The sequence below is a fragment of the uncultured Ruegeria sp. genome, from assembly GCF_947489545.1.
Taxonomy (GTDB): domain Bacteria; phylum Pseudomonadota; class Alphaproteobacteria; order Rhodobacterales; family Rhodobacteraceae; genus Ruegeria.
The window spans coordinates 166,887-280,673 of record NZ_CANLDZ010000002.1 but is presented as its reverse complement, the minus strand read 5'-3'; the positions used below and the strand labels follow the sequence as shown (position 1 = coordinate 280,673).

111 protein-coding genes and 1 pseudogene (2 of these 112 running past the window's edge) are annotated in these 113,787 nt (G+C 56.8%); 60 read left to right on the top strand and 52 right to left on the bottom strand.

What is annotated here, in order from left to right:
• A protein-coding gene (acnA, locus tag Q1B13_RS04085; protein ID WP_299076211.1) for an aconitate hydratase AcnA crosses the window boundary here: on the bottom strand, nt 1-1,994 show its 5' portion. Its footprint begins 697 nt before the window's first position; the window shows 1,994 of its 2,691 coding nt (coding positions 1-1,994); its start codon is at nt 1,992-1,994; the stop codon falls past the left edge of the window.
• Nucleotides 1,995-2,219: 225 nt separating this feature from the next.
• Between acnA and Q1B13_RS04080 the strand changes: the two genes are divergently transcribed.
• Complete coding sequence (locus Q1B13_RS04080; RefSeq protein WP_299076208.1) at nt 2,220-2,921, top strand: thioredoxin family protein; 702 nt, start codon at nt 2,220-2,222, stop codon at nt 2,919-2,921.
• Here the strand turns inward: Q1B13_RS04080 and Q1B13_RS04075 are convergent, their stop codons facing one another.
• From Q1B13_RS04075 to purB, 4 genes are all read right to left on the bottom strand, one after another.
• Nucleotides 2,922-3,845 carry a lysophospholipid acyltransferase family protein gene (locus Q1B13_RS04075; RefSeq protein WP_299076205.1) on the bottom strand — a complete coding sequence of 308 codons (924 nt, stop codon included), beginning with the start codon at nt 3,843-3,845 and terminating at the stop codon, nt 2,922-2,924.
• 138 nt (nt 3,846-3,983) lie between these two features.
• Complete coding sequence (locus tag Q1B13_RS04070) at nt 3,984-5,084, bottom strand: FliG C-terminal domain-containing protein (RefSeq protein WP_299076202.1); 1,101 nt, start codon at nt 5,082-5,084, stop codon at nt 3,984-3,986.
• A gap of 67 nt (nt 5,085-5,151) precedes the next feature.
• The gene (locus Q1B13_RS04065) at nt 5,152-5,691 is read right to left on the bottom strand and encodes a hypothetical protein (RefSeq protein WP_299076198.1); all 540 of its coding nucleotides are present in this window, start codon (nt 5,689-5,691) and stop codon (nt 5,152-5,154) included.
• A gap of 369 nt (nt 5,692-6,060) precedes the next feature.
• Entirely contained in the window at nt 6,061-7,365 is a 1,305-nt protein-coding gene (purB, locus tag Q1B13_RS04060) for an adenylosuccinate lyase (RefSeq protein ID WP_298936169.1), read from the bottom strand.
• A gap of 89 nt (nt 7,366-7,454) precedes the next feature.
• On the opposite strand from purB, the gene Q1B13_RS04055 reads away from it, so the two are divergent.
• From Q1B13_RS04055 to Q1B13_RS04045, 3 genes are all read left to right on the top strand, one after another.
• Nucleotides 7,455-7,787, top strand: a complete 333-nt coding sequence (locus tag Q1B13_RS04055; RefSeq protein WP_299076195.1) for a hypothetical protein — start codon at nt 7,455-7,457, stop codon at nt 7,785-7,787.
• A gap of 14 nt (nt 7,788-7,801) precedes the next feature.
• Entirely contained in the window at nt 7,802-8,206 is a 405-nt protein-coding gene (locus Q1B13_RS04050; protein WP_299076190.1) for a DUF6314 family protein, read from the top strand.
• Between the two features lie 75 nt (nt 8,207-8,281).
• Entirely contained in the window at nt 8,282-8,869 is a 588-nt protein-coding gene (locus tag Q1B13_RS04045; RefSeq protein ID WP_298936125.1) for a biotin transporter BioY, read from the top strand.
• A 172-nt stretch (nt 8,870-9,041) separates the two neighbouring features.
• Here Q1B13_RS04045 and Q1B13_RS04040 read toward each other — a convergent pair whose 3' ends face one another.
• A complete protein-coding gene (locus tag Q1B13_RS04040) occupies nt 9,042-10,256 on the bottom strand; it encodes a bifunctional alpha/beta hydrolase/OsmC family protein (RefSeq protein ID WP_299076187.1) in 1,215 nt (404 codons plus the stop codon).
• A gap of 284 nt (nt 10,257-10,540) precedes the next feature.
• Between Q1B13_RS04040 and Q1B13_RS04035 the strand changes: the two genes are divergently transcribed.
• Nucleotides 10,541-10,735: a hypothetical protein gene (locus tag Q1B13_RS04035; protein WP_298936123.1), complete on the top strand. Its 195-nt coding sequence runs from the start codon at nt 10,541-10,543 to the stop codon at nt 10,733-10,735.
• 10 nt (nt 10,736-10,745) lie between these two features.
• On the opposite strand, the gene dddP is transcribed toward Q1B13_RS04035, so the two are convergent.
• Complete coding sequence (gene dddP, locus Q1B13_RS04030; RefSeq protein ID WP_299076184.1) at nt 10,746-12,089, bottom strand: dimethylsulfonioproprionate lyase DddP; 1,344 nt, start codon at nt 12,087-12,089, stop codon at nt 10,746-10,748.
• Nucleotides 12,090-12,212: 123 nt separating this feature from the next.
• On the opposite strand from dddP, the gene Q1B13_RS04025 reads away from it, so the two are divergent.
• On the top strand, nt 12,213-12,956 hold the full coding sequence (locus Q1B13_RS04025) for a DUF3445 domain-containing protein (protein ID WP_299076181.1): 744 nt from the start codon (nt 12,213-12,215) through the stop codon (nt 12,954-12,956).
• Nucleotides 12,957-12,992: 36 nt separating this feature from the next.
• On the opposite strand, the gene Q1B13_RS04020 is transcribed toward Q1B13_RS04025, so the two are convergent.
• The 5 genes from Q1B13_RS04020 to Q1B13_RS04000 form a co-directional block, all read right to left on the bottom strand.
• Nucleotides 12,993-13,901 carry a hypothetical protein gene (locus Q1B13_RS04020; protein ID WP_299076176.1) on the bottom strand — a complete coding sequence of 303 codons (909 nt, stop codon included), beginning with the start codon at nt 13,899-13,901 and terminating at the stop codon, nt 12,993-12,995.
• Nucleotides 13,902-14,100: 199 nt separating this feature from the next.
• On the bottom strand, nt 14,101-14,895 hold the full coding sequence (locus Q1B13_RS04015; RefSeq protein ID WP_299076173.1) for a lytic transglycosylase domain-containing protein: 795 nt from the start codon (nt 14,893-14,895) through the stop codon (nt 14,101-14,103).
• An 83-nt stretch (nt 14,896-14,978) separates the two neighbouring features.
• Nucleotides 14,979-15,257, bottom strand: a complete 279-nt coding sequence (locus Q1B13_RS04010) for a hypothetical protein (protein ID WP_299076171.1) — start codon at nt 15,255-15,257, stop codon at nt 14,979-14,981.
• A 150-nt stretch (nt 15,258-15,407) separates the two neighbouring features.
• Nucleotides 15,408-16,814: a type I glutamate--ammonia ligase gene (gene glnA, locus Q1B13_RS04005; RefSeq protein WP_298936115.1), complete on the bottom strand. Its 1,407-nt coding sequence runs from the start codon at nt 16,812-16,814 to the stop codon at nt 15,408-15,410.
• A gap of 32 nt (nt 16,815-16,846) precedes the next feature.
• Nucleotides 16,847-17,185 carry a P-II family nitrogen regulator gene (locus Q1B13_RS04000; protein ID WP_050602105.1) on the bottom strand — a complete coding sequence of 113 codons (339 nt, stop codon included), beginning with the start codon at nt 17,183-17,185 and terminating at the stop codon, nt 16,847-16,849.
• A 169-nt stretch (nt 17,186-17,354) separates the two neighbouring features.
• Here Q1B13_RS04000 and Q1B13_RS03995 point away from each other — a divergent pair, with 169 nt between their 5' ends.
• The 3 genes from Q1B13_RS03995 (at nt 17,355) to tig (ending at nt 21,916) form a co-directional block, all read left to right on the top strand.
• Nucleotides 17,355-18,971 carry an NAD(P)H-hydrate dehydratase gene (locus Q1B13_RS03995; protein WP_299076168.1) on the top strand — a complete coding sequence of 539 codons (1,617 nt, stop codon included), beginning with the start codon at nt 17,355-17,357 and terminating at the stop codon, nt 18,969-18,971.
• 305 nt (nt 18,972-19,276) lie between these two features.
• The gene (locus tag Q1B13_RS03990) at nt 19,277-20,401 is read left to right on the top strand and encodes a porin (RefSeq protein ID WP_299076165.1); all 1,125 of its coding nucleotides are present in this window, start codon (nt 19,277-19,279) and stop codon (nt 20,399-20,401) included.
• 183 nt (nt 20,402-20,584) lie between these two features.
• On the top strand, nt 20,585-21,916 hold the full coding sequence (gene tig / locus Q1B13_RS03985) for a trigger factor (RefSeq protein ID WP_299076163.1): 1,332 nt from the start codon (nt 20,585-20,587) through the stop codon (nt 21,914-21,916).
• Between the two features lie 95 nt (nt 21,917-22,011).
• Here tig and Q1B13_RS03980 read toward each other — a convergent pair whose 3' ends face one another.
• The 6 genes from Q1B13_RS03980 to rpsF form a co-directional block, all read right to left on the bottom strand.
• Entirely contained in the window at nt 22,012-22,866 is an 855-nt protein-coding gene (locus Q1B13_RS03980) for an acyl-homoserine-lactone synthase (RefSeq protein ID WP_298936112.1), read from the bottom strand.
• Nucleotides 22,867-22,974: 108 nt separating this feature from the next.
• Nucleotides 22,975-23,676 carry a LuxR family transcriptional regulator gene (locus Q1B13_RS03975; protein ID WP_298936111.1) on the bottom strand — a complete coding sequence of 234 codons (702 nt, stop codon included), beginning with the start codon at nt 23,674-23,676 and terminating at the stop codon, nt 22,975-22,977.
• Between the two features lie 237 nt (nt 23,677-23,913).
• On the bottom strand, nt 23,914-24,399 hold the full coding sequence (locus Q1B13_RS03970; protein WP_299076160.1) for a lytic transglycosylase domain-containing protein: 486 nt from the start codon (nt 24,397-24,399) through the stop codon (nt 23,914-23,916).
• Nucleotides 24,400-24,553: 154 nt separating this feature from the next.
• Nucleotides 24,554-25,174 (bottom strand): 50S ribosomal protein L9, encoded by a 621-nt coding sequence (gene rplI, locus Q1B13_RS03965; protein ID WP_298936109.1) that lies wholly within the window; start codon nt 25,172-25,174, stop codon nt 24,554-24,556.
• 12 nt (nt 25,175-25,186) lie between these two features.
• A complete protein-coding gene (gene rpsR / locus Q1B13_RS03960; protein WP_058310770.1) occupies nt 25,187-25,414 on the bottom strand; it encodes a 30S ribosomal protein S18 in 228 nt (75 codons plus the stop codon).
• Between the two features lie 28 nt (nt 25,415-25,442).
• Nucleotides 25,443-25,796, bottom strand: coding sequence for a 30S ribosomal protein S6 (gene rpsF, locus Q1B13_RS03955; protein ID WP_298936108.1), 354 nt, complete (start codon nt 25,794-25,796; stop codon nt 25,443-25,445).
• A gap of 356 nt (nt 25,797-26,152) precedes the next feature.
• Here rpsF and Q1B13_RS03950 point away from each other — a divergent pair, with 356 nt between their 5' ends.
• Both Q1B13_RS03950 and Q1B13_RS03945 read left to right on the top strand, forming a co-directional pair.
• The gene (locus Q1B13_RS03950) at nt 26,153-26,599 is read left to right on the top strand and encodes a hypothetical protein (RefSeq protein ID WP_299799701.1); all 447 of its coding nucleotides are present in this window, start codon (nt 26,153-26,155) and stop codon (nt 26,597-26,599) included.
• 125 nt (nt 26,600-26,724) lie between these two features.
• Complete coding sequence (locus tag Q1B13_RS03945; protein ID WP_298936106.1) at nt 26,725-27,297, top strand: YceI family protein; 573 nt, start codon at nt 26,725-26,727, stop codon at nt 27,295-27,297.
• 67 nt (nt 27,298-27,364) lie between these two features.
• On the opposite strand, the gene Q1B13_RS03940 is transcribed toward Q1B13_RS03945, so the two are convergent.
• The gene (locus Q1B13_RS03940) at nt 27,365-28,591 is read right to left on the bottom strand and encodes a cytochrome b/b6 domain-containing protein (protein ID WP_299076157.1); all 1,227 of its coding nucleotides are present in this window, start codon (nt 28,589-28,591) and stop codon (nt 27,365-27,367) included.
• A 175-nt stretch (nt 28,592-28,766) separates the two neighbouring features.
• On the opposite strand from Q1B13_RS03940, the gene fabD reads away from it, so the two are divergent.
• The 7 genes from fabD (at nt 28,767) to mltG (ending at nt 35,106) form a co-directional block, all read left to right on the top strand.
• Complete coding sequence (gene fabD, locus Q1B13_RS03935) at nt 28,767-29,705, top strand: ACP S-malonyltransferase (RefSeq protein WP_299076154.1); 939 nt, start codon at nt 28,767-28,769, stop codon at nt 29,703-29,705.
• A gap of 42 nt (nt 29,706-29,747) precedes the next feature.
• Entirely contained in the window at nt 29,748-30,485 is a 738-nt protein-coding gene (gene fabG, locus Q1B13_RS03930) for a 3-oxoacyl-[acyl-carrier-protein] reductase (RefSeq protein WP_299076151.1), read from the top strand.
• 210 nt (nt 30,486-30,695) lie between these two features.
• Nucleotides 30,696-30,929 carry an acyl carrier protein gene (locus Q1B13_RS03925; RefSeq protein WP_008756330.1) on the top strand — a complete coding sequence of 78 codons (234 nt, stop codon included), beginning with the start codon at nt 30,696-30,698 and terminating at the stop codon, nt 30,927-30,929.
• A gap of 138 nt (nt 30,930-31,067) precedes the next feature.
• The gene (locus Q1B13_RS03920) at nt 31,068-31,607 is read left to right on the top strand and encodes a GNAT family N-acetyltransferase (RefSeq protein WP_299076150.1); all 540 of its coding nucleotides are present in this window, start codon (nt 31,068-31,070) and stop codon (nt 31,605-31,607) included.
• 122 nt (nt 31,608-31,729) lie between these two features.
• Nucleotides 31,730-32,473 carry a 1-(5-phosphoribosyl)-5-[(5-phosphoribosylamino)methylideneamino] imidazole-4-carboxamide isomerase gene (locus Q1B13_RS03915; RefSeq protein WP_299076148.1) on the top strand — a complete coding sequence of 248 codons (744 nt, stop codon included), beginning with the start codon at nt 31,730-31,732 and terminating at the stop codon, nt 32,471-32,473.
• Nucleotides 32,474-32,679: 206 nt separating this feature from the next.
• Complete coding sequence (gene fabF / locus Q1B13_RS03910) at nt 32,680-33,945, top strand: beta-ketoacyl-ACP synthase II (protein ID WP_299076145.1); 1,266 nt, start codon at nt 32,680-32,682, stop codon at nt 33,943-33,945.
• Nucleotides 33,946-35,106, top strand: coding sequence for an endolytic transglycosylase MltG (gene mltG, locus Q1B13_RS03905; protein ID WP_299076142.1), 1,161 nt, complete (start codon nt 33,946-33,948; stop codon nt 35,104-35,106).
• A gap of 104 nt (nt 35,107-35,210) precedes the next feature.
• Here mltG and Q1B13_RS03900 read toward each other — a convergent pair whose 3' ends face one another.
• Both Q1B13_RS03900 and Q1B13_RS03895 read right to left on the bottom strand, forming a co-directional pair.
• A complete protein-coding gene (locus Q1B13_RS03900) occupies nt 35,211-36,473 on the bottom strand; it encodes a DEAD/DEAH box helicase (protein ID WP_299076139.1) in 1,263 nt (420 codons plus the stop codon).
• Between the two features lie 325 nt (nt 36,474-36,798).
• Nucleotides 36,799-37,335, bottom strand: coding sequence for a winged helix-turn-helix transcriptional regulator (locus tag Q1B13_RS03895; protein WP_299076136.1), 537 nt, complete (start codon nt 37,333-37,335; stop codon nt 36,799-36,801).
• Nucleotides 37,336-37,375: 40 nt separating this feature from the next.
• Between Q1B13_RS03895 and Q1B13_RS03890 the strand changes: the two genes are divergently transcribed.
• Nucleotides 37,376-37,753: a VOC family protein gene (locus Q1B13_RS03890; RefSeq protein ID WP_299076133.1), complete on the top strand. Its 378-nt coding sequence runs from the start codon at nt 37,376-37,378 to the stop codon at nt 37,751-37,753.
• 611 nt (nt 37,754-38,364) lie between these two features.
• On the top strand, nt 38,365-39,591 hold the full coding sequence (locus Q1B13_RS03885) for a terminase family protein (RefSeq protein ID WP_299076651.1): 1,227 nt from the start codon (nt 38,365-38,367) through the stop codon (nt 39,589-39,591).
• Between the two features lie 63 nt (nt 39,592-39,654).
• Here the strand turns inward: Q1B13_RS03885 and Q1B13_RS03880 are convergent, their stop codons facing one another.
• Nucleotides 39,655-40,674, bottom strand: coding sequence for an adenylate/guanylate cyclase domain-containing protein (locus Q1B13_RS03880; protein WP_299799699.1), 1,020 nt, complete (start codon nt 40,672-40,674; stop codon nt 39,655-39,657).
• 239 nt (nt 40,675-40,913) lie between these two features.
• On the opposite strand from Q1B13_RS03880, the gene Q1B13_RS03875 reads away from it, so the two are divergent.
• The 16 genes from Q1B13_RS03875 to Q1B13_RS03800 all read left to right on the top strand — a co-directional run bounded on the left by Q1B13_RS03875 (nt 40,914) and on the right by Q1B13_RS03800 (nt 53,433).
• A complete protein-coding gene (locus Q1B13_RS03875) occupies nt 40,914-42,077 on the top strand; it encodes a phage portal protein (protein ID WP_299076127.1) in 1,164 nt (387 codons plus the stop codon).
• The gene (locus Q1B13_RS03870; protein WP_298936085.1) at nt 42,070-42,288 is read left to right on the top strand and encodes a hypothetical protein; all 219 of its coding nucleotides are present in this window, start codon (nt 42,070-42,072) and stop codon (nt 42,286-42,288) included. The genes Q1B13_RS03875 and Q1B13_RS03870 overlap by 8 nt, the downstream gene beginning before the upstream one ends.
• A 26-nt stretch (nt 42,289-42,314) precedes the next feature.
• Complete coding sequence (locus Q1B13_RS03865; RefSeq protein WP_299076124.1) at nt 42,315-42,860, top strand: HK97 family phage prohead protease; 546 nt, start codon at nt 42,315-42,317, stop codon at nt 42,858-42,860.
• A gap of 35 nt (nt 42,861-42,895) precedes the next feature.
• Nucleotides 42,896-44,074, top strand: coding sequence for a phage major capsid protein (locus Q1B13_RS03860; protein WP_299076122.1), 1,179 nt, complete (start codon nt 42,896-42,898; stop codon nt 44,072-44,074).
• A 170-nt stretch (nt 44,075-44,244) separates the two neighbouring features.
• A complete protein-coding gene (locus Q1B13_RS03855; protein ID WP_299076119.1) occupies nt 44,245-44,844 on the top strand; it encodes a head-tail connector protein in 600 nt (199 codons plus the stop codon).
• On the top strand, nt 44,841-45,179 hold the full coding sequence (locus tag Q1B13_RS03850; protein WP_299076117.1) for a phage head closure protein: 339 nt from the start codon (nt 44,841-44,843) through the stop codon (nt 45,177-45,179). The genes Q1B13_RS03855 and Q1B13_RS03850 overlap by 4 nt, the downstream gene beginning before the upstream one ends.
• Entirely contained in the window at nt 45,176-45,589 is a 414-nt protein-coding gene (locus Q1B13_RS03845) for a DUF3168 domain-containing protein (protein ID WP_299076114.1), read from the top strand. Before Q1B13_RS03850 ends, Q1B13_RS03845 begins: the two co-directional genes overlap by 4 nt.
• 20 nt (nt 45,590-45,609) lie before the next feature.
• A complete protein-coding gene (locus tag Q1B13_RS03840) occupies nt 45,610-46,023 on the top strand; it encodes a phage major tail protein, TP901-1 family (protein ID WP_299076111.1) in 414 nt (137 codons plus the stop codon).
• A 5-nt stretch (nt 46,024-46,028) separates the two neighbouring features.
• Nucleotides 46,029-46,349 carry a gene transfer agent family protein gene (locus Q1B13_RS03835; RefSeq protein ID WP_299076109.1) on the top strand — a complete coding sequence of 107 codons (321 nt, stop codon included), beginning with the start codon at nt 46,029-46,031 and terminating at the stop codon, nt 46,347-46,349.
• Complete coding sequence (locus Q1B13_RS03830) at nt 46,346-46,555, top strand: rcc01693 family protein (protein ID WP_299076105.1); 210 nt, start codon at nt 46,346-46,348, stop codon at nt 46,553-46,555. The genes Q1B13_RS03835 and Q1B13_RS03830 overlap by 4 nt, the downstream gene beginning before the upstream one ends.
• Nucleotides 46,542-47,204, top strand: coding sequence for a phage tail tape measure protein (locus Q1B13_RS03825; protein WP_299076102.1), 663 nt, complete (start codon nt 46,542-46,544; stop codon nt 47,202-47,204). Before Q1B13_RS03830 ends, Q1B13_RS03825 begins: the two co-directional genes overlap by 14 nt.
• Nucleotides 47,205-47,219: 15 nt before the next feature.
• A complete protein-coding gene (locus tag Q1B13_RS03820) occupies nt 47,220-47,852 on the top strand; it encodes a DUF2460 domain-containing protein (RefSeq protein ID WP_299076099.1) in 633 nt (210 codons plus the stop codon).
• Entirely contained in the window at nt 47,852-48,739 is an 888-nt protein-coding gene (locus Q1B13_RS03815) for a DUF2163 domain-containing protein (RefSeq protein ID WP_299076096.1), read from the top strand. The genes Q1B13_RS03820 and Q1B13_RS03815 overlap by 1 nt, the downstream gene beginning before the upstream one ends.
• A complete protein-coding gene (locus tag Q1B13_RS03810) occupies nt 48,736-49,182 on the top strand; it encodes a peptidase (RefSeq protein ID WP_299076094.1) in 447 nt (148 codons plus the stop codon). Before Q1B13_RS03815 ends, Q1B13_RS03810 begins: the two co-directional genes overlap by 4 nt.
• Entirely contained in the window at nt 49,182-53,129 is a 3,948-nt protein-coding gene (locus Q1B13_RS03805) for a glycoside hydrolase/phage tail family protein (RefSeq protein ID WP_299076090.1), read from the top strand. The genes Q1B13_RS03810 and Q1B13_RS03805 overlap by 1 nt, the downstream gene beginning before the upstream one ends.
• Complete coding sequence (locus tag Q1B13_RS03800) at nt 53,119-53,433, top strand: hypothetical protein (protein WP_299799698.1); 315 nt, start codon at nt 53,119-53,121, stop codon at nt 53,431-53,433. Before Q1B13_RS03805 ends, Q1B13_RS03800 begins: the two co-directional genes overlap by 11 nt.
• Here Q1B13_RS03800 and Q1B13_RS03795 read toward each other — a convergent pair.
• Nucleotides 53,414-53,809 carry a TraR/DksA family transcriptional regulator gene (locus Q1B13_RS03795; RefSeq protein ID WP_367180695.1) on the bottom strand — a complete coding sequence of 132 codons (396 nt, stop codon included), beginning with the start codon at nt 53,807-53,809 and terminating at the stop codon, nt 53,414-53,416. The two genes, Q1B13_RS03800 and Q1B13_RS03795, sit on opposite strands and share 20 nt — an antisense overlap.
• A 27-nt stretch (nt 53,810-53,836) precedes the next feature.
• Between Q1B13_RS03795 and cysE the strand changes: the two genes are divergently transcribed.
• On the top strand, nt 53,837-54,646 hold the full coding sequence (cysE, locus tag Q1B13_RS03790; RefSeq protein WP_299076084.1) for a serine O-acetyltransferase: 810 nt from the start codon (nt 53,837-53,839) through the stop codon (nt 54,644-54,646).
• 69 nt (nt 54,647-54,715) lie between these two features.
• On the opposite strand, the gene Q1B13_RS03785 is transcribed toward cysE, so the two are convergent.
• From Q1B13_RS03785 to pgk, 5 genes are all read right to left on the bottom strand, one after another.
• Nucleotides 54,716-56,020, bottom strand: a complete 1,305-nt coding sequence (locus Q1B13_RS03785; RefSeq protein WP_299076081.1) for a pyruvate dehydrogenase complex dihydrolipoamide acetyltransferase — start codon at nt 56,018-56,020, stop codon at nt 54,716-54,718.
• Between the two features lie 14 nt (nt 56,021-56,034).
• Entirely contained in the window at nt 56,035-57,381 is a 1,347-nt protein-coding gene (locus Q1B13_RS03780; RefSeq protein WP_299076078.1) for a pyruvate dehydrogenase complex E1 component subunit beta, read from the bottom strand.
• A gap of 15 nt (nt 57,382-57,396) precedes the next feature.
• Complete coding sequence (gene pdhA / locus Q1B13_RS03775) at nt 57,397-58,386, bottom strand: pyruvate dehydrogenase (acetyl-transferring) E1 component subunit alpha (protein WP_299076075.1); 990 nt, start codon at nt 58,384-58,386, stop codon at nt 57,397-57,399.
• A 175-nt stretch (nt 58,387-58,561) separates the two neighbouring features.
• Nucleotides 58,562-58,861, bottom strand: a complete 300-nt coding sequence (locus tag Q1B13_RS03770) for a septum formation initiator family protein (RefSeq protein ID WP_298936058.1) — start codon at nt 58,859-58,861, stop codon at nt 58,562-58,564.
• A gap of 162 nt (nt 58,862-59,023) precedes the next feature.
• Nucleotides 59,024-60,214: a phosphoglycerate kinase gene (gene pgk / locus Q1B13_RS03765; protein ID WP_299076072.1), complete on the bottom strand. Its 1,191-nt coding sequence runs from the start codon at nt 60,212-60,214 to the stop codon at nt 59,024-59,026.
• A 134-nt stretch (nt 60,215-60,348) separates the two neighbouring features.
• Between pgk and Q1B13_RS03760 the strand changes: the two genes are divergently transcribed.
• Complete coding sequence (locus tag Q1B13_RS03760) at nt 60,349-60,855, top strand: peptidylprolyl isomerase (RefSeq protein WP_299076069.1); 507 nt, start codon at nt 60,349-60,351, stop codon at nt 60,853-60,855.
• Nucleotides 60,848-61,405, top strand: a complete 558-nt coding sequence (locus Q1B13_RS03755; protein ID WP_299076066.1) for a peptidylprolyl isomerase — start codon at nt 60,848-60,850, stop codon at nt 61,403-61,405. Before Q1B13_RS03760 ends, Q1B13_RS03755 begins: the two co-directional genes overlap by 8 nt.
• Before the next feature lie 123 nt (nt 61,406-61,528).
• Here the strand turns inward: Q1B13_RS03755 and Q1B13_RS03750 are convergent, their stop codons facing one another.
• The 7 genes from Q1B13_RS03750 to Q1B13_RS03720 form a co-directional block, all read right to left on the bottom strand.
• Complete coding sequence (locus Q1B13_RS03750) at nt 61,529-62,818, bottom strand: hypothetical protein (RefSeq protein WP_299076063.1); 1,290 nt, start codon at nt 62,816-62,818, stop codon at nt 61,529-61,531.
• Nucleotides 62,819-63,026: 208 nt separating this feature from the next.
• Entirely contained in the window at nt 63,027-63,716 is a 690-nt protein-coding gene (gene aqpZ, locus Q1B13_RS03745; protein ID WP_299076060.1) for an aquaporin Z, read from the bottom strand.
• A 187-nt stretch (nt 63,717-63,903) separates the two neighbouring features.
• The gene (locus tag Q1B13_RS03740) at nt 63,904-64,713 is read right to left on the bottom strand and encodes a zinc-dependent peptidase (RefSeq protein WP_299076057.1); all 810 of its coding nucleotides are present in this window, start codon (nt 64,711-64,713) and stop codon (nt 63,904-63,906) included.
• A 132-nt stretch (nt 64,714-64,845) separates the two neighbouring features.
• A complete protein-coding gene (locus Q1B13_RS03735) occupies nt 64,846-65,346 on the bottom strand; it encodes a polymer-forming cytoskeletal protein (protein WP_120632856.1) in 501 nt (166 codons plus the stop codon).
• Nucleotides 65,336-66,661, bottom strand: a complete 1,326-nt coding sequence (locus Q1B13_RS03730; RefSeq protein WP_299076049.1) for a M23 family metallopeptidase — start codon at nt 66,659-66,661, stop codon at nt 65,336-65,338. The genes Q1B13_RS03735 and Q1B13_RS03730 overlap by 11 nt, the downstream gene beginning before the upstream one ends.
• Before the next feature lie 176 nt (nt 66,662-66,837).
• On the bottom strand, nt 66,838-67,656 hold the full coding sequence (locus tag Q1B13_RS03725; RefSeq protein ID WP_299076648.1) for a ferritin-like domain-containing protein: 819 nt from the start codon (nt 67,654-67,656) through the stop codon (nt 66,838-66,840).
• An 87-nt stretch (nt 67,657-67,743) separates the two neighbouring features.
• Nucleotides 67,744-68,205 carry a peroxiredoxin gene (locus Q1B13_RS03720; RefSeq protein ID WP_299076046.1) on the bottom strand — a complete coding sequence of 154 codons (462 nt, stop codon included), beginning with the start codon at nt 68,203-68,205 and terminating at the stop codon, nt 67,744-67,746.
• 68 nt (nt 68,206-68,273) lie between these two features.
• On the opposite strand from Q1B13_RS03720, the gene Q1B13_RS03715 reads away from it, so the two are divergent.
• The 4 genes from Q1B13_RS03715 (at nt 68,274) to Q1B13_RS03700 (ending at nt 74,826) form a co-directional block, all read left to right on the top strand.
• Nucleotides 68,274-71,663: a DUF3971 domain-containing protein gene (locus tag Q1B13_RS03715; protein ID WP_299076043.1), complete on the top strand. Its 3,390-nt coding sequence runs from the start codon at nt 68,274-68,276 to the stop codon at nt 71,661-71,663.
• 44 nt (nt 71,664-71,707) lie between these two features.
• A complete protein-coding gene (gene queA, locus Q1B13_RS03710; RefSeq protein WP_299076040.1) occupies nt 71,708-72,754 on the top strand; it encodes a tRNA preQ1(34) S-adenosylmethionine ribosyltransferase-isomerase QueA in 1,047 nt (348 codons plus the stop codon).
• 112 nt (nt 72,755-72,866) lie between these two features.
• Entirely contained in the window at nt 72,867-74,138 is a 1,272-nt protein-coding gene (locus Q1B13_RS03705) for an MFS transporter (RefSeq protein ID WP_299076038.1), read from the top strand.
• Nucleotides 74,139-74,247: 109 nt separating this feature from the next.
• The gene (locus Q1B13_RS03700) at nt 74,248-74,826 is read left to right on the top strand and encodes a DUF924 family protein (RefSeq protein ID WP_298936038.1); all 579 of its coding nucleotides are present in this window, start codon (nt 74,248-74,250) and stop codon (nt 74,824-74,826) included.
• On the opposite strand, the gene Q1B13_RS03695 is transcribed toward Q1B13_RS03700, so the two are convergent.
• Nucleotides 74,823-75,257, bottom strand: a complete 435-nt coding sequence (locus Q1B13_RS03695; protein ID WP_299076035.1) for a hypothetical protein — start codon at nt 75,255-75,257, stop codon at nt 74,823-74,825. The genes Q1B13_RS03700 and Q1B13_RS03695 overlap by 4 nt on opposite strands.
• 215 nt (nt 75,258-75,472) lie before the next feature.
• Between Q1B13_RS03695 and lpdA the strand changes: the two genes are divergently transcribed.
• Nucleotides 75,473-76,867 carry a dihydrolipoyl dehydrogenase gene (gene lpdA / locus Q1B13_RS03690; RefSeq protein ID WP_298936035.1) on the top strand — a complete coding sequence of 465 codons (1,395 nt, stop codon included), beginning with the start codon at nt 75,473-75,475 and terminating at the stop codon, nt 76,865-76,867.
• A 56-nt stretch (nt 76,868-76,923) separates the two neighbouring features.
• On the opposite strand, the gene Q1B13_RS03685 is transcribed toward lpdA, so the two are convergent.
• Nucleotides 76,924-78,309 (bottom strand): M20/M25/M40 family metallo-hydrolase, encoded by a 1,386-nt coding sequence (locus tag Q1B13_RS03685; RefSeq protein WP_299076031.1) that lies wholly within the window; start codon nt 78,307-78,309, stop codon nt 76,924-76,926.
• 335 nt (nt 78,310-78,644) lie between these two features.
• On the opposite strand from Q1B13_RS03685, the gene hemA reads away from it, so the two are divergent.
• The 3 genes from hemA (at nt 78,645) to ispG (ending at nt 82,399) form a co-directional block, all read left to right on the top strand.
• Complete coding sequence (gene hemA, locus Q1B13_RS03680; RefSeq protein ID WP_299076028.1) at nt 78,645-79,868, top strand: 5-aminolevulinate synthase; 1,224 nt, start codon at nt 78,645-78,647, stop codon at nt 79,866-79,868.
• 129 nt (nt 79,869-79,997) lie between these two features.
• Nucleotides 79,998-81,206, top strand: coding sequence for a helix-turn-helix domain-containing protein (locus tag Q1B13_RS03675; RefSeq protein ID WP_298936164.1), 1,209 nt, complete (start codon nt 79,998-80,000; stop codon nt 81,204-81,206).
• A gap of 71 nt (nt 81,207-81,277) precedes the next feature.
• Nucleotides 81,278-82,399, top strand: a complete 1,122-nt coding sequence (gene ispG / locus Q1B13_RS03670) for a flavodoxin-dependent (E)-4-hydroxy-3-methylbut-2-enyl-diphosphate synthase (protein WP_298936032.1) — start codon at nt 81,278-81,280, stop codon at nt 82,397-82,399.
• A 27-nt stretch (nt 82,400-82,426) separates the two neighbouring features.
• On the opposite strand, the gene Q1B13_RS03665 is transcribed toward ispG, so the two are convergent.
• The 4 genes and pseudogenes from Q1B13_RS03665 to Q1B13_RS03650 form a co-directional block, all read right to left on the bottom strand.
• The gene (locus tag Q1B13_RS03665; RefSeq protein ID WP_299076025.1) at nt 82,427-83,392 is read right to left on the bottom strand and encodes a Hint domain-containing protein; all 966 of its coding nucleotides are present in this window, start codon (nt 83,390-83,392) and stop codon (nt 82,427-82,429) included.
• A gap of 221 nt (nt 83,393-83,613) precedes the next feature.
• Nucleotides 83,614-84,683, bottom strand: a pseudogene (locus tag Q1B13_RS03660) (agmatine deiminase family protein).
• A 39-nt stretch (nt 84,684-84,722) separates the two neighbouring features.
• The gene (locus Q1B13_RS03655) at nt 84,723-85,481 is read right to left on the bottom strand and encodes a DsbA family protein (protein WP_299076022.1); all 759 of its coding nucleotides are present in this window, start codon (nt 85,479-85,481) and stop codon (nt 84,723-84,725) included.
• Nucleotides 85,478-86,860, bottom strand: a complete 1,383-nt coding sequence (locus Q1B13_RS03650; RefSeq protein ID WP_299076019.1) for a M48 family metalloprotease — start codon at nt 86,858-86,860, stop codon at nt 85,478-85,480. Before Q1B13_RS03650 ends, Q1B13_RS03655 begins: the two co-directional genes overlap by 4 nt.
• Here Q1B13_RS03650 and Q1B13_RS03645 point away from each other — a divergent pair.
• The 3 genes from Q1B13_RS03645 (at nt 86,859) to Q1B13_RS03635 (ending at nt 91,893) form a co-directional block, all read left to right on the top strand.
• Nucleotides 86,859-88,022 carry an aminotransferase class I/II-fold pyridoxal phosphate-dependent enzyme gene (locus tag Q1B13_RS03645; protein WP_299076016.1) on the top strand — a complete coding sequence of 388 codons (1,164 nt, stop codon included), beginning with the start codon at nt 86,859-86,861 and terminating at the stop codon, nt 88,020-88,022. The genes Q1B13_RS03650 and Q1B13_RS03645 overlap by 2 nt on opposite strands.
• A 66-nt stretch (nt 88,023-88,088) precedes the next feature.
• Nucleotides 88,089-89,309 (top strand): N-acetylmuramoyl-L-alanine amidase, encoded by a 1,221-nt coding sequence (locus Q1B13_RS03640; protein ID WP_299076013.1) that lies wholly within the window; start codon nt 88,089-88,091, stop codon nt 89,307-89,309.
• A gap of 94 nt (nt 89,310-89,403) precedes the next feature.
• Complete coding sequence (locus Q1B13_RS03635; protein WP_299076010.1) at nt 89,404-91,893, top strand: penicillin-binding protein 1A; 2,490 nt, start codon at nt 89,404-89,406, stop codon at nt 91,891-91,893.
• On the opposite strand, the gene Q1B13_RS03630 is transcribed toward Q1B13_RS03635, so the two are convergent.
• Nucleotides 91,887-92,720 carry an aminoglycoside phosphotransferase family protein gene (locus Q1B13_RS03630; protein WP_299076007.1) on the bottom strand — a complete coding sequence of 278 codons (834 nt, stop codon included), beginning with the start codon at nt 92,718-92,720 and terminating at the stop codon, nt 91,887-91,889. The genes Q1B13_RS03635 and Q1B13_RS03630 overlap by 7 nt on opposite strands.
• A 77-nt stretch (nt 92,721-92,797) precedes the next feature.
• Here Q1B13_RS03630 and prfB point away from each other — a divergent pair, with 77 nt between their 5' ends.
• The 4 genes from prfB (at nt 92,798) to Q1B13_RS03610 (ending at nt 96,970) form a co-directional block, all read left to right on the top strand.
• The gene (prfB, locus tag Q1B13_RS03625; RefSeq protein WP_299076004.1) at nt 92,798-93,925 is read left to right on the top strand and encodes a peptide chain release factor 2; all 1,128 of its coding nucleotides are present in this window, start codon (nt 92,798-92,800) and stop codon (nt 93,923-93,925) included.
• Nucleotides 93,926-94,633, top strand: coding sequence for a M50 family metallopeptidase (locus tag Q1B13_RS03620; RefSeq protein WP_299075999.1), 708 nt, complete (start codon nt 93,926-93,928; stop codon nt 94,631-94,633).
• 128 nt (nt 94,634-94,761) lie between these two features.
• Nucleotides 94,762-96,162, top strand: a complete 1,401-nt coding sequence (locus Q1B13_RS03615) for an amidase (protein WP_299075996.1) — start codon at nt 94,762-94,764, stop codon at nt 96,160-96,162.
• A gap of 25 nt (nt 96,163-96,187) precedes the next feature.
• The gene (locus Q1B13_RS03610) at nt 96,188-96,970 is read left to right on the top strand and encodes a DUF2189 domain-containing protein (RefSeq protein ID WP_299075994.1); all 783 of its coding nucleotides are present in this window, start codon (nt 96,188-96,190) and stop codon (nt 96,968-96,970) included.
• Nucleotides 96,971-97,016: 46 nt separating this feature from the next.
• Here the strand turns inward: Q1B13_RS03610 and Q1B13_RS03605 are convergent, their stop codons facing one another.
• The 4 genes from Q1B13_RS03605 to Q1B13_RS03590 all read right to left on the bottom strand — a co-directional run bounded on the left by Q1B13_RS03605 (nt 97,017) and on the right by Q1B13_RS03590 (nt 100,763).
• The gene (locus Q1B13_RS03605) at nt 97,017-97,724 is read right to left on the bottom strand and encodes a helix-turn-helix transcriptional regulator (RefSeq protein ID WP_299075992.1); all 708 of its coding nucleotides are present in this window, start codon (nt 97,722-97,724) and stop codon (nt 97,017-97,019) included.
• Between the two features lie 317 nt (nt 97,725-98,041).
• Nucleotides 98,042-98,602, bottom strand: a complete 561-nt coding sequence (ilvN, locus tag Q1B13_RS03600) for an acetolactate synthase small subunit (RefSeq protein WP_298936014.1) — start codon at nt 98,600-98,602, stop codon at nt 98,042-98,044.
• On the bottom strand, nt 98,602-99,006 hold the full coding sequence (locus Q1B13_RS03595; RefSeq protein ID WP_299075991.1) for a hypothetical protein: 405 nt from the start codon (nt 99,004-99,006) through the stop codon (nt 98,602-98,604). Before Q1B13_RS03595 ends, ilvN begins: the two co-directional genes overlap by 1 nt.
• A gap of 5 nt (nt 99,007-99,011) precedes the next feature.
• Entirely contained in the window at nt 99,012-100,763 is a 1,752-nt protein-coding gene (locus tag Q1B13_RS03590; protein ID WP_298936012.1) for an acetolactate synthase 3 large subunit, read from the bottom strand.
• Nucleotides 100,764-101,185: 422 nt separating this feature from the next.
• Here Q1B13_RS03590 and Q1B13_RS03585 point away from each other — a divergent pair, with 422 nt between their 5' ends.
• Nucleotides 101,186-102,031, top strand: a complete 846-nt coding sequence (locus Q1B13_RS03585) for a hypothetical protein (RefSeq protein WP_299075988.1) — start codon at nt 101,186-101,188, stop codon at nt 102,029-102,031.
• 504 nt (nt 102,032-102,535) lie between these two features.
• Here the strand turns inward: Q1B13_RS03585 and Q1B13_RS03580 are convergent.
• Together Q1B13_RS03580 and Q1B13_RS03575 are read right to left on the bottom strand one after the other, a co-directional pair.
• A complete protein-coding gene (locus Q1B13_RS03580) occupies nt 102,536-103,183 on the bottom strand; it encodes a response regulator transcription factor (RefSeq protein WP_299075986.1) in 648 nt (215 codons plus the stop codon).
• Nucleotides 103,180-104,613: a cache domain-containing protein gene (locus Q1B13_RS03575; protein ID WP_298936009.1), complete on the bottom strand. Its 1,434-nt coding sequence runs from the start codon at nt 104,611-104,613 to the stop codon at nt 103,180-103,182. The genes Q1B13_RS03580 and Q1B13_RS03575 overlap by 4 nt, the downstream gene beginning before the upstream one ends.
• A 247-nt stretch (nt 104,614-104,860) precedes the next feature.
• On the opposite strand from Q1B13_RS03575, the gene Q1B13_RS03570 reads away from it, so the two are divergent.
• The 3 genes from Q1B13_RS03570 (at nt 104,861) to Q1B13_RS03560 (ending at nt 109,361) form a co-directional block, all read left to right on the top strand.
• Entirely contained in the window at nt 104,861-105,943 is a 1,083-nt protein-coding gene (locus tag Q1B13_RS03570; RefSeq protein ID WP_298936008.1) for a TRAP transporter substrate-binding protein, read from the top strand.
• A gap of 119 nt (nt 105,944-106,062) precedes the next feature.
• On the top strand, nt 106,063-106,989 hold the full coding sequence (locus Q1B13_RS03565) for a TRAP transporter small permease subunit (RefSeq protein ID WP_298936007.1): 927 nt from the start codon (nt 106,063-106,065) through the stop codon (nt 106,987-106,989).
• 17 nt (nt 106,990-107,006) lie between these two features.
• Nucleotides 107,007-109,361: a TRAP transporter large permease subunit gene (locus Q1B13_RS03560; RefSeq protein WP_299075984.1), complete on the top strand. Its 2,355-nt coding sequence runs from the start codon at nt 107,007-107,009 to the stop codon at nt 109,359-109,361.
• A 141-nt stretch (nt 109,362-109,502) separates the two neighbouring features.
• Here the strand turns inward: Q1B13_RS03560 and Q1B13_RS03555 are convergent, their stop codons facing one another.
• From Q1B13_RS03555 to Q1B13_RS03540, 4 genes are all read right to left on the bottom strand, one after another.
• On the bottom strand, nt 109,503-109,892 hold the full coding sequence (locus Q1B13_RS03555; protein ID WP_299075983.1) for a VOC family protein: 390 nt from the start codon (nt 109,890-109,892) through the stop codon (nt 109,503-109,505).
• A 7-nt stretch (nt 109,893-109,899) separates the two neighbouring features.
• A complete protein-coding gene (locus tag Q1B13_RS03550; RefSeq protein WP_299075981.1) occupies nt 109,900-110,724 on the bottom strand; it encodes an arginyltransferase in 825 nt (274 codons plus the stop codon).
• Between the two features lie 75 nt (nt 110,725-110,799).
• Nucleotides 110,800-111,231, bottom strand: coding sequence for an RDD family protein (locus Q1B13_RS03545; RefSeq protein WP_299075979.1), 432 nt, complete (start codon nt 111,229-111,231; stop codon nt 110,800-110,802).
• 67 nt (nt 111,232-111,298) lie between these two features.
• Entirely contained in the window at nt 111,299-111,721 is a 423-nt protein-coding gene (locus Q1B13_RS03540) for a DUF2852 domain-containing protein (protein ID WP_298935996.1), read from the bottom strand.
• A gap of 142 nt (nt 111,722-111,863) precedes the next feature.
• On the opposite strand from Q1B13_RS03540, the gene Q1B13_RS03535 reads away from it, so the two are divergent.
• Together Q1B13_RS03535 and Q1B13_RS03530 are read left to right on the top strand one after the other, a co-directional pair.
• Nucleotides 111,864-112,253 (top strand): nuclear transport factor 2 family protein, encoded by a 390-nt coding sequence (locus tag Q1B13_RS03535; RefSeq protein WP_298935995.1) that lies wholly within the window; start codon nt 111,864-111,866, stop codon nt 112,251-112,253.
• A gap of 49 nt (nt 112,254-112,302) precedes the next feature.
• Nucleotides 112,303-113,787: the 5' portion of a glutamine-synthetase adenylyltransferase gene (locus Q1B13_RS03530; protein ID WP_299075975.1), read on the top strand. Its footprint extends 1,311 nt past the window's final position; only the first 1,485 of its 2,796 coding nucleotides appear in the window; it begins with the start codon at nt 112,303-112,305; the stop codon falls past the right edge of the window.

Below are 113,787 nucleotides of genomic sequence, written 5' to 3'. Positions count from 1 at the left end.
CCCTCGATATTCGAGATCGTGCCCGGCTCAGGGCCCATACCCTGGAAATAGGGTGGGTTCTGGATGTAGGTCGAGGTTGGCGGCCAGTCATAGGTTTCCTGTTGGGGAACCTCGACCTCTTGCCACTTTTCATCCCCTTTGAAGACGTCAGCATATTTCGTTTGGAACGCTTCGCGGGTCACGGTCGCTTCGACCAGATCTGCGATTTCCTTCTGGGTCGGCCAGATGTCTTTCATATAGACATCATTGCCGTTTTTATCGGTACCGATCGGTTCCGACGTCAGATCGATGTCCAGTGTCCCGGCCAGCGCGTAAACCACGACCAGCGGAGGTGAGGCCAGATAGTTGGCGCGTACATCAGGCGAGATACGTCCTTCGAAGTTCCGGTTGCCGGATAGAACTGCGGTGGCAACCAGATCACCCTCGGCAATTGCCTCAGAGAGCTCGGTCTGAATGGGCCCTGAGTTGCCGATGCAGGTGGTGCAGCCATAGCCGACCAGGTTGAAGCCGATCTTGTCCAGATCTTCCTGCAGGCCAGCGGCCTCAAGATAGGCGGACACAACCTGGCTACCCGGCGCCAGCGAGGTTTTCACCCAGGGTTGCCGGTTGAGGCCCAAAGCAGCCGCTTTGCGCGCCACCAGACCGGCGCCGATCATCACATATGGGTTCGAGGTATTCGTACAGGATGTGATCGACGCGATCACGACCTTGCCAGAATCTATGGTGTAGTCTTCGCCTTTGACAGCGACTTCCTTGCCCATGGGACGCTTGAACGTTTCGGCCATTTCTTTGGTGAAAGCAGCCTTGGCGTCTGTCAGCGCCACATAATCCTGAGGGCGTTTAGGGCCCGAGATCGCTGGAACGATGGTGCCCATATCCAGCGACAATGTGTCAGTGTAGATCGGCGCATAATCCGCGCCACGCCAGAACCCGTTTTCCTTGGCATAGGCCTCAACCAGAGCAATTCGATCTTCGTCCCGGCCGGTATTGCGCATGTAGCGCAGCGTTTCGCCGTCGATCGGGAAGAAACCGCAGGTCGCGCCGTATTCCGGCGCCATATTGGCGATGGTTGCGCGGTCAGCCAACGGCAGAGTATCCAGACCACTTCCGTAGAATTCGACGAATTTCCCGACAACGCCTTTCTCGCGCAACATCTCAACGACCTTCAAGACAAGGTCAGTCCCGGTGGTGCCTTCGACCATCGCGCCGGTCAGTTCAAAGCCGACAACCTCTGGGATCAGCATCGAGATCGGTTGACCCAGCATCGCGGCCTCGGCCTCGATCCCGCCAACACCCCAACCCAGAACGGCCATGCCGTTTACCATAGTGGTATGGCTGTCGGTGCCGACCAGCGTATCGGGATAGGCGACTTCTTCGCCGTTCTGGTCGGTGTCGGTCCAGACGGTCTGGGCCAGATACTCCAGGTTCACCTGATGGCAGATGCCGGTGCCAGGGGGCACAACGCGGAAATTATTGAACGCGTTCTGGCCCCATTTCAGGAACTGATAGCGTTCCATGTTGCGCTCATATTCGCGGTCCACGTTCATCTGGAAGGCGCGCGGGTTGCCGAATTCGTCGATCATGACCGAATGGTCGATAACCAGATCAACCGGATTCAAGGGGTTGATCTTCTGCGCGTCACCGCCCAGTCCTTTGATCCCGTCGCGCATGGCTGCCAAATCGACCACCGCCGGAACACCGGTGAAATCCTGCATCAGCACTCGGGCAGGGCGATAGGCGATTTCGCGAGGGTTCTTGCCGCCCTTGGCACCCCATTCGGCGAACGCCTTGATATCGTCTACCGAGACGGAAAAGCCGTCATCCTCGAACCGCAGCATGTTCTCCAGCACCACTTTCAGCGCGGCGGGCAGTTTAGAGAAATCGCCGAGACCGGCCTCTTGCGCGGCGGGGATCGAGTAATAGGAAACGGATTTGCCATTCACGCTCAGGCTGCGGCGTGTTTTGGCGGTATCCTGTCCGACTTTGATGGGCATCTGTGGCCTCCCTCTCAAATGACTTGGATTTTGGGATTCGCTGAAGGTTATCTGCATCACCAATGCCGCTGGTTCAAGGAGGAACAGCTAAACTGCGGCAATTTTTGTATACCATTGCACACATTTCAGCTGAGGCGGAGCAACATAGCCTCAAGAAACCTTGATTGGTTGTTGAGCGGCAAAGGGTTTATTTCTGTCACTCAACCCTTCCATTCGGGATACATCATGTTCAGAGCCGCCGCCACGACCGCCGTCCTTTCCATCCTCCTTGCCTGGTCCGCCGCAGCCGAAGATGATCCCGTCGTGATCGAGCTGTTCACCTCACAAGGATGCTCCTCCTGCCCACCAGCAGACAGAATCATGCATGATCTGGTCAAACGCGATGACGTGATCGGACTGGCGCTGCATGTGGACTATTGGGACTACATTGGGTGGAAAGACGAATTTGCAGACCCAGATCACACCTTGCGTCAGCGCGCCTATGCCCGGCAGGGCGGTCGCTCCATGATTTACACGCCGCAAATGGTCGTTAATGGCCAACATGACATCGTGGGCGCCAAGTTCCGCCAATTGAATCAGTTGATTGACACTCATCAGAAAGCCAAACCTGAAGCGTCAGTGACAGCCGTTCGGACAGAAAATGAAGTGGTTGTGGACGTCACCCCTGCCCAGCTGCCAGCAGGGGCGGTTTACGATGTTCGGATCGTTCAGTACTCCCCAATGCGCCATGCGTCGATCAGACGTGGTGAACTGGCTGGGCACGAGTTGGACTATGCCAATGTCGTTGAGAACTGGCAGATCGCCGGTCAATGGGATGGGCGGACTGTGCAGCAATTCTCGGCAGATCTTCCTACGGAAATGCCTGCGGTTGTACTGATTCAACAGACTGGTCACGGCCCAATTGTGGCGGCGACTCGCGTGAAATGATCAGGGCATATCCTCGGGCTGCACGCCAAGGCCATTCCAGTTTTTCCAGCGACGATGAACCCAGAACCATTGCCCCATATGCTGACGAACCATCTTTTCAAGATCGTCAGTGATGAACTGCGTCATTGTTTTGGGATCACTATGTTCGACGGGGTCATGCAGCATGATCTCAAAATCGATACCGTTGGGCTGGCGAATGGCATAACACGGGATCATCACTGCGTTATACTTGATTGCCAGCTCTGCATTTAGCACAGACGTCACCGCCGGTTTCCCGAAGAACATCAGCTCTTCTCCGCCCTGCGCATGAAGGTCCGAAACGATCGCAATGACACCGTTCTTTTTAAGCGTCCGGACCATTTCGACCATGCCACGACGCCCCTGTTCGAACATTGGCGCGCCGGTTTTGTAGAACGCCTCGACATAAGCTTCATTGAAATACGGGTTGGCCATCCGACGGAAAAGGCAGCCAATAGGCTGACCGCTGTGTGCCTGCAACGCTATTCGCGCCGCAAGATAGTGCCCGAAATGGGCGGTGATCATCATGACGGGTCGGCCTTCGGCCAGGGCAGCGTCAAAGGCGGCAATGCCCGGGCCAGAGATTTTTGCAGTCTTTTGGCGTTCTGTGAAATCCTCGGGTGAGAAATGTTCCATGATCGCGCGACCGGCATTGTCTGGAACATCACGGCTAATCTGTTTGACTTCAGCTTCGGTCAGATCCGGGCAGGTCAGTTTCAGGTTTCGGCGCACACGTGTGCGAAATCCCACGACAGGTGCAAGGCCACGCATGATCGCCCCCATCGTCGCGACGCGCCGCTCATACGGCAGCATCCGCATTGCGCCAATGACCCCTTTGAGGAACAAACTGGCGACATAGTATTTACCAAGCTCAAACCTGCTGAGCTCCGACTTTTCGACGGGCATTGAGGCGTCTCACCGCGTGTTGCGAATTGCTGAACCAGACATATAGCCCGACGCGCGCAACCTCAAGCGCCCACTTTCGGGGTGAGTTCTGAGCTTACAAAGCAAGCGACGAATCCCACTAAGCCACTGTAGCCAAGTTTAGTTTTCCTCGTCGTCGTCATCCGTTTCAATCAGGGAAATTGTCCCCTCGTCGACCATATCTCGAATGGTACCAACGATCTGTGTCATCGCATCTTCCGCTTCTGATTGCTTGACACGACCGCGCTCAGCGATTTCTTCCCGAATGTTGTCGGCCATGCGCGAGGACATGCTGGATAGTAAAAACTCGACCGATATCTTGTCATCATCCGCCGCGGCCCCGGCCAAAGCGGTCACCAGAACGGGTTGATCCACCTCTCTGAGAATCGCGGGCACGTCGCGGGCCACGATGCGGCTTGAGATATGAGCAAATGTGAAGATCGACTGCCGCACGACACTGGCGAATTCTGAATCTTCTTCATCCAACGCTGTCAGCAGACCATCGCGGGTTGTTGAGGCGGATTGATTAAGGATCGCCCCGACGCGAGCCCCAGGGCCATCGGTAAACGCCTGCGCTGGCAGCTGATCCAGCTGTGCTGCCAGAGACCAGCCGATGCGTTCGACAGCTTCGGGCGTCACATTGGTTGTTTTGGCAACGGCATACGTAATCCGACGGGCGACCGGCCCGGGCAGAAGGCCAAGCAATTTTGCGGCCTTCGCAGTCTCCAGTTTGGACAATATCACGGCCGCGACTTCGGTGCTTTCGGCCCGTGCCATGGCCGCCAGATCCTCGGCCGGGATCTCGCGGAGGCGCTGCCATGGGTCACCGATCTGGCGCACTCCCGCAACTTTGCGCAATCGGGCGGCGGTCGCCGGAGCAATCTTGCCATTGATCGCGTCCAAAGCACCGGCAAGCCCATGCGGAAACGACAGACCAATGTTATCGAAGGCATCTCCGAACTCTTGGGCCACCGAGTCCAAGGTGACGCGGTCCACAAGGCCCATCTCGCCCAATTGGCGTGTCAGCTTTTCCTGCAAATCGTCGGGCAGATCTTCCAATGGGATATCTGCGCCCTCGTTCAACAAAAGCCGCACAACAATTGCCGCCTTTTGCCGAGCGTTGAGCGTGCGGGGAACAACCTGGGCTGCGGTGCCATCCCCATCGACGGCCGGAGGTTTTGCCCCCGGCGCCATTTGTACTAATGCGTTTGTGTCCTGCATCTGCCTGCGGTGCCAAAATGAGTTCCACAGGCAGAATACGGAGAGTCGGGTAAAGAAAGGCTAAAGCTTAGTAGCTGTATGTCAGCCCGGTCCGGATCGCTTCGCGCAGAGACGCTTCGGCCCAGCTTCCTTCGCCACCACGCGCTTTGATTTCGCGCCACTGTTCAATCGCGAGTTCGGTTTTGCCTTCTGAAACAAAGCCCTGTCCCATATAACTGCGGGCAAGGATGTTGTCCGGGTTGGTCGTGATGGCATTTTCGTAGAATGCGTTGGCCAGTTCCAGTTCGCCCATCTTACGGTAGGTGAAACCCCAATACGTCAGGACGCGATCGTCGTCCTGGTCCATGACCCGCAGAATGTCCTGGGCGTTTACGTACTGACCGTCATAGGCGAGTTCGCGCACTGCATCGTACAGTTGATCTTCGGTGAAATTGCTTTTGTTCGGCTTGACACACCGGCCTGCCGCTTCGTCAAAGACGCGTCCAAACAGGCATTTCTTGGTTGTGTTGGTCGGTTTTGGTGGGTTGCTGTCGCCACCTGCGGCATGAACAACTGGGGCAAAGGCAAAGGCTTGAAGTGCAATTGCTGAAGCTAATACGAGGCGCATTTTCCTACTCCGTTCTCGGGGCTGCTTTAGAAATCATAGTGTGATCATCTAAAAAGCTAACACCGGATCGGTGGATTCTATTCACAATGCGGACAAAAAAATGTCAGCTATTGACGGTTTTTTGACAGCTTTGGGATTCACTGTCCCACGAAGCGCCCGGAGCGCAGGATTGCGTTTGCTTGGAATGGCCACTGCAGGCGAGGCTGGCGGACGCCAAGCACACAAGCGCGAATGAGCACAATATGGTTCGGACCATGGTGGTTCTCCCTCAAGGAAAATGCCGGTCGAGGGTAACGCACTTTTGCCGACCTGGCAAAAGATCAGGACCCGGACAGCATCCGGGCCCGACAGGACACTTAAAAAGGGTGCCTATTCGCCGAATACACGTGCGAAAATCGTGTCGACATGTTTGGTGTGATAGCCGAGGTCAAATTTTTCTTCGATTTCCTCGGGGCTCAGCGCAGCAATCACGTCCGCATCACCCAGAAGCTCGGTTTTGAAATCCTTGCCTTCTTCCCAAACTTTCATCGCGTTGCGCTGAACCAGACGATAGGCGTCTTCGCGGCTGACGCCCGCTTGGGTCAGGGCCAGAAGCACACGCTGGCTCATGACCAGACCGCGGAACTTGTTCATGTTGGCCAGCATGTTGTCGGGGTAGACGACCAGCTTGTCGATGACACTGGTGAGTCGCGACAGGGCGAAATCCAGCGTGACGGTCGCGTCAGGGCCGATGTTGCGCTCGACTGAGGAATGCGAAATGTCCCGCTCGTGCCACAGCGCCACGTTCTCCATCGCAGGCACGACGGCCATGCGCACCAGACGGGCCAGGCCGGTCAGGTTTTCGGTCAGAACCGGGTTACGCTTATGCGGCATTGCGGACGAGCCCTTTTGACCTTTTGAGAAGAACTCCTCGGCCTCCAGAACCTCGGTCCGCTGCATGTGGCGGATTTCGGTGGCGACGTTTTCGATGCTGCTGGCGATAACGCCCAACGTCGCAAAGAAGGCGGCATGCCGGTCGCGCGGGATGACCTGCGTGCTGATTGGCTCGGGCACCAGCCCCAGTTGATCACAGACATGTTCTTCGACGCGCGGATCGATATTGGCGAAGGTGCCGACCGCACCGCTGATCGCACCAGTTGCAATTTCGGAGCGGGCGTCGCGCATGCGGGACAGGTTGCGATCCATCTCGGCGTAAAAGCGGGCGAACGTAAGCCCCATGGTGGTGGGTTCGGCGTGGATACCATGGCTTCGGCCGATGCGTATCGTTTCTTTGTGTTCGATTGCGCGGCGCTTCAGAGCAGCCAGCAGACCTTCGAGATCGGCGATCAGAATGTCAGCGGCGCGGGTCAGTTGCACGTTGAAGCAGGTGTCCAACACGTCCGAGCTGGTCATGCCCTGGTGAACGAAACGTGCTTCGTCGCTGCCCACATGCTCGGCCAGATGCGTCAGGAAGGCGATGACGTCGTGTTTGGTGACGGCCTCAATCTCGTCGATACGCGCCACGTCGAACTCCACGTCCTTGGCCTTCCACACGGCATCGGCATTTTCGCGCGGGATGACACCCAGATCCGCCATCGCATCGCAGGCATGGGCCTCAATCTCGTACCAGATGCGGAACTTGGTCGCGGGCGACCAGATGGCGACCATGTCGGGGCGGGAATAACGTGGAATCATTGGCAGCGGCACCTTTTTGTGATTTGGCATGAGGCGATGGCGCGGGGTTTAAACGCACGCGCTCAAGGGAACAAGGCGCGAGTTCACGAATGAGACGGTTTGCCCTGATTTTGGCGATCTGGCCCGGATTTCTGGCAGCGGAAGAGTTTCGCAAACTGTCCGGCGATGAGATCCTTGCGGCACTGTCCGGCCACAAGCTTACTTATGGCGAAGGTATCTGGCAGACCTTCGACGACACTATGCTGACGCAGTACTATTCGGGACGTCCCAGTTCGGGCCGCTGGGCCGTGCGCGAGGATCGTTATTGCTCGCTCTGGCCGCCTTCGGATCTTTGGGCCTGCTACGACGTTCAGAAAAGCGGAGATACCATACGTTTCGTTGATGATGCCGGTGCGACAACTGACGGAACCTACGACAAGTGAGCCTGCCAAGCCGAATGTCTGATTTTGAAGGGCGTTGGAACCTGACACGCACCATTCGGGACGCAAGGGCTGGGCAGATCGTGCAGGCTATAGGTCAGGCAGTTCTGCGCCAGACAGATGGTGGATTGATCTATGATGAACAGGTGAAGCTGCGCATTCCGGGACAGCCGGAAATGACCGGCACACGTCGATACCTATGGCGTGACGGGGGCGATCACATCGAAATTCACTTTGACGACGGTCGGTATTTCCATGCGCTGAAGCTGGGCGTGGCAACGGCAAAAGATCACCATGATTGCCCGCCCGACAGCTACGATGCGGCTTACGATTTCTCGACATGGCCGCGTTGGAATGTGCGTTGGACCGTGTCCGGGCCGCGAAAATCCTACGAAATGCACACGGAATATATGCTGCGATAGCGTAATCATCTTGCAGATGCGGCGCGGGCAGGGCATTCCTGTCGCAGAATCTCGGTCCGTTTAGGGAGAAATAACATGAATGCAAACGTACTGGCCAACGCATTTGGCCCGCGTGAAGGAACGGCGCTGCGCGTCAAACAGGTGGTTCTGGTTGCACTGGGCATTGTCGCTCTGGCCGTAGCTGCCAAAATCAAAGTGCCGATGTGGCCGGTTCCGATTACGATGGGCACCTTTGCCGTTTTGACCATCGGTACCGCTTATGGTGCACGTCTGGGTTTGGTCACCATGATGGGTTACCTTCTGATCGGCGCGCTTGGCTTTGACGTCTTTGCAGGCTCATCAGCTGAGAAGTTTGGCCTGACCTATATGATGGGCGGCACGGGCGGCTATCTGGTCGGCTACGTGCTGGCAACCGTAATGCTGGGCGCATTGGCCGCGCGCGGTTGGGACCGCTCGGTCGGTAAGATGGCACTGGCGCTGGTGCTGGCGAACGTACTGATCTACGTACCTGGCCTCTTGTGGCTGGGTCAGCTGTACGGCTGGGACAAGCCGATCCTGGAATGGGGTCTGACGCCGTTCCTCGTCGGTGATGCGATCAAGCTGGGCCTTGCTGCACTGCTGATCCCGGGTTTGTGGAAATTGGTAGGTAACGCCCGCACATAATCCCTGATTTTTGCAAAAACAAACCCGCGCCTGGAGTGATCCAGGTGCGGGTTTTTCTTTGCGCTGGACGCTGTGTTGGCATGGGCCGCGCTTGTAGATCGATACCGCCGCCGATCCGTTGATCGTCGCCCTGAGCACTAGAACTGTTCTTGAAACGCAAACAGTGGTGCGCTCAGGGGAGCAGTTCGGTTGTAATATGCGCAGATCCTTCCAGCGTTCGGTGTACAGGACACTTGTCCGCAATCTCTAACAGGCGTGCGCGCTGTTCCTGATCCAGTGGCCCGGTCAGCCGAATTTTGCGGCGGAACTGGTCCACTTTGCCTTCATTTGCCAGTCCGGCATCCTGTGCATGAACTTTGTCGTGACACACATCGACACTCACGCTGTTCAGAGGCCAGCGCTTGCGGCGGGCATACATGCGGATGGTCATCGAGGTGCAGGCTCCCAGTCCGGCCGAGACAAAGCCATAGGGGGACATGCCCCGGTCCGTTCCGCCATAAGACACGGGTTCATCTGCGACTGCGTGATGGCTCGGGCCAGCTTGGATGTCCTGTAAGAAGCCGGTCGGGTCTGCTTCGGTGACCCGCACGACCCCTTCTGGTGCGCCCGGCGGTGGGGCAGGCGGTGACAGGCTTACGTAACGCGACACCCACGCTGTGATGACATCTGCCGCATATTCTGCGTCAGCGGCACGCGTAACCAGGTGATCGGCGTCATCGAGGGTGACGAAGCTTTTGGGATGTTTCGCGGCCATAAAAATCGCAGCAGCATTGTCGATACTTACGGTTTCATCGCGCGGGGCGTGTAAGACCAGCAATGCGGCTTTGAGATCCTCGATTGCGGGTGTCAATGCGGCCTCTGAGATATCATCTACAAACGCCTTGCCAATTCGGAAAGGCCGCCCGCCAAGTGCAACCTCGGCGCTTCCTTCCTTTTGAATTTGCGGCAACGCTGCTTCGAAATGATGGGACACATGACCGGGATCTGCTGGTGCACCCAAGGTTACGACGGCTTTGATCGACGGGATGCCCGCCCGCGCTCGCAAGACAGCAGCGCCGCCCAGAGAATGACCGATCAAAAGGGCAGGGGCCATGTTTCGCCCTGCCAAAAACTGAGCTGCTGAAATCAGGTCTTCGACGTTTGATGTGAAAGTCGTGTTCGCAAACTCGCCTCCGGAATGGCCGAGTCCGGTGAAATCGAACCGTAATACAGCTATACCCATGGCCGCCAACCGTGCAGAGATACGCCGCGCGGCGGGGATGTCTTTGGAACAGGTAAAGCAATGTGCAAACAAAGCTGTGGCCAGCACGGGTCCGTCGGGCAGGTCAAGGCGCGCGGCCAGCTGGCTGCCGTCATGTCCGGCAAAAGTAATGCGTTCCGTGGGCATATCGGCTCCTTGGTTTGCTGGGGGAAGCACGGTCAATACTGTGGGCTACCCCGGCGTGTCACAACCCTTATGTCAAAGGCGTAACGGGAAGGTGAGGAGTGTGAAGGTAATTTTGACTGGGACTTGGAAAACGCATAACAGCGAAGCTTAGCCTCGTCCGGTGCCAAAAGCCGCTTCATGATAAATATCACAAAATATGATGCTTTCCCTAACAAACATTCGTTTCACTAATTTAACGCCCGAACCCATCTTGGCTTTGTAGTCGATTTACTTAGGAGGCTCAGATGACACATACAGCTTTAGCACCCCAAGCGTCTCGGATGCGTCTTGGAACATTGATCGCGATACTGATGACGGGCGCATTGGGATTTGCCCTTGGTCAGGCTTGGCCTGTCGCTGATTCCAACACGACGAGCCAGACAAGCGTGGACATCGAAGACTGGCATGGCAATGTCCGGCGGTCTAACTGGCCGAATTGAGGTTCCCGCCTCACTCAAGACCCATTAGTTGGGCGTCAAACGGATACTTGGACAGGTTCTCATAGCCATCCTCGGTAATGAGGACCTGATCTTCCAGTTTGATTGAAAAATCCCCTCCGACCTCGCCAACAGCAGCCTCGACGCACAACACCATCCCCGGCACCAACGGATAATCATAGGCACCAGCAACAGCCTTGTCGGGGTAAGCCACCAACGGCCATTCATCGCACAGGCCTACACCGTGCATCAGGCAACCGTATTTCTGTGCCTGAAACTTGTCGTCAAGTTTGTGCGTATTCGCCGTCAGTTCGGGGATCATCACGCCGGGTTTCAACATCTCCATATTGGTCATGATGTGTTCATGTGCATGTTGCATGGCGTAGATCATGTCTGGGCGGGGCTTTCGGTCCCCAATCCACCACGTGCGGGAAATGTCGACGCAAATTCCATACGAGCCGATCAGGTCCGTATCAAACGCAATGATTTCATTTTGCTGGGTGATCCGTGGGCCGCATTCCTGAAACCATGGGTTTGTGCGCTGGCCCGAGGATAGCAACCGGGTTTCTATCCATTCGCCGCCACGACGGATGTTTTCGGAATGCAAAATCGCCCAAATGTCGTCTTCGGAAGTTCTGCCGTCTCCGACATTGGCGCGTGCGAATCTCTCCATTTCGGCCACCGCACTTTCACAGGCGTTGCTGGCGCAGCGCATTGCCAGAATTTCGTCCTGACCTTTCACGGCGCGTGTCTTCTCGGTAACTTCTTCGCCTTCCATGATTTCAAAGCCTTGCGACTCGAGCGCGCGCAACCCGTGCAGCATGATCTTGTCCACCGCCAGCCGTTTGTTGCCTCCGCCATGCGTATCGATCAGTGCACGCACCTCGTTCGCGAATACATCTGCCGCTACATCCGTTTTGTCACCCCGGTCGAAATAGAAAAGATCAGCGCCCGAGCGTTGCTCGCGCACCAGAGGGTTGAATGTGGAAAGGAACGGAGACTTTTTGTAGTCCCAGATCACCATATAGCCATCGGCGCACAACAGCACCGCCCGGAATGGGTTATGGGTATTCCATAGCTGCATATTGGTGCTGTCTGTGGCGTATCTGATGTTCAAGGGATCAAACATCAGCAACCCGCCATAGCCGCGATCAACCACGGCTTGAGTCAACCGTTTCCAACGGTATTCCCGCATCCGTTCAAGGTTGGGAAGCACCAGCCCGGCAGCCGCCCATTCATCAAAGGCCAGTTGAGGCGGCCCGATTTCGATCCGGTCGTTGTCATTGGGAGTGCCATCACCCAATGTGTCGCCTCGGGTTGGATCAATCTTGCGGGTATCCCGATAGTGATGGTTCACAGCTAGCCTCCCTGCTTGCTGGTCAAGCCTGCGGATTCATCAATACCCCGTCTGAGAAAAATGCGACGATCTGGTTGTCGCTTTTTGACCGACACCAAGCTCAGCACATGGTAAATCAGGTCTATGGCTATCATTTTGCAGGAAAAAATCCCCTACGACCCGTTCAGTCCGCGTGCCTTGCTGGGCGTTCAACCGGCCCAAATGGAAACATGGCTGCATCAGGATGATGCCTTTGCGGCGCAGATGCAGCGGCGAGAAGCATTGCTGGATGAACGGCTTGAAGAAGTCTTGGCGTTAAGCGCTGGAGCAGAACCCGCAGCGCAGGAGCTTTTGGATCTGGTTTTGATCCAAGCCTATCCGGGGGCCATCGATCACTCACAGCGACCAGATGGGGTGACGGTTCGTATCGATCGGACTAAGCCTTTGGAAACGCTCTGCAGATTGGTGCAGGAGGATTTCTGTATTCTGCAAAAGCAGGGTGATGAACATGTTTTGACAGGGGCGATCCTCTGCTTTCCAGCCAGTTGGCGATTGTCAGAGAAATTTATGCGACCGCTTGTTGATATTCATGTGCCGGTCGCCAGCTATGATGCCGATATTGCCCGGCGGGTACAGCGACTGTTTGACGGTATTCGGCCGGATCGGCCGCTCTGGCGGTTCAATGTTTTATGGTATGAGGACCCTGAACTTTTTCAGCCCCGTAGTGCCAGTGAGCCGCGCAAAACTCGCGACCGTGCCACCAAATCTTACCTGCGCAGCGAGCGGCAGACATTGCTGCGCCTGCCAGAAACAGGCGCAGTTGTGTTTTCGATCCATACTTATGTTCTGGCCGCTGACAGCCTGCCAGAAATGGAAAACCCCGCCTGACGGCGGGGTCTCCTAGGAGGGTCTTGGGTAGTTTGCTTACATGCCCAGCACAACGGCAACATCGGCAAACGCATTGCTGGCGTTCAATGCGACGATGGCGACCGTAAAGACCAGGACTTGAGTGTTGAGGCGGAAATCTTCGCCGCGGATCAGATTGACTGCGGCCATGGACATTGCGATCGGGGTCGACACGCTGGCAATAACACCTGTCACGCACCAGCTGCTTAGCCGCAACACATCGCTTGGCCGTTCGGGATCATCTTCCTCGGTCGTGGCGTGGGTGTCGACTGCGGCAGGCTCCTGCTCTTCCGTCCGGAAGGCGATACTCAGAAGTTGCTCGTCAGACAATTGAATAGGTCGAGGTGCTGTTTCCGGGGTATCGGTGTCTTCAATATCAGGGTCAGCGATGTCCAATCCGGCGAACTGACCTGTCACCGACCTAAAGATCTGCTTTCTGTCACGCTGTCGGCTTGGAGCCAGGGTGTCAAACGCGCTCATGAACTGTTCGATGGTCAGAACGGTGTGAGGCGACAGCCACTCGACACGTCGGGTCGAACAGATATCAACCATACGGTAGAGGATGACCACGAGCATCAGTTCGGACACTTCGGCGTCGTCCATAAGCGGGGATACGGGTGTAACCGTGATAGCCATCCTGTTTCGGGGGCTTGAGACATACGGTCTTACGATTGTCTTCAATCCTGCGGCACGGTCCATACGCTCATAGCGGTCTTCTTCGTCACCGGTATCAGTATCCAGGGACAAACGCACCATATATTGGCTGGATACGATGCTGGCCTCTGTTTCGCTCAGCAACGCTTTACGCTCGACCAGATGGCCGTAGTCTTCCAGCGTTGCGGCGACGATTGTGCCGAACCGCTCGATCGCGCCTTCAGTGTCGCCGTCGAATTGCAGGCCGCCATGGTAGCTGTTCTTCCGAGCCACTGCTTTGTCCCTTATCGCATTTCGTCTGGAAGATCATTCTAACGGTCGATCTGGGGGAGAATTTGGCAATAAATGCAAAAAAAACAAAAAATACAAAGATTGATTACGCTTTGGAAACCATGAAACTAAGGGCTTTGTTCGCCACTATGGCGAGAATGTGGCTGAATTGAGTTTTTGGGCGCTCAGAACCATGGCGCGTTCACCCGTCGATTCGGGCGGCCATAATCGCGATGGATTGCTGGTAAACCGTCGCCGCATTCCACTGCTGAATCACCACGAAATTCGGCTGCCCCTGCTGATAGCCACGACCGGGTTTCCAGCCCTTCTTACGCAGGAAATTCGCGGTCGAGGCCAGCGCGTCGGTCATGTTGTAAAAGTCCACCTGCCGGTCGCCGGTGGCATCGACTCCATACGTAAGTGCGTTGCCGGGCAGGAATTGTGTATGGCCCAGCTCGCCATGTTTTGCCCCCTTTGTTGCCATTGTGATGCTGCCCTGATCGACCAGCTTTAAGGCACCAATCGCGTGCGGAACAAAGAACTCGGATCGGCGACAATCATAGGCCAGAGTGGTTATTGCTGACACAACCTGACTATCTCCCATGAAGTTCCCAAAGCCGGTTTCCATGCCGTGAATGGCAATCAGCACGCCCGCGGGGACGCCATATTGCCGTTCAAGAGCAGCGTAGAATTGCGGGTTCCGAGCTTTGCGTTTGCGCCCTTGCGCTACGATAGTATTGGCCCCACGCACTTGCATGAACTTGTCCAGCGAGTACTTGAAGCTTTTTTGATTGCGGTCGGCAGCAATCGTGCGTGTTGCGTACTGGGTTTGCGCAAGAGCCTGCAGTCCTTTCTTTTTCACACCCGATCTGCGCGCTTGCTTGGCGAAATCGGCTTTCCACGCCTCGAAGCCAGCGCTGGTATTGCCGCAAGGGGCGGCCAGCGCGCCCAATGGCAGTACAAGTGCACAGGCAATCAGAGAGGCGAAACGTAGCATGAGCATTTTCCTTTTGAGCATCGAGCCCGGATCAACTGGACGGTTTGCATCCAGCCGACGCAGCCCGGTACGGATTGATAACTTTACAATCCACGCTGCAAATCATCTGCCGTTAGAACAGGTTGAATTTCGATCGAAGCGTCAAGGGCCGCAAATAGCGGTTCGTTGATTACGGGCATGCGGGCTTGGTCGTTTTCTTCGAAGATAACGATGCCCATCCGTTTGCCGCCCTCTAGCGCAAAATAGGCCGCTTCCGCGTTAACATCTTTAACCAAGGCGGCAATCGCCTGCCCAAGCGTTCCGTCTTTTTCGGCTTGGTTGCCCTTTTCGACCGGGATTGTGAATTTTAACATCAGGCGCATGGAACTCTCCCAGAGTTTCGATCGCGGTTTCTCGGGTAAAGGCTCCGACGTTCGGGCGTGCCAGTCAAGGTGATTGCTTTCGACTTGTTATCAAACGGAAAAAGGGCGCCGAACCAACGGCGCCCATTCAAGTCTTCAAAAGCCTATTGCTTAGCAGCTGTAGTACATTCCGTATTCTACAGGGTGCGGTGTGTGCTCGTAGGTTTCGACTTCTTCCATCTTCAATGCGATGTAGCCGTCGATCTGGTCTTTGGTAAACACGTCGCCTTGCAGCAAGAAGTCGTGATCGGATGCCAGAGCTTCCAGAGCTTCGCGCAGGCTGCCGCAAACGGTTGGGATGTCGGCCAATTCCTCGGCGGGCAGATCGTAGAGGTTCTTGTCCATGGCTTCGCCCGGATCGATCTTGTTCTTGATCCCGTCCAGACCGGCCATCAGCAGAGCAGCAAACGCAAGGTAAGGGTTCGCAGCCGGATCGGGGAAACGGGCCTCGACGCGCTTGGCCTTGGGGCTTTCGGTCCATGGAATACGGACACAACCCGACCGGTTACGTGCCGAGTAGGCGCGCAGAACGGGGGCCTCGAAGCCAGGGATCAAGCGCTTGTAGCTGTTGGTCGATGGATTGGTGAAGGCATTCAGGGTCTTAGCGTGTTTCAGAACACCACCGATGAACCACAGGGCTTCATCCGACAGATCAGCGTATTTGTCGCCCGCAAACAGCGGCTTGCCTTCCTTCCAAATCGACATGTTGACGTGCATGCCGGTGCCGTTGTCACCTGCGATCGGCTTTGGCATGAAGGTGGCCGATTTGCCGTAAGCATGCGCGACGTTATGGATCACGTACTTGTACTTCTGCAGCTCATCGGCCTGTTTGGTCAGACTGTCAAAGATCAGACCCAGCTCGTGCTGGCACGAGGCAACTTCGTGGTGGTGTTTGTCAACCTTCATGCCCAGGCGCTTCATGGTTGACAGCATTTCTGAACGCAGGTCTTGCGCTTCATCGATCGGGTTGACCGGGAAGTAGCCGCCCTTGACGCCCGGACGGTGACCCATGTTGCCCATCTCGTATTCGGTGTCGGTGTTCCATGATGCGTCTGTTGCATCAACTTCGTAGGATACCTTGTTGATACTGTTCGAGAAACGGACGTCGTCGAACAGGAAGAATTCTGCTTCAGGACCAAAGTATGCTGCGTCGCCGATACCCGAGGACTTCAGGTATGCCTCGGCTTTCTGTGCGGTACCGCGCGGGTCACGTTCGTAAGCTTCGCCGGTGTCGGGTTCGACGACCGAGCAATGCACGCAGATGGTCTTTTCTGCATAGAACGGATCGACATAGGCGCTGTCCGTATCGACCATCAGCTTCATGTCAGATGCTTCGATCGACTTCCAGCCGGCGATGGACGAGCCATCGAACATGAAGCCTTCTTCCAGAAAATCCTCGTCAACCTGATCGGCCATCAGGGTCACGTGCTGCAGCTTGCCGCGCGGGTCGGTGAAACGAACGTCGACATATTCTGCGCCTTCGTCCTTGATCAGCTGAAGAACTGCGTCCTTGCTCATTCTCTTGGTTCCTCTGATTTGAGATTGTTCAATTACAGCGCGTCCGAGCCGGTCTCACCGGTACGGATACGGATGGCTTGTTCAACTGGCGAGACAAAAATCTTGCCGTCACCGATTTTGTCTGTCTTGGCCGCCGAGACAATTGCCTCGATTGCGGCATCCACCTGATCGTCGTCCAGAACGACTTCGACTTTTACTTTGGGCAGGAAGTCGACCACGTATTCTGCACCGCGATACAATTCGGTGTGGCCTTTTTGACGACCGAAGCCCTTGACTTCGATCACGCTGAGGCCCTGGACACCAACGTCCTGCAATGCCTCTTTCACTTCGTCCAGTTTGAACGGCTTGATGATCGCTTCGATCTTTTTCATCCCGGCTCACCTCGCATGGTTGTCAGAATGGCAGTGATCACGTCTAAGATCGTGCAGCAATGCGATTGCCGAATTGATCAGCGGTGGAAGTACTGAAATCAATCGGCAGGTGAAATTTTAGTCGGTTTGCACAAAAAGTAATCGAAATTGAATCGGGTTAGGGTTTGAGATGACAGAATTGCTGACAGCGGCGCAGATGCGGGCGATTGAGCAGGCCGCAATCGCGTCCGACCAGGTGACAGGTCTGGAACTGATGGAACGGGCCGGGCAGGGCGTTGTCGAAGCAATTTTCGAGGAATGGCCAGAGTTGGCAAAAACCTCCGGTAAGGCAGTTGTTTTGTGCGGACCGGGTAACAATGGCGGCGATGGGTTTGTCGTTGCGCGGTTGCTCAAGCAGTGGGGGTGGGAGGTTGAGGTCTTTCTGTTTGGAGACCCCGAGAAGCTGCCACCGGATGCACGGACGAACTACGAGCGTTGGTGTCAATTGGGGGCGGTCGCACCCGTACGCGAGGGATTTTGGTTGCCAAACTGCGACTTGCACATCGATGCATTGTTTGGAACCGGCCTGACACGCCCAATTCCCAAGAGTGTCTCATACTCGCTATCATATCTTCATAAGCGCCATCCGCATTTTGTTGCAGTCGCTGTGGATGTACCGTCTGGATTATGCTCGGATAGCGGACAACCGTTAGGGGTTTCCGGCAAAGCCGACCTGACCGTCTCATTTCACCGGTCGAAACTCGGTCACTACCTTTCGGATGGCTCTGAAAGATCAGGAAAAGTCGTGGTCAAGGACATTGGGTTGCCTGTAAAAGCCTTTCCAACGTTCGCGGACGTTGTCGGATATGTGAACGATCCAGAACGAAAACCACAAACTGGAGAAGAGATTAGGGAGGAAGCTGAAAAATCTGCGGCCGAAGATCGAGCAGTCGTAACGCTTGCCAACCCTCTCAATCGATTTGACAAACTCTTGGGGGGCAACAAATACACAAACGGCCACGCTCTGATCCTCTCTGGTAATCCTGGAAAAACCGGGGCAGCGCGGCTGGCCGCGCGCGGGGCTCTGCGCATCGGGGCGGGGTTGGTAACTTTGGGCGTACCCCCGAACGCGCAGACGGAAGTGTCGGCGCAGGTGACGGCCATCATGTTGCGGCAGGTCGAAGGGTCTGACGCGTTGTCGGCTGTATTGCAAGATGAACGACTGAACGCCCTCTGCCTTGGTCCCGGTCTGGGGGTAGAGCGTGCGCGCGAACTCGTGCCAGTTGCTTTGGAAGCTGGGCGCGCGACGGTTCTGGACGCGGATGCGTTGACCGCTTTTGCGGACAACCCCGCGGAGCTGTTTGCCCAACTACACGAGAATTGCGTGTTGACCCCACATGGCGGTGAATTCGCGAGGCTGTTCCCCGATATCTCAGAGAAGTTGGTTGCAACTCCGACCATAGGTCCGGCTTATTCCAAGGTTGATGCCACGCGAGAGGCCGCCGCGCGGGCAGGGTGTGTGATCCTGTTCAAAGGGCCGGATACTGTCATTGCCGCACAGGACGGGCGGTGCGTGATCAATTCGGCACATTATGACCGGGCTGCACCTTGGCTGGCGACGGCAGGGTCGGGCGACGTGTTGGCAGGGTTCATCACCGGATTGCTGGCGCGCGGGTTCGCACCGATGCAGGCTGCCGAAACGGGTGCTTGGTTACATGTCGAATGCGCTCGGCTTTTTGGTCCGGGTCTGATTGCGGAAGATATACCGGAACAGCTCCCAGAGGTTTTCAAGCAGTTAAGTACCTGAACGCGTTGAGCAAGAAACGTCTGAGTTTCAACCCGTTGAACAGAAAGCGACACCTATGTGCGTTACTGCATAGCAGGTGTTCACCAGTTATCTCGGTCGACGGCACAATTTGTTTGTCCGACTCTGCGCCGACTCGTGTATGATGTTATAAGTACCTGTAAGTGAAATCATTTTTTCAAAGCTTGCGCGTTCTTTTGTTGCGAAAATACAATGCTAGCTTAGAACGGATCAGCGACCACTGGAACGCTCGCGATCTATAATCATCTGAGCAGTACCGGAAATCGGAATCTTTCAAGGTGAGTGAAATGACCTTCAATCTAAAACTCTCGTCCATAACCGCAGTATTGGCCGCTACAACGGCACTTCCCGCCGCGGCTGAGCTGAAATATGAAAACAATAGTGGTGGCTACGTCCTGTTATACGGCCAGCTCAACCCTGCCATCATATCCGTCGACGACGGGCAGCAGACAGAAACCCGTTTGTTGGACAATGCCATTTCGAACAGCCGCGTTGGTTTGCGCCTGTTGCAACCGTTTGGCAGCAATGAGTTTACATTCCGTTTTGAAACAGCGCTTGGGCTGCCAAGCTCGTCCGAATGGAACCAATTGGGAACCGACTTTAGCGGTTGGACGCGTTCGGATATTCGGCATGTGGATTTCGGTCTCAAAGGCAGTTGGGGTAAAGTTTCGGCTGGCCAGGGCAGCATGGTGTCGGATGGGGCGGCCGAGACAGACCTGTCTTATGTTGGAACGGCGCTGTATTCGTTTACCAACGATGAAAACTCGGGCTTTTTCTACCGCGGAACGGACGGTGTTTTGAGTGACATCACAGTCGGCGATTCCAGCGATAACTTTGACGGCTCGCGCCGTGGTCGTGTGCGGTATGACACGCCAGACTTAAATGGGTTCTCAGCTGGCATCGCCTATGGTCAGAATATCTTGTCCAGCAGTGATGACGATGACTATTATGACGTCGGCGTCGGCTATGAGACCACGTTTGCTGGAGGTATCGAATTCGCGGCATCGCTTGCTTACGCAGTTCGCTCGCGTGACGATAACTCCGGGGATCGCAAGGACACCATCGGGTCAGCTTCGGTGCTGATGCCCAGCGGGTTAAGCTTTACCTTTGCGGCAGGCACCCGTGATGAGGAAGAGGTCGGCGTTTCTGACCCGAGTTTCTGGTATGGCAAGATTGCTTACGAAGGTGATTGGGTGTCTTGGGGCAAAACCGGGGTTGGTGTCGACTATTACGATGGCTCTGACTTTGAAAGCGACGGCTCCAGCACCAAGTCCTGGGGCGTCGCGGTTGTTCAGCGGATCGACAGCATCAACACCGATGCCTACCTGAAGTACCGGACTCATGATTTTGATGACGGTACGTCTTTCGACAAGAACGAGGCCTGGGTTTTGGGCGCGCGCTGGAGGTTCTGATCCCGGCTGGTATTGCATAGACACGCCCCGGCCAGTTCCGGGGCGTTTTTTTGTCTGACACCCCATTAAAACAGGGCGGATTGGCCAGTTGCCCCTTGCACGTAGACGGCAGGACAAATAGAAGGCGTCAAATTTGCCTGGCGCGCCGTTTTGCGCGCCCCGAATCCTATGGGGACTACCATAATGCAGGTTACCGAGACGCTGAACGAAGGTCTGAAACGCGGCTATAACATCACCGTATCTGCGGCCGAGCTGGACAATAAGGTCAACGAGAAACTGACCGAAGCACAGCCTGAAGTCGAGATGAAAGGTTTTCGCAAAGGCAAGGTGCCGATGGCGCTGCTGAAAAAGCAGTTTGGCCAGCGTCTTCTGGGCGAAGCGATGCAGGAAACCATCGACGGTGCCATGAACCAGCATTTCGAAGACAGCGGCGAACGTCCGGCGCTGCAGCCCGAGGTCAAGATGACCAATGAGGACTGGAAAGAAGGCGATGACGTTGAGGTCGCGATGTCCTACGAGGCGCTGCCCGAGATCCCTGAAGTTGACCTGAAATCGGTCGAGCTGGAAAAGCTGGTGGTCAAAGCCGACGACGCAGCCGTTGAAGAAGCACTGAACAACCTGGCCGAAACTGCTCAGGATTTCAAAGCGCGCCGCAAGGGCTCGAAAGCCAAAGACGGCGACCAGATCGTGTTTGACTTTGTTGGTAAGGTCGACGGCGAAGAATTCGAAGGTGGATCGGCCGAAGATTACCCGCTGGTTCTCGGCTCGAACAGCTTTATCCCTGGTTTCGAAGAGCAGCTGGTTGGGGTGAAAGCCGAGGAAGAAAAAGACGTTAACGTATCCTTTCCCGAGGATTATCAGGCCGAGCATCTGGCTGGTAAAGACGCCGTATTCAGCTGCACGATCAAAGAGGTCAAGGAGCCTGTCGCGGCAGAGCTGAATGACGAGTTGGCCAAGAAGTTTGGCGCTGAAGATCTTGATGGTCTGAAGGGGCAAATCTCGGAGCGGCTGGAAGCGGAATATGCAGGTGCGTCGCGCGCTGTCATGAAGCGCGCCTTGCTGGACGCGCTGGACACCAAAGTGTCCTTCGATCTGCCGCCCTCATTGGTCGAGGCGGAAGCCAAGCAAATCGCACATCAGCTTTGGCACGAGGAAAACCCCGAAGTTGAAGGCCATGATCACGATCCGATCGAGCCGACGGATGAGCACAACAAACTGGCAGAACGCCGTGTGCGTCTGGGCCTGCTGCTTGCTGAGTTGGGTCAGAAAGCAGAAGTTGAAGTGACCGATGCCGAGATGACCCAGGCGATCATGAACCAGGCCCGCCAGTACCCGGGCCAGGAACGTCAGTTCTTCGAGTTTGTCCAGCAGAACGCTCAAATGCAGCAGCAGCTGCGTGCACCAATCTTTGAAGACAAAGTTGTCGATTATGTCTTCGAACTGGCTCAGGTGGCTGACAAAGAAGTTACCAAAGACGATCTGCAAAAAGCCGTTGAGGATTTGGAAGAGGAATAATCCTCTTCCTCCCCGTCAAGGGGCGCAAATAGAAGCGGAGCCGCCTGAAATTAGGCGACTCCGCATGGGTGGCTTTGTACTATGAGGTGAGGGGGTCAGGCCTCATGAGCAAAAGCACGGGGGGTCTTTAGCAGAGCGGTCTTCTGCTCTGGCGTGAATGTGTGAGACAGTGCCTCGATCAGCTTTAAGACATCTTGCCTTTCAGCTTCGTTTTTCGCCGCACTCATCTGCTCAACGAAATACTTTTCAAGGTCTGTTCGTGGTTTGTGGTCGTGGTTCGCAGGGCTAAGCTCTGCATCTTTCCGGCTTGCGAACAGCTCCAACGCCTGTTCTTCTTCGAGGAAGACATCGTGGTGAATGTCAGCGAAGTTTCTAACTCGTGAGATGCGTTCGTCTGAGCAATCCAGCAATGCGGCGAGCGCCGGGACTTTACCCATCTGCACTTTTTTCCCAACATAGTCGTAGGGTGCGTTGTCGGATCTTTTCAGAACGCGATCCATCACTGGATCAATCACGGTGATGATATCCTGAATGCCAGCATTCTTGGCATATTCCAGAGACCCAATCATTAGCTCGGATGTCGCATAAGCGACCGAGTTCTTGTCCTTGCCGCGGTTCAGGCGTTGGGTATCCACACAAAAGCGCGTCGATTCCCAGACGGTTGCGCTGCGCAATGGTGCTTCACCGTCCAGAATGGCGGAAAACACGTCGGACAACATGTGAGGTCCAGTGGTCTGTAGGGCACGCACGGCTGCGACGACATTCCCCCCGTCGTCGAGTCCGATTACATATGCCGGGTCCAGATGATCGAATTCGTCGATCTCTTTGCCATCTTCGATTTTGACGTCCCATCCCAGGCGTCCACCAAATACTCTTGCTCTCAACTCAAACATTTCGTCAAGAACCTCGCCAAACAGGTGTCTGTTCAGCCCATCAACTACGATGATCATTTCTTTCCCCCTTCGAGTGGTTGTTCGGTAAACTAGACGTTACCGTTTTGAAGGGGTTTTTCTATTGGGGGTTTCCCGTATTTAGGCGGAATTTAGAAATTTTTTAGGTTACCCTGGGGTAATCAGGCCAATTGCTATTGCGCGACCCACTGCTTGCGGGGTCGTCAAGGCACTTAGCTTCTCTCTGCTTGAACGCAGATGAACCTCTACCGTGCGGTGCGAAATCGAAAGAATATCGCCGATATCCTGTTGCGACTTGCCAGCGGCCACCCATTGTAAGATCTCAGCTTCTCGGGTGGACAATGTCGGATGATAAAGCGCGCTCGTGAACTCATCAGAGGTAACAACGTTGTCATGAATGTGCACAGCCATCGACTGCAGATCGCCTATGACGTGCGTGTACAGCTTGCGCCATTCTTCCTTACTGCAGTCACGCGTAGCGCTGAGCAGGCCGATATCACCGTAGGGACCGCGCACCGGGATCGTTACACCTTGGCTCGGAAGGCCAAAATCATGTGCGTCCCTGAAGACACGCTGAAAATCGGGGCTGCGTTCCAGTCGGCTCCAATCCACAGGGGCGATGCTGCGGCGGCTCATGTGAATGGTTGGGTCGATCATAATCAGACCTTGCGACTGGTAGTGATCTTTCCACTCATCACCATAGGTCACATATCCAGCCACGGTGCCCGCAGTTGGGTTCATGCCAGCATAGGCCGCATGATCCATATCGTGTTTTTCACAGATCTGTCGCAGAAACTCAGTATACCGAGTTTCTGAATCCGGTAGGGTGCTTAGATCGACAATTTCCATATGTTGCCTACCAGCTGCGGCCCATCCGGCAACCCGATGGTGTCGTCGAGCGTGCCATTACCTTAGAGTGGAACCCATTTACCTCACGGCGATGAGAACACCACACTTTTCAAAACATGACAAGGCGACGCACGATTTGTCTATGCATTTCGCCATACTGGATCAGGTAATTAGAGCATTTTTATCACTGTGTGGCCTTGGCTGCTGGTCAAATCCAGAGGTTTTTGGCTCAAAACGCTAAGGCGCAGGCCTCAAACCCGTTTCCACCAACATGCCGCGGGCCTTAGCTTCGGGATAGAATCCTTTCGCATAAAGAAAGATCGCCCGTTGTTGGTTTCCATCGGACAAAAGCCATGCGCCACGCAGGTATTTTCCCGCAAATTCCAGGTTTGTATCTGCATTCAGCAGGCCCTCGGCATTGCCTGAGTAGCCCATCGAGCGCGCAGTAGCGGGTAAAATCTGCAGCAGGCCATAATACGGGCGGTTGACGGCCCAAGGACGATGCGTGCTTTCACGGATCGCCAGTTTATGAACCAATTCGCGCGGCAGCTCATAGTGATCGGCCCATTTGTTGATTGAGGCGCGCAATTCCGGAGTTTCATTTGGGTAGAGTGGGGGATCAAACGTCTGCGGGTCCCCACGAGACACCTCTGCCCCGCTGCAGGCGGCCAAAGGGGCCACAAGCAAGAGCGCCATTAAGTGGCGACGCGAGAATACTGTCATGTTGATCTCCAAGCTGCGCGAGATGATGATATGGATCGAGTGTCAAACCGCAAGCTTATGGTCAAAATCTGGCCAAATGTTGCTCGTCCCGAACACTCATAAAAAAAGGCCGCGCAAAAGCTGCGCGACCCTCAAATTTTAGAAGTCAGCCAGATCAGGCCTTGGCTTCGTCTTCTTCAGCCGGAGCCGCTTCGGGTGCCAGATCTTCGTCTTCCGATGCCGCCGAGCCGATATCGTCAAACAGTTCGGCGATCTCGAATTCAGCAGCAGCTTCTTCTTCAGCTGCCAGCTCCTGGATTGATTTTCCGGACGCTTGCAGTTCGGCTTCTTCTTGCGAACGGGCGACGTTCATGCTGATTTCGACTGTAACTTCGGGGTGCAGACGAACCGCGACAGTATGCAGACCAAGATCCTTGATCGGAGCAATCAGGGCGACCTGTTTTTTGTCGACGGAGAACCCTGCTTCTGTGGCGGCGTCGGCTGCATCACGCGGGGTGACCGAACCGTACAGAGCGCCGGAATCTGAAGCCGAGCGAATCACGATGAACTGCTGGCCATCCAGCTTTTCAGCCAGTGCATCAGCTTCTTTCTTGGTTTCCAGGTTGCGCGCCTCAAGCTGCGCTTTCTGGGCTTCGAACGAGGCGATGTTGGCCTCGGACGCGCTCAGCGCTTTGCCCTGGGGCAGCAGGAAGTTGCGGGCGAAGCCAGGCTTAACGTCAACGACGTCGCCCATCTGGCCCAGTTTAGCTACACGTTCGAGAAGGATAACTTGCATGTCAGTCTCTCCTTACTTCACGGCGTAGGGCAGCAGGGCGAGGAAGCGGGCGCGCTTGATAGCACGGGCCAGTTCACGCTGCTTTTTTGCCGAAACGGCAGTGATACGCGAGGGAACGATCTTGCCGCGCTCGGAAACATAGCGCTGCAGCAGACGGGTGTCTTTATAGTCGATCTTCGGCGCGTTATCGCCCGAGAACGGGCAGACCTTGCGGCGGCGGAAAAATGGTTTTGCGGCCATGGTTTAGTGTCCTTTCTTCAGGCTTTGATCAACGGCGCTCGCGGCGGTCGCCACGTTCGTCACGTTTCTGCATCTGAACCGACGGGCCTTCGACGTGGCCGTCGACCTTGATGGTCAGAACACGCATGACGTCATCATGCAGGCGCATCAGGCGCTCCATTTCCTGAACGGCGCCAGCGGGGGCGTCGGTCTTCAGGAAGGCATAGTGGCCTTTGCGGTTCTTGTTGATCTTGTAGGCCATCGTCTTGACACCCCAGTACTCGCTGTCGACGACATTGCCGCCGTTGTCAGCCAGAACGGTGCCGAAATGTTCGACGAGGCTTTCTGCCTGCGTGTTGGACAAGTCCTGACGCGCGATCATTACATGCTCATACAGTGGCATGTTCACTCCTGTTTATATCGAGGCGCATTTCAAAGGCGGGCCAGTTCGTCCTTCGCGACCCTGCCACGAGAGGCTGCGCGATTCATAAATAGTGCGAAGGATGGCCCCGTATACACTTTTGTACGTCCGTAGCAAGCCCTGCCACAGATGCCTTCGAGACGCCGCCCAATTTCCTTTAGGCCGCCCAATTCCTGACGCTTTTCGGCTCAAAGTTGTTTCGCATACCGGGCACGACCCGGACGGACAAAAACCTGAGACGGTAGCGTTATATAGGGCGAAGTGTTATGACCGCGATGAACACTAATACATTCCAAGAACAAGCGTCAGGCACGCGTTTCGACCACTCTGTGCCCTTGATGATTTCATTTGCACCAAACTGGAAAGCCCGCTTGATCCTGTCGCGTGTTTTCGGCGCGTTCCTGATCTTGTCGGCGTTTTCCATGTGGCTGATGCCGGGATCGGTGGTTGGTGCAGATGTCTGGCCGCTGAAGTTGGCGGCATCGATGTTGTTTCTGATTGTTGGTGTCAGTCTTCTGACCATCGAAATTCTGGATCCTCGTCCTGACGCCTATTTCGATCCCATTCGTCAAGAAGTTCGGGTGTTGCAGAAGAACGAGGAAGGGCGCCCGCAAACTGTACTGCGCCGCAGCTATGACACCCTGGGCGGTGCCCGTTTCGACGATGATGAGGTGCAGCTTTATGACGTGGACGGCAGCCTGCTGATGAAACTACCGCTGCAATCGGCGGATGTCAGCCGAGCGCTGAAAGGGCAACTGAGCCAGAGCGTAACAATTTTCGCCTAGATTCTATTCTGTTCAAAAAGGAACAGACTCTGTGAATCGAAAGTACTTGTGTGCCGCCGTTAGGCGGCACATTTTGTTTTTGAGCAACCCAAACGGTTTGCAAACACAAAAACGCGGAGATTGTCATGAAATCCACCCTTCTTGCTGCTGCACTGGCCGTATCGGCGACGTCGGCATTCGCCAGCGCCGAGAAATACGTTCTGGACCCAAGCCACAGCCAAGTCGTTTTCAGCTATGACCACCTAGGTTTTTCGACCACCACCGGCATGTTCTCGGGGTTTGAAGGCGAGATCCTGTTTGATCAGGAAAACCCTGCGGCATCTTCCGTGAACGTATCCATGCCGGTGCTTGAGATGTTCACCGGTTGGAAGCCGCGCGAAGATCATTTCATGACCGAAGATTTCTTCGGCGCGGCCGAGGGCGACATGATCACGTTCGCTTCGACGGGTATCGAAGTAACCGGTGAAGGCACAGCCAATATCACCGGCGATTTGACCATGAACGGTGTGACGAAGTCGGTCGTTCTGGACGCCAAGCTCAACAAGGTTGATCAACACCCGATGGCCAACAAGCCTTGGGCTGGTTTCAATGCCACCACCACCGTTACCCGCAGCGAGTTTGATCTGGGCCAGTTCGCGCCCTTTGTCAGCGATGATGTGCAGATCCAGATCTCGGTTGAGGCGCAAAAGGCCGATTAACCCTGCCTTTCAGACACCAAAAAGATCGCCGGCGGCCTTCGCCCCGGCGGTTTTTTCATGATTGGAACTATTCGCCTCGGGTCGCTGTCAATTCGACTGCGACATTCACGGCGAAGGCAAGCGAATCCTCCGCGGGCATCTGAGCTCCGATGTCAAAATCCAGACGGTTAAGTTCAAGCTCGCCAAGCATCGTTGCGCTGTTGTCCTGCAGTTCAAGTGTAAAAGGCAACACCACGTCGAGTGTTTTGTCGCGAATGGTCAGAGGGCCGCGCGCTTCGTAACCGGCATCGGTTTTGAACAAATCGGCGTCAAATTGCGCGGTCGAAAACTGACCACTGTCGAAGAAATCGGCACCCATGGCCTGATCTGTCACCGTGCCCAAGGCAAGCGATCCGATGGCCACTGTCACGTCGACCGAACCCGCAAGCCCAGGCGCGGGCGGATCGTCAAAAGTGATGGCAGCAGTCCACTCGGCAAACGTGCCAGTCACCGGGCTGCCCAATTGAGTGATGGTTATCGAAAGAGTGCCTTCCTGGACCTGCCAGTCTGATTGCACCGCTTCCAGTTCAGCGGATTCGATGCCTTGGGAGGAGTGATCTGAGAAGATACCCATGCTCCAACCGCCTGCCAGAACGGCTATCCAAACGGCCAAACCAGCAATGGCTGGAGCAATAGAGTGAGTCTGCTTGGGTGGTTCGGGTGCTTCGGACCGACCGGGTAACATCCGGCGCAGAGTGCTATCTTTATCTACTACATGGTGCTTGAGGGCACCCATAATGTGTAGCGCCAAGGAGCCGACCAATACCCAAATGAACAACCAGTGCAGGCCGGCGGTTACCTCGGCCAGATATGCGGATTTGGGTACAAATGGCAGATTTTGTCCGAAGGGCCACAAGATTGGGGCGAAACCTTCGGTTGCGGCGTGGTGGGTCCAACCGGTCAGCGGCACCAGAACCAATGACGCATACAGCATCCAATGTACGGTCTCAGCGGCGAAAGCCTCGGGTTTGTTTTCTGCGTTCAGAAGGCCTGGCTTGGTTTGCGTCATTGCCCACAAAATTCGGGCAAGCGCCACAACGAACACCGTAACGCCAACCGTCTTGTGCAGCGAAAACAGCTGAGAGGCCGCTGCGATGTCTGCTTCGGTTGTCGGAATTGTCGGGTCATAAATGGCGTGCGCCAAGTTATTGGAGATCCAGCCAAGGGGTAGGGCGGTGAAGATCAATAATGCCGTTAGCCAATGGAATGCTTTGGTCACGCTGCCGTAGCTGGAGAATGTATTGGTCGAGGACATTTCTTGACTGCTCCGGGGTTGCTTGGTTGAGCCTACACTAATGCCAACCAGTTGAGGCACAAGCCTGAGGAAATGCACAGCCAGGGTGCCAAAATGCAGGGCAAACGCAATGCTTGTGCAGCGACCCATGTCAGTTTACACCCCGCCGCAACTTGACGTCATCCATGAGGTTGCAATGACACTTGCGTTCGTTTTTCCCGGGCAGGGCGCCCAGGCCATTGGAATGGGCAAAGCATTGGCTGAGGCATATCCTGCCGCACAGGCTGTATTCGATGAGGTGGACGAAGCGCTGGGGGAGAAGCTGAGCAGCTTAATCTGGGAAGGCGATATTGCCGATCTTACACTCACCCAAAACGCACAGCCGGCACTGATGGCCACATCAATGGCCGCGATGCGCGCGCTGGAGGCTGAGGGCGTTTCGGTTACCAACGCATCATTTGTGGCCGGTCACTCGCTGGGTGAATACTCGGCACTGGCCGCAGCGGGGGCGTTGACCGTGGCCGACACAGCGCGTTTGTTGCGCACACGTGGTCAGGCGATGCAAAGCGCGGTGCCGGTCGGGGAAGGTGCGATGGCGGCCATCCTGGGGCTGGACCTGGAGGCTGTGCGCGCCGTTGCAGATGAAGCAGCGCAAGGCGAAGTCTGTCAGGCCGCAAATGACAACGATCCGACGCAAGTCGTGGTGTCCGGATCCAAGGCTGCGGTTGAACGCGCGGCTGAGATTGCCAAAAACAAAGGCGCAAAACGCGCAGTGATGCTGCCGGTTAGTGCGCCGTTCCATTGTGCATTGATGCAGCCTGCCGCAGATGTGATGGCCGAAGCTTTGTCCGCCGTCGAGATAGTGGCGCCTGCAGTGCCCTTAATCGCAAATGTGCGTGCCAACGTAGTCAGCGACCCTGACCTGATCCGGCAATTGCTGGTCGAGCAAGTCACCGGGTCAGTCCGCTGGCGCGAAAGCGTGCAATACATGGCGGCCCAAGGCGTGACCGAGACATGGGAAATTGGTGCGGGCAAGGCTCTGTCGGGCATGGTCCGAAAGATTGACCGTGCCATTGCGGGCAAGGCTGTGGGCACACCGGAAGACGTAGAAAAGGCTATCGAGGCCGAATCGTAAGCTCAAAACTCGTCACACAAGACGAACCAAGAGGAAAACCGAATGTTTGATTTGACAGGTAAGAACGCGCTGATCACCGGTGCATCTGGCGGCATCGGCGGCAATATCGCGCGCGCTCTGCATGATGCAGGTGCGACCGTAGGATTGTCCGGCACACGGGTCGAACATCTGCAGGCTTTGGCGGATGAGCTGGGCGAACGCGCCCATGTACTGCCTTGCAATCTGAGTGACTCTGAGGCGGTTGCAGCTTTGCCAAAACAAGCGGCCGAGGCCATGGGGTCCGTCGACATTCTTGTAAACAATGCGGGCATCACGCGGGACAATCTGTTTATGCGCATGTCAGACGACGAATGGCAGAGCGTCATTGACGTGAACATGACGGCCACCATGAAACTGTGTAAAGGCGTGATCCGCGGGATGATGAAATCTCGTTGGGGCCGGATTGTGAACATCTCGTCCGTTGTGGGGGCGATTGGCAACCCGGGTCAGGCCAACTATGCCGCTTCCAAAGCTGGAATGGTTGGCTTTTCCAAGGCTTTGGCACATGAAGTTGCCACACGAGGCATAACCGTGAACGCAGTCGCCCCAGGCTTTATCACAACGGCGATGACCGAAAAGCTGACAGAAGAACAAAAAGCAGGCCTGTTGCAGCAAGTGCCTGCCGGACGTATGGGTGAGCCCTTGGAAGTTGCAGCCGCCGTCGTGTACCTGGCTAGTCCTGAGGCTGCTTATGTTACCGGAAGCACCTTGCATGTGAATGGCGGTATGGCCATGTTGTGAACGCAGTAAGGGGCAAGTGCGAAAGCGTTTGCCTCTTGCGTCGACTGTGCTATAGGCGGCGCATCTATGCAGGGGTCGGTCGCTAAGGTCGGCCTTCTACTTTCCCGGAAAGCCGGGACCCTAACCGCCCGGAACGGGCAAACCAAAGCCACCCCGAGCGGGCAAGGGCAGAACCGGGCGTACCGCCCTGAAATGGAATGAGGAATAGACATGAGCGACGTCGCAGATCGCGTTAAAAAGATCGTTGTTGAGCACCTGGGTGTTGAAGAAGACAAAGTAGCTGAAAATGCTTCCTTCATCGACGATCTGGGCGCAGACAGCCTGGACACCGTAGAACTGGTTATGGCCTTCGAAGAAGAGTTCGGCATCGAGATCCCCGACGACGCCGCCGAGACCATCCAGACCTTTGGCGACGCCGTCAAATTCATCAGCGAAGCGTCCTAAGCGTTTCGAAGTCAAAGAAAACGGCGCTTCCGGGCAACGGGAGCGCCGTTTTTTTGTGCCTGCTCTGAATTCATGCTTGCGCAATGCTTTGACGCTTTGCACTGTTTCCCCTGAGGCATAATTCCAGGCGGGCAGGGCATGATAAGATCCACCCCGATGATAAACACGGCCCGCTTGACGCTATGCGCTATGCGGCCAGAAGATTTCGACAGGTTCGCCGAGATTTGGCGCGACCCTTGTGTGGTGCGGCATATCGGTGGGTTACCGCGATCGCGCGGAGAGGCCTGGGATTCCTTTTTGCGGAATGCTGGCCATTGGCATATGGCGGGTTTCGGGCAATGGGGTGTTCTGCAGCAATCGAATCGCAAGCTGATCGGGCAGGCCGGATTCTTCTATGGTAACCGCGACATGGGTGATGATTTCGATGGGTTCCCTGAGGCCGGATGGGTTTTAGCGCCTGAGGTGCAGGGTCAGGGCTTGGGGTATGAAGCAGCACAGGCTGCGCATGACTGGTTCGACCGGATCATGCCAGGGCCCCTGGTTGCAATGGTCGACGCGACCAACGGTGCGTCGCAAAAGCTTGCGAAAAAGCTGGGTTATGTGCTGCTGCGCGAAGCGGAATACAAAAACACGGCCGTGCATCTGTTGCGGCGGAACGGGCCGCCGGCCCGAGCGTGATTCCGCCGCTACTCTGACATGCCGCAAAATGCTCAAACTGTGCCGATCTTGTAGAATCGGGATGATCTTTCACGTGTATGGTATGCTGGATTTTCAGAGCGATTGAGCGGAGGAACAAGCTCATGAGGATTTACCCCACGATGGAATTGCAGAACGGCCGGTGTGTCACGCTGGACAAAGGCCGTCTGGAACAGGCGATGATCTGGCATGTGAATCCAACCGAAACGGCGCGCAGTTGGTTTGCGGCCGGGGCCGAATGGATGCACCTGACGGATTTCGATGCGATCGAAGGTCGGAATACCAATGTCGAGCTGGTCGAAGAGATCATCCGCACAGCGGAAATGCCCGTGCAACTGGCCGGTGGGATGCGCACCCGTGAACAGGTGGAGCACTGGATAGACAAAGGAGCCGGGCGGATTGTTATTGGTACGCTTGCGGCATGGGATCCGAACCTGGTCAAAGAATTGGCCAAGCTGTACCCGGATCAAATCGTGCTTGCGGTAGATGTGTGGCGGGGTTTTGTGATGACCGAAGGTTGGCGCAGTCAAAGCGCGTTTTCGCCTGAGGCATTCATTGATGCATTTGCCGACACGCCGTTTGCGGCCATTCTGGTCACCGATATCGATAGCGATATGGAAGACATCGAGGCGCAATTGGGCCTGATTTCGGGTCTGGCGCAGCACTCCCGCACGCCAGTGATCGCCAGCGGTGTGGTGCGCACATCTGACGATATTTCGAGACTTGCCTATATCCCTAATATCGCAGGTGCTTTGGTGGGGCGGTCCTTGTTCCGCAAAACCGTTGACCTATCCGAAGCGCTGGAAGTTGCAACAGCTGCACACGAGCGCGTGGCCCAGTTTCAATAGCTCCTGAACGGTTTGCGATCTGCCTCTCCCGTTTCATGGAGAGGCGGCTTTTTCGTTCTATCGGCATGAGCAGACAGGCATTGACCGTTTTGTACGCCGCCATCGGCGACAGGATGCCGGTGCGGAACATGCCGTTGCTCTTGCCCCCGGACCCCGGGCCGGGGTATGAGCGGTTCTCATAACAGGAAGCAGGCAAGAGGCACTTCATGCGCAGAGTCGTTGTAACCGGTCTTGGATTGGTCACTCCTTTGGCCAGTGGGGTCGAGGAAACCTGGTCGCGGCTGCTGGACGGAGAATCCGGCGCGGGACCAATCACGCAATTCGATGCCGAGGCAAGCGGGGTCACAACGACCTATGCCTGCGAAGTCCCTCGTGGTGATGGCACAAATGGCACGTTCAATCCCGACGACTGGATGCCACCGAAAGAGCAGCGGAAAATCGAGGATTTTATCCTTTATTCGATCGCTGCCGCTGAAATGGCATGCAAGGATGCGGGCTGGACGCCCGAGGACGAAGAAGATCGCCTGCGCACTGGCGTTCTGATTGGTTCAGGCATTGGTGGGCTGGGATCGATTGCAAACACTGCGAACTTGATCCGCGATAAAGGTCCGCGCCGTGTGTCGCCATTCTTTATTCCGGGTGCTTTGATCAACCTGGCCTCGGGTCAGGTGTCGATCCGCCACGGGTTCAAGGGACCGAACCATTCAGTCGTAACCGCCTGCTCGACGGGCGCGCACGCGATTGGAGATGCCAGCCGTATTATCCGCGCAGGCGATGCTGATGTAATGATCGCCGGCGGTGGTGAAGGCTGCATTTGCGAGATCGGAATTGCCGGGTTCAATGCGTGCAAAGCGCTCTCGACGAAATACGCTGACAATCCCAAAGCCGCCAGTCGCCCTTACGACGTAGACCGTGACGGCTTTGTCATGGGCGAAGGGTCAGGCATCGTGGTTCTTGAGGACTACGAACACGCTAAGGCCCGCGGTGCCAAGATCTATGCCGAGGTGTTGGGCTACGGCATGTCTGGTGATGCATATCACATCACCGCCCCAAGCGAAGACGGTGATGGTGCTGAGCGTTCAATGAAAGCCGCGCTGCGCAGCGCCGGGTTGGAGCCGACCGATCTGGATTACATCAACGCCCATGGTACCTCGACAATGGCGGATACGATCGAGTTGGGCGCGGTAGAGCGCTTGTTGGGAGATCACGCCAGTGAGGCGACGATGTCGTCGACCAAATCTGCCACCGGACACCTATTGGGGGCTGCGGGCGCGATCGAGGCAATATTCTCGATCCTTGCCATCCGCGACCAGGTTGCGCCGCCAACGATCAATCTGGACAATCCGGCGGTTGAGACTGCACTTGATCTGGCACCCAACGCAAAGCGTGAGCGCAAGATTGATGTGGCTTTGTCAAACTCGTTCGGGTTCGGCGGTACGAATGCCAGCGTGATCTTTGGAAAGGTTGGATAAATGTGGCGGGCTCTGGCTTCTAATATGCTGACCGTTCTGGTAGTCGGCCTGTTTCTGGCGGGCGGGCTGATCCTTTGGGGTCAAACGCAGTACAAAGAAGAGGGCCCGCTTGAAACCGCGATCTGCTTGCAGGTCAAAAGCGGCTCGAACATGACAAATGTCAGCCGCGAGCTGGAGGATCAGGGCGCAATCAGCAATGCCACGATCTTTCGCATGGCCGCAGATTACACGGACAGATCACAGCAGCTGAAAGCTGGCAGTTTCCTGGTGCGTGAAGGCGCGTCGATGGAACAGATCATCGGCGAGATCACTAGTAGTGGCGCCAGCACATGCGGGTCCGAAATTGAGTACCGTATCGGTGTCACACGCGCCCAGATCCGGGTTCGTGAGTTAAACCCGGCAACGCTGGATTTTGAGGACGTGGCGTCGTTTGACGCCTCTGAGGAAGAAATTCCGGCAGCGTACACTGAAAAACGGGAAGAGGCTGATACGCGATATCGCATCTCTCTGGCGGAAGGCGTGACCTCGTGGCAGGTGGTCGAAGCGTTGAAAGCAATTGATGCATTGACCGGCGAGGTGTCTGAGATTCCGGCCGAAGGTATGTTGGCACCCGACAGCTACGATGTGACGTCTGGCCAGGATCGCGCTGCGGTCCTGCAAGCGATGCAGGACAAACAACAGCTGCGGATCAATGCCGCCTGGGAAAGCAGGCAGGATGGCTTACCGTTGGAAAGCCCAGAAGAGATGTTGATCCTGGCCTCGATCATCGAGAAAGAGACAGGTGTTCCGGAAGAGCGGGGACAAGTTGCCAGTGTCTTCGTGAACCGGCTGAACCAAGGCATGAAGCTGCAAACGGATCCAACCGTGATCTATGGCGTCACCAAAGGTCAGGGGTCGCTGGGTCGCGGTTTGCGCAGAAGTGAGCTGCGCCGTGCAACGCCTTGGAACACTTATGTTATCGACGGTTTGCCGCCAACACCGATTGCTAACCCCGGTCAGGCAAGCCTTGAAGCTGCTGTCGCGCCAGAGCAGACGAATTTCGTGTTCTTTGTCGCGGATGGGACCGGTGGTCACGCCTTTGCCGAGACTTTGCAAGAGCATAACCGCAACGTTGCGAAATGGCGTGAAATCGAAGCGGAACAACAAAGCTCTGGAAACTAGAGCCACCGGTTAGAATTGCCGACCGGTTCAGAATATATGCTCGCGCGAGCCTATCGCCAGCGCGAGCATTGTTTCGCAGCGCGAACCAAATTTAGGCCGCTACACTAGGCTGCTGGCCGACGCTTTGGGCGGCGGCGCTTTGTATTGCCGGGCTTGGGGCTTCCATTGGCTGCCTTCGGTTTGAAGTTGCGGCGACGACTGTTTTGGCGCTGCGCAGGCTTCTTGGTCTCGATGTATTCCGGCATTGTGCCGCTGGCGACTGGAATATCGGCTTTCATCAGCTTTTGAATTTGACGCAGCAGCTCGACCTCTTCGCCCGAGCAGAAGGCGATTGCCTCGCCCTCGCGACCGGCACGGGCGGTGCGGCCGATGCGGTGGACATAGTTGTCTGGCACCTCGGGAAGGTCATAGTTGATCACATACGCCACGCCGGGGATGTCGATGCCGCGCGCGGCGACGTCAGTGGCGACGAGGATGTTGATCTCGCCCGAACGAAAGGCCTTGATCGCGCGGTCGCGCTGACCCTGGCTTTTGTTGCCGTGGATCGAGGCGGCATTAAACCCATCTGCGACTAGTCCCCTCATCAGTTTCTCGGCACCGTGTTTTGTGCGTGAAAAGACCAGGGTTAGGGCATCCTTGTCCTGAGAAAGGATCTCGCGCAATTTGATGGGTTTTCCGGGTTTGCTGACGAAGTGGAGCGACTGAGTGATCTTGTCAGCGGCCTTGCCCGGAGGCGAGACCTGAACCCGCTGAGGGTTGTTCAGATAGGCGCGGCTGAGTTCCTCCATCTGTTTCGGCATGGTGGCCGAGAACAGCATGGTCTGGCGCGGCGTGCCCAGTTCAGGCGCAATGCGGCGCAGAGCGTGGATGAAGCCCATATCGAGCATCTGGTCGGCCTCATCCAGCACCAGATGCTTGACCGAGCTCATATCAACGGCGCGGCGATCCATCAGGTCGATCAGGCGACCCGGCGTGGCGACGAGGATGTCGGTGCCGCGCGATAGGAACATGATCTGTTTGTTGATCGACTGGCCGCCCACAACGGTAGCGACCCGTAGTTTCGTGTTCTTGGTCAGGTTGCGCAGGCTGTCGGCGATCTGGTTCACCAGCTCGCGTGTGGGTGCAAGGATCAGCGATTTGGCCATTTTGGGCGCGGGTTTGCCGGGCTGGGCCAGCAGGTGATCGATAAGTGGCAGGCCAAAGGCGAGTGTTTTGCCGGTACCGGTTTGGGCGAGGCCTAGGATATCATGACCCTCAAGCGCCAAAGGGATGGCCTTGTTCTGGATCGGTGTCGGTTGGGTCAGTTTGGCATTTTTCAGCGCGTCGTTCAGGGCGGGCGCGAGGCCCAGCATGTCGAAGTCGAACAATTAGTATTCCTTTTTGATCCACGGGGTCAGCCCGCAGACATATCGTGACTGGCCACGCAGAGCGCGTAACCGACAGGGGTTGTGCGAGACCTCGGGACGTGCAGGCGTTTCCTGCCGCATCTGGTCGTCGCGTTAAGAACCCTGCGTGAATGGGAACTGGAAATAGGTTTGGCGCTGTGGGGCTGGTTACGGCCCGCCGATGCTCACGCGTCAGCGCTGTGTTAGGGGCCAAATGAGGGTTTGACCCAGAAATGTCAAGCGCAGGCTTGGGTGGGACGCGTTGCTGGGCCGCAAATGACACATGCACCAAGGCAAAGGTCTTACCTCAGAGGAGAAGGTCAACAACCCGACTGATTGCGGCCCCTGTATTCACAGCTTTGTAAGTTGGAAATGGCATCCGACCCGAGGTTACAATGTCGCGCCGGATCCAATCTTGCGCCTCTAGCTGATGCAGGGAAGACGACAAGGCTCGATCTGTGATCGGTGACAGATCTGACTTGATCATTGAAAACCGATAGGGGGAACCGGTCAGCGCCAGGATTGGTACAGTCCATGTTTTGCGAAGTAGCCCGAATTCCCTTTCATCAGGCACTGTCTTAACGAAGGAGTGAGCCATTTCAGCGGCCTGACGCCCAGTTGTGGTCAATCGGAACTCTGGGCGGAGCGGGTGACCGTGACCTGGGTTTCTTTCGATCATGCCAAGCTGAACAAGGTGCGCGAGACTGGACGCGAAGGCCGTTCTGCTGGCGTTGGTGGCGGCCAGAAGCGGCGCCTGTCGACCAGGAAGCCCTGAATGCAGTAGGGCCAGAATGTTCAGTGACCAGGCGCGAGAGGTCAGCTTGACAAGTGTATTAATGTCCATAAAGTATAGTTACTTTATTTTTAATAAATGGGGAAGTTCAATGCCACTTGTTTCGTTAAAAAACACAATCACCCTCGCGATGTCCGTTCGGGATCGGCATGCCAGCGCGGATTGGTACAACGACAAACTTGGATTTGAACTGGTCCATCACATTGATGAAGCGGGCTGGAGCGAATTGCACACCAATGTTGAAGGTGTGACATTGGGGTTGGGCGAACAGTCGGAGCCTTCTCCGGGAAATAGTGTTCCCGTGTTTGAAGTCGCTGACATCGCAAAGGCGCGCGGCACCCTAGAGGCCGCGGGTGTGAAGTTCGACGGCGACACTGACACAATCGAAGGAATGGTCAGCACGGCCACGTTTTATGATCCGGATATGAATGCGTTGATGTTGGCACAGGATCTGACCATCAGTGGATGAGACAGGTCGGAAGTTTGTGACATGCTAGCAATTTATTAACCATCACCGTTCGGTCCCCGTTGCGTATGTGTTGCGCAAAACATTGACTTTGCGTCCTTTTTTTCGTATGGTTTGTGTCATGCTAGAAGAAGTGGGCAACGGCCCCGGGTGACCCGGTGGCCGTTTTTCGTTTCTCTCGTGCGGGAACACTCACGCATGAGGTCAATACGCAAACATGACTTTGATTACCCCGGAAGAGCGGATGTCCCAGACGGCAGAATTGTTGCAGTCACTGGAGGCGTCCATTCGCGGTCTGCGCCAAGCAGCGGAAGAATTGCGCAGGCAGATCGGAACCGGGGAGGATGCAGATCTTGCTGGTTCAGCCAAGCAACTCGGGCAGTTAGAGGGGCTGATCCGAAGTTGTCAGAAAGTGGAGACAAGCTTTGTCGAACAACATCATAGACAAGCCGGAATTGCCCAAAGTGGATACGCACTCGACCTTGAGCGCGCTCGATTTGAAGTCGGGTGCAGGTTGGCTCGCCTCCGCCGATGCTGCGGTGCGGGAGAGGTTTCTGAGTGAAATCGGGGAGGGGGGGCTATGCGCCCTCCCTTTCCTATTCGAGTTTTGGGCGCTGCCGCACCAGTTACCGCCTGAGGGCGACTGGCGATCCTGGGTGATCGTGGGCGGGCGTGGAGCTGGCAAGACACGAGCCGGTGCTGAGTGGGTGCGTTCAATGGTTGAGGGGGCTTTGCCGTTGGACAGAGGTGAGGCGTGCCGTGTGGCGCTGGTTGGCGAGACATTTGATCAGGTGCGTGACGTGATGATCTTTGGTGACAGCGGGATCTTGCAGTGTTCACCGCAGGATCGCCGACCCACGTGGAAGGCGTCTGAACGCAAGCTGGTCTGGCCCAACGGGGCCGAGGCGCAGGCGTTTTCGGCGCATGATCCCGAAGGTTTGCGCGGGCCGCAGTTCGATGCGGCCTGGGTTGATGAATTGGCCAAGTGGAATAAGGCCGGTGAGACCTGGGATATGCTGCAGTTTGCGTTGCGGTTGGGGGAACGCCCTCGGGTCTGTGTGACGACCACGCCGCGGAATGTGAAAGTTCTGAAGGAATTGCTGGCGTCGCCCTCCACTGTGCAGACCCATGCGCCGACCGAGGCGAACCGGGCCAATCTGGCGGACTCGTTTCTGGACGAGGTGCGGGCGCGCTATGCGGGGACACGGCTGGGGCGGCAAGAGTTGGATGGGATGCTGCTTTCTGATACCGAAGGGGCGCTGTGGACGGGCTCGATGTTGGACGCGGCGCGGGTTGATCAAGTGCCGGAACTGGATCGCATTGTAGTCGCATTGGACCCAGCGGTTACGGCTGGGGCGGATGCGGATGCCTGTGGGATCGTGGTGGTCGGCGCGCAAGTGCAAGGACCGCCCGAGAAGTGGCGGGCGTTTGTTTTGGCAGACCGGACAGTGCAGGGCGTCGGCCCGGCGGGCTGGGCGCAGGCGGCGATAGATGCGATGGATGAATTCGGGGGTGAGCGACTGGTGGCCGAGGTCAACCAGGGCGGGCAACTGGTGGAAGAGGTCGTGCGGCAGGTGGACCCTCTGGTGCCTTATCGGGCGGTGCGGGCCTCACGCGGCAAGGTGGCGCGGGCAGAACCTGTGGCGGCTTTGTACGAGCAAGGGCGGGTGGCGCATGTGGCGGGGCTGGACGCGCTGGAGGAGCAGATGTGCCAGATGACCGCGCGCGGGTTTGAGGGGCAGGGTTCGCCCGACCGGGTCGACGCACTGGTCTGGGCGTTGCATGAGTTGGTGGTGGGGCCTGCAGGGGCGTATCGACGGCCTAGGGTGCGGGTGGTGTGAGATCTAGGACGGACATAAAACCTGATCCTCGGCCAGATCCATCGAATTCAGATAAGACTCTGATCAAGAATAAAAATCCGCTGACCACAGGCTCAGTTCATCCTGCTTTCCCGGTGCCTTGAATGAGGGTAGCCGGGTAAGTCTTTGATGATGTTCGATTGGCAGTTGGCACACAACGTCGTTCGACAGGACGATATCCGCATTGAACATTTTGGCGGCACCTTCGATGCGGGCAGCGGTGTTCATGGGATCACCTAAAAGTGCGATCTCTTTCTTCCAGTCCCCAATCTCACCGGCAGCGACCTCGCCGCAGTGGATTGCCACTCGTATGCGCGCCGCAGCGCTATATCTTTTTTTGTAGAATTCAGCGCGGCTTGCCAGGATCCGGTGCATTTCCAGGGCACATCTCAGGCAAGTGGCGTTCGCGAGCCCATTTGATAGTTTCCATGTCACGATGACCGAGTCCCCGACATATTTGTGTACGTCCCCGCGCGTCATCTCTACCGCATCCGCAAGATCCAGGGCCACATCGCGCAGGAAATCATGAAAGCGGAGCTGACCGATGGTTTCTGCCAGCGCCGTAGACCCGATGACATCGGCGAAAAGAATGACACGCTGCTCTAACCGCGCTTTAGTATAGCGCCCTGTAAAGAGGGCGACAGTAGCCTCTTTTCCGAGTAGGCGCGTGACCTCGATACCGATCGAAAAGGCAAAGGCAATGGCAGCGGATATGGCAAAAAGTCCCGCGAAGGCTGGGCCTTTCCAGGGTTGATCGGTCTCGGTCAACATATCAGGAACAAGCAGGCCGAAGACGATAAAGAGGCTATACGCAGCGCCCCTAAGGATCATCAGAAGAATAGGGCGCAATCGGCGTGTCATTCTGCGTTTCGGGTTCGAGAAAACCTGATATTCGGCAAGCAAACAACACAGAGAAATAACGAAACCGGTCAATGCGCCGGTCCAGATGTCACTCCACAACGTATCGGGTGACGCCCGCACGGCACCGATCACTGCGCCAGTCAACGAGGAAAGAGCGATCACTTTCGCCGAGACATTTATGGATCGGGAGAAGAACGCGCCCATTTGGTGCATATATAGGCCTTCGTGGCTGGAGACTAAAAAGTGAGGTAAGAGCGGCGGATACGCTCGTATCCTAAGGCCAACCTTCTTGGGTGCAAGCGAGATAGGGTTGTTTTTTCCCTCTGTTCAAGGGGGAGTGGTTGTTGCCCAACCCCCGCACGCCCCGTTCCCGAGGCTTAAACTTCTCTCCATCATAACTCCTTTCAACAAGCCGGGCAGAGCGGCGGCTGAAAGGAGCACAGATGGTATTCGATTTCTTGCGTCGTGGATCGACTGGTGAGGCGCCTGAGGCAAAAGCAAGTGCTGCGGGGCCCGTGGTGGCGTGGCAGACGGGTGGGCGTGTGGCGTGGAGCGCCAGAGACACCGTTTCGCTGACGCGGACGGGGTTTTCGGGGAACCCGGTGGGGTTCCGCTCGGTCAAGCTGATTGCTGAGGCGGCGGCTGCCTTACCTTTGGTGCTGCAGGATCAGGGACAGCGCTATGATGTGCATCCGATCATATCCCTGATGCGCCGTCCGAATGCGGCGCAGGGGCGGGCGGAGTTGATGGAGGCTCTTTTTGGTCAGTTGCTGCTGTCGGGCAATGCTTATGTCGAGGCGGTGCAGGCTCAAGAAGGCTTGCCGATTGAGCTGCACGTTTTGCGCTCGGACCGGATGAGCGTGGTGCCGGGGGCGGATGGTTGGCCCAAGGCGTATGATTACGCGGTGGGCTGTAAGAAACACCGGTTTGCGGCTGATGCGATCTGTCATATCAAGTCGTTCCACCCTCAGGATGATCACTATGGGTTCTCGCCGATGCAGGCGGCGGCGATGGCGATTGATGTGCATAACAGCGCGTCGCGGTGGTCGAAATCTCTGCTGGACAATGCCGCGCGGCCTTCGGGCGCGCTGGTGTGGAAGGGCGGCGATGGCCATGGGGTTATGGCTGAGGATCAGTTCCGTCGCCTCTCGGATGAGATCGAGCAGAACTATCGTGGGGCGCGCAATGCAGGCCGTCCGATGGTTCTGGAAGGGGGGCTGGATTGGAAACCGATGGGTTTCTCGCCCTCAGACATGGAGTTTCAAAAGACCAAGGAAGCCGCCGCCCGCGAGATCGCGCTGGCCTTTGGGGTTCCGCCGATGCTGCTGGGGATACAAGGCGACGCGACCTATTCGAACTATCAGGAGGCCAACCGGGCGTTTTATCGCCTGACCGTGTTGCCCCTGGTGACGCGGGTGGCGGCGGCGGTGTCGGAGTGGTTGGCTGGCTTCACTGGTGAGGAGCTGGTGCTGAAGCCCGATCTGGATCAGGTGCCCGCGTTGTCTGCTGAACGCGATGCGCAATGGACGCGGGTGAGCCGTGCCGAGTTCCTAACGGATGCCGAGAAACGTGCGCTGCTTGGGCTGCCGGAGCGTGCCGATGAGTGAGGGATACCCGCCGTTCGACTGCGCGCCGGGCCTGCGTTTGGCTGCGCATGAGCGGGTGGCCGAGATCCAGCACGAACATCTATGTCGGCGGCTGGATCAGATCGAAGAGATGATGGAGCGGTTGGAGAAGCGTTTGTGGCTGGCGGTCTATGGCGTGGCGGCGGTGATCCTAGCGCAGGCGTTCCAGTCTATTCTGGTAGCAACGCCGTGAATTCAGATGGCTATGAGGAGTTGTTCATGGATTTGGAACGCAAGTTTGCGCGGTTTGGCGACGGGCTGTCCGTTTCTGAGGACGCAGTGATCGAAGGCTATGCCAGCCTGTTTGGTCAGGTCGATCAGGGCAGCGATGTGGTACAGCGCGGGGCCTATCGCGGCTCGCTTGACGGGCTGGCCAAGGCGGGTCAGCGGGTCAAGATGCTGTGGCAACACGATCCGGTACAACCCATCGGCGTTTGGGACGAGGTGCGTGAGGATGACCAGGGTCTGTGGGTCAAGGGGCGTTTGCTGGAGAGCACGCAGAAAGGTCGTGAAGCGGCTGAGCTGATCCGGGCGGGTGCCATTGATGGGCTATCGATTGGCTATCGCACCAAGCGGGCCGTGAAGAATGACAAGGGCCAGCGGGTCCTGACGGAACTGGAGCTGTGGGAGGTGTCGCTTGTGACGTTCCCGATGCTGCCCAGTGCGCGGGTGGCGGCAAAGGGGACGATCCCGGATGCCGAAGACATCCTGCGCAGTATTGCCGAGGTGTTCAACACTGCCCGGCTGGAGCTGGCGCGAACCTAGCGCGCCGTAACCTCACCCCCAAAAAGGAAGTGCTGATGAGGAAGACCAAAACCCCGGCCTTGACCGGAGAGGGTGTGCCCCTGGTTCAGGAGGTGAAGCAGGCAATGGCCAGCTTCGTAAACGAACTCAAGGACCTGAAGGCTGAAGTTAAAACCAAAATGCAACAGACAGAAGAGCGACTGACTATGCTGGATCGTAAATCAACCATGGCGGCGCGTCCGCATCTTGCGGCGTCTATTGAGGATGGCGCACCGCACCAGAAGGCCTTTGATGCCTATGTGCGCTCCGGTGAAGATGACGGGCTGCGCGGGCTGGAGATGGAGTCGAAGTCTCTGTCCAGCACGGTGAACAGCGACGGTGGTTATCTGGTCGATCCCCAGACCACCGAGATCATCAAGTCTGTTTTGAAGTCGACCGCTTCGATCCGCTCGGTTGCCGGGGTGGTGAATGTCGAGGCGAACTCGTTCGATGTTCTGGTCGACCATACAGATGTCGGTGCGGGTTGGGCGGATGAAAGCTCGGACACAACCGAGACGGCCACACCGATGATTGATCGCATCTCGATCCCGCTGCATGAGCTGAGCGCCTTGCCCAAGGCGTCGCAACGATTGCTGGATGACAGCGCGTTTGACGTGGAAGGCTGGTTGGCCGGTCGTATTGCAGACAAATTCGCGCGGGCCGAAGCGGCAGCCTTTATCAATGGCGATGGTGTGGACAAGCCTAAGGGCATTCTGACCCACAGAACCACTGCGAACGATGCCTGGATCTGGGGCAACTTGGGGTATGTGCCAACCGGTATCGACAGCGGCGTCGACGCAGATGCGATTGTCGATGTGGTTTACGCGCTGGGCGCGCAGTACCGCGTCAACGGTACCTTTGTGATGAACTCTAAAACCGCCGGTGTTATCCGCAAGCTGAAAGACAGCGATGGCCGCTTCCTGTGGTCGGACGGTCTGGCTGCGGGTGAGCCCGCGCGTCTGATGGGGTATCCGGTACTGATCGCCGAGGATATGCCGGACGCGGCGACCGACAGCTTCTCAATCGCGTTTGGCGACTTCCAGTCCGGTTACACCATTGCTGAGCGTCCCGATCTGCGTGTTCTGCGCGATCCGTTCAGCGCCAAACCGCATGTCTTGTTTTACGCGACCAAGCGCGTGGGCGGCGACGTCAGCGACTTTGCGGCGATCAAGTTGCTGAAATTCGGCACCGCCTAAGCGGTGACGGATCCGGGGGGCCTTGGCCCCTCGGGCGGCGGGCGCGGGCTGGCGTAAGACCCCCCGCGTTGTCTAGCTGCTCCCCTCCGTCCGAGCAACGTGGGGCGGCGCGTGCCCGTCATTTTCCTGAGCGAGGCCCCCGGAGGGGTCCGAGATTGCGGAGTGAATAGATGATGTTGATCGAAGAAACCGCCATCGCGGATGCGGCGCTGCCGGTGGATCAGTTCAAAGCGCATTTGCGGCTGGGCACAGGTTTTGCCGAGGCGAGTCTACAAGACGAGGTCCTGAAGGGTTTTCTACGGGCGGCGATTGCGGCGATTGAGGCGCGTACAGGCAAGGTGTTGATCGGGCATGAATTTTCGTGGCGCCTGAACAACTGGCGTGATCCGGCAGGCGAGGTATTACCGGTGGCGCCGGTCACAGCGATTGATGCTGTAATGGTGACCGACACGGCTGGGGCCGAGACGGTCATAGACCAAGACGCCTACCGTTTGGAGCGGGATAGTCTGCGGCCTCGGATACGACCGGTATCTGGCGCGCTGCCCGCGATTGCGACCGGTGGATCGGTCAAGATCGCCTTCACCGCAGGGATGGCTGTGGACTGGGATGGATTACCAGCCGATTTGGGGCAGGCGGTTCTGTTGTTAGCGGCGCATTACTATGAATACCGGGATGAAACGGCGTTGGGCGACGGCTGCATGCCTTTCGGTGTAACCAGTCTGATCCAGCGCTATCGGATGGTGCGGTTCGGCGCAGGAGTGGCGAAATGAAGACGCCACGTTTGAACCGAAAGCTGGTGCTTGAAGCGCCAGTGCGGGTGGCCGATGGCGCAGGCGGCTATACCGAGATCTGGGCAGCTCAGGGAACGCTTTGGGCTGAGGTCACGGCGCGCAGCGGGGCCGAGCGGCAGATCGCGGGTGTCCCCGTATCGCGTGTTGGCTATCGCATAGTTGTGCGGGGTGCGCCCGAGGGCTCGTCGATGCGGCCTGCGCCGGATCAGCGGTTTCGTGAGGGCAACCGCCGCTTCGTGATCCGGGCGATTGCCGAGCGCGACCCGCTTGGACAGTTTCTGACCTGTTTTGCAGATGAGGAGGTGGCGGCATGAGTTATGGCGTTTCGGCTGCTTTGCAGGCGGCGGTTTACCAGCAGTTGTCGGCGAATTCAGATGTCGTGAGGTTGTCTGGTGGGGCCATTTACGACGCGGTTCCGGCAGGTGCAGTGCCGCAAACCTATGTGACGCTGGGCCCGGAAGATGTGCGCGAGGCCTCAGACAGGTCAGGTGCAGGGGCGGTGCATCGGTTCACGGTATCTGTCGTGTCAGAGGTCGCTGGGTTTGGCGCGGCCAAGACGTTGGCGGGAGCGGTATGTGATGCGCTGGAGAATGCGCCACTGACCTTGGACCGGGGCCGCCTGGTTGGGCTTTGGTTCGAACGGGCCTCAGCCAAGCGCACTGGAACCGGAGGTGCTGTGCGCCAGATCGATCTGAGATTCCGCGCCCGCGTGGAAGACAATTAAGCAATCATTGGAGAGAGCATATGGGTGCCCAGAACGGTAAGGACCTGCTGGTCAAACTGGATATGAACGGCTCGGGGCTGTTCGAAACCATCGCGGGGCTGCGCGCCACACGGGTCAGTTTCAACGCCGAAAGTGTGGATGTCACCAGTCTGGAAAGTCAGGGTGGTTGGCGCGAGTTATTGTCCGGGGCGGGGGTTAAATCTGCTGCGATTTCGGGCTCGGGAGTGTTCAAGGACGAAGGTACTGATGAGCGTACCCGGCAGCTTTTTTTTGACGGCGAGACGCCCGGATTTCAGGTGATCATCCCCGATTTTGGCATTGTCGAGGGGCCGTTTCAGGTGACCGGCATCGAGTATGCAGGATCACACAATGGTGAGGCCACCTATGAGATAAGCATGGCGAGTGCTGGTGCTTTGACCTTCACAGCGCTGTAACCCTGATGGCAAATCCATGGACGGGAGAGGTGGCACTGACCATCGATGGGGAGCGGCGGCTGCTCAAACTGACATTGGGTGCATTGGCGGAATTGGAGCAAGAGCTGGAAACAGTGTCGCTGGTGGATCTGGTACAGCGTTTCGAAGGCGGGGTGTACTCCAGTAGCGATGTTCTGGCGTTGATCGTAGCCGGGCTGCGGGGGGGCGGTGCGAATGTGCGCCGGGACGATCTGTTGAGTGCTGAAATTGAAGGCGGGCCGATGGCTGGCGCACGTGCAGCGGCCGAGTTGCTGGCGCGGGCGTTCATGGTTCCGGGTGACGCATGAACGGGTTGGACTGGCCCGTCCTGATGAGGGCCGGGCTGGTCGGCCTAAGGCTGCCTCCAGATCAATTCTGGCGCCTGACGCCGGCTGAGTTGCGGCTGATGCTGGGTCACGGCGGAGGTTTGCCGGCGATGAACAAGGCTGGTCTGGATGCCTTGCTGGTGGCCTATCCGGACAAGACACAAGGAGAGCGTGATGACGGATCGTGACGGCTTTGACGACTTGCAGGAACGGGGCGAGGCACTGGGTGACTCGCTGGGCGATGCTGCATCAATGGCAGCGGCTTTTGATGGACAGATGAGGCGGATCAGTGCCGCTTTTGAGGAAACCGGCAAGGATGTCGCCACGCTGGAGCGCGGCATGTCTGGTGGGTTGCGCAAGGCTTTTGATGGCGTGGTGCTGGATGGGATGAACTTGTCGGATGCGTTGGATGTACTGAAGAATTCGATGATCCGCACCGCTTATTCGGCGGCGATTAAACCGGTGACGGACCACTTCGGCGGTATGCTGGCGGGTGGCATTGGTGGGCTGGTGCAAGGGCTGTTGCCTTTCGCGGATGGCGGCAGCTTTAGCCAGGGTCGGGTGATGCCATTTGCCAATGGTGGTGTGGTCAGCGGACCAACGACGTTCCCGATGCGTGGCGGAACCGGTTTGATGGGCGAGGCCGGGCCTGAGGCGATCATGCCGCTTGCACGCGGGTCGGACGGAAAACTGGGCGTGCGAAGCGCGGGCGGCGGGCAGCCCGTGAACGTTGTGATGAATATCTCCACCCCGGATGTGCAGGGTTTCCGCCGCTCGCAAGGTCAGATCGCGGCTCAGATGAGCAGGGCGCTCGGCCGTGGCAATCGCAATAGATAAACGAGGGAGCAGGTCATGAGTTTTCATGAGGTAAGGTTTCCGGCGAGTCTGAGTTTTGGCTCGGTCGGTGGTCCGGAACGGCGTACGGATGTCGTGACTTTGGCCAATGGGTTCGAGGAACGCAACACGCCCTGGGCCCATTCGCGGCGGCGCTATGATGCGGGTCTGGGAATGCGGTCCCTTGATGACATTGAAACGCTGATTTCCTTTTTCGAAGCACGCCAAGGTCAGATGTTCGGGTTTCGTTGGAAAGACTGGTCGGACTTCAAGTCCGGCAAGGCGACCGCCGAGGTCACGGGCGAAGACCAGGTCATCGCGCGCGGTGATGGGGTGCAGACCCGGTTTCAACTGGTCAAAACCTATAGCTCGGGCGGGGTCAGCTATGTCCGCCCGATTGTGAAACCGGTGCTGGGAACGGTGCGTTTGGGTTTGGATCAGGACGAAGTTCGGGAGGGGGTCGACTTTGAAGTGGATCTGACAACCGGGACGGTCACATTTGCTGACCCGCCGCCCGAAGAGGTCGACATCACGGCCGGGTTCGAATTTGACGTGCCGGTGCGCTTTGATACCGAGAAGATCCAGACCAGTGTCGCCAGCTTTCAGGCGGGCGATGCACCAAGTGTTCCAGTGGTCGAGGTACGGGTTTGATGGCGGGCGATAAGCAGGGTTTGCACGCTCATCTACAAAGCGGGCTGACTACAGTGTGCCGATGTTGGGCGATCACGCGCACCGATGGGCAGGAGTACGGGTTTACCGATCATGACATGGAACTGCGATTTGACGGGTTGGTCTTCAAGGCCAGTACCGGCCTGACCGCCGCAGCGATTGAGCAGGCAACTGGTCTGTCGATCGACAATTCCGAGGCCATGGGTGCGCTTTCTGACGCCTCAGTGCGGGATGAAGATATTGAAGCGGGGCGTTTTGACGGGGCCGAGGTGCGTGCCTGGCTGGTCAATTGGGCCAACCTGGATCAGCGCATGCTGCAGTTCCGAGGATCGATCGGCGAATTGCGGCGCGCAGGTGGTGCGTTTCACGCCGAGTTGCGCGGGTTGACTGATTTGCTGAATCGGCCATTGGGGCGGGTCTACCAAAAGCCTTGTACGGCTGTGTTGGGGGATCGGGTATGCCGGTTCAACACTGATACACCGGGGTATTCGGTAGAAGCCGAAATTCTTGGGTTTGACGGCGGAACGCTGCTACGCCTGGTTGGTGGAGAAACCGCGGATCAGGCTTGGTTCGAACGCGGCAGGTTGGATGTGGTGTCTGGCCCGGCAAACGGTTTGTGGGCGTCGATAAAGCAGGACAGTCGCATAGACGATGGCCGCGAGATTACGCTGTGGTCCAGCATTGGTGGCGGGCTTGCCATCGGGGACAGGGTTAAGCTCACCGCCGGATGCGACAAGCGTATGGAGACCTGCCGTCTGAAGTTCAACAACACGCTGAATTTTCAGGGTTTTCCTGATCTTCCCGGCGAAGATTGGGTGATGGCCGTGCCTAAGAAAAACAAGCCGAACAAAGGGGGGAGCATCAGGTGAGCGAGCGCAGAGAAGGCATTGTCGCAGAGGCCCGCTCTTGGTTGGGCACGCCATATGTACATCAAGCGGCAACCAAAGGGGCTGGTACGGATTGTCTGCGTCTGCTGCGTGGTGTCTGGCGGGCGCTTGTCGGGCGGGAACCGGAAGCTGTGCCAGCCTATAGCAAGGACTGGTCCGAACCGCAGGGCGAAGAACGCATGTGGGCTGCCGCGCAACGACATCTGATTGAAAAGCCAAAATTCGTGTTGGAAGTGGGTGATGTGCTGCTGTTTCGAATGCGAGATCGAAGCGTCGCCAAGCATCTTGGCATCGTCAGTGAAACCGGCGAAGCGCCGCGTTTTATCCACGCATATTCCGGATACGGCGTTGTCGAAAACGCATTGAGCGATCCCTGGCGCCGCCGGGTGGTCGCCTGTTTTGAATTCCCGTTGGAGGATCTCTGATGGCTACTATTCTTCTTGCTGCCGCAGGGGCTGCGCTGGGCGGTTCAATCGGGGGCACGGTCGCCGGTTTGTCGACCGCGATCATTGGGCGCGCGGTGGGTGCCACGGTGGGTCGGATCATCGACCAAAGGCTGCTGAGTCAATCTGTGATGGGAGATGGCAGTGAGGTCATAGAGACCGGCCGGATGGATCGATTCCGGCTGACCGAGACCGGCGAAGGCGCACCGGTCACGACCGTTTTTGGCCGCATGCGCGTTGGCGGTCAGGTGATCTGGGCGTCGGATTTTCTGGAAACCCAAAGCACCACAACCGAAGGCGGCAGCGGAGGCAAGGGAAAGCCCAAAACACCCGAGGTTACGACGGTCACTTACAGTTACTCTGTTTCTCTGGCGATTGCCGTCGGTGCGGGTGAAATTGCCGACGTTGCGCGCATCTGGGCCGATGGTGAAGAACAGGAACGTGTCGGCCTGAATATGCGCATCTACTATGGCACCGAGGATCAATTGCCTGACCCGTTGATCGAGTCCATCGAGGGTGCAGGAACCGTGCCCGCCTATCGCGGAACGGCTTATGTTGTAATTGAAGACTTCCAATTGGCCGCTTTTGGCAATCGTGTTCCGCAATTCTCATTTGAAGTGGTGCGTCCTGCGCAGCCCGATATGCCGGATCATGACTGCTCGTTGCCTCAAATCGTTCGCGGCGTCGCGCTGATGCCGGGAACCGGCGAATACGCGCTGGCCAGCACGCAGGTGAACTACTCCAATCAGTTTGGTCACCATCGGGCAGCCAATGTGAATTCTGCTTCGGGCCAGCCTGATCTGGTGACATCGACGCAAGCGCTCGAGAAAGAAGTGCCGAGCTGTGACGCCGCATCGTTGATCGTATCCTGGTTCGGAGATGATCTGCGTTGCGGTTCATGCCAGATCCGGCCAAAGGTCGAACAGAAGGAAATCGACGGTCAGGGCATGCCCTGGACGGTGTCGGGACTGAACCGCGACAGTGCTCTGATTGTTAAGCAACTGGATGATCGCCCGATATATGGCGGTACGCCTGCGGATGCGGCGGTGGTGCAGGCTATCCGGCATTTGAAAGCCACCGGAAAACGCGTCATGTTCTATCCGTTTATCCTGATGGAGCAATTGCGGGGAAACAGTTTGCCGGACCCGTGGTCTGATCGGCTCGAACAACCCCATTTACCATGGCGTGGGCGGATCACGCTGGATATCGCACCGGGGCGTGCGGGCTCACCGGATCAGTCAGCAGCGGCCGACGCTCAGGTTGCCGCGTTTTTTGGGCACGCGCGGGCCAGTGACTTCTCTGTTGGAAATGGCACGGTGTCTTATCACGGTCCTGCAGAATGGGGTTTGCGACGGTTCATTCTCCACTATGCGGCGTTGTGCAAGGCAGCAGGTGGCGTGACCTCGTTCTGCATTGCGTCCGAGATGCGCGGTCTAACACAGATCCGTGGCGCATCCGGGTTTCCTGCTGTCGGGCAAATGCGTGCGCTGGCTGCTGAAGTGCGTCAGATACTGGGGCCGAACACGAAGATCGGGTATGCTGCGGATTGGAGCGAGTATTTCGGCTACCAACCGACCGGAAGCGGTGACAGGTTCTTTCATCTCGATCCGCTTTGGGCCGATGACAATATCGACTTCGTCGGTATCGACAATTACATGCCGCTCTCGGATTGGCGTGACGGCGAAAAGCATCTGGATGCCGAGGCCGGTGCGCCCTCCATATACGATCTGGACTATTTGCGCGGAAACATCGAAGGCGGAGAAGGATATGATTGGTATTATGCGTCGCCAGAAGAAGCATTGGCCCAGATCAGAGCGCCAATCGAGGATGATGCGCACAATGAGCCGTGGATCTGGCGTTACAAGGATTTGCGCAATTGGTGGTCGAACCCGCATCACGAGCGGATAGGCGGTGCCCGGCAGGCAAACCCAACCGATTGGGTGCCGGGATCAAAGCCGATCTGGTTCACCGAACTGGGATGCGCCGCGATCGACAAAGGCACGAACCAGCCGAACAAGTTTCTGGACCCAAAGTCGTCGGAATCCTTCTTGCCCAAGTACTCCAATGGGCTGCGCGATGATTTCATTCAGGTGCAGTACCTTAGGGCGACGCTGGGCTATTGGAATGATTCGCAGGTCAATCCGGTATCAAGCGTTTACGGCGGACCCATGCTGGATCTGTCAAACGCCTATGTCTGGGCCTGGGATGCTCGTCCATTCCCAACGTTTCCGAATTTGCGAAGTCAGTGGAGTGACGGTGAGAACTATGCGCGTGGCCATTGGTTGAATGGGCGTTCTGGATCGCGAACTCTGGCATCGGTTGTGACCGAGATCTGTCATGGGGCCGGCGTTAAGGACATTGATGTGTCTGGGCTCTACGGCATTGTCCGCGGCTACGTGATCGAGGACGTGACAAATGCGCGTTCGGCCTTGCAACCGCTGATGCTGCGCTATGGTTTTGATGCCATCGAGCGCGACGGGGTGCTACGGTTTCAGATGCGAGATGGCTATGGGGCGGTGCAACTGGATCCTGATCATCTGGCCGTCAGTTCTGATCTAGACGGCACGGTCGAATATCGCCGGGAAGCCGAAGCCGAAATGACTGGCCGCGTGCGCCTTCGGTTTGTGCAATCGGACGCAGATCATGATGTGGTCGCGGAAGAAGCGGTTTTGCCCGATACCAGCACGCATTCGGTTTCGGTCAATGAAATGCCATTGTCGATGACACGCGCCGAGGGACGGCAGACTGCAGAACGCTGGTTGAGCGAGGCACGGGTGTCCCGCGATACGTCCCGTTTCGCATTGCCGCCCTCGATGATGCATTTGGGTGCCGGTGATCTGGTGCGCCTGTCGGATGAGGATGGTGGAGCGGTTTATCGGATCGACCGTCTGGAAACAGCTGATTTGCAATTGGCAGACGCTGTTCGGATAGAACAGGGGGTCTACAAGGCCGCTGAACTGCAAGAGGATGCAGTAACCGTAAAGCCTTATGTGGCTCCTGTTCCCGTTCTGCCAGTCTTCCTGGACCTGCCGCTGATCACCGGTGCTGAAGTGCCCCACGCGCCATACCTGGCGGTTTCAGCCGACCCATGGCCCGGCAGCGCGGCGGTTTATTCGTCCGCCGCTGACGAGGGGTACATTCTGAGCGATGTGATCACCGGTCAGGCCATCATTGGCCGTACCGAAACGCCTCTAAGGCGGGCGAGTGCCGGGATTTGGGACGAAGGTCCGGCCTTGCGGGTCAATTTGATCGGGGGGGTATTGGAATCCCGCCCACGCGACCTATTGCTGAACGGTGTTAACCTTGCCGCAATTGGCGATGGCACGCCCGATAACTGGGAAGTGTTCCAGTTCTCCGATGCAGCGTTAGAGGCGTCGGGCACCTATGCCCTGTCTGGCCGGCTGAGGGGGCAACTAGGCACTGACGCATTGATGCCAGATATGTGGCCCGAAGGATCGTTGTTCGTGCTGCTGAACGACCGGGTCTATCAGACCAGCCTGTTGCGGACCGAGCGGCGCATCGCCAAGCACTACCGTATCGGCCCGGCGACGCGCGGATACGATGACCCGTCATACCAGCATCTGGTCCAAGCGTTCGGCGGCAACGGTTTGCGACCCTACGCACCTGTGCATCTAAGGGCAAATTCGACCACCGTAGGGTTCGAGATGTCGTGGATACGGCGCACCCGGCTGGACGGTGATGATTGGTCTGGCCTGGATGTGCCCTTGGGTGAAGAAAGCGAGTCTTACCTGCTGCGCCTATTGGAAGGCGGCACGGTGGTGCGTGAGGTCGTCACGACCGAGCCCAATTGGCTCTATTCAACGGCGATGCAAGCAACCGATGCGCTGACGGGGCCATTCGAGGTGGAAGTTGCGCAAGTCTCCGCCATTTACGGGCCGGGCGCTGCGTCCCGTCTGATTGTCGGGTAGGCTGTTTGATGCGCCTGTTCTTCATGGTGATGTCAGTTCTGCGGCACGGGCTTTGTTGTCTGTGCCGCAGATTGACCGAGAGCGTCTTTGCATTCGGATGATTGCTGAGGCTGAATTGGCCGACGCGCATGTCCTTAGAACCGGTCGGCTTCATCCGATCTATGGTAATGGCTCGCTCATGGCGGTTGCGCGAAACAGGTCCTTGCCGGATGAGCCTGATTTTGACGACGTGCGATATTGTCAATGTTTTGAAACGGTTCTGCGCCATCTTGTCCGATTTCAAATCAGCCAGCGGCACAGCTGACGCATTTGCTCGCCGCCAGATCCAAGTTCAGCCGCCCATCCGGAATGTCATCACCGCAATCCTCGCAATACCCATACTCGTCCTGTTGAATGCGGACTAACGCAGCCCTGAGGCGAAAGGTTTCGAGGTCACGGTTGGCCTGTTGTGCCTTCGCCATCGCCTGATTTTGTAATGCATCCATGCGGCTGAGGCGGCCAACGGCCTGCTGGTCTAGTTCTACCACGGCCTGCGCCGTCTGGCCTGACGCGGACAGTTGTACCAGTTCCGCCAAACGCGCGCGGATTTTTGTTTCGAAACGGGCGCGTTTTAACTCATTCATTCTTGTTGCATCGTCATTCACAGGTTTGCGTTTGGTGTTTTTGTCACTAAATGGCATTCTAGGCGCAGCAAAGGATCAAAAGCTATGTTTGAAACGCGCAGACAAGTGACGAATGTTGACCCGGTCTGGGATCGTATCACTTCTGAGGCCCACGCAGCGGTCGAGAAAGAGCCCCTGATGGGTGGTTTGGTGCACGCCTGTATATTGCATCACCGGAGTTTGGAGCGTGCCCTTTCCTACAGGGTGGCGGCAAAGCTATGCTCGAACGAGATGTCGATGATGGTTCTGCGCGAGATTGTCGATGAAGCCTATGTCGACGACCACAGCTTGCTTGAAGCCGCCCGTGCCGACCTGATGGCCGTCTATGAGCGCGATCCGGCCTGCCATCGACTGCTACAGCCGATCCTGTATTTCAAAGGCTATCAGGCCATGCAGGCCTATCGTGTCGCGCATTGGCTGTGGCGCAAAGGGCGTTATGACCTAGCGTATTTCTTCCAGATGCGGTCCTCCGAAATCTTCGGGATCGACATTCATCCGGCCGCGAAAATTGGCAAGGGCATCATGATCGACCATGCTCATTCCATCGTCATTGGCGAGACTGCAGTGGTGGGCGACAATGTCTCGATGTTGCATTCGGTCACGCTGGGCGGAACCGGCAAGGAAGAGGAACAGCGCCATCCGACGATAGGTGACGGTGTTCTGATCGGGGCCGGGGCCAAGGTTTTGGGCAATATCGAAGTGGGTCACTGCAGCCGTATTGCGGCCGGATCAGTGGTGTTGCAAGAGGTTCCGGCCTGCAAGACGGTGGCCGGTATCCCTGCCAAGATCGTGGGGGAAGCGGGGTGCGATCAGCCATCCATTTCTATGGATCATATGCTGGGCAAGGACCAATAGCCTGGGTTGAATGAACAAAAAAAGTCGCCTCGAAATTTGAGGCGGCTTTTTTTGTGTGTGTTCGCCGGGTTAGGCCAGCATGACCATCGGGTTTTCCAGATTGTCGACTATGGCCTGCAAAAGCTGCGCGCCAAGCGCGCCGTCGATGACCCTGTGATCGACCGACATTGTCACGGACATGATGGTTGCAACAGTCAATTCTCCATCGTCGCCGACAACGGGTTTCTTTGCGCCAGTACCGACCGCCAGAATCCCCGCATGTGGTGGGTTCACAATGGCGTCGAAATTGTCGATGCCGAACATGCCCAGGTTTGAGACCGCGAAAGTGCCGCCCTGATATTCATGCGGCGCCAGTTTGCGTTCGCGCGCGCGACCTGCGAGGTCTTTCATCTCGGTTGAGAGTGCAGACAGCGATTTTGTGTCGGCGTCCTGCAAGACCGGAGTGAACAGACCGCCCTCGATTGCTACAGCGACGGCCACATCCGAGGGCTTCAGTTGCAGCACGCGGTCACCTGCCCAAACGGCATTGCATTCGGGCACCTGTTGCAGCGCGTTGGCGACGGCCTTGATGATGAAGTCATTGACGCTCAGCTTCACGCCGCGGGCTTCGAGTTGTTTGTTCAACTGGCTGCGGAACTTCAGCAGCGCGTCCAGCTTGATATCGCGGCGCAGGTAGAAGTGTGGGATGGTTTGCTTGGCTTCGGCCAGACGGGCGGCGATGGTTTTGCGCATCCCGTCCAGCTTGACCTCTTCGTACTCTCGGCCTTCGTACATCCGCGCGACCATATCCGCCGAAGGACCAGTCGGGGCCGCGGCCGCGGCGGGTGCTGCTGCCACGGGTGTAGGCGTGGCAACAGGTGTCGTTGCTGTTGCACCCTCTACATCGGCCTTGACGATCCGGCCATGTGGGCCCGAACCTGCAATCTGAGCAAGGTCGAGACCTTTCTGGGCAGCAATTCGGCGCGCCAGAGGCGATGCAAAGATACGGCCGCCATCGGCTTTGACCGGAGCGGCGGGGGCAGGGGCGGGCGCCTCGGACACCGCTGGCGCGGCAGCCTCGTTGCCCGCGGCGGCTGCGGGTGCAGCCGCTGGGGCTTTGGCAGGTGCGGCGCCAATATCATCAGCGCTTTCGCCGTCTTCCAGAAGGATTGCGATGGCAGTGTTGACCTTGACCCCTTCAGAACCTTCGGGGATCAGGATCTTGCCGACGACGCCTTCGTCAACCGCCTCGAACTCCATCGTGGCCTTGTCGGTTTCGATCTCGGCCAGAAGGTCACCGGACGAGACGGTGTCGCCCTCCTTGACCAGCCATTTGGCAAGCGTGCCTTCTTCCATTGTCGGTGACAGTGCGGGCATCAGAATTTCAGTAGGCATCTGTCTGTCGCTCCTTACCGGTAGGTCACTTGTTTGACTGCGGCGATCACCTCATCAGTGGTCACCAGAGCCAGTTTTTCCAGGTTTGCGGCATAGGGCATTGGCACGTCCTTGCCGGTGCAGTTGATGACGGGGGCATCGAGATAGTCAAACGCTTCCTGCATCACCACGGATGAGATATAACTACCGACCGAGCCTTGCGGCCAGCCTTCTTCGACCGTCACCAGACGGTTGGTTTTCATGACCGAATTGATGATCGCGCCGGTATCCATCGGACGGATGGTGCGCAGGTCGATCACCTCGGCACTGATCCCGTCTTCGGCCAGTTTGTCGGCAGCCTCAAGCGCGAACTGCATGCCGATGCCAAAGCTGACAACGGTCACGTCCGACCCTTCGCGCCAGATGCGGGCCTTGCCCAGCGGGACCGTCAAGTCATCCACCTGTGGCATGTCGAAAGACCGGCCATATAGGATTTCATTTTCCAGGAAGATGACCGGGTTGGGGTCACGAATGGCAGATTTCAAAAGGCCTTTGGCATCCGCCGCCGAATAGGGCGCGACCACCTTGAGGCCTGGCACCTGCATATACCATGCGGTGTAATCCTGAGAATGCTGGGCCGCCACGCGCGCCGCTGCACCGTTGGGGCCACGGAAAACGATCGGGCAGCCCATCTGACCACCGGACATATACAATGTTTTGGCGGCTGAGTTGATGATCTGGTCCATCGCCTGCATGGCGAAGTTGAAGGTCATAAACTCGACAATCGGTTTCAGCCCCGCCATTGCGGATCCAACTGCGATGCCGGTAAAGCCGTGCTCGGTAATCGGGGTGTCGATCACGCGCTTTGCACCGAATTCGTCCAGCAAGCCTTGCGAGATTTTATAAGCACCTTGATATTCGGCGACTTCTTCACCCATCAGGTAGACATCTTCGTCACTGCGCATTTCCTCGGCCATGGCGTCGCGCAGGGCTTCGCGGACGGTCTGCTGAGCCATCTCGGCATCTGCAGGCCAATCGGGCGACAGATCAACGACCGGCGCGGCAGGGGCCGCCACAGGGGCGGCATCGGCAACCGCTGCGGCTGCGGGTGCAGCCGCGGGCAGGGCCGAGGCGTCTTCGCCTTCTTCAACCAGAACCGCGATGGGCGTATTGACCTTGACCCCTTCGGTGCCTTCGGTGATCAGGATTTTGCCAACGATGCCTTCATCGACCGCTTCGAACTCCATCGTGGCTTTGTCGGTTTCGATCTCGGCCATGATGTCGCCCGAGGATACGGTGTCGCCCTCTTTGACCAGCCATTTGGCCAATGTTCCCTCTTCCATAGTGGGTGAGAGTGCGGGCATGAGAATTTCGGTTGCCATGTCTTATTCGTCCTCTCAGGCGTAGATATCTGTCCAGAGCTCATCCAATGACGGCTCGGGGCTTTCTTTCGAGAATTCGGCGGCCTGGTTCACGACCTCTTTGATCTCTTTGTCGATTGCCTTCAGATCATCCTCGGTCGCATGTTTGCCGGACAGCAGCAGTTCGCGCACATGTTCGATCGGGTCGCTGTGTTCGCGGACCTTCTGAACCTCTTCGCGGGTGCGATACTTGGCCGGGTCAGACATTGAATGACCGCGATAACGGTAGGTTTTGATTTCCAGAATGTAAGGGCCCTTGCCAGAGCGGCAATGTGCAACGGCCTTTTGGCCCGCTTCTTTGACGGCCAGCACATCCATACCATTGACGATTTCACCCGGGATGCCGAACGCCTCGCCACGGTGATAGATGTCTTTGGTCGAAGTTGATCGTTCCTGCGACGTGCCCATTGCGTATTGGTTGTTTTCGATCACGAAGACCACGGGCAGGTGCCAAAGGGCGGCCATGTTGAATGTCTCATAGACCTGACCCTGGTTGGCGGCGCCATCACCGAAATAGGTGAAGGTAACGCCACCGTTTTCTTTATATTTGTCGGCAAAGGCCAGACCCGCACCCAAGGGGACCTGCGCACCGACGATGCCGTGGCCACCGTAGAAATGCTTCTCTTTCGAGAACATGTGCATCGAGCCGCCCTTGCCCTTGGACAGACCGCCAATGCGCCCGGTCAATTCGGCCATAACGCCGCCCGGCTCCATCCCGCAGGCCAACATGTGACCATGATCGCGATAAGACGTAATGCGCTTGTCGCCTTCCTGGGCGGCAGCCTCGAGGCCAACAACAACTGCCTCCTGTCCGATGTACAGGTGGCAGAACCCGCCGATCAAACCCATCCCATATAGCTGACCTGCCTTCTCCTCGAATCGGCGGATCAGTAGCATTTCGCGGTAATAGGTTTTTAGATCTTCCGCAGAAACATTTGGTTTCTTTGTGGTTTTTCGCGCAGCCATCGTGGCGATCTCCCCCTTCCGGACAGATAGTTTAGCTTTAAACTATCTCATAGAGCATTTGAGACAATCTGGCGAGTGGAAATGTGACGCAGCGTCGAAGCCCGCGGTTTCCGGCAGAGCTTAAGGCGTTGGAAGTCTTGAAGGATGTGTCTTTAGATCAAGAGGCGGGACGAGGCTATTGGATAACGATCTCGTCCGCGCGGATCATACCCAGGATCGACCGGGCTTGCTGATCGAGCAGGTCGAGATCCAGATAAGTGTCAGACAAGCGACGCGTCAGGTTTTCCATTTCGGCGATCTCGGCATCAAGCTGAGCCAGGTTGCGCGACAGGGCATCCCGCTCCGCAGCAATCTCGACCCGTCTGAACAGGCCATAGTCGCCTTGCACGGCGGCAAAGGTGAAATACACACCCAGCATGAAAGCCACCGAGAAAAAGACAACTGCGCCCAAACCGGGCCGATGGGAACGGGACACTCTGTTTACCGCCGTATGAAATCTGCCTCAAAAACGTGCCCTTTGCGGGCATCTGTCGGCACTATGTCACAGGTGATTCGCTATGTGAATCCCCTGATTCGCAAAAAGCGCCGAAATGCGTCTTGGCGCTTTGTTGTGATGTGCAAGCATCAGTAAGCCGGGTTAGTGCTCAAGTGCTGCAACGCCCGGCAGTGTCTTGCCTTCCATCCATTCCAGAAACGCGCCACCGGCGGTTGAGATGTAGGAAAAATCATGCGCAGCGCCCGAGGCATTCAGGGCAGCGACCGTGTCGCCTCCGCCAGCGACCGAGACAAGTTGACCGGACCGGGTCAGCGCCGCAGCTTTCAGGGCAGCGGCATTGGTGGCGGTGTCAAACGGCTCCAACTCGAACGCGCCCAGCGGGCCGTTCCAAATCAGCGTTTGGCTTTGGGCAAAAACCTCGGTGATCTCGGCAACGCTGTCTGGGCCGGCGTCCAGGATCATGCCGTTATCTGGACATTGGTCGGCAGGCAGTACTTGATGCGGGGCGTTGGCCTCGAATTTTTCTGCGACCACGATGTCACTTGGCAGAACGATTTTGCATCCGGTTTTGTCGGCTTTGGTCAGAATATCTGCCGCCGTATCTTTCATCGCGGTCTCGGCCAGCGAGTTGCCGACGTTGATGCCCTTGGCGACCAGAAAGGTGTTTGCCATGCCGCCGCCGATCACCAGATAGTCGACCTTGTCGATCAGGTTGCCCAGCAGTTCCAGCTTGGTTGAAACCTTGGCCCCACCAACCACCGCTGTCACCGGACGTTTAGGGGCACTCAGCGCACCTTCCAGCGCCTCCAACTCGGCCTGCATCAAACGGCCTGCACAGGATGGCAACAGGCGCGCAATGGCTTCGGTCGAACTGTGGGCGCGGTGCGCGGCCGAGAAGGCGTCGTTGCAGTAGATATCGCCCAACCGGGCCATGCCAGCGGCAAGATCAGGATCGTTTTTCGTCTCGGCTGCGTGAAAGCGGGTGTTTTCCAGCAGCAAAACCTGACCCGGTTGAAGTTCTTCTGCTGCCAGTTCCGCTTCGACGCCGACACAATCAGCGGCAAACAGAACCTGGGCGTTGAAGGCGTTTTCCAGCGTGGGCACCAGTTGCTTCAATGACAGGCTCTCGCGCCGCTCGCCGCCGGGGCGTCCAAAATGGGCCAGCAGGATCGGTTTGCCGTCCGCCGCAAGAATGTCGCGCACGGTTGGCACGATGCGCTGAATGCGGGTGGCGTCCGTCACAGCCCCATCCACGACCGGCACATTAATGTCGACGCGCACCAGCACGCGTTTGCCGTTCAGGTCGATATCGTCCAGCGTTTTCCAGCTCATCGCGTGATCCTTAAGTGTTGAAACTGATTTAGGCGGTTCTTTTCCTGCATTTTGCCCTCAGGTCAATGCGTCACTTGGCATTCGTGCGCGTGCGTCATAGGTATTTGCGCAAGATAAAACGACAGGAGGGCCTCATGGCCGAGATCAAGGATCCCGAAAACACAATCATCGTCGAACTGAGTGGTGGCAATGTCATCATCGAACTGTTGCCGGATGTAGCACCGCAGCACAGTGCACGGATGAAAGAGCTGGCACGTGCAGGTGAATATGACAACGTGGCGTTTCACCGTGTGATTGACGGGTTCATGGCGCAGACCGGTGACGTACAGCACGGCAACATGGAAGACGGGTTCAATCTGCGCATGGCTGGCACCGGTGGATCGTCACTGCCAAACGTTCCGGCCGAGTTCTCGAAGCTGCCACATGACCGGGGCACATTGGGCGCCGCACGCTCGCAAAACCCGGATTCGGCCAATTCGCAGTTCTTTATCAACTTCAAGGACAACCATTTCCTGAATGGTCAGTACACGGTCTATGGTCGTGTGATCGACGGGATGGAGCATGTGGATGCCATCGTTAAGGGTGAGCCACCAGCGAACCCGGATCGTATGATTAGCGTCAAGGTGGCCGCAGATGCATAAGCTGGCCGCTGTTTTTGCCCTGCTGGCCAGCCCCGCGCTGGCCACGGGTCTACAAATCGAGGTCGAGGGTGAGGGCGCCAACGGCACGATCACAATCGACCTGTTTGATGACGTTGCCCCGAAACATGTCGAGCAAATCTCGGCATTGGCAACCGAAGGTCAGTATGATGGCGTCGTCTTTCACCGCGTGATCGAAGGCTTCATGGCCCAGACCGGGGATGTGGAATTCGGCGATCAATCCGCTGAGAACTTTAATATTAACAACGCTGGTCGCGGCGGATCCGCTCGTGCAGATTTGCCGGCTGAATTCTCGGACGTCACCTTTGATCGTGGCGTTGTCGGGATGGCGCGGTCGCAAGATCCCAACAGCGCCAATTCGCAGTTCTTCATCATGTTCGAACCAGGCCCGTTCTTGGACGGCCAATACACGGTTGTTGGTCAGGTCACCGAGGGAATGGATGTCGTTGATGCAATCAAACGTGGCGAAGGTCAGAACGGCGCGGTTGTCGGTCAGCCGGATGTGATGAAAAAGGTCACCGTCACAGAATAAACTTTAAGAACCCGGCGCCAATGGATGCGGCGGGTTCTAACTTGTCTGCCTGCTTGATGGTCACCGCACTTTTCCGGCAGAATTGATCCGCCCAAAGCCAGCGACGTGGACCAAAGCCCGGCGTCAGTTCACCTTCTCTGATGTCCGAGGTTCTGATCTGGACACGCTGTTTTTGATCCGTGCCAGCAATCCATTTTCGTTAATGTAGCGCTGATAGGCGCGGTAGGATGGTGCTTGTGACAGGCATCGTTCCTCGTGCCATGCGCGCAGGAAATAGATGGCATTCACACCCAGCAAAGCGATGCAATTGGCAACGCCCGCCCAGAAATCCACCGCGATGAAGGGGATCGAAACCAGCCACCAGCTGATGTTCTTGCTGATGTAAGATGGATGTTTGCTGATATTGTAGGGGAAGTCACAGGCGAGCCCCCGATATGTGAGGTTCGAAAACCTTAGACCCATACGGGCTGCCGTCAGGCAATACATCCCCAAAAAGAAAAGGATTGTGCTGCCCCAGATCGTATAGGCGACCGGGTAATTCCAAAGCCATGCGCCCCAGGCGAAATCGTCCTGAACATAGTTGAAGTAGTCTCGGGACAGGACTTGCCAGAATGGGGAATAGCAGATTATGCAAACCAGCCACCCTGAAACCGTGGTTTCGGTCCAGCGGATATGGGAAATCAATAGGCGCGTAGCAGTTGCATATCCTATGACAACAACGGTCAGGTCCAGGAAGAACGAAAACCTGAAAAGATACTCGTAGACTTCAGGAAACCCCGAGGCATCCCAAAGCGATCTGGACTGGAAAAACGTCCAGTCATAGACCAGATAACAGAACATCAGCGGCAGAAAGAACCCTTTGACGCCAAGGCCCAGCAGATAGACTTTCAAACCCCGCGCCTTGGTGGATTGGCGGCCCATGGTCAGGACAACCTGCCCAAGATGCCACATCCCGTCACGTGGGTCACGCATCATGAAATGAACCGATGTCACAACGGCCAAAACGACGCCCAGGATAAGCCCCCAATAGTCTGCCAATAGCGAGAAGAAAGGCGTGTACCAGTCGCCCCGGTACAGATCAGCCGACCAGTAGAGCAGCGCCAACAGGGCAGCGCTTGTGATCAATCCAACCAGCTTGATCTGAAAATCCCGAATATAGGTGGGGTCAGAAAAATTACGCAGCCTGTAGACCAGACCGCTGCCCGGCAATCTATGCAGTTTGGCAAAATAGAATTCGGACAACGCCATCAGCCCGAAGACGGACAAGGCAAATAACACGGTTTGATCCCGGTCCGAAACACTCGGCATATCCGGCCACAGGTAGTGAAGAACCGGGATGCTGATCACTGCCACCAGACCGGTTGTTGCCGGGATCGCGGACGCGGGGCGTTTGAAACCGGTGCGGGATTTCATGAATTCGAACTCGTATACATATGGCCTGATTTTCGTGGCTTTTTACTGGAATTCAACCGGCCAATTCAGCAGTGCCGGAATCTTACACGATGTGTGACCTGCGAATTTCGAACGTTGCAACCTTGGTCGCACAAGGACCGGCCGGATCGACGCAATACAAACACGGTAGTCGACGCAACCGACATAGTTGCGCCTTTGAGTGGCTGTTTTACTTGTCTGCCGACATGATTTTCCAGATCACCGCGCCCAAGGCGCCACCGATTAGCGGAGCGACCCAGAACAGCCAAAGCTGCGACAGAGCAGGTCCATCGGCAAACAATGCCACGCCAGTCGATCGCGCCGGGTTGACCGAGGTGTTCGTCACTGGAATCGATACCAGATGGATCAGCGTTAACCCAAGTCCGATGGCGATTGGGGCGAACCCGGCCGGTGCTTTGTCCGATGTTGCACCCAGAATGATGAGAATAAAGAACGCGGTCATCACGATTTCGATCACCAGCGCAGACAGCATCGAATAGCCCTCGGGCGATGCGTCCCCATACCCGTTTGAGGCGAAACTGCCGACCCCGATAAAGTCCGGTGCACCGCTAACGATCAGGTACAGAACCGCCGCTGCTGCCATAGAGCCAAATACCTGAGCCGCCCAGTAGGGGATCAAATCCTTGGCTGGAAACCGTCCACCGATCATCAGGCCAAGGCTGACCGCCGGGTTGAAGTGACCGCCCGAGATATGACCGACTGTGTACGCCATAGTCAGAACCGTCAGGCCAAATGCCAAGGACACACCCAGCCATCCGATCCCGACATCAGCGACGCCCGCCGCAAGTACCGCACTGCCACAGCCCCCAAGGACCAGCCAGAAAGTGCCGAAGAACTCGGCCATGAGTTTGGAAGACATGAAAACTCCTAAGTCAAAACAGTCTTATGAAATTGTGCAACAAGACTTATCTTATGTCAGATCGGTGCGAATGGGGAATTTCAAATGATGTTTTGTCACATGCCAACTGGCTCGATGATCAATATCGGTCACCAGCTGACCGTCTTTCGCGGGGCTGGCGCCGTTATGCGAAGTTTCTTCGGACGGGCTAAACCCAGGCCGCGGGATCAAGGTGAAAGAGCTTCTCCAGTTGTTCGTAGACTTCCGGGTTCTCTTGTTTTAACGCCTGCGGTTTCTCAAAAAACACTTCGACGGCTACGGCAAAGAACTCTTCATGACCCTCTGCGCCATAGGGGTCGATAACAACTGGTTGCCCGGTTTCAACAGCGCGTACATGGGCATTGTAAGCTGTCAGAAAGACACTCTCCCATTCATCAAAGCTCTGTCCGCGGCTTAGAACGGGGACGCCATTTGTGCTGCCAGATAGATCGTCGATTTGATGCGCAAACTCATGAAAGACAACATTTTGGCCATCATGGTCATTCATCGCGCCTTGCTGACTGTGCGCCCAGGACAGGATCACCGGTCCGCGATTCCAGCTTTCACCGGTCCTTATGACTTCCTTCTCGGTCACGACATAGCCGCTGTGTTTGCTTTGCCGGGATTTGAAGGCATTGGGATAAATCAAAATGGTCGTCAGGTTGTCGTACCACATATCATTGTTGGCCACGAGTAGACTCGCCTGTGCAGCAACCGACAGCTGCATCTCTTCTGTGACCTCCAGACCGTCACAACCGAAAAAGTTCACTTGATCCAGAAACAGGTTCACCTTTCCATCCAGCTTGGCGCGCAGGTCCGGCGGTAACCGTCGCACGATGGGAACGTGGCTTTCGATGAGGTCGCTTTGATACGTCGTCAGCGGAGCAGCCAGCAACGACTTACGCGCTTGCGACTTGGACCATTGGTGAAAGATCAGGGCCCCGGCGATCAGTGCGACAATTGTAAGAAAAATCAACATAGGGGAATTCTATCTGTATCAGGCCCGAGTTGGAACTCTGATCACGTATCGACCTGCTCGTGGCAGCTTACCCCAACAAGAAACGCCGCAGGCTGACCTGCGGCGTTTGAATTTCTGTTGTTATGAAAGAACTTACTGTTTGACTTCGGCCGCCGGGTTGGCACCCGGTTTCGAGCTGCGGCCGGGGTTCAGCGGATCATCCTGACGCTGGACGGAGCCTTCAAAATGCGCGCCGCTTTCGATGGCGATGGTCTTGTGGATGATGTCGCCTTCCACACGTGCGGTAGAGGTCAGGCGCACTTTCAGGCCACGTACCCGGCCCACGATACGGCCGTTTACAACAACGTCATCCGCGGTGACTTCGCCTTTGATGGTTGCGGTTTCACCGATTGTCAGCAGGTGGGCGCGGATATCGCCTTCAACCGTGCCTTCAACCTGAATGTCGCCGGTTGTCTTTAGGTTGCCTGTGATGTGCAGGTCCGAGGACAAAACCGATGCGGGGGGCTTTGGCTTGGGCGCGGTGCTGGCCTTCGGTTCTGCCGGTGCTGGTGCCGCCGGAGTCGCCGGGGCAGCCGGTTTTGTTGCCTCAGCCTCTTTGGATCCGGGCTCGTTGATTTTGCTCTTAGAAAACATTTCTCGCAGCCTTGATGTAAGTCATTGGGTTAACAGGTTTTCCGTTCACGCGCACCTCATAGTGAAGATGCGTGCCGGTAGACCGTCCGGTGCTACCCATATCAGCAATATGATCCCCGCGCGAGACCCTTTGACCGACCTTTACGTTGATCTTGGTGTTATGAGCGTAAAGTGTCTCAATTCCAAACGCGTGCTTGATCTTGACCAGCCGTCCGAAGCCCGATTGCCAGCCTGCATGTGACACTACACCATCAGCGGTCGCGAAGATGTCGGTGCCCTGCGCACCGGCGAAATCTGCGCCGTTATGCATGCGCCGTCCGCCAGTTTTGGGGTCGCGGCGTGTGCCATATCCGCTGGTAAAGCGAACGGCGGCCCGAACGGGGCTCGCAAAAGGCGCTTTTTCTGCTGCGAGACGATAGAGGTTCAACTGATCCATCTGCTGCAGCAGTGTGTTGGCGCGGATCTCATCTGCGGACAGCTCTTCTCCGCGTGTGCTGAACGTTAAAGGGGTTAACGGACCGCCAATACCGCTATATCCGCGCCGGACCTCTTCGATGATACGATCTGTGGGCATGCCAGCCTGCCGGAACATTTTGTCCAGTGGTTCGACCGAGATAACCATGGCCTCTTCCAGCTGACGGAAAATCTCGTCGCTGCGTTCCTGCATCAGTTGGATTTCAAGCTCGAGATCGTCGCGCTGATCCAAGGCGTTCTGCGCGTTTGCGGCGATCTGGTCACGCTCTTCAGCAGTGCGCGCCAGCGCTTTGGTTATGAATTCCATCTGGACAGGATTGGCGACGGCAGCCTGATACAAGTCCACGCCTTCAGCGTCTTGTTGCAACTCTGCCAGTTCGGTCCGAACTGCCTCACGCTGCTTCATTGTCGCGCGCAACGTGGTTTGGATCACTTCGATTCCGGTTTCCAGCTCGCGGCGGCGGTTTTCCGATGCCAGAAGTTCTGACTGCATCACTGAGATCTGGTCCAGCGCGGCGTTGAACCGATCTTGTGCGGCCAGTGCCTCATGCGCTCGTGCATCGCGTTCTGTCGACAACACATTCAGGCGCTCTTGATAGGTCGCTTGATCCCGTTTCGCTTGTTCGCGGAAATTTCCCGACCCGATACTGTCCATCAGCAGGATCGCTGTTGCGACTGCAGTCCAACCCACGATCACGGCGACACCTGCCACCGCAAAAAACTGAGTTTCCGAACTGAGACGTATAAACCGCGTGTCCTGATCCGATTTCAGGAACACACGACGTTCTGGAAATTGCCGTTCTAGTAGTGAGTGTAGTTTTATTGCCAGACGTGTTCTCACGCGCCTCACCTTTCATCCCCAAGATCGGGACCGGTCGTGAGTGGTTCGCCGCCCCTTGGGCGGACTGCATAAAGGGGCAGCCGCGTTCGGGCAAGTTTGTTGACCAATATGGGTCTGAGAACAGGCAATTCCCGCGCGTCATCGGCGAGAAGTTGCCGAAATTAACCTAAAAGGGATCACTTTGAGACTGAGCCGGGCATGGGCACATCTTCGGTCAGAGGCCAGTAAAAATCTGGCGGCAGACCCGCCTCGGCGCGTTTCTCTTCGTTGAAAGGCGGTTTCAGTTGCCCGTGAAAGTAGCGGCGGACCAGTTGATGAAACACATCTTTCGGGTCCAGATTTTCGCGCCCGCACAGGAAATGAAACCATTTCGATCCATAGGCAACATGCCCGACCTCTTCGGCGTAGATCACTTCCAGCGCGGCGATCGCGTTATCGGCCTGTGCTTTGCGAAATATGTCGATCATGCCAGGTGTTACGTCCAAGCCCCGAGCTTCAAGAACCATAGGTACTACGGCAAGCCGCCCCATAAGATCTTCGGCAGTATCTTCTGCGGCGCGCCACATTCCGGCATGGGCGGGCAGGGCGCCATAGTGGCTACCCATCTGATCCAGGCACTCGCACACCATCTCAAAATGGCGCGATTCCTCTTCGGCGCATTTGACCCAATCGTCATAGAACCCGATGGGCATCGGGACATGACCAAAGCGGGCGATGATATCCCAATGCAGATCGACAGCATTCAGCTCGATGTGTGCCACGGCGTGCAGCAGCGCGATACGCCCGGCGTCGGTACCGGGGCGGCGTCTCGGGACATCACGTGGGGACAGCAATTCAGGTTTGTCTGGGCGCGCCGGATTCAACGGTGGTGCTGCAGTGCCAACCTCAATCTCGGGCGCGTCGCCCTTGCGCGCCGCAAACCATGCAGCGGCGTGGCGTTTGGACAGGGCGGTCTTGGCCTGACCATCCGCGGTTGTCAGGACCTCAGTTGCCATCTCGGTCAGTGTTAAAGCCACGGGTTTGCTCCGCCTGTCATTGGTCTGGGTGCGGCATAAACCGGATGGCAACCCAGGTCGAGGGCGTTACAGCGCTTTAACCGCCTCCAGCACCGCGTCCACATGACCAGGCACTTTCACTTTGCGCCAGACATTTGCAATGCGGCCCTCGCTGTTGATGACGAAGGTCGACCGTTCGATCCCCATCGACTTGCGGCCATACATATTCTTTTCGACCCACACGCCGTAATCCTCGCAGACGGTCGAGTTCTCGTCCGATAGCAACGGCGTGGTCAGCCCATGTTTGGCGACGAATTTGTCATGTTTGGTCACGCTATCGCGTGAGATGCCAAAGACCTTGGCACCTGCATCGGCAAAGGCTTGAAGTTGCTCTGAGAAACCGATGGATTCCTTGGTGCAGCCCGGCGTATCATCGCGGGGATAAAAGAACAAAACGACGGTACCGCCGCGCAGGTCCGATAAGGTCACTTCGCCGCCGCCGTCGCGGGGCAGTGTGAAATCAGGGGCGATGTCTGAAACGTCAGGCATTGGAAACTCCGGTAAAGATTCTTAAAAGCTGCCCGATATCATAGGGCGGCACGGGCAGGTTGAAAGGCGTGGACACCAAATTGGCGCAGCAGGAACATGACGGGGGCGAACAGCCGGGTAAATCCCCGCGTCGTCGGTCGCGCCGTCGCACTGCGGGAATTTGGACCATGCGCGGCGTGTTGTTGCTGGTTTTTCTGGCACTATTCGCGGGTTTCATGGTCATTGGCCAGCGCATGCACGCGCCTGCCTGGCTGCGGGACCGGGTCGAAGCGCGGCTGGAGCAAACGCTTGGCGGTCTGCAGATCCGTTTCGGCGATGTCAGCTTTGTCATTCACGAAGGGTGGCGGCCCCGTCTGAGGTTAACGGATGTCAGCATCAGCGACGCAGCAGGACAGCAGATTGCGCAAGTGTCCGATATGCGGGCCAGCCTTGCCATGCGTCCCTTGCTGCGGGGTCACGTCAGGCCGAAGCGCATTATCCTTAGCGGGGCACAGGTTGCCCTGACGCGCGGAAAAGACGGCGCGCTGACGCTGACCGTCGGCGCCGGAAGTGCGCCGGTGCGAGAAGCGCCAAACTTGGCGCAGCTGATCGAGACCTCGGATCAGGTCTTTCTGTCCGAAAATCTGTCCGCACTGACATCGGTGGAACTGGATGCGATTACCCTGGACTATCGCGACCTTCGGCTGGAAAGATCCTGGGTTCTGGATGGCGGGCATATATTGGTAACCCGCAGCGCCAGCGAAATGCGGTTGGCGACGGGGTTTTCCGTTCTGGCTGGGCGTGATTACGTCAGCACGATCGAGGCAAATTACACCAGCGTTCTGGGGTCCCCCGCCGCGCGGTTCGGGGTTTCAATCACGGATCTGCCGGCAGAAGACATTGCCGGTCAAAGCCCTGCGCTGGGTTGGTTGCAGGTGCTGCGAACGCCGATTTCAGGCGCGTTGCGCGGCAGTATTGATGGCGAAGGCGCCGTCGGGCCATTGTTTGCCACGTTGAATCTGGGCGCCGGCGCAGTACAACCAAATCCGGAAACCCGTCCCGTCCCCTTTGAATCTGCGCGCACATATTTCACGTATGATCCGCGCCGTCAGGCGCTCGATTTTAACGAGGTTTCCGTAAAGTCCGCTTGGGGGTCGGTGCAGGCCGAAGGCACTGCGTTCCTGGCTGGGGTCGAGGACGGCATCCTTGACAGTTTGGCGGCACAGCTGCGTTTAACCGGCATTAATGTAAACCCGGCAAAACTGTTTCCCGAGACCCTTCAGCTGTCTCAGGCGGATCTCGACTTCAAGATGGAGTTTGCGCCCTTTCAACTGCACCTTGGGCAAATGACCGTCTACGACACGGATCACACCGTGCGTGCGTCGGGTAATCTGACGGGGCGGCCAGACGGCTGGGCTGTTCAGCTGGATGCCCATCTGGATGGCATGTCATCGGAACAGGTTTTGGGATATTGGCCCGAGCGTCTGGCCCCAAAGCCACGCGAATGGGTTACAGAAAACCTGTACGAAGGCGACCTCTCGGACATGGATTTCGCCTTGCGGCTAGAGCCCGGAGGCAAACCAGATATCTATCTGGATTTCGGGTTCGAAAAAGCCAAGATCCGATTTGCCAAAACGCTGCCTCCGATCGTTGGGGCACAGGGGCAGGCCAGCCTGATCAACGGCAGATTTACCGCAACAGCCGAAAACGGGGTGGTTCAGGCCGATCGGGGCGGTGGGGTAGATGCGTCGGGGACGTCTTTTATTATTCCAGATACCGATATCAAAAAATCCGCACCAGCGATTGCGCGGATTAGGGCAAAAGGCAGCGTAACGGCTGCGTTGTCGTTGCTGGACAGGCCTCCGCTGGAACTGCTGAGCAAAGCCAACTTGCCGGTCGATCTAGCTGATGGGTCGGTGTCCTTGTCCGGAACACTGTCACTACCGTTGAAAAAGGGCCTGAAGTTTCAGGACACAGAGTTCCACTTCGATGGCGATCTGGGGAATTTGAACAGCGGCCGACTGGTGCCAGGGTTTACGGTCAGTGCCGACATGCTTGATCTTAGCGGGGATCAGACAGGTGTTCAGATTGAAGGTGAAGGACTGTTCGATGGCGTTCCCATTCAGGCGAAATGGCGGCAACCTATTGATGGAGAGACCGCACAACGCAGCGAACTGACTGGCCAGATCGAGCTATCCCCGCGGTTGATGCAGGCGATTAACGCCGGCTTGCCGCAAGGTATGCTAACCGGGCAGGGCACTGCGGATATCGCCTTGGGGATCGGCGCAGGCGAACCACCCAAGCTATCCGCGTCCTCAGACTTGGAAGGGGTCGCGCTTGCCATTCCTGAATTGGGCTGGCGCAAGACCAACGGCAGCAAAGGAAACCTAACGGCCGAGGCGACACTGGGACAAAGGTTGAGTGTCGACTCGTTGCGGCTGGACGCTGCAGGTCTGCGCACGGCCGCATCTATCTCGTTTCGGGAAGATGGCGGTTTTGACCGCGTCCGTTTCAGCTCGTTCGAGATTGGCGATTGGCTGGCTGTACCGGCAGAGCTGGTGGGACGTGGCGCTGCAGTGCCAGACATTCGGATTCTGGGTGGTGTTATAAATCTGGGCCGTGCAACGTTTGGCGAAGGTGGAGGGGCCGGGGACAGCTCGGCAACCGCCGGGCCAAAATTGGATGTAGCGCTGGATCGATTACAGGTCACTGAAACAGTCGCCTTAACTGGGTTCAAAGGCTCGTTTGCGACCACCGGGGGCATCAATGGCGGGTTTACGGCACAGGTCAACAGCGGAGCCTCTGTTCGCGGGCAGGTTATCCCGCGTGGCGGTCGCAGCGCAGTCACCCTTACGTCCGAGAACGCAGGCGCCGTTCTGCGATCAGCCGGTCTGCTGACGCAAGCACGGGGCGGCGGTCTTGATTTGCAGTTAGAGCCGGTCGGCGCGCCGGGCAGCTATGACGTGATCCTGAAAATCATCAACACGCGCATTCAGGACGCACCGGCCATGGCTGCATTGCTCAACGCCATCAGCCTGATCGGGCTGCTGGATGAGATGGCAGGGCAGGGTATATTCTTCTCGACGATCGAAAGCCGGATGCGGCTCACGCCGACGGAAATCAAGGTGTTGAGCGGCAGCGCCGTTGGCCCCTCCATGGGGTTGTCTTTTGACGGTACCATTGATCCCGTCGCAGGGATGTTGAATTTGCGTGGGGCCATTTCTCCGATCTATCTGGTGAATGCGATTGGCAGCGTGTTCACCCGCAAAGGCGAGGGTATTATCGGTTTCAACTATACTCTGACCGGACCGCTGGATTCGCCGCAAGTGTCCGTGAACCCATTGTCTGGCCTTGCCCCATTGTTCTTGCGAAATCTGTTGCGGGCGCCAGCCCCCACCGTTTCGGACGGACCCAATGCGCAGCCGCAGAAACCTGATGAACCGAAGCGTACTTTTGGATCCCCCCCCAGAGACAACTGACCGGGGATATGGCCGAATCTTTTCCCGCCTAGTATGGCGCATCCATGAAACTCAGCGATTTTGATTTCCAACTTCCCGAAGACCTGATTGCAACGCGGCCCGTCAGCCCGCGCTCGTCCGCACGCCTTTTGGTGACGCATGGGGGTGCGATCGCAGATCGTCACGTGTTTGACCTGCCGGATTGGCTGCAGTCCGGCGACCGGTTGGTGTTGAATGACACGCGGGTGATCCCGGCGCGTCTTAGCGGGCGGCGCCATCGGCACAGCGTGCAAGGCGCGGTTTCAGCGGCGATAGAGGCGACTTTGCTGGACCCACAGGCTGATGGGACATGGTCCGCACTGATCAAGCCTTTGAAAAAGGTAAAGCTGGGCGAAGAGATCTTGTTTTCGGACCAGCTCAGCGCGACGCTGGAGCAGGTCAGCGACGGTCAGGCCTCTCTGCGCTTCAACCTGACAGGTGATGATTTCGACGCCGCGCTGGAACAAGCAGGGGCCATGCCACTGCCACCTTACATTGCTGCCAAACGCCCTGCAGACGACAAAGACAAGACCGACTACCAGACGATCTGGGCGCGCAATTCCGGAGCGGTTGCCGCGCCAACGGCGTCGCTGCATTTCGACGATCCGCTTATGAGCGCTCTGGCCGAGCGCGGTGTCGAATTCAGCCATGTCACATTACATGTGGGGGCGGGCACGTTTTTACCGGTCAAGGTCGAGGACGTGACCACTCATAAAATGCATGCCGAATGGGGATGTGTCAGCGCAGCGGCAGCCGAAGAAATCCGCGCGACCAAGGCCGCCGGAGGGCGGGTCATTCCGGTCGGTACAACGGCCCTGCGCCTGATCGAAAGCGCGGCGCGCGGTGGCGTGATCCAAGACTGGGAAGGCGAAACGGATATCTTTATCTATCCGGGCTTCAAGTTCGCTGTGACCGACGCTTTGATGACCAATTTCCACCTGCCGAAGTCTACTTTGCTGATGCTGGTCTCTGCCCTGATGGGTCAAGAGAGAATGCAAACCGTCTATGCCCATGCGATTGAGAAGAACTATCGTTTCTTTTCTTATGGGGATGCGTCGCTTTTGATCCCCTGAAGGGCGTGTTCACGGGATCGACATTTGGGAATGTCGTAGACAAGCGCGACCAGAGCGTTTTTTGATCGCAAAACGATTCCAAAACTCAGGTTGATTTAGTTCGGAGGCCCCAATGCTTCAGGTCCTTTCCAGCGCGTGGGCGCTATTGCTCGGTATGGGGCTGCTTATGGTCGGGAACGGCCTGCAGGGTACTCTGTTGGGCGTGCGCGGAGACATTGAAGGGTTCTCGACGCTAGAGATGTCGTTTGTGATGTCCGCCTACTTTGTTGGCTTTCTGGGGGGGTCGCGCCTGGCCCCCGAGATGATACGGCGGGTAGGCCATGTGCGTGTATTCGCCGCTTTAGCCTCGTTTATTTCCGCCGTCATGATTATGTACCCCATGCTCACGGACCCGATTGCATGGTCGCTGGGCCGCGTCGTGATCGGGTTCTGTTTTTCAGGAGTGTATGTCACAGCAGAGAGTTGGCTGAACAACGCGGCGAGCAACGAAAATCGTGGCCAGGCCCTGTCACTGTACATGATCGTGCAGATGACGGGCGTTGTTACCGCGCAGGCGCTTTTGCTTGTGGGTGATCCAGCAGGCTATGAAACCTTTGTAATTGCATCCATTCTTGTGTCTGTATCGTTCGCGCCCATCTTGCTCTCGATCTCACCGACGCCCGCCTTTGATACAACCAAACCAATGACACTGCGCAAGCTTATGGAAACGTCGCCGCTGGGTTGCGTTGGCATGTTCCTGCTGGGTGGCGTGTTTTCGGCCCAGTTCGGGATGAGCGCTGTTTACGGAGCACAGGCAGGGCTGTCGCTGATCGAGATTTCGTCATTTGTGGCGGCTTTCTACATTGGCGCTGTTTTACTGCAATTTCCCCTGGGATGGGTATCAGACAGGGTTGATCGACGTATTTTGATCCTTCTGGTGTCAGCGGTTGGAGGGGGAGGCGCATTGATTGGCATGATGTTCGGCACCACTTTCACAACCTTGTTGTCTGCGGCTTTTATCATCGGCGGCATGACAAGCCCACTGTATTCACTGCTGGTTGCCTACACAAACGACTATCTGGAATATGATGATATGTCGGCGGCCTCTGGTGGGTTGGTCTTTATCAACGGTCTTGGTGCGATTGCCGGGCCAGTGATCACAGGGTGGTTGATGGGTAGTGAAGTTGTCGGACCACCGGGATTTTTCCTGTTTATTGCTAGCTTGATGTTTGCGATGGCGGTTTATGCGCTCTATCGGATGACACAGCGTGCCTACGTGCCTGTTGATGAAACCGGAGCCATCGCCCCGATCTACCCAACCTCGTCACCGATCGCGATGGAGGTTGCGCAAGAGGTTGTCATCGAAGCTGCGCAGGAAGAGCAGGACGCGCAGGATACCGCCTAGGACACGAAAATATGTCGTAAGTGTTGCAATATGTTACTGTAACACTTCTGTAAAACCGACTTAAATGACGTTACGTCCCTGGGGAGGGCAAAAGACGGAGTTTAAGGCAATGGTTGGGCCTGAAGACGTATTGAGTTTTTGGTTAGACAAGGTTGGTCCCGAAGGGTGGTATCTGCAGGATGACGCGTTAGACGCTGAAATCCGTGACCGTTTCCAAGAGTCCTGGAAGGCAGCGAGTGAGGGCAAGTTTTCGCTCTGGCTGACCTATCCAAGTGGGGCATTGGCGTACATCGTTTTGATGGATCAGTTCCCTCGAAACATGTTCCGCGGAGAGGCGAGGGCCTTTGCATCAGATCGCGCAGCACTCGCAGCCGCGAAATGTGCGGTCGACAGAGGCTGGGACCTTAAGATTGATGAACCGGCGCGGCAGTTTTTCTATCTGCCGATGATGCATTCTGAGAATTTGTGTGATCAGGAACGCTGCGTGCGCCTGATGTGCCAGAATCTGAGCAGTGACGATCCGAGCAATCTTTTGCACGCCCGGGCGCATCGTGAAGTGATCCGCAAGTTCGGCCGCTTCCCGTATCGCAATGAAGCCCTGTCTCGGCCAACAACCGAGCCAGAGGCGGCCTATGTGAATATGGGCGGCTATGGTTCGACGGTTCGTGAATTGCAAGCTGCGGGTTAAGTCTCCGGCACACATCCTCGAATGTCTTTGACCCGGTCGGCCACTGCGTCGGCCGAAAGGTCTATGGCCTGTTCGATCAGCATCTCAGGAGACTCTGCCATTTCCGCGAACCGGGCTTGGGTGGATTGAAGTTTATCTTCCACTGCGTTCAGTTTATCCAGAGCCTCCGCGATACGCGCCGCAGTTGCGCTGTCGAGAGTGCCTCCGTCCACAGGAATCGCGGCCAAATCACTCCGCATGGCAGCCAACTCACCGCGAATTCCCTGGGCTTCTTCCCTCAGCGGGGTGACGATCTTCAGGTTCTCAGAGAAACTTGTGGTGATGTTGTCCACTGAAGATGCCAGTTTCCATCCCAGGAACAAGCATAATGCAATCAGTACAAGCGTGGCGTTCAGCAGGGCGAGCACTAAATCTTTGAGCGTCTTGGCCATGGTAAGCCTTTCGAATGACTTGTGAAAAGGAACGTCCAAGGGGCATTTGTTCTTCTTTTCTAGCCTTTGTAACGTCCCGGGTATAGGCTGAAAGCAGCACAACCTGAACATGCCGATCTTGCGTCGCATATGTCGCGCAGGCAGCGTGTTGATGCGTCGCGGAATTTAGTTTAATGGTAAACTAAATTTGAACCGACCTGCGCCGAGAGGGACATATGGCTGCACAATCTTTTGATCTGATCGTAATCGGCGCTGGTCCTGGGGGCTATGTGGCTGCAATCCGCGCCGCTCAGCTGGGTCTGAAAGTGGCCGTGGTCGAGCGCGAGCATTTGGGCGGAATCTGCCTGAACTGGGGATGCATTCCGACCAAGGCGCTTTTGCGCTCGTCCGAAGTGTTCCACCTAATGGAGCGCGCCAAGGATTTCGGCTTGAAGGCGGACAAGGTCGGCTACGATCTGGACGCCGTTGTAAAGCGGTCGCGCGGCGTCGCCGGGCAGCTTTCCGGTGGTATCGGTCACTTGCTGAAGAAAAATAAAGTGACCGTAGTGATGGGAGAGGCAACGATCCCGGCCAAGGGTAAAGTCAGCGTCAAAACCGACAAAGGCACTGAGGAGCTGACTGCCAAGAACATCGTTCTGGCCACCGGTGCGCGGGCACGAGAATTGCCGGGGCTTGAGGCCGATGGCGATCTGGTCTGGACCTATAAGCACGCACTTCAGCCGCCTCGGATGCCTAAGAAGCTGTTGGTGATCGGTTCGGGCGCTATCGGTATCGAATTCGCCAGCTTCTACAATACGCTTGGCTCCGATACGACGGTCGTCGAAGTCATGGACCGCGTGCTGCCGGTCGAAGATGCCGAAATCAGCGGACTGGCCAAAAAAGCCTTCACCAAGCAAGGCATGACCATCATGGAAAAGGCGATGGTCAAGCAGCTTGATCGCGCCAAGGGCAAAGTGACCGCGCATATCGAGGTGAAAGGTAAGGTTGAGAAACACGACTTTGACACCGTGATTTCTGCAGTTGGGATTGTCGGTAACGTCGAAGGCCTCGGGCTCGAGGCTTTGGGCGTCAAGATTGATCGCACGCATGTGGTGACAGATGAATTCTGCCGCACGGGCGTCGAGGGTCTCTATGCTATCGGCGACATCGCAGGGGCGCCGTGGTTGGCGCACAAAGCCAGCCATGAAGGCGTTATGGTCGCAGACCTGATCGCCGGGAAACACGCGCATCCGGTGAAACCTGAAAGCATTGCCGGCTGCACCTATTGCCAGCCCCAAGTGGCATCTGTGGGCTACAGCGAAGCAAAAGCCAAGGAGCTTGGCTATGACATCAAGGTCGGTCGCTTCCCGTTCATCGGCAACGGCAAGGCCATTGCTTTGGGCGAACCCGAAGGTCTGATCAAGACCGTTTTCGACGCAAAAACCGGAGAGCTTCTTGGAGCCCACATGATTGGTGCCGAGGTGACCGAGTTGATTCAGGGGTATGTTGTCGGGCGTCAGCTGGAGACAACGGAAGAGGACCTGATGAATACAGTCTTCCCGCATCCGACATTGTCAGAAATGATGCATGAAAGCGTTCTGGATGCCTATGGCCGCGTGATCCATATGTAAATCTGCTTAGACCCAATCAAAAAAGGCACCGTCAATCTGGCGGTGCCTTTTTTAATTTATTTGGTCAATGCATCCAGAATACGCGCCCATGAGCGGATGCCCTTGTGAAAGCTTTTGACATCGTATTTCTCGTTCGGCGAATGAATGGCGTCATCATCATTGGCATATCCAACGAGCATGGAATCAAGCCCAAGCTCTGTGTTGAAGTAACCAACCACAGGAATTGATCCGCCCATACCGGTGAATACAGCCTCGCGATTCCATTCGTCCGACAACGCGCCGCGCGCGGCTTCGAATTCAGGACGGTCCAGGTTCATGACCGAGGCAGGGGCACCTTCCAGATCGTTGTCCCAGATGACTTTGGCATCCACGGACAAGCGGTCCTCGACATGTTTGCGAATTTTGTCGCGCAGCGCGTCGGGATCCATGTCGCCAACCAGGCGGCACGTTATTTTACAATGAGCCTCTGACGGGATGACGGTTTTTGATCCGGCGCCGTTATAGCCGCCCCACAGACCGTTCACCTCAAGGGTCGGGCGTGCCCATTGTTGCTCCAGGGTTGAATACTTCTTTTCACCATGGGGTTGGCTGTACCCGACCGAGTTCAGATACTCGGCCTCATCAAATCCGCAGCTTTGCCATTGGCGCAGCTGCTCGTCAGACACCTCATGAACACCTTCATAGAAGCCTTCTACCGCGACGCGCCCGGTTTCGTCGTCGTAGAAAGAGGCGACAATTTTCGAAAGTTCGCGCAACGGGTTCAGGCCGGGACCACCGTAGTGACCGGAATGCAAATCGATCCGGGGGCCGACAATGGTGAATTCATCCTTCAGCATCCCGCGCAGTTGGGACGCAATCGACGGCACGCCGCGCGACACCATCGACGTGTCGCAGACCAGCGCCAGATCCGCCTTCAACTCTGCCGCGTTTTCGCGAAGGAACGGCACCAGGGACGGGGACCCTGATTCTTCTTCCCCTTCGAAGAAAAAGGTGATGTGACAGGGCAGGGACCCATGCACCGCTTTCCACGCTCGGCAGGCTTCGACAAATGTCATCAGCTGCCCTTTGTCATCTGACGAACCTCGCCCCCGAATGACCGGGCCATGGACTGTATCTTCGATGGCCGGGTCAAATGGTTCACGATTCCAAAGCTCCAAAGGGTCCACCGGCTGGACGTCGTAATGGCCATAAAACAGGACATGCGGCCCGTCGCTGCCCTCGCCAACATGTCCGACAACCATCGGGTGGCCGGGTGTTTCCCGTTTCTCGGCCGAAATGCCGATGCTTTGCAGGTCGGCAACCAGCCAGTCTGCGGCCTGACTGACCTGTTCGTTGAAGGCAGGATCGGTTGAGATGGACGGAATGCGCAGCAGCTCCATCAGGCGGTCGATCGAAGTTTGCAGATCTGCATCGATCTGGTTCAGCACGGCGTCTAGCGACATGGGTGGCTCCTGCTTTTGGGTGTTTTCAGGCGCGAACCTATCAGCGCTATCGCCGCCGTCCAGTGCGGTTCAGGCGGAAATTGGTTTAGTATCGGAAACCTGCCGATCCCGGATAGTTTGCCTGCGTCGTTTCCTCGCGTCTGATGGACGTAACTTTACTTGTCGGAGCAAGCGCAAACTTATATTTGATGCAAATCAAAGTTGGGTTCACTGGTTCGGCTGTAGGCAGTTAGGTCAGAGGAACGCAAAAACCGCGAAAACAGTGTATACTGTGCGTCGTGGTGGAATACATTGTCCGGGGTCGGAATGATCGCCAGGCATTCAAGGAGGGTCCGTTGGACTATACTGCTCAGCTCGATTCAGCGATTGCCAGGCTGCATGACGAAGGACGCTACCGGACCTTCATCGACATCGAACGTCGTAACGGACATTTTCCGCACGCGGTGCGCACGCGCCCTGATGGGTCACATCAGAACATCACCGTCTGGTGCGGCAATGATTATCTCGGCATGGGTCAACACCCAGTTGTTCTTGATGCTATGCATGACGCTGTTGATGCGGCCGGGGCAGGATCCGGCGGCACGCGCAATATCTCGGGAACCACTGTCTATCACAAGCGCCTCGAGGCAGAACTGGCCGACCTGCACGGGAAAGAGGCATCGCTGCTGTTCACCAGCGCCTATATAGCCAATGACGCCACGCTCAGCACGCTGCCGAAGCTGTTTCCTGGCCTGATCATTTATTCCGATGCGCTGAACCATGCCTCGATGATCGAAGGCGTGCGCCGCAATGGCGGGGACAAGCGTATCTTCCGTCATAATGATGTCGCTCATCTGCGTGAGCTGCTTGAGGCTGACGATCCCGCTACGCCCAAGCTGATCGCGTTTGAATCTGTCTACTCGATGGATGGCGATTTCGGTCCGATCGAAGAAATTTGCGATCTGGCTGATGAATTCGGCGCGCTGACTTACATCGATGAAGTGCACGCCGTTGGCATGTACGGTCCGCGCGGCGGTGGCGTGACCGAGCGTGACCGGCTGGCCCACCGTATCGACATCATCAACGGGACACTGGCCAAAGCGTATGGCGTCATGGGTGGCTATATCGCGGCAAGCGCCAAGATGTGTGACGCTGTGCGCTCTTATGCGCCGGGCTTCATCTTTACGACATCCTTGCCACCCGCTGTCGCAGCGGGGGCAGCGGCTTCGGTCGCGTATCTGAAACATGCGCCCGAGCTGCGCGCGCAGCATCAGACACAGGCCAGTATCCTCAAGCTGCGTTTAAAAGGGCTGGGCATGCCGCTGATCGATCACGGCAGCCACATCGTACCGGTGATCGTTGGCAACCCGGTGCATACAAAGAAGCTCAGCGACATGCTGCTGGATGATCATGGCATCTACGTGCAGCCAATCAATTTCCCAACTGTCCCACGCGGAACCGAGCGTCTGCGCTTTACCCCGTCTCCGGTGCATGGACCCGACGAAATGAACCGTCTAGTGCACGCGATGGACGAACTTTGGTCACATTGTGCGCTAAATCGCGCCGAACTTGCCGGATAACCTAACGCCAAAGTGTGCAACTAGTTTGTCGCGTGTTAAGATTACGCTAACAAAAGTAGCGGACGAATCGTTATGGGGACGATTCGCTGCGAGCGCGACACACGCGGCGGGCAGAATGGGGCAGTAGGAATGATTGGGCGCAGATCACAGCGCGATTCCGAAGAAGACATGGAAGTCAGGCCAAAAGGCTATGACGACTATGAGGTGCGGCTTGGCGATACGATGCGCGGCGAACGCGCGACGATGGGTAAGTCTCTTCTGGATGTACAACGCGAACTGCGGATAAAAGCCAACTACATCGCCGCCATTGAAAATGCTGATCCTGACGCATTTGACACACCCGGCTTCATCGCCGGGTATGTGCGTTCTTATGCGCGATATCTGGGAATGAACCCTGACGAGACATTTTCTTCCTTCTGTCAAGAAAGCGGGTTTGAAGTCGCACACGGGATGTCTGCAGAGGCGTCGGTCGTGCGCAAGCCCACCGGCGATTTGCCTTCGCGCGGGCCGATGGGGCGAGATCCGTTCATCTCACCCAACACGCCGTACATTCCGGGCAAAGAATCTTTGGTGAGCCAGATCGAACCGCGCGCTGTTGGTTCCTCACTGGTCTTGCTCGCATTGATTGGCGGCATCGGCTATGGCGGCTGGGCTGTTTTGAACAAGATCCAGCAAGTCCAGGTGAGCCCTGTTGAACAGGCCCCTGTGGTTTTGTCCGATCTTGATCCGCTGGACGCAGCGCGCAACAACAGCAATGTTGATGAAACTACGTTGGCGTCAAACTCCGAAGCGCTGGATCGTCTTTACCGTCCTCAGGCGCTTGACGTGCCGGTGTTGGTGGCGCGTGATGCTCCGATCTCAACGCTCGATCCACGGGACGTGGGCACCTTCCGCCCGCCTGAGCTGCCACAGATTCAAGTCGCTGAGATACACACAGTCGAAAGACCTTCGCTGCCACAAGTTGTCGAGCAGGTTGATACGACCCTGAAAATCGTGGCTGTTGATCCGTCTTGGATGCGTGTAACCGCAGCCGATGGCAGTGTGATCTTTGAGGGTACGCTAGGTACAGTCGAGCAAGGCAGCACCTTCGAGGTGCCGTTGACCGAGGAACCACCGCAACTTCGCGCCGGTGCATCAGGCTCAGTCTATTTTTCGATGAATGGTGAACACTATGGACCTGCTGGCGCGCCGGGCACGGTTGCCAAAGGTGTCGTCCTGTCCAAGGATGCTGTCTCGGAAGTCTATAGCGTTGCCGATCTGAACTCTGAACAGAACAGCGCGCTCAAGCAATTGGTGGCCGAACTGCAGACCGAGGCGACAGAACAGCCCGCCGAGTGATCTAGCCATTGCGGAGACCTGGTTGCCGAACTATCTAAAGACGCAACCTAGGCAGACGCGGATCCGTCCATATGTCCCTCAATCACATACGTCCCTGGCGCGATATCTATCGCCGTAAATCCCGTCAGATCATGGTTGGCAACGTGCCGGTCGGGGGAGATGCCCCCATCGCCGTGCAAACCATGACCAATACGCTGACCACCGACGTTGCAGCGACGGTTGCGCAGGTTCAGGCCGCCGCCGAAGCGGGCGCGGATATCGTGCGGATTTCAGTTCCGGATGAGGCATCTTCGAAGGCGTTGAAAGAAATCGTGCGTGAAAGCCCGGTTCCGATCGTGGCGGACATTCACTTTCACTACAAGCGCGGCATCGAAGCGGCCGAAGCCGGTGCTGCCTGTCTGCGGATCAATCCCGGGAATATCGGGGATGAAACTCGGGTCAAGGAAGTCATCAAGGCAGCGCGTGACCACAATTGTTCGATCCGGATTGGCGTGAATGCAGGCAGTCTGGAAAAGCATCTGCTTGAGAAGTACGGCGAGCCGTGCCCCGAGGCGATGGTCGAAAGTGGGCTGGAACATATCCGCATCCTGCAAGACAATGATTTCCATGAGTTCAAGATCAGCGTAAAGGCCAGCGATGTCTTCCTGTCGGCGGCCGCCTATCAGGGTATTGCTGAGGCGACTGACGCGCCAATCCATCTGGGCATCACCGAGGCGGGCGGGCTGGTCTCTGGCACCATCAAATCCGCCATCGGTTTGGGAAACCTTTTATGGATGGGGATCGGCGACACGATCCGCGTCAGCCTGTCGGCCGATCCGGTGGAAGAGATCAAGGTCGGGTTCGAAATCTTGAAGTCACTTGGCCTGCGGCATCGCGGCGTCAACATCATCTCATGCCCGTCTTGCGCGCGGCAGGGGTTTGACGTGATCAAAACGGTCGAGGCGTTGGAACACCGCCTGGAGCACATCAAGACGCCGATGTCGCTGTCGATTATCGGCTGCGTCGTGAACGGTCCGGGTGAAGCGTTGATGACTGATGTCGGTTTTACGGGCGGCGGGGCTGGGTCTGGCATGGTCTATCTGGCCGGCAAGGCCAGCCACAAGATGTCGAACGATCAGATGATCGACCACATCGTCGAAGAGGTCGAGAAAAAAGCGGCCGCGCTTGACGCTATTCAGGAAGCGGCAGAGTAGCTTAGTTCCTTGATATTGTGTTGAATGTCAGCGCTGAGTGGACGGTGCAGGAGAGAGCAATCGGCTTTCATTGACCGTCAATGATGTCCGGGCTGTATGCGAGAATGCCAAAGGTTCTTTACCAGCCAATTCGGGAAAAAGTTCAAAGATTTCGTCGCGGGCGCTTTGACACAACGCTCCAAGACTTTGACCTGCCGGAAACAGGCTTTCTGTCGGCACGCCATCCGAATAGATGATCTCATGTGTGTCGAACAGGATGTGGTAGTAGTCTACATATCCGCCGCGTTCGAAGAAAATGGATCTGTCATTGACCAGGGCTTTCGCGGGAACCAAAACCTCGTCCTCGCCGAACAGCAATTCAGCCCGCCAGCCAGAGATCAACAGCCTGTGCTGCGGCGATAGTTTAAGAACGCGGGTGTTGCCAACTGCGCCCTTCTCGAAAACGACCGGGGCGAGTTCGCCAGCTGCAAACCTTCGGGCAGAACCGATCCAACGAATGGGTTGTAGGCCGTTATCTTTGGTGACGATCTGAGCGTCGACCGCCAGATCTTCGACCGCAACCTCGCCATCCGCAGTTTTTATCTTTGTCCCGGCTACAAAGCAGACAACCACTTCGGACGGAACGTTTACAATTCCAGAAGCAGTGTAGGTGGTTCCGGTGACAATCGGCGTACCGCCGGGATACTGAACAAGATGTGTCGAGATGAAGTTGGATCCACCGCCTATCACCATGCCCAAAGCATCCGGACCGCCGGTTCCGTCGATCTGCTGCTGCCAACCAAAGGCAAGGGTTTGTCCAACCCAGCCTGCGGGCAAAGTGCCTGTTACGCCCGTGATTACCGGAAGCGCGGCCGTTTCTGTATCGGGGTTGTTGTCACCAATGCCAAATGAGTCATCGTCCGAAAACGTGATCGTGCCAACAACGCCCAAGGACGTAAAAGTTCCCCAAGCCGTACCGGTTACACCGATAACGTCGATACTGAACGTGGGCATCCGACCCCCCTGAAAAACTAAACGCGCAATAAATCTCTCGGTTAGGTATCATGTGAAACGTTCTTAAAAAGGGTGAAAAAGCGCAATTAAGTTGCAATTTTCCAGTTTTTCGCGCGTCTTGCATCACCAAGACGAGCCTTAGTGTTCACTGAATTTCTGATCATATTGTGGCAGATCTGCGTTCTTTGGAACGCAGGGCGGGGAAAAGCTCGTACATTTTTCTATACGAATGGCATCTGCTGCGTGGCGCAGTGAATGCCCCCGCCGAGCTCTCCCAACACGTCTACATTCAAGGACACGATCTCTCGCCCCGGATAATGTCGCGCCAGTGTTTCACTCGCGATGGAATCTGTTTCCGGATCACCAAACTGCGCCATAACGACCGCACCATTGCAAACATAATAATTCGCGTAGGAGGCAACAAATTCGGGGTCGTTGGTGCGTACGGAATGCGGTTCCGGAATGACCTCAACTTGCGGGCCGTTGGCCACCAAACGATCATATGTCTCCAGTGCGGCAACGTGGAACCGATCAGACATGTCAGGATCGTCGGGCAGGTTTATCAAAACACGCTTTGGACTTGTGAACCGAGCAAGACTGTCGATGTGATAGTCTGTGATGTCTTCACCGTACACGCCCTCTGACCAGATCATGTGGCGCGCGCCGTATGCGGTAGCAACCGCTCTTCGATTTCGTCCCGGGACAGGCCAGGATTGCGGTTGTCATTCAACCACGAGCTTTCGTGCGCCATAAGCAGGCCATGACCGTCTTGTTCAACGCCTCCTGCCTCGCCCTTCAGACCGGTTGGCAGCAAGGGCAGCCTTAGGCGTTCCGCTACTCGTCCGGCGACCCGGGCGTCGTTTGTGTGCACCTGCTTTTGACCCCACCCGTTGAACTGAACATGGCTGACGGCCAATTCCTTTTTGCCGTTGATCGCGAAAATTGGCCCAGAATCCCGGCACCAAAGGTCCTCGGTGGGTATGTCCCAAAGCTGGACTTTGGCCGATAGTTTACGGCGAGCCTCAGCGTGACGTTCGGCCGCCGCCAACATAATCACGGGCTCAAAATCTGAGATCGCATTGGCGATGTCTGCGATGGTTTGCTGGACCATCTCCAAAAAAACCGGATCCCGATAAACCTTACGGCTAACCGGCCACTGCATGAATGTCTGCTGATGCGGGACCTCTTCTGCAGGAACAACAAAGCCGGTATCAGTCTGGCCGTATGATTTGCCGGGTAAACTCATCAATCCCACCGCTCCTCCGGCGAGAACAAAATCTCGCCGGTTTATCACAGACCGCCGCGCCATCATCAGATCATTTGTTCCCGCTTAGCCCCGATCAGCGCGCACGCCTTCGGCGATTTGCAGCATCTGATCCGCCGATAGATACCCGCGCAACATTTCAGTGCCCAAAACAAATGACGGGGTTCCTGAAATCTGCATGCGCTGCGCCAGCGCGCGGGTCTGCGAGATTTCATCGGTGACCTGCTCGCTGTCCATGGCCGCTATGATCGCATCGCTGTCCAGTCCAAGGCCATCTGATATCCGGCGCAGAGTTACTTCGGAGGGGTCGCCGCTAAACTCCAACAAGGCATCATGGACTTGCTTATAGGCGTCGTCACCCGCGACGTGCTTGGTCGCCACGGCAAAGCGTGACGACAGCACCGATGCATCGCCCAGGATCGGGAATTCCTTGATCACCAGGCGAATATTGCCGTCCTCAGACAGCAGGCTGGCCACTTCGGGCACGGCACGACGGCAATAGCCACACCGGTAGTCCATGAATTCGACCAGAGTGATATCGCCCTCGGGGTTGCCGCCAACCCAGCTATAACCATCATTGAACAGCTCATCCACATTGGCCGCGACAAGTTCCTTATCCGTCTCGGCCTCGGCAGCGGCGTTGCGCTGTTCAAGGATATTGATCGCCTCGATGATGACGTCTGGGTTTTCCAGCAGATATTCTCGGACCTGCGCGCCGAACTCGGCCTTTTCGGTCTCGGTCATCGCGTTCAGATCCAACGCCTGTGCTGGGCTGGTGAGCAGAGAAAGCCCCAGAAGGGCGGGTGCAGCATGTCTGAGGATCATTTCCGTTTCCTTTTCGATTTCTTTGCGCGTTCTGAGGCAATCAACACATCCTGCGCTCTTTGCCAACCCGGAGACCCTTCGGGCAATTGCCCGACGGCCCGTCTTGCGTGGATACCTGCATCGGCCAAGCGGCCTTGCAGAGCATACCGTTCGGCGGTGACAGCTGACGCCATCCCGTTGTTGCCAACCTGCGCATAGGCCGCGCCCAGATCCCGCATCAACCGGGCATTCCGATAGTCACGTGCGCGCGCCTTTTCAAGGACTTGCAGGGCTTTCTTCGTCCGGCCCTGACCCAGCAACGCACGGCCATACCCGGCCAGAATCAACGCGTTGTTCGGAGCCATTTCAACGGCCTGACCATAAGCTGTGATTGCGTCCTGAAACTGCCGGTTTTCCAGCAGAATTTGCCCCTTCAACTCGTAATAGAACGGATCATCCGGGCGAATGGCCAGCGCCGCATCAATTGCCGCGCGGGCGCGGGCAAGATCGCGATTCTGGTGATGGGCCGAGGCTTCGCGCATCAGGCGGATATCGCGGTCAGTTTCTTCCTTGGCACGGCGTAGTGTCCATGTCGGTGATCTTAGGAACGCCGACAGCTTGCCCTTAACGCGAGCAAACCAGTAGTCGGCATTGGCATTTGGCTCTGCCTTGTCCCCAAATTCGTCCAAAAACGTCTCGGCCGCGCGCAGGCGTTCGCGGCTGGTGGGGTGGGACCGCATATATGGGTCTTGATTGGCGGTGCTCAGCAATTCCTGACCGGCGAATTTGCGGTGCAGTTTGACCATGCCACTGGGCGAAATACCTGCCCATCGCAAATAGCTGGCTGCGCTGCGATCGGCCGAGGATTCTTCAGCCCGCGTATGACCCAAAAAACTGCGCAGGGCCGAGGCAGATGTTCCGGCGGCGATGCCGGCTGCGGCCTCTCCGCCGCCCGCAGCCGCAGCGATTATGGCCAGCGCGGTGCCGAGACCTGCGTTTCGCTGCGCGGCACGCAAGTTTTCAGCGCGGCGCGCCAGGTGGCCATTGGCGATATGGGCGGCCTCATGCGCGATGACGGCTTGCAGCATTTCGGGGCTGTCCACGGTCAGAATCAGGCCATAGTTCAAGTAGATGGCGTTGTAGTCGATGACAAAGGCATTGAACGTGTTGTCATTGACCACAAAAATTCGAACGCGGTTGGTATTCAGCCCGGCGGCGCGCAGGACCGGAAAGGCCAGTTCACGCAGCCCATGTTCGATATCCGGATCCCGGATCAGGCTTTGCGCGTTGCTGGATGCCGCGGCTGTCAGCCAAAAGGCAACCGCCAGCATCAGGGCCGGGATTGACGCCAGACGGGATACGCGTTCAAAAGCCATGGTTGCAACATGGGAGATGGGCATGAGAAACTCAACCCGATCCGGGGTCGATCCCTTCATCGTGATGGATGTGATGGAGGCCGCACGCAAGGCGGAAGAAGCCGGGCGTCACGTCATCCACATGGAGGTCGGCCAGCCCGGAACCGGAGCGCCAAAAGGGGCGGTAAAAGCCCTTGCCCAAGCCATGGAACAGGGCCCGCTGGGCTATACAGTGGCGTTGGGTCTGCCCGCGTTGCGACAGCGGATCGCGCGACTTTACGGAGAGTGGTACAATGTCGACCTGAACCCGGAACGTGTGGTGATTACACCCGGGTCTTCCGGTGGGTTTCTGCTGGCCTTCACAGCACTTTTTGACAGCGGCGATCGTGTTGGCATCGGTGCGCCCGGCTATCCATCTTACCGGCAGATTCTGAAAGCTCTGGGACTGGTTCCGGTCGACCTGCCCACAGCTCCGGAAAACCGTTTGCAGCCGGTGCCCGCAGATTTCGCAGGAATAGATCTGCAAGGTCTGATGGTCGCATCCCCCGCGAACCCGACCGGCACCATGCTGGATCACGCTGCGATGCACGCACTGATCGGTGCGGCTCAGGAGCAGGGAGCCTCGTTCATCAGTGACGAGATTTATCACGGTCTGGAATATGAGGCCAAAGCCGTCACTGCGCTTGAACTGACCAACGAATGCTATGTGATCAACTCATTCTCCAAATACTTCTCGATGACCGGGTGGCGTGTGGGTTGGATGGTGGTGCCTGAAGATCAGGTGCGAGTGGTGGAGCGTATTGCCCAGAACATGTTCATCTGTGCGCCGCACGCCAGTCAGGTGGCTGCACTGGCCGCAATGGATTGTGAGGACGAGTTGCAGGCCAATCTGGATGTCTATCGGCAGAACCGCGCACTTATGCTGGACGGGCTTCCCAAATCAGGCTTCACCAATATCGCACCGCCAGATGGGGCGTTTTATGTCTATGCCGATGTCTCGGACCTGACCAATGACAGCCGGGCCTTCGCGTCAGAGATTCTGGAAAAGGCCGGTGTTGCCGTGACGCCGGGGTTGGACTTCGACCCGCAGCGGGGCCATACCACCCTGCGGTTTTCCTATGCGCGCGCAACGGCTGACATTCAGGACGGGTTGGACAGGTTGCGTCGCTTCATGTTCGAAAAGGGTGCGATCACCGAACAGGTCTGAAGCGTTCACAAAGCTCCTCGGTTGGTATAGGGTGCGTTCCAAACGATCTCGGGAAAACTTGAGGCCATGAGCAGGATCATCTTTTGCATTGCGCTGCTCTGGGCGCTGGCCGGTACGGCCGTCGCGCAGGACTTCAGCGCGCTTGCCCGTGTGCAACCGGACCAAAGCCGGATTGTCGATACCGGGCGCGCGGGTATTCGCGTGGACATTGGCCTTAGCCAAGGTGTGCCATATCGCATTTTCACATTGCGCGATCCCTACCGGATGGTGCTGGATTTTCAAGAGGTTGACTGGACCGGTTTGACCCGAAAGCAGTTCCTGAAATCCAAACGCGTCAGCGACGTGCAATTCGGCGCCTATGTGCCCGGATGGTCCAGACTGGTTCTGGATCTCGGCGCCCCGATGGCTGTGGAATCGGCGAACCTGAAGATTGACGAAGGATCCGGTTCAGCGCTGTTATCGCTTTCCCTGAAAGGTACGGATTTCGACGCATTCAATGCGACTGCGGGTGCGCCGCGCAATCCGGGCTGGGATTTGCCCGAACCGGCGGTGACCAAGCAGGTCCGGCCGCGTGATGGAGACCGTCCGCTGCGCGTGATGCTGGACCCTGGCCACGGCGGGATCGATCCGGGGGCCGAATTTGGCGGGATCGACGAAAAAACAATGATGCTGACTTTTGCCCGGGAACTGCGAGAGCTTTTGTTGCGATCAGGTGGGTATGAGATCGTGTTGACGCGTGTCGAGGACCAGTTTGTTTCGCTCGAACGACGCATCGCATTGGCCCATCGGGCCGGGGCGGATTTATTCATTTCACTTCATGCCGACTCGTTGTCCGAAGGGCAGGCGCATGGCGCTGCGGTTTATACTCTGTCCGAGGATGCCTCGGACGTGGCCAGTTCAAAACTTGCTGAGCGACACGATCGGGGCGACTTGATTTCGGGGATCGACCTGAACGGCGCGGATGATCAGGTGGCCGATGTACTGTTGGATATTGCGCGCCAGGAAACCAAGCCACGCACGGATGCGCTTGCCCGGGCGCTGGCCAATGGCATGGCGCAACAGGGCGGGCCAATGAACCGCCGCCCCCTGCGCAAAGCCTCGTTTTCTGTGCTAAAAGCGGCCGATATCCCGTCGGTTCTGGTTGAACTTGGGTTTCTGTCCAGCCCTCGCGATCTGAACAACCTCAAAGATCCTGAATGGCGTGCGAAGATGGCATTGGGGATTTATCAGGGGTTGGAAGACTGGCGTCAGCAGGACCTGATCCGGCAATCCCTGATTGGTCAGTGACCTGACGACGCAAACCAGCTAGAATATGCTTGTTGTTTTGACCCTTGAGCAGCGCGACACTATATAGGCGGCAGCGCGAGAAAAAGGCAGTAACGTGATCCGGTTCATTCTTTCGATTTTTGGGGCTATTTTCAGCCTTGTTACCTTGGGTATCTTCATGGCTGCGTTGGTTGTTGGCGCGGTGTTCTGGATGTACGGGCGCGATCTGCCCAGCCACGAGTCGCTGGCACAATACAAGCCGCCGACAATCAGCCGTATCTATTCCGGCGAGGGGCAACTGATCGACGAATTTGCGCAGGAACGCCGCTTGTTCACGCCGTCCGAAGAAATCCCGGACCTGGTGAAACAGGCATTCATTTCTGCCGAAGACAAGAATTTCTACACCCATCAGGGCTACGACCCGCGTGGCATTATTGCGGCCGGTGTCGAAGCTGTCCGGTCTAAAGGCGAAACTGTTCGTGGTGCATCGACAATTACCCAGCAGGTGATGAAGAACTTCCTGCTGTCTGGAGACCGCCGGGCCGAACGCAAGATCAAGGAAATCATCCTCGCCACGCGGCTTGAGGATACGCTGGACAAAGAACAAATCCTCGAACTTTATATGAACGAGATTTTTCTGGGCCAGAACTCCTATGGTGTAACGGCTGCGGCACAGACATACTTTAACAAAACTCTGCAAGAGCTGGACCCGCATGAGGCCGCAACGCTGGCCGCGATGCCCAAAGCGCCTTCTGATTACCATCCGGTTCGGCAAAAACAGCGCCTTCTGGATCGCCGAAATTATGTTCTGCGCGAGATGCGCCAGAATGGCCATATCGATCAGGCGACCTTCGAAGTTGAGGTCGAGCAGCCCTTGCGCTCGGTTCAGAATGGTGACTTCGAAAGCTTCCGCACTGCACTGCCGCCTCGGGATTACTTTACCGACGAAATCCGCCGCCAGCTGAGCGAGGATTTTGGCGAAGGTGAATTCTTCACTGGTGGATTCACAGTACGTGCTTCGGTCGATGAAGAAATGCAGATCGAAGCCGCCCGTTCTCTGCGTGAAGCCTTGCAGAAATACGACCGCTCTCGCGGTAAGTGGCGCGGAACTGGCGAAGTGATCGCCGAAGAAACCTTGGCAGACGAAGCGCAATGGCGAGAAGCACTGTCCATTATGGAGATCCCGCGCGATGTGGTTCTGCCGACCAAGTGGTATCCGGCGGTTGTGATGGATGTTGCGGAACAATCCCTGACGGTCGGGATTGAAAATGGTCCGGCAGATGGCGTCATCCCGCGTTCCGACATCAAGTGGATGCAGGGCGATTTCGCAGCGAATTTCAAACGTGGTGACGTGATACTCGTCGTCGCCGGGGAAGAGGGCCAATGGTCCGCCCGACAGGTACCCGAAGTGCAGGGCGGCTTTGTCGCGATGGACGTGAACTCGGGCCGTGTTCTGGCGATGCAAGGCGGGTTCTCTTATCAGGACACGGTGTTCAACCGGGCCACACAGGCGCAACGCCAGCCGGGGTCAAGCTTTAAGCCCTTTGTCTACGCGGCTGCGTTGGATAGCGGATACAGCCCCGCGACCATTGTGGTGGACGCTCCGATTGAAGTGAACACGCCGCAAGGCCTGTGGCGGCCCAAGAACTCTTCCAACAAATTCTACGGCCCGACGCCACTGCGCACCGGGATCGAACAATCGCGAAACCTAATGACCATTCGACTGGCGCAAGAGGTGACGATGCCCGTTGTCGCCGGGTATGCGGAACGGTTCGGTGTCTATGACCGTATGGGCGCGTTTCTGGCCAACTCGTTGGGGGCAGAAGAAACCACCTTGTACAAGATGGTGGCTGCCTATGCGATGTTCGCGAATGGTGGCGAGAGGGTTGAGCCCACATTGGTTGACCGTATTCAGGATCGGTTTGGCAAGACAATCTATCGGCACGATGATCGTCAGTGCCTGGACTGCAATTCTAACTGGCTGGAACCGGATGAAGCCCCGACGATTGAGACCAACCGTAGCCAGGTTATGGATGCCGTCACTGCGTATCAGTTGACGTCCATGATGAAGGGCGTCGTGGATCGCGGAACAGCCTCGAGTGTTGTCAATCTGCCGGTTCCTACCGCCGGCAAGACAGGCACGACAAATGAATCGAAGGACGCCTGGTTTATCGGATTTACGTCAAACATCGTGGCGGGTTGCTACATCGGGTATGACCGCCCGCGCCCGATGGGGCGTGGCGCATACGGTGGTACATTGTGCGGACCAGTCTTCCAGAGCTTTATGGAACAAGCCGTGGAAAAATACGGCGGCGGTCCCTTCGACGTACCGCCGGGCGGGCGTTTCATAAAGATCGACCGATTCAGCGGCGCGCGTCTGCCTGACAACGCCAGTGGCGACTATGTTGTGGCCGAGTATTTCCGCGATGGCGTCGATGGCTTCATTGACCGGATCTACGATGGTGGTTTTGCCATCGGATCTGACCTGCCGCTGTTCGAAGAGGTGCAGCGCGCGGGCGTTGAGGTGCAGACATCTACCGGTGAGACTGTGACCGTCGGCCCCAAAGCTACGCAAGGCGATCTGTCGACTGGCGGGCTTTATTGATCGGCAGCCTTTAACAGCAGGCGCAACAGATCGGCTTCGGCATCTTCGGTGACGAGGCCGCTCGCTCGCCAGAACATCGACAAAGCGCATTTTGCAGCTGCCCATTTTGCTAGGCGCTGGCGCGGTACAGCCATCGCATCAGCATAGAGTGTCAGACACTGTTCTATTTGCTGAGTTTGGCGAACAAGGCCTTTCATGCCTTTGGGATGACGCAGCGCATTTGCCAGCTCAAACGCGGAATCTCCCACATATCCCTTGGCATCTATCGCGCGCGGTCCGGTTTGGGTCTGAATGACGTTGTCATGATGCAGGTCCCCGTGCAGCGGAACTTGCACGGTTTGCTTATCCAATAGATCGCGGGCCAAGCTGATCGCTCGTTTCATATCCTTTGCCAAAGAGGCGGGGCACGTCTTGGCAAATCGGCACTCAAACAGCGGGGCAAATACTTGGGCCAGAGGCTTCAATCCAGCGCAGTCAATCATTGGACGGTGATGCAGACGGCGCGCCGTATCCGCCAAGCTTTGAACCGCTTTGTCCGGCTGCCCGGATCGTGCAATATCGCCAAGGGTCGGCCCGGACAACCATTCCATCAGCACTGCGTTTTCGGCAACTTCAAGAATTCTGACAGCCCCGCGATCCCGCCACGCGGATAACAATTGCGTCCCAGGCGCCTCGTTCCCGCGATCCAGTCGGCGATACAGTTTGAGCGCCGCGTGAGTTCCATCGGCTTGCTGCACCTTCCAAACCCGTGCAGCGCCGGTATCTGCAATGGCGCCAAGCGGGATAAGTGCCCATCTGTCCAGAAACTCTTGTGGTGCGCCTTGCATTCACGCCTCGCCTGTCTTGTGGTGCCTCGCACCTCTTGCTATCACGCAGGCCTGATTGAGCAAGTTGGGACCATACCATGCGCGCCGAAACCCAGAATATCGTGGCGGAAATCGAAAAGTCGCTAGAGCTGTTGGCGCAGCGCATGGACTATGAAACCGCACCGCACCGGTTGGAGGAATTCAACGCGCGTGTTGAAGATCCCAATTTGTGGGACAGCCCTGAAAAGGCGCAAAAACTGATGCGCGAGCGCCAGATGCTTGTGGATGCAATTGAGACCTACGAGTCGATCAAAACAGATCTCGGTGACAATATCGAGCTGATCGAACTGGGCGAAATCGAAGAAGATGAAGAGGTCGTCCAAGACGCCGAAGGGGCCATCAAAAGCCTACAGCGAAAAGCGGCCAAGAAAGAGCTTGAGGCTCTGTTGGACGGCGAAGCAGACGGAAACGATACCTTCCTTGAAATCAATTCAGGCGCGGGCGGTACTGAAAGCTGCGACTGGGCCTCGATGCTGGCGCGCATGTATGTACGTTGGGCCGAGAAAAAGGGATACACGGTCGAGCTGCAGTCCGAGACCTCGGGCGAAGAGGCGGGGATCAAATCGGCAGCTTACAAAATTTCGGGCCACAACGCGTATGGCTGGTTGAAATCCGAAAGCGGTGTGCACCGCCTGGTGCGCATCTCGCCCTTCGACTCGGCGGCCAAACGGCACACGTCGTTTAGTTCTGTCTGGGTCTATCCCGTCGTGGACGACAATATCGAGATTGACGTGAACCCGTCTGACATTCGTATCGATACCTACAGGTCCTCTGGCGCGGGTGGTCAGCACGTCAACACCACAGACTCGGCGGTGCGGATCACGCACATTCCGACAGGGATCGTGGTGACCAGCTCTGTCAAATCGCAGCACCAGAACCGTGACATCGCCATGAAGGCCTTGAAATCGCGCCTGTATCAGCAAGAGCTGGATCGCAGACACGCCGATATCAACGCAGCCCACGAGGCCAAGGGTGACGCGGGCTGGGGCAACCAGATCCGGTCTTACGTTTTGCAGCCCTATCAGATGGTCAAAGATCTACGGACCAACCACGAAACGTCGGACACCAAGGGCGTGCTGGACGGAGATCTGGATGAGTTCATGGCGGCGACACTAGCGCTAAATGTGGCTGGCAAAAGTCGCTCCGAGGCGCAGGGCGAAGGCTAATTGCGCCAGCGTCTGACCTTTGCCGCAAACCTGATCACAGGGCATTGGCAGTTGATCGCCATTGTCGCAACCGTGTTCTTGTTGTGGAACACGCCGTTCATTCTTCCACTGAAGATCCTTGTTGTCTTCCTGCATGAGCTTTCGCACGCTTTAGCTATTGTTCTGACCGGCGGCTCTGTCGAAAGCTTCTCGGTTTCGCCCCAGCAGGGTGGTCTTGTGATCGGGCGGGGCGGCAACCGGTTTGTAAGTCTTTCTGCTGGATATCTGGGATCGCTCTTACTTGGAATGGGCCTACTGATCATCGCCTTGCGCACAGATATGGACAGGGCCGTGCTTGGCGTGTTCGGCGGGGTCATGTTGCTTGTGACGCTTCTTTATGTCCGCGATCCCTTTGCCACGGCGTTCTGCGCGGGTTTTGGTGCAGTTATGCTGGGTGCTGCTTGGTATCTGAGCCGCAAGCTCTGTGATCTGGTACTACGAGTTATCGGGTTGACCAGCATGATCTACGTTCCGTTTGATATCTTTGACGACACCATAAGGCGCGCCGGTTTACGCTCGGATGCGTACATGCTGGCCGAAGAGTTTGGCGGAACAACGTTGATGTGGGGCGGGTTATGGTTGGTCCTCAGCTTTGTCATGATCATCTATTGTCTACGCTATATGCTGGGCCGCGATAGCAATCTGCGGTTTGACATCCGCGCCAGGTAGCCAAAACTCGCAGAACAGTGTGTTCGATTGGCAGGGTGAAAGATACATCCAAACTACGGGTTTAATTGGGTTAAAGCCCCGGCTAGGTTGATCGCGACAACAGAAAAGCCATAGCCGCTGAGGCCCCAATGACCCTAACCCAGACCTCTGCAACTGCATTGCTGTCGGAGATATGCGCCAGTCGATTGTCGGCATCGGAATTGATGCGCGCGACGTTGGACCGGATCCAAGCCATCAACGGTGAAGTTAATGCGATCGTGGCATTGCGCAATGAAGATGACCTGATGGCCGAGGCCAAAGCTATGGATGCCGCGCCAATCAAAGGCGCATTACACGGGCTGCCGATTGCGGTCAAAGATCTGGTCAATGTCGCAGGGGTTGTGTCATCGCAAGGGTCCCCGGTTTTTCGCGACTTCGTACCGCAAAAAGACGATCTGATAGCAGCCCGAATGCGACAGGCCGGGGCGATCCTGATCGGCAAGACAAACACGCCTGAATTTGGACTTGGGTCGCACACGTTTAACCCGGTCTACGGTGCCACACGAAATCCATATAATAGCGCACGGACCTGCGGCGGGTCGTCCGGTGGGGCAGCGGTTGCGTTGGCGACCGGCATGGTCGCTCTGGCCGATGGGTCTGACATGATGGGCAGCCTGCGCAACCCAGCAGCCTGGAACAACGTCTATGGATTTCGTCCAAGCTGGGGGCGGGTCCCGCCCGAGCCTGTGGGCGATGCGTTTCTGCATCAACTGTCAACGCTTGGTCCGATGGCGCGTAGCCCCGAAGACCTGGGCGTGCTTCTGGATGTGAATTCAGGCCCCGATCCACGTCTTCCTCACGTTCATCACAGCGACGCTGTCTCGCCCGTCCAGGCAGCCGATTTGAAGGGGATGCGAATTGGATGGCTTGGGGATTGGACGGGCGCATTCCCGACCGAGGCGGGCATTTTGGATGTTTGCGAAACTGCGTTGGACGTTTTCGAAAACCTGGGCGCATATGTTGACCCGATAGCGGCGCCATTTGATGCCGAACAGATCTGGGACAGCTGGATCACGCTGCGATCCTGGAGTGTCGCGGCGGGGCTGGAGCCATTGCTGGAACAACGGGCATCCTTGAAAGACACCGCAATATGGGAGCTGGACCGAGGCCTCGCCATGACAGCGATGGATGTTCACCGCGCCAGTGCCATCCGATCCGATTGGTTCAGGCGGGCAGAAGAGTTGTTTCGCGACTATGATGCATTGGTGCTACCTTCGGCTCAGGTGTGGCCATTTGAGATCGAGGTGCCTTACCCCACCCAGATTGCGGCGCAGTCGATGGACACTTACCACCGGTGGATGCATGTGACTTTGCCGGTCAGCTTGCTGGGCCTGCCCTGTCTAGCGGCACCTGCTGGCTTCGGATCCAACGGGTTGCCAATGGGCCTGCAAGTGTTTGGCCCGCGCGGTGCGGATGCAAAACTGCTTGCGATTGGCGCAGCCTATCATGCCGAAACCCAGTGGCCGCAAAAGCATCCGGCAGCGATTTAGCGCTATAAGGGAGGAGGAACAGAACATGGAAAAGCCGTTTGGTGCTCCACAGATGCGGCCGGTAGATGCCCAGATGCTGCGTGTATCCCTGCGGCGGGCCTGGGCTGACTTTCTGCGTGCGCCACAGTTTGGTTTGATCTTTGCTGGCTTCTATGTGCTGGCCGGTTGGGCAATCGCGTGGATCACGATTCAGACAGGAACGACCTATTGGTTGGTTCTCGCTGCTATCGGGTTTCCGCTGATCGGTCCGTTTGCAGCCGTGGGCCTATACGAGGTGTCGCACCGGTTGGAGCAGGGCGAACCGCTTGATCTAAAGTCGATTTTCGGTATCGTTTTCCAGCAAAGCCGCCGCCAGTTGCCCTCGATCTGTGCCATCATAGTGGTGATGTTTCTGTTCTGGTTCTTTCTCGGTCACATGATTTTCGCATTGTTCATGGGGCTGTCGACAATGACGAACGTGTCCTCGTCGATTGATGTGTTTCTGACGCCCAACGGGTTGACGATGTTGGCAGTGGGAAGCGTTGTTGGGGCGGTGTTTGCGACCGTGCTTTACATGCTCACTGTTCTGTCGATCCCAATGCTATTGGATCGGGAACTAGATTTCGTCACTGCGATGATCTCAAGCTTTTCGTACGTCTCGGCCAATGCGCCCATTATGCTGGTCTGGGGGGCGTTCATTGCTTTGCTGACATTCGCGGCAATGGTGCCGTGGTTTTTGGGGTTGCTGGTCATTCTGCCCCTTTTGGGACACGCTAGCTGGCACTTGTACCGTCAGATTACGCAAGGCAGCGACGAGGATTCACAATAACGGGTGATCAGGTGGTACGAGCCTCGGCGAATAGCGAACTGGTTTTCTAGGCACCGCAGTTTGATTTCCGCGCGGTGTCGAGCACCGCAGCCGTGTCCGCGTCAAGATGCTTGAGAACAACAGGCATAGGGCTATGTGCCGAGGAAGGTTTGGTCACTGTGCCGAACCATCGGGTGGCATCACCTTCCAGGTCACGGGTCACCAAATAGACACGGCTGTCTTCCCCGTTGCGGCGCGATATCAGCATGTAAATGTGATCGTCGGCGCACACGGCAAACCCTTGTCTCTCGCGCGCCAAAGGCGGGGCATCGGGCATATCTCTGCGCGCGGTAAATCCGCGCAAAAGCGTGCATTGCGGCAGATTTCGCGCGTAAAGAAGACTAAGCTGTCGGTTGGATGATTCACCCTCAGTGACTGCATAGAAGCCCGGCGAAAGCGTATTTCTGTCATTTGCCTGAACACCCGACGTCAGAAAACTGGTCAGGGTGGTTAAAGTGCGGTTTTGATCCAGCGCCGGGATATCATCTATAGGCTTCAGCAGAATTCGGGCATCTACATTAAAGAACCTGCAAATCCGGTCGAGAACTTCAGCTCGAGGCACGCTTTCGCCAAACAGATACCTGTTGAACTGGGTGCGATTGACACCCAACTGACGACACAAAGCCGCGACAGACGGGTAGTCCTGTGTCAGCTGCCTGAGGTTGGCGCCAAACATGGCGCGCAATTCAGCAGGGCTGCGAGTGTTGTTCGTCATAGTCGTCCCGGGCATTGGTCAATGCATAGTGCAAAAACGACAGCGTTGACCCGCAGGCCGTACGCATATCAAGAAATCGTACAGATGACCCCAAGCAACGTTTCCCCACGTCGCGTTGCGGCATCGAAGCTAGCGACCCGGATGGCAAACGCAATAGGCTCGACGTGAAAATGTGCGATCTTTTGGATGAAGAAGTCGGGTTATTGAAAGTCTAACGCGCAAAACCGATGGATTGCGTTGGAATTCCAGGTGCAATGCCACCCGGAGTTATCCCCGCCCCAGTCTTTTATGCAATCTAGGGCAGGGACGACTTTCGATCAGTCGCCACGCAGCAGGGCGGCGACTCCGGTGCGGGCAATTTCTGCAAGGCCTAAAGGGCGCATCAGGTCGGCAAAAGCATCGATCTTGTCCGGCGCGCCGGTGATCTCAAAAATGAATGAGTTCAGCGTGCTGTCTACTACGTTCGCACGGAAGATATCGGCCAGTCGCAGCGCCTCGACCCGCTTGTCGCCGTCACCCACCACTTTGATGATGGCCAATTCGCGTTCGACCGACGAACCCTCGACCGTCAGATCATGTACATCGCGTACCGAAACAATGCGGCCAAGTTGAGCCTTGATCTGTTCTATCACCTGCGGCGTGCCGGTAGTGACGATGGTAATGCGGCTCAGGTGGCCGGTATGATCCACCTCGGCCACCGTCAGGCTCTCGATGTTGTAACCACGGCCCGAGAACAAGCCGATAACACGGGCCAGGACACCCGGTTCGTTCTCGACAAGAACCGCAATGGTATGGCGTTCCTGTACGTCCGAGAAGGTTGGCCGTAGATTATAGGCCGAATGGCGTGTGGAGCCTTTTTTGATATGTAGGGCAGACATTAGACATCGTCCTTCTTTAGAGTATCCTCAGGAAATGGGCCGCGTACCATCATGACATCCAGTGCTTCTTTCGCTGCATCCCTCAGCTCCTGCCATGCAGAAAGCTCAAACACTTCCTGCAAGGAAGGCAGCGAAGCAGGTGATTTTTGGCAAACATCATTGAATACGCAAGAGTATTTCCGAAGCGCGATTTCCTCAGATTGTGAATACAGAGGCCCTGAGAGCTGCGATTGGTCACCATGGAAGACGTCATCAAATTGATTGATGACCTCACGTGGAACCGAAACCTCGGGAGCCTCATTTTGGTATTTCAGTTGAGCAGGCCACGAAGACGCCAGTTCCAACGCCTCAATTTGACGATTTCGAAGGCGTTGCCTGACAAGCATATTCTCTTGGTACGCCATCAGTCTCAAACTAAAACCGATCCCTTGCTATCGATCACGCCTTGCGTTTCGGCCTCGCCCAGCAGCATCTCGTTGTGGGCTTTGCCTGACGGGATCATGGGAAAGCAGTTCTCGTGCTTTTCGACGAGGCAGTCAAAGATCACCGGGCCGTCGTAATTGATCATCTCCATGATCGCATCGTCCAGATCAGCAGGGTCGGAACACAGGATACCCTTGGCTCCGAACGCCTCGGCCAACTTGACGAAATCGGGCAGGGCTTCGGACCAGCTGTGCGAATAACGCTCGCCATGCAGCAGTTCCTGCCACTGGCGCACCATGCCCAGACGTTCGTTGTTCAGGATGAATTGTTTTACCGGCAGACGATATTGAGCTGCAGTGCCCATTTCCTGCATGTTCATCAGCCACGACGCCTCACCAGCCACATTGATCACCAGAGCATCCGGGTGGGCCATCTGCACCCCGATTGAGGCGGGGAAGCCATAGCCCATGGTGCCCAGCCCTCCAGATGTCATCCAACGGTTGGGATCTTCGAAGCCAAGGTACTGCGCGGCCCACATCTGATGCTGACCAACTTCGGTGGTGATGTACCGATCGTGCTTTTTGGTCAGTTCCTCAAGCCGTTCCAACGCATATTGCGGTTTGATGGTCTTTTCGCTGTTGGTGTACGCAAGGCAATTCACCTTGCGCCATTCAGCAATTTGACCCTGCCACTGCTTAACGTTCGCGGCATCCGTTTTGCGGCCGCGCGCTTTCCAGACCTTCAGAATATCCTCAAGCACATGACCCACATCGCCGACAATCGGGATGTCCACACGGATCACCTTGTTGATCGAGCTTGGGTCGATATCAATATGCGCCTTTTTCGAATTGGGCGAGAACGCATCGATCCGTCCGGTGATACGGTCATCAAACCGCGCCCCGATATTGATCATCAGGTCGCAGTCATGCATCGCCAGATTGGCTTCATAAAGACCATGCATGCCCAGCATGCCCAGCCAGTTCTTGCCTGAGGCCGGATAGGCGCCCAGACCCATCAGGGTCGAGGTGATCGGGAATCCGGTTGCATCCACCAACTCGCGCAGCAATTGGCTGGCCGCGGGGCCGGAGTTGATGACGCCCCCGCCGGTGTAGAAGACGGGTTTCTTTGCGGTTTCAATTGCGGCAACCAACTCGGTGATCTCTTCAAGATCACCTTTCAGAACAGGTTGGTAGTGTGAGCTTGACGGTTTTGGTGCGCTGTATTCACCATTTGCAAACTGCACGTCCTTTGGAATGTCGACAAGAACCGGGCCGGGGCGGCCCGAGGTTGCGACATGGAATGCCTCATGCATCGTTGTGGCCAGCGAATCCGTGTCCTTCACCAACCAGTTGTGCTTGGTGCAGGGGCGGGTGATGCCAACGGTGTCTGCCTCCTGAAAGGCGTCCGAGCCGATCATGAAGGTGGGCACCTGTCCGGTCAGAACGATAATCGGGATCGAATCCAGCAAAGCATCTGTCAGGCCGGTCACCGCGTTTGTGGCACCGGGACCAGAAGTCACAAGCGCGACACCCGGCTTGCCGGTCGAACGGGCATAGCCTTCGGCGGCATGAACCGCGCCCTGTTCGTGACGCACCAGAATGTGACGGATGTCATTTTGCAGAAAGATCTCGTCATAGATCGGTAGCACGGCGCCACCGGGGTATCCGAATACCGTGTCCACGCCCTGATCCTTGAGGGCCTGAACTACCATCTTTGCGCCGGTCATCTCACGTGTCATCTGCTTTGCTCCGTTCGCGACATGTGTCTTGCGTTTGACAAAAAAAAGCCCCCGATCATTCGGAGGCGCATGGGTTCGATTATGGTTTACCGTTACCGGCCCATGCGCGTGTTTCCTACGATTACGACTAGCGTTCTCATCGCCAGAGGCTCCTTTTTGCTTGGAAGGGACATTATGGGCGAGCGAAAGGGGCGTCAACAGGCAATTGCGCCAATTTTCTAACTTGAGGGCGGGATTTTGCGACATTTTATTGCGCAAATTGCCGCATGATCGGAACATCCGGGAAAATTTAGGAAAAAATAGCCCCGTGTGCGGTTTTTCTGACTTGTCCGAAAGCGTCAGGCCGGTGTCCAAAACTGGCATGATTTGAGATCTCTGCTGCGTCACGCTGACCCTGAGAGCGCAAACACGGGAGGCGGCGTATGCTACACGATTTAGTGGATCTTGGACGGTATCCGATCGATCGCCCGGATTCGCCGGCGTATGACCGGATGATCGAGGATTTGCAGCGCGAGCTGGGTCAGGATGGATGTGCTGTGATGCCTGGCTTTGTACATCCGCAGGGGATTGAACTGTTGGTCAGCGAAGCAGAAGCCGTTGCGCCCATGGTGCATCGCTCATTCAATCGCACCAATGCTTACTTCACCAAGGACGATCCGAGATTTGGCGCGGGTCATCCGATCCGGCGGTTTTTTGACCGTTCTAACGCTTTTGTCCCCGCTGATAATTTTACCAAGTCCGGTCCCTTGCGGCGGATCTATGAATTCAAAGGATTTCTTCCCTTTATCCGAGCGGCATTGGGGGAACCGGCTGATCGGTTTTTTCGATATGATGACCCGCTTGCGGATGTGATTGTCAACGTGGTTGAAGAAGGGCAGGGGTTTCCCTGGCATTTTGACACCAACAATTACACCGTGACGCTGGCCATCCAGAACGGTGAGGCAGGCGGGGCGTTTGAATATGCGCCCAATTTGCGCACATCCGAGGATGAGAATTTCGACAAGGTCGCATCGGTTTTGGATGGCAATGGGGCCTTGGTTCGTCGCCTTGAACTGCAACCGGGGGATCTGCAGATATTCAGGGGCCGGTATTCTCTGCACCGGGTTGCGCCGGTGACGGGTAAGCGCCGTCGATATGTCGGCATATTCTCGTTTGTTGAAGCTGAAGGGATGTGCGGTGGCATTGAACGGACCCGGCAACTTTATGGGCGTGTCTTGCCGCACCATCATGCCCGTGAAGGGATGCGTAAGGATCAGTTGCTGGATTGAGAGGCGTCGGCATGTAACGGCGTTTTCAAGCGGCGGGGCTCGGATGCCAGGGCTATTGCAGCTCACGCCGTTTATATATTGCAGTTCATTGAAGGCGCAGATCGATTTTTACTTCGGTCGCCGTGGGTTACGTGCGGGCTTACTCAAGAGAACTATGCGTTTTTTGCGAAATGGTTCGGTAGCGATCAGGTTGCTGGAATGCCCGAACTGATGCCAAGCCGTTGGGGGATGACCAATCCTTTTACATTGATGTTGAGGGAATAGGCGCGCTTTTTCAGATCTTGCGTCCCGGGCTCGAGGATTGCCGGACGGGCGTGTCCGACCACCGTTCGATCAACCTTATCAACAGCGTGAGTTCGATGAGTTGGATGAAAAGAGCACGTTGGTGTTTTCGGGGAAGGCATTCAAAGCGGGGCGTAAATGCTCCCGCCCATCGTCAACGCGCTTTCAGCGCATGTCCTCTGGTTGGGCTGCGCAGCGCTGCGCGCTGCGGGTACGCATAAGTTAGAAGCCGACCCCGGTGCCTTGCAGCACGCCATGTTCAAGCGCGTAGCGGGTCAGGCCGGCTGTTGAAGAGATACCCAGTTTGCGTTTGATATTCTTGCGGTGTGTCTCGACCGTGCGCACTGAGATATCAAGCGTCTGGGCAACCTGTTTGTTGGATTTTCCCTGTGCCAGCTCCAGCAGAATTGTTTGTTCCCGACCGGTAAGCGCCTCGCGTGTGCTGTCACCTTTGGGCTGCAGGGACAGGCTGGCACCGGTGCACAGATATTGCTCGCCGCGCATAACCGCATCGATGGCCTGTTTGATCTCTTCCGTCGGAACATCCTTAAGAATATACCCCTTCGCGCCATGGTTGAGCGCGGTCGAGATGTATTCCGGGCTGTCATGCATTGACAGGATCAGAACGCGGGTTTCGGGCAATTGTTCGAGAATGATCTCGGTTGCGCTCAGCCCGCCAAGGCCGGGCATGTTCAAATCCATCAACACCACATCCGGCGCCAGTTGCGTGGCCTGATCCACCGCCGCCTGCCCACTGCCCAATGTTCCAACCACCGCGATCTCCTCATAGGATTCGAGGATGGATTGAATACCTTCGGCGACCATTGGATGGTCATCAACGATCAGAACTCGGATCTTTTCGGCGCTCATGTACCGGCCTTTCGGTTCGGAGTTGCGTCAGTCTGTGGCGGCAGCAAATGGCTCAGCGGCAGGCTGGCTTCGATCACTGTGCCGCCGCGCGGCCCGCGTGATGACAGAATGCGCAGTGATCCGTCAAGCTGCTCAATGCGTTCCTGCATGTTGCGCAAACCGATACCCGTGCCAGTTTGTCCCGGCTCTGAACGCAATCCTCGGCCATTGTCGGTGATGCGCATGGTCGCCCCCTTTTTGTGCCCGCGCAGGTCAATTGTAACACGAGATGCATCTGCGTGGCGTTCAATGTTTGTAAGGGCTTCCTGCGCAATCCGATAGAGCGCGATCTTGCTGTCTTGATCCAGCCGGTTGCGGAAGACCACGGTTGAGAAATCCGTTTCGATCCCCGTGCGGTCGCGGAAATCATCGGTCAGAGCCTTCAGGGCAGGGCCAAGACCAAGGTCATCCAGCACGCCGGGTCTTAAATCACGGCTGATGCGGCGCACCTCGGTGATCGCCGATCCCAGATGATCGATACCCTTGTCCAGTGGCGCACGTGCCCCCTCATCATCGCCGCGGGAAAGCCGCCGTCGGGCGTTGTCCAACGCATAGCGGACACCCACAAGGATCTGGCTGATGCCGTCATGCAATTCGCGGGCGACCCGGCCGCGCTCTTCTTCCTGCGCGTCGAAAACGCGCTGCGTCAGCTCTTTCAACTTGGCGTCTGCGAGACGTCTTTCGCGGATGTTCAGTAGCATTCCCGAGGCGAACACGATCAAAACTGCAGCAGTCACAATTGCGCCGATATACATAAAGGTGCGCTGTACCCGTGCCTCAACCTCGGCTCGGGCATTGGCGACAGTGGCTACGATATCGTCAATGAACACGCCGGTGCCCACAACCCAACGCCAGTCTTGCAACCCAACCACATAGGCGATCATCCGCGCCTCTTCCCCGGTTGACGGCTTTTGCCACATGAAACTGTGCCACCCCGCACCTTGTCGCGCGAGGCGAATGAACTCATCCACAATCGGAGTGCCGTCGCTGTCGGTCAGGCCTTCCCAGTTGCGATTGATGAATTGAGTCTGCCGGGGGCTCACCAGATTTTTGCCGTCGTAATCATAGACAAAAAAGAACCCATCCTGACCATAGATCATGGCCGACAAGATTTGCGAAACAAGATTCTTTGAAACTTCGTCATCCGGTTCAGCCCGGCCATAAATATATGCAAACCCGTTTCTGGCCTGGGTTACATAGTTTCGCAGTTCTTCCTTCTTGGCCTCGATCAGGCTGCGCTCCAGCGCCCGGATTTCCCGCTCGGCGGTTGCGCGCGCCTCATAGGCGACCAGCACGGCAATCGCCGCAACGGCGAGGACCAAGGGAATTGCCGCTACCAACGACAGTTTCTGGGCGTAGTTCAGCGAGACCATGTTTCGAAATCTTTGCATGGTCGAATCGATACGCAAGCGGCGGCGAAAATGCAAAAAGATTGGGCGTGCGCGGGTGATATTGCCCCAGTTGCCCGTCTTAGGCTGGAAAATCGCCCATATTTTTTGGCGAAAACCGGAAAGAAAGCCGGATCTCTACGCAGTAATAGGTATTCCTTTTCAGGTCGCGGACACTAGTCTGACGCTCACTGAATGCGACAGGCCCAAAGTTTCTTGGGTCAGGACTATTAAGGGGAGGAATACTCATATGGATCGTCGTTCATTTCTGAAAAAATCCGCGCTGGGCGGCTCGGCTGCTGCGGCAACCACTTTGGCAGCACCGGCATATGCGCAGGGCAAGCGCACTCTGACCATGGTCACCTCGTGGGGTCGTGGCCTTGCGGGCGTCTTTGACAGCGCTCAGCGTTGTGCCGACAGCATCACGACTATGTCGGATGGCAATCTGAACGTTGAAATCAAAGCAGCTGGTGAACTGGTTGGCGCTTTCGAGGTGTTCGATGCCGTGTCGTCGGGTCAGGCCGACATGTACCACGCGGCGGATTACTACTTTGTCGGTCAGCATCCGGGCTATGCCTTCTTTACCGCAGTTCCATTCGGAATGACCGCGCAGGAACTGGTGAACTGGTACTACCACGCCGGTGGCATGCAGCTGCATGACGAATTGGGCGAGATCTTTGGCCTGAAATCCTTCTTGGCCGGCAACACTGGTGCCCAGGCAGGCGGCTGGTTCTCGAAAGAGATCAACAGCCCTGAAGATTTCAACGGTCTGAAATTCCGTATGCCAGGTCTGGGTGGCGAGGCGCTGGGTAAACTGGGTGCATCTGTTCAGAACATTCCGGGTTCAGAAGTGTATCAGGCCCTGTCATCCGGCGCGCTTGACGGAACCGAGTGGATCGGTCCATGGGCCGACGAAAAGGCGGGTTTCCAGGAAATCACCAAGACCTACTACACCGCAGGCTTCCACGAACCGGGCGCGGGACTGTCGCTGGCGACAAACCGCGAGGTTTATGACAGCCTGTCAGCAGCGCAGCAGAAGATCATCGAGATCGCCGCAGGTGAATGCCACCAGTGGAACCTGGCGCAATTCCTGGCCAATAACGGCGCGGCGCTGCAGCGTCTGCAGGCCGCTGGCGTCAAGGTCTTGGAATTCCCTCAGCCTGTTTGGGATGCCTTTGGTCAGGCAAGCCAGGAAGTGCTGGATCAGTATATGGGTGATGACCTGTTCAAGCGTATCCACGACAGCGCAATGACGTCGATGGCGGCGTCCTCGGCTTGGAACAACCTGTCATCGGGTGTCTATACCGCAGAGCGTGACCGCGTTCGCGGCTAACATACACCGCTGAGATCAAACGGTTTCCCCGCGACTGTGGGGAAACCTTTCCTGTTGCAATTGCGTGGGTTGGACAAGCCCAATAATCAGCAAGGCAACTGACGCGACCTGGGGACAACATGCAGGACGAAAACGGTATCTCGTTCTTCGGCGCCCTGTGGAACGGACTGGTCTGGTTCGTTCAGAACATTGCCGAAGCCTTCTATAATTTCGGATACGCCATCACGCATCCGCATCTCTGGCTGAACTGGTCGGACAAAGAAGCGATCATGCGCTTTGTCTATTACGGCGGGTCGGTCGAGTTCTTCTTTGTGATCTTTGCCCTGTTTTTGGTTTTGACGGCTATCGGCCTGTACTACCGGAATTTCATGTGGGGCATCGTGCGGGGCCTTGAGGGCTTTGCCAACACAACCGGGCGGTTCTTTGCCTGGGCGGGTTTGCTGATGGTGATCCAGCAGATCGTGATCGTTTTCATGCAGCGGGTTTTTACACGACCGGATATGGCCTTTGGCTTGGGTATTCCGTTCCAGATGGATATCAGTTGGTTCGCGGAAGAGCTCAAACTCTACAACGCTATGGTCGTCTGCCTGTGTTGCACCTACACCTTCGTGCAGGGCGGACATGTGCGGGTTGATCTGATCTATGCAGGGATAAGCCACCGTGCCAAACGTGTTGTGGATATGCTGGGCGCGGTTCTGTTCATGATGCCTATGGCTGTGCTGACCTGGATGTATGGTTGGTATTTCATGTGGCGCCACCTGATCGTACCGAAACCATCAGCCAGCGATACACTGGATCGCTTGGTCATGAAATCCCGCGCGATGCGCTGGAATGTCGAAACCATCGGGTTCAGCCCCAACGGATTCAACGCTTACTTCCTGTTCAAAATCCTGCTGGTGGCCTTTGCGGCGATGGTGTTCCTGCATGCGATCGCGTTCCTGTACCGCTCGTATCTGGAATATGTCGAAGGACCGGAAAGCGCTGGAAAATACCTCGACAAGGACAGCCTTGGTGAGGGTGAAGAAGCCTACGAAGGCGCACATTAGGGACGGAGACCCAGACAATGTTATTCGGACTTGATGGCGTCGAGATAGGCCTCATTATCGTATTTTTCTGCCTTTTCGGAGGCATCCTTTCCGGTTTTCCTGTGGCCTTTGCCATCGGCGGGGCCGGGGTAATCTCATTCGGAATTATTGCTGCGCTGGACAGTTCCGGCCTGCTGATACATCAGGCGATTGATACTAGCTCGCAGATGTATCGGGATCTGGTTGCGACAGGCGTTAAACCCGACGCGGTATCCGTTTTCCGATATCCGGACTTGCCGAGGATAGGCGAGCCAGTGTTCCCCGCGGGCTGGGAAACTGCGCTGGACCGCAACGTATCTTTCATCGTCAACCGGATGAACGAACGCGTTCTTGCGGGGCAGTCCATCGAAACGCTGCTGGCAGTTTTGATGTTCGTTCTGATGGGCATCACGCTGGAACGGTCGAAAATCGCGAATGATCTGCTAACCACAATGGCCCGGGTGTTTGGCCCGCTGCCGGGTGGTCTGGCTGTATCCATTGTGGTTGTGGGCGCGTTTCTTGCGGCCTCGACCGGGATCGTCGGCGCAACCGTGGTGACGATGGGTCTGTTGGCCCTGCCGACTATGTTGCGCAACAACTATTCGCCGGAACTGGCGACGGGTGTGATAGCGGCTTCGGGGACATTGGGACAGATCATTCCACCTTCGATTGTGATCGTTCTGTTGGGGACGCTGGCCGGAGACCTGTATTCAACGGCGCAGGAAGCCCGTGCAGTTGAGGCAGGTTGTAGCGATGCGTTGACCTATCTTGGTGAGCCCGCGGTTGTGTCGGTCGGCACGTTGTTTCAGGCAGCCTTGCTGCCGGGGATCATGTTGGCGTTGCTTTATGCGCTTTATGCATTTGGCTATGCGCTTTTGAACCCCGACAAGGCACCCGCTGTGCCGATGTCCGGTGGAAGTGGCGAACCGATTACCCGCGCGGAAGGCCTGACGTGGTTGCTGGCAGCCCCGGTGGGTCTGATCGTTGGCGCCGTGTTGCTGGGCAGTGTTGGACTGATCGGCAGCCAGAACGTCACGGTATCAGCATTCTCGGATGTCGGGCAGGGTGCATCACTGCGCACCAATGTGCCTGAAGAGTGCAAGATTTCGATGATTGATCTGCATGGTCAGGCAGCGTGGGATCAAGCGATTGCCGAGCAGGAAGAGATCGATGCGGCCGGTGGTGTTTCGAATGCGGAACGCCTGAGTGAGGAGGATCTTGTCGCAGCGCGTGACGCGAAGATTGCGGCAGCAGCTCCGATCGGGAATGGCGTGGCGGTTATTGCAGTTCTACTAGGGCTGACGTTGGTTTTGGGGCGGGGCATCGCGCCGTCGCGGTCACCGCAGCCTCTGATCGTTGGTGCGATTGGTCTGTTGTTGATGCTGTTTGTCGATGTCTTGCTGATAAAACCAACCACGTCTTCGGGTGCCACTTTCCTGTTGTTGGCTGTGCCTTTCGCCCTTGCGATCTACGGTTGCAAGGAAGCGGCAGCGCGCTGCGCGACAAATGATCTGATCCGGGTGGTGTTCCCACCTTTGGTTCTGATCATAGCGGTGCTGGGCTCGATCCTTGGCGGTGTGACCAATCCGACCCCAGCCGCTGCTTTGGGTGCGGGCGGTGCGATCATGCTGGCGGCCTATCGGAAGCTTCAGGATCAGGGTCGGTCCGGCAATGTGATCATCTGGTCGACCTTTGCCGTCATCATCTGCCTGCTTCTCGGCGTGAATTTCGATTTGCGCGTCAATCAGGGCGGGGTGTCGTTCGAAAGCTGGGTCGCGTTCTTCCTTGCGTATGCCGCCTACATCTATGCCTTGTTTGGCTTGGTCTATGGATGCTGGGTCTTGTTCACCGGTGGCGTCCTGACGCCTGTGGTGCGCGAGACGGCTAAGGTGACGTCGATGGTGTTCACCATCCTGATCGGGTCGCAATTGCTGAACCTGGTGGTGATCTCGTTTGGTGGAGAGCACTATATCCAGCAATTCCTCAAGAGCTTTGACAATGAGTTCACCGTATTCCTGATCGTGATGCTGGTGTTGTTCATCCTTGGCTTTGTGCTGGATTTCCTAGAGATCATCTACATCGTCATCCCCATCGTGGGTCCGGTGATCTATGGCGGATCGTTTGATCCGAAATGGGTCACGATCATGGTGGCTGTGAACCTGCAAACCTCGTTCCTGACGCCTCCGTTTGGGTTCGCGCTGTTCTACTTGCGAGGGGTGGCACCAAAAGAGGTGACGACCGGGCATATCTATCGAGGGATCATCCCATTCGTGATCATTCAGGTGGTGGGTATCGCTATCTTGTGGTTCTTCCCAACGATCGTGACCATCGTGCCGGATCTGATCCCGAATTGAGGATCGGCGAAGCTAATGATTATCGGAAAAGGGGGGCCAGTCGGCCCCCTTTGCTTTGTGCCGGATATTAAGGGGCTCCGCCCCTTCTTGGCCTTTGGCCAATTCAACCCCGGGATATTTTCAGCCAGATGAAGATTTGGATCAGGTGAATTGAATCAGATCCCATCGGTTGCCGAATGGGTCGCGCCAAACTGCAACGGAGCCATAGGGTTCTTGGCGGGGGGCTTCTTCGAAGGTGACGCCTTTGGCCAGCATGGCAGCGTGGTCGCGGGTGAAATCGTCTGTTTGCAGAAAGAAGCCGACGCGCCCTCCGGTCTGATTGCCGATTGCAGCGTGTTGTTCCGACCCGACCGCTTCTGCCAGCAAAAGCGATGCGTCGCCCGACCCCGGAGGCGTTACGCGGACCCAGCGTTTCCCTCCCCCAAGATCGATGTCCTGTACCAGTTCGAAATCCAGCGTTTCGGTATAGAACGCGATGGCATCATCATAGTCAGGCACCACAAGGGTGACTGCATGGAGGGATTGCTGCATTTGGCGTCTAGCCTTTGGTCGGGTGACGATCCGGCAACTGAATGTTGGCGACCTGCTCGGCGATCGGGGCGGATGAGAGTGGATGATGTGACGGATCCTGATACGCGGTCGGGTCGTCGATCTTCTGCCATTGGCCCTGAACATAGGCTTCCAACCCCGCGAACTTGGCTTTGTAGCCCATCTTGGGGCTACCTGGGACCCAGTAGCCCAGATAGATGTAGGGCAGGCCAGCCTCGCGGGCGATATCGATGTGGTCGAGAATCATATAGGTACCAAGGGAATTCTGCGGCTGCACAGGGTTATAAAACGAATAGACCATGCTAAGCCCATCATCGAGGACATCGGTCAGGCTGACGGCGATCAAATCGCCGTTTTCGGGATCCGTGTATTCGACGATACGGCTGCGGATCGGGGTCTCTTCGATCATCGCCGCAAATTCAAACACGTCCATGTCCGCCATACCACCGTCGGCATGTCGGTTGTCGAGATATCCGCGAAACAGATCGTACTGCTCGTCGGTTGCCCAAGGAGATTTCGCGCTGCGTCGCAGGTAAGAATTGCGCTTGATTGCGCGCTTCTGACTTTTTGAGGGTTGGAAGGCTGAAACGTCGATCCTTGCGGACAGACACGCAGAGCAGTCCGTGCAGGAGGGTCGATACAAGACGTTTTGTGACCGGCGAAACCCTTGTTGCGACAGCGAGTTGTTTAGCTGATCCGCGCCTTCGCCCTGCAGGGCGGTAAACAACTTCCGCTCCATCCTGCCCTCAAGATAAGGGCAGGGCTGAGGGGCTGTCACATAGAATTGTGGCGCAATGGGCAGCGTGTGTCGCATGAAGGTCCTGTGTAGCCTCAAACCGGATGATAGCAACGGTTTTTCTGGCCGCCAAGTGATTCACACGAAGGATTTTCAGGCGCGTTGATTGATCATTACAGTGCCGAGGAACGCATCTGTCAGTCCCTGACAGCGCGCGCTGGTCATCATCATGATAACCGAGATGATCTGGATCACCGGAAACATCATGCTGACAAAGTAGCCGGCAGTGTGGGCAACCGCCTTGCCTGTGTCCATCTTTTCACCGAATGCATCGCGCAGCTCGATCCCCATGAAGCGCATGCCCAATGTGGCCGATCCGTTCGCGATCGTTACGACGCGGTAGACAAAACTGACGACCGCGTAAATCAGCGCGAGGATGAAAAACCCAAGTCCGAAAGTCAGCAGGATTGCGACGGTGCACAGCAGTGAAATAAAGGCGATATCGAACAGCCAGGCGACAAAGCGTTTTGTCGTCACAGACCTGTAGAATTCAGGTTGGCGATCGGGATCGGGCAGGTTTGTCATAATCGGAATATCCAGGTGATGGTGTCAGATAACCCTGTCCCGAACAATCGGAACAGGGCAAGCGGGATCAGGCAGGTTCACCTTTGTCAGTTTCTTCATGGTTCTCGCGAGCGCGATCATTCATGAACTGGTCGAATTCTGCCTTGTCTTTGGCTTCACGCAGTCGGCGCAGGAAGGCTTCGAAATCCTGTTGTTCGCGTTCCAGACGAGCCAGGGTGTCCGATTTGTAAGCGTCAAACGCACTGTTGCCGGACGGCTTCATTGTGCTCATGTGGCTTTGCCAGGATTTGCGGCGACTGCAGGACTTGCTGAACATTCGTTTGCTCCAGATCATATAGGCCAGAAAGGCAAGGCCGATCGGCCAGAAGAAGATGAATCCAAGGACCATAGCAGCGATCCAGGCGCCTTTGCCTTTGTCGTCAAGCCAGGCCTCGGCACGATAGAACCATCCCGGGTTTTGCGGGGCGACGGGTTCAGTTAGTGCAGTCATTTGGGCTCTCCAGGGTTGATGTAAATTCCTTTCACATTGTCTAGATGGGGTCCATTTAGCTGGATGCAAGAGGTCGATGTGAAAAAGATTTACATTTTGCGATTTGGTTGACGCGGCATGGGATCACGCGCAGTTTGCAGATATGAGTATGACTGAAAACAAGGCCGCCCCGACGGTTGACGCGATCCTTGATCTGGAAAAGCAGGTCTGGGCCGCGCTGGTCTCGGGCAACGCGCAGGCAGATCGAGCTTTGCTGAGCCCGGATTTTCTGGGGGTCTATCCTTCTGGATTCGCCAACAGGGATGATCACGTTGGCCAATTCGCCGATGCGCCTACCATGGCGACATTCGAGCTGAGCGAGGCCAAGCTGATGGTTTTGACGCCAGACATTGTCCTGCTGTCTTATCGTGCCGACTACCAAAGGCCGGATGCCGATAGGTGGGAGACGATGTTGATTTCTTCGCTCTGGGAAAGGCGGCACGAGGTTTGGGTAAACAGTTTCAGTCAGGACACCCCACTGGAGACAACCTGACGGGTTTGTCCCATTGACGACCCGACACGGCAATGCGCAGGTTGCGCTTATGACTGATGTTCTTACCATCTCCCGCCTGCCGCGCGCTTTTGATCCAGCTCTGGGGGATGAAACCCGTGCATTGGTGCCGGAGTTGTCTGCTGAACATGGCGAGTTGATTGCAGGGACGGCCGGATCAAGCCCGTACCTGAAGGGCCTGATCGAACATGAGAAGGCATGGCTACCTCAGGCGTTGCAGCACCCGGATCAGGCGATGACAGATGTGATGGCCGCAGCGCGGGCCTTGCCGCCAGATCAGCTAAAGCCGGGTTTGAGGAAAGCCAAACGCCGCATGGCCTTGCTGACTGCCCTTGCAGATATTGCCGGGGCTTGGCCCCTGGAAAAGGTCACGTCAGCGCTCACGGATTTTGGCGCATTGGCGGCGGATGTCGCGGCTAAGGCTGAAATTGCGGCCTTGGTGCGGCGCGGCAAGCTACCGGGGATGACAGAAGACGACGTCCAATCGGCCGCTGGGATGGTCATCCTGGCGATGGGTAAAATGGGCGCGCATGAGCTGAACTATAGCTCGGATATCGACCTGATCGTGTTGTTCGATGAGACGCGCTTTGATCCCGATGATTTCTACGACGCTCGGCAAGGCATGGTGCGAGCCACGCGCAATTTCTGCGCAACGTTAAGCGAAAAGACAGCCGATGGCTATGTGTTCCGCACCGATCTTAGGTTGCGCCCGGATCCTGCTGTCACACCGGTCTGCATGGCGATGGAGGCGGCCGAGCGGTATTATGAAAGCCTTGGACGCACGTGGGAACGTGCCGCCTACATCAAGGCACGCGCCTGCGCAGGCGATTTAGCGGCCGGAGAGCGGTTTCTGGATGGCCTGCGCCCCTTTGTTTGGCGGCGCCATCTGGACTTTGCGGCCATTCAGGACGCCCATGACATGCGCCTGCGTATCCGAGAGAACAAAGGGACCGGCGGGGCATTGTCGATCCCGGGCCATGATATGAAACTGGGACAAGGCGGCATCCGCGAGATCGAGTTTTTCACCCAGACACGCCAACTGATCGCCGGAGGGCGCGATCCTGATCTGCGGGTGCGGGGTACGGTGCAGGGCCTTGCTGCGCTGGCCTCAAAAGGATGGGTGCCAACGGACGTCGCAGATAAACTGACCGACCATTACCGCGCCCATCGCGACGTCGAGCACCGCATTCAGATGGTGCATGATGCCCAGACCCATAAGGTGCCTCAATCCCCGGACGGGATCGAACGCGTTGCCTGCCTGATGGGGATCAGCAGTGCGGCGTTGACCTCGGATCTGACTCGACGCCTGGCTGAAGTTCATGAATTGACCGAAGGTTTTTTTGCGCCGGGTCAATCAGCGGCCTCAGTTCAAGTGCAAGAGGTCGCATTCGACAAGAGCATTCTGGCCCGCTGGACCACCTATCCGGCGTTGCGCTCACAACGGGGGCGGCGCATTTTTGAACGCCTCAAACCGGAACTCCTGTCGCGGCTTGCGAAATCCGCGCAGCCGGATGAG

Coding starts and splice junctions, on each gene's coding strand:
- Q1B13_RS04080 (WP_299076208.1), top strand. CDS start 2,220: ATGTTCAGAGCCGCCGCCACGACCGCCGTCCTTTCCATCCTCCTTGCC.
- Q1B13_RS04075 (WP_299076205.1), bottom strand. CDS start 3,845: ATGCCCGTCGAAAAGTCGGAGCTCAGCAGGTTTGAGCTTGGTAAATAC.
- Q1B13_RS04070 (WP_299076202.1), bottom strand. CDS start 5,084: ATGCAGGACACAAACGCATTAGTACAAATGGCGCCGGGGGCAAAACCT.
- Q1B13_RS04065 (WP_299076198.1), bottom strand. CDS start 5,691: ATGCGCCTCGTATTAGCTTCAGCAATTGCACTTCAAGCCTTTGCCTTT.
- purB (WP_298936169.1), bottom strand. CDS start 7,365: ATGATTCCACGTTATTCCCGCCCCGACATGGTCGCCATCTGGTCGCCC.
- Q1B13_RS04055 (WP_299076195.1), top strand. CDS start 7,455: ATGAGACGGTTTGCCCTGATTTTGGCGATCTGGCCCGGATTTCTGGCA.
- Q1B13_RS04050 (WP_299076190.1), top strand. CDS start 7,802: ATGTCTGATTTTGAAGGGCGTTGGAACCTGACACGCACCATTCGGGAC.
- Q1B13_RS04045 (WP_298936125.1), top strand. CDS start 8,282: ATGAATGCAAACGTACTGGCCAACGCATTTGGCCCGCGTGAAGGAACG.
- Q1B13_RS04040 (WP_299076187.1), bottom strand. CDS start 10,256: ATGCCCACGGAACGCATTACTTTTGCCGGACATGACGGCAGCCAGCTG.
- Q1B13_RS04035 (WP_298936123.1), top strand. CDS start 10,541: ATGACACATACAGCTTTAGCACCCCAAGCGTCTCGGATGCGTCTTGGA.
- Q1B13_RS04025 (WP_299076181.1), top strand. CDS start 12,213: ATGGCTATCATTTTGCAGGAAAAAATCCCCTACGACCCGTTCAGTCCG.
- Q1B13_RS04015 (WP_299076173.1), bottom strand. CDS start 14,895: ATGCTACGTTTCGCCTCTCTGATTGCCTGTGCACTTGTACTGCCATTG.
- Q1B13_RS04010 (WP_299076171.1), bottom strand. CDS start 15,257: ATGCGCCTGATGTTAAAATTCACAATCCCGGTCGAAAAGGGCAACCAA.
- glnA (WP_298936115.1), bottom strand. CDS start 16,814: ATGAGCAAGGACGCAGTTCTTCAGCTGATCAAGGACGAAGGCGCAGAA.
- Q1B13_RS04000 (WP_050602105.1), bottom strand. CDS start 17,185: ATGAAAAAGATCGAAGCGATCATCAAGCCGTTCAAACTGGACGAAGTG.
- Q1B13_RS03995 (WP_299076168.1), top strand. CDS start 17,355: ATGACAGAATTGCTGACAGCGGCGCAGATGCGGGCGATTGAGCAGGCC.
- Q1B13_RS03990 (WP_299076165.1), top strand. CDS start 19,277: ATGACCTTCAATCTAAAACTCTCGTCCATAACCGCAGTATTGGCCGCT.
- tig (WP_299076163.1), top strand. CDS start 20,585: ATGCAGGTTACCGAGACGCTGAACGAAGGTCTGAAACGCGGCTATAAC.
- Q1B13_RS03980 (WP_298936112.1), bottom strand. CDS start 22,866: ATGATCATCGTAGTTGATGGGCTGAACAGACACCTGTTTGGCGAGGTT.
- Q1B13_RS03975 (WP_298936111.1), bottom strand. CDS start 23,676: ATGGAAATTGTCGATCTAAGCACCCTACCGGATTCAGAAACTCGGTAT.
- Q1B13_RS03970 (WP_299076160.1), bottom strand. CDS start 24,399: ATGACAGTATTCTCGCGTCGCCACTTAATGGCGCTCTTGCTTGTGGCC.
- rplI (WP_298936109.1), bottom strand. CDS start 25,174: ATGCAAGTTATCCTTCTCGAACGTGTAGCTAAACTGGGCCAGATGGGC.
- rpsR (WP_058310770.1), bottom strand. CDS start 25,414: ATGGCCGCAAAACCATTTTTCCGCCGCCGCAAGGTCTGCCCGTTCTCG.
- rpsF (WP_298936108.1), bottom strand. CDS start 25,796: ATGCCACTGTATGAGCATGTAATGATCGCGCGTCAGGACTTGTCCAAC.
- Q1B13_RS03950 (WP_299799701.1), top strand. CDS start 26,153: ATGATTTCATTTGCACCAAACTGGAAAGCCCGCTTGATCCTGTCGCGT.
- Q1B13_RS03945 (WP_298936106.1), top strand. CDS start 26,725: ATGAAATCCACCCTTCTTGCTGCTGCACTGGCCGTATCGGCGACGTCG.
- Q1B13_RS03940 (WP_299076157.1), bottom strand. CDS start 28,591: ATGTCCTCGACCAATACATTCTCCAGCTACGGCAGCGTGACCAAAGCA.
- fabD (WP_299076154.1), top strand. CDS start 28,767: ATGACACTTGCGTTCGTTTTTCCCGGGCAGGGCGCCCAGGCCATTGGA.
- fabG (WP_299076151.1), top strand. CDS start 29,748: ATGTTTGATTTGACAGGTAAGAACGCGCTGATCACCGGTGCATCTGGC.
- Q1B13_RS03925 (WP_008756330.1), top strand. CDS start 30,696: ATGAGCGACGTCGCAGATCGCGTTAAAAAGATCGTTGTTGAGCACCTG.
- Q1B13_RS03920 (WP_299076150.1), top strand. CDS start 31,068: ATGATAAGATCCACCCCGATGATAAACACGGCCCGCTTGACGCTATGC.
- Q1B13_RS03915 (WP_299076148.1), top strand. CDS start 31,730: ATGAGGATTTACCCCACGATGGAATTGCAGAACGGCCGGTGTGTCACG.
- fabF (WP_299076145.1), top strand. CDS start 32,680: ATGCGCAGAGTCGTTGTAACCGGTCTTGGATTGGTCACTCCTTTGGCC.
- mltG (WP_299076142.1), top strand. CDS start 33,946: ATGTGGCGGGCTCTGGCTTCTAATATGCTGACCGTTCTGGTAGTCGGC.
- Q1B13_RS03895 (WP_299076136.1), bottom strand. CDS start 37,335: ATGGACATTAATACACTTGTCAAGCTGACCTCTCGCGCCTGGTCACTG.
- Q1B13_RS03890 (WP_299076133.1), top strand. CDS start 37,376: ATGCCACTTGTTTCGTTAAAAAACACAATCACCCTCGCGATGTCCGTT.
- Q1B13_RS03880 (WP_299799699.1), bottom strand. CDS start 40,674: ATGGGCGCGTTCTTCTCCCGATCCATAAATGTCTCGGCGAAAGTGATC.
- Q1B13_RS03875 (WP_299076127.1), top strand. CDS start 40,914: ATGGTATTCGATTTCTTGCGTCGTGGATCGACTGGTGAGGCGCCTGAG.
- Q1B13_RS03870 (WP_298936085.1), top strand. CDS start 42,070: ATGAGTGAGGGATACCCGCCGTTCGACTGCGCGCCGGGCCTGCGTTTG.
- Q1B13_RS03865 (WP_299076124.1), top strand. CDS start 42,315: ATGGATTTGGAACGCAAGTTTGCGCGGTTTGGCGACGGGCTGTCCGTT.
- Q1B13_RS03860 (WP_299076122.1), top strand. CDS start 42,896: ATGAGGAAGACCAAAACCCCGGCCTTGACCGGAGAGGGTGTGCCCCTG.
- Q1B13_RS03855 (WP_299076119.1), top strand. CDS start 44,245: ATGATGTTGATCGAAGAAACCGCCATCGCGGATGCGGCGCTGCCGGTG.
- Q1B13_RS03850 (WP_299076117.1), top strand. CDS start 44,841: ATGAAGACGCCACGTTTGAACCGAAAGCTGGTGCTTGAAGCGCCAGTG.
- Q1B13_RS03845 (WP_299076114.1), top strand. CDS start 45,176: ATGAGTTATGGCGTTTCGGCTGCTTTGCAGGCGGCGGTTTACCAGCAG.
- Q1B13_RS03840 (WP_299076111.1), top strand. CDS start 45,610: ATGGGTGCCCAGAACGGTAAGGACCTGCTGGTCAAACTGGATATGAAC.
- Q1B13_RS03835 (WP_299076109.1), top strand. CDS start 46,029: ATGGCAAATCCATGGACGGGAGAGGTGGCACTGACCATCGATGGGGAG.
- Q1B13_RS03830 (WP_299076105.1), top strand. CDS start 46,346: ATGAACGGGTTGGACTGGCCCGTCCTGATGAGGGCCGGGCTGGTCGGC.
- Q1B13_RS03825 (WP_299076102.1), top strand. CDS start 46,542: ATGACGGATCGTGACGGCTTTGACGACTTGCAGGAACGGGGCGAGGCA.
- Q1B13_RS03820 (WP_299076099.1), top strand. CDS start 47,220: ATGAGTTTTCATGAGGTAAGGTTTCCGGCGAGTCTGAGTTTTGGCTCG.
- Q1B13_RS03815 (WP_299076096.1), top strand. CDS start 47,852: ATGGCGGGCGATAAGCAGGGTTTGCACGCTCATCTACAAAGCGGGCTG.
- Q1B13_RS03805 (WP_299076090.1), top strand. CDS start 49,182: ATGGCTACTATTCTTCTTGCTGCCGCAGGGGCTGCGCTGGGCGGTTCA.
- Q1B13_RS03795 (WP_367180695.1), bottom strand. CDS start 53,809: ATGCCATTTAGTGACAAAAACACCAAACGCAAACCTGTGAATGACGAT.
- cysE (WP_299076084.1), top strand. CDS start 53,837: ATGTTTGAAACGCGCAGACAAGTGACGAATGTTGACCCGGTCTGGGAT.
- Q1B13_RS03785 (WP_299076081.1), bottom strand. CDS start 56,020: ATGCCTACTGAAATTCTGATGCCCGCACTGTCACCGACAATGGAAGAA.
- Q1B13_RS03780 (WP_299076078.1), bottom strand. CDS start 57,381: ATGGCAACCGAAATTCTCATGCCCGCACTCTCACCCACTATGGAAGAG.
- pdhA (WP_299076075.1), bottom strand. CDS start 58,386: ATGGCTGCGCGAAAAACCACAAAGAAACCAAATGTTTCTGCGGAAGAT.
- pgk (WP_299076072.1), bottom strand. CDS start 60,214: ATGAGCTGGAAAACGCTGGACGATATCGACCTGAACGGCAAACGCGTG.
- Q1B13_RS03760 (WP_299076069.1), top strand. CDS start 60,349: ATGGCCGAGATCAAGGATCCCGAAAACACAATCATCGTCGAACTGAGT.
- Q1B13_RS03755 (WP_299076066.1), top strand. CDS start 60,848: ATGCATAAGCTGGCCGCTGTTTTTGCCCTGCTGGCCAGCCCCGCGCTG.
- Q1B13_RS03750 (WP_299076063.1), bottom strand. CDS start 62,818: ATGAAATCCCGCACCGGTTTCAAACGCCCCGCGTCCGCGATCCCGGCA.
- aqpZ (WP_299076060.1), bottom strand. CDS start 63,716: ATGTCTTCCAAACTCATGGCCGAGTTCTTCGGCACTTTCTGGCTGGTC.
- Q1B13_RS03740 (WP_299076057.1), bottom strand. CDS start 64,713: ATGTTGATTTTTCTTACAATTGTCGCACTGATCGCCGGGGCCCTGATC.
- Q1B13_RS03735 (WP_120632856.1), bottom strand. CDS start 65,346: ATGTTTTCTAAGAGCAAAATCAACGAGCCCGGATCCAAAGAGGCTGAG.
- Q1B13_RS03725 (WP_299076648.1), bottom strand. CDS start 67,656: ATGGCAACTGAGGTCCTGACAACCGCGGATGGTCAGGCCAAGACCGCC.
- Q1B13_RS03720 (WP_299076046.1), bottom strand. CDS start 68,205: ATGCCTGACGTTTCAGACATCGCCCCTGATTTCACACTGCCCCGCGAC.
- queA (WP_299076040.1), top strand. CDS start 71,708: ATGAAACTCAGCGATTTTGATTTCCAACTTCCCGAAGACCTGATTGCA.
- Q1B13_RS03705 (WP_299076038.1), top strand. CDS start 72,867: ATGCTTCAGGTCCTTTCCAGCGCGTGGGCGCTATTGCTCGGTATGGGG.
- Q1B13_RS03700 (WP_298936038.1), top strand. CDS start 74,248: ATGGTTGGGCCTGAAGACGTATTGAGTTTTTGGTTAGACAAGGTTGGT.
- Q1B13_RS03695 (WP_299076035.1), bottom strand. CDS start 75,257: ATGGCCAAGACGCTCAAAGATTTAGTGCTCGCCCTGCTGAACGCCACG.
- lpdA (WP_298936035.1), top strand. CDS start 75,473: ATGGCTGCACAATCTTTTGATCTGATCGTAATCGGCGCTGGTCCTGGG.
- Q1B13_RS03685 (WP_299076031.1), bottom strand. CDS start 78,309: ATGTCGCTAGACGCCGTGCTGAACCAGATCGATGCAGATCTGCAAACT.
- Q1B13_RS03675 (WP_298936164.1), top strand. CDS start 79,998: ATGATTGGGCGCAGATCACAGCGCGATTCCGAAGAAGACATGGAAGTC.
- ispG (WP_298936032.1), top strand. CDS start 81,278: ATGTCCCTCAATCACATACGTCCCTGGCGCGATATCTATCGCCGTAAA.
- Q1B13_RS03665 (WP_299076025.1), bottom strand. CDS start 83,392: ATGCCCACGTTCAGTATCGACGTTATCGGTGTAACCGGTACGGCTTGG.
- Q1B13_RS03655 (WP_299076022.1), bottom strand. CDS start 85,481: ATGATCCTCAGACATGCTGCACCCGCCCTTCTGGGGCTTTCTCTGCTC.
- Q1B13_RS03645 (WP_299076016.1), top strand. CDS start 86,859: ATGAGAAACTCAACCCGATCCGGGGTCGATCCCTTCATCGTGATGGAT.
- Q1B13_RS03650 (WP_299076019.1), bottom strand. CDS start 86,860: ATGCCCATCTCCCATGTTGCAACCATGGCTTTTGAACGCGTATCCCGT.
- Q1B13_RS03640 (WP_299076013.1), top strand. CDS start 88,089: ATGAGCAGGATCATCTTTTGCATTGCGCTGCTCTGGGCGCTGGCCGGT.
- Q1B13_RS03630 (WP_299076007.1), bottom strand. CDS start 92,720: ATGCAAGGCGCACCACAAGAGTTTCTGGACAGATGGGCACTTATCCCG.
- prfB (WP_299076004.1), top strand. CDS start 92,798: ATGCGCGCCGAAACCCAGAATATCGTGGCGGAAATCGAAAAGTCGCTA.
- Q1B13_RS03615 (WP_299075996.1), top strand. CDS start 94,762: ATGACCCTAACCCAGACCTCTGCAACTGCATTGCTGTCGGAGATATGC.
- Q1B13_RS03610 (WP_299075994.1), top strand. CDS start 96,188: ATGGAAAAGCCGTTTGGTGCTCCACAGATGCGGCCGGTAGATGCCCAG.
- Q1B13_RS03605 (WP_299075992.1), bottom strand. CDS start 97,724: ATGACGAACAACACTCGCAGCCCTGCTGAATTGCGCGCCATGTTTGGC.
- ilvN (WP_298936014.1), bottom strand. CDS start 98,602: ATGTCTGCCCTACATATCAAAAAAGGCTCCACACGCCATTCGGCCTAT.
- Q1B13_RS03595 (WP_299075991.1), bottom strand. CDS start 99,006: ATGGCGTACCAAGAGAATATGCTTGTCAGGCAACGCCTTCGAAATCGT.
- Q1B13_RS03590 (WP_298936012.1), bottom strand. CDS start 100,763: ATGACACGTGAGATGACCGGCGCAAAGATGGTAGTTCAGGCCCTCAAG.
- Q1B13_RS03585 (WP_299075988.1), top strand. CDS start 101,186: ATGCTACACGATTTAGTGGATCTTGGACGGTATCCGATCGATCGCCCG.
- Q1B13_RS03580 (WP_299075986.1), bottom strand. CDS start 103,183: ATGAGCGCCGAAAAGATCCGAGTTCTGATCGTTGATGACCATCCAATG.
- Q1B13_RS03575 (WP_298936009.1), bottom strand. CDS start 104,613: ATGCAAAGATTTCGAAACATGGTCTCGCTGAACTACGCCCAGAAACTG.
- Q1B13_RS03570 (WP_298936008.1), top strand. CDS start 104,861: ATGGATCGTCGTTCATTTCTGAAAAAATCCGCGCTGGGCGGCTCGGCT.
- Q1B13_RS03565 (WP_298936007.1), top strand. CDS start 106,063: ATGCAGGACGAAAACGGTATCTCGTTCTTCGGCGCCCTGTGGAACGGA.
- Q1B13_RS03560 (WP_299075984.1), top strand. CDS start 107,007: ATGTTATTCGGACTTGATGGCGTCGAGATAGGCCTCATTATCGTATTT.
- Q1B13_RS03555 (WP_299075983.1), bottom strand. CDS start 109,892: ATGCAGCAATCCCTCCATGCAGTCACCCTTGTGGTGCCTGACTATGAT.
- Q1B13_RS03550 (WP_299075981.1), bottom strand. CDS start 110,724: ATGCGACACACGCTGCCCATTGCGCCACAATTCTATGTGACAGCCCCT.
- Q1B13_RS03545 (WP_299075979.1), bottom strand. CDS start 111,231: ATGACAAACCTGCCCGATCCCGATCGCCAACCTGAATTCTACAGGTCT.
- Q1B13_RS03540 (WP_298935996.1), bottom strand. CDS start 111,721: ATGACTGCACTAACTGAACCCGTCGCCCCGCAAAACCCGGGATGGTTC.
- Q1B13_RS03535 (WP_298935995.1), top strand. CDS start 111,864: ATGAGTATGACTGAAAACAAGGCCGCCCCGACGGTTGACGCGATCCTT.